Source organism: Stenotrophomonas sp. YJH_SMC_127, assembly GCF_059372445.1.
Genome location: NZ_JCAFVO010000004.1, coordinates 339,958 through 450,724, shown reverse-complemented (window position 1 = coordinate 450,724; position 110,767 = coordinate 339,958). Strand labels below are relative to the sequence as shown.

General features: G+C 66.8%; 105 protein-coding genes (1 of these 105 cut by a window edge). 65 read left to right on the top strand and 40 right to left on the bottom strand.

Annotated elements, in window-relative coordinates:
- Positions 1-42: 42 nt before the first annotated feature.
- The 3 genes from AC5QAB_RS12655 to AC5QAB_RS12645 all read left to right on the top strand — a co-directional run bounded on the left by AC5QAB_RS12655 (position 43) and on the right by AC5QAB_RS12645 (position 3,243).
- The gene (locus AC5QAB_RS12655; RefSeq protein WP_049419231.1) at positions 43-1,470 is read left to right on the top strand and encodes an outer membrane protein transport protein; all 1,428 of its coding nucleotides are present in this window, start codon (positions 43-45) and stop codon (positions 1,468-1,470) included.
- Positions 1,471-1,583: 113 nt separating this feature from the next.
- The gene (gene pnuC, locus AC5QAB_RS12650; protein ID WP_197561470.1) at positions 1,584-2,183 is read left to right on the top strand and encodes a nicotinamide riboside transporter PnuC; all 600 of its coding nucleotides are present in this window, start codon (positions 1,584-1,586) and stop codon (positions 2,181-2,183) included.
- A complete protein-coding gene (locus AC5QAB_RS12645; protein WP_197561469.1) occupies positions 2,170-3,243 on the top strand; it encodes an AAA family ATPase in 1,074 nt (357 codons plus the stop codon). Before pnuC ends, AC5QAB_RS12645 begins: the two co-directional genes overlap by 14 nt.
- An 89-nt stretch (positions 3,244-3,332) precedes the next feature.
- On the opposite strand, the gene putA is transcribed toward AC5QAB_RS12645, so the two are convergent.
- On the bottom strand, positions 3,333-6,551 hold the full coding sequence (putA, locus tag AC5QAB_RS12640) for a bifunctional proline dehydrogenase/L-glutamate gamma-semialdehyde dehydrogenase PutA (RefSeq protein WP_197561468.1): 3,219 nt from the start codon (positions 6,549-6,551) through the stop codon (positions 3,333-3,335).
- Positions 6,552-6,825: 274 nt separating this feature from the next.
- Between putA and AC5QAB_RS12635 the strand changes: the two genes are divergently transcribed.
- From AC5QAB_RS12635 to AC5QAB_RS12610, 6 genes are read left to right on the top strand one after another with little or no spacing between them, the layout of a single operon-like run.
- Positions 6,826-7,302, top strand: coding sequence for a DUF2244 domain-containing protein (locus tag AC5QAB_RS12635; protein WP_014645689.1), 477 nt, complete (start codon positions 6,826-6,828; stop codon positions 7,300-7,302).
- Between the two features lie 11 nt (positions 7,303-7,313).
- On the top strand, positions 7,314-8,267 hold the full coding sequence (gene coxB / locus AC5QAB_RS12630) for a cytochrome c oxidase subunit II (protein WP_041863004.1): 954 nt from the start codon (positions 7,314-7,316) through the stop codon (positions 8,265-8,267).
- A 59-nt stretch (positions 8,268-8,326) separates the two neighbouring features.
- Positions 8,327-9,934 (top strand): cytochrome c oxidase subunit I, encoded by a 1,608-nt coding sequence (ctaD, locus tag AC5QAB_RS12625; RefSeq protein ID WP_004153896.1) that lies wholly within the window; start codon positions 8,327-8,329, stop codon positions 9,932-9,934.
- A gap of 8 nt (positions 9,935-9,942) precedes the next feature.
- A complete protein-coding gene (locus tag AC5QAB_RS12620; protein ID WP_329857289.1) occupies positions 9,943-10,143 on the top strand; it encodes a hypothetical protein in 201 nt (66 codons plus the stop codon).
- Positions 10,140-10,730 carry a cytochrome c oxidase assembly protein gene (locus AC5QAB_RS12615; RefSeq protein WP_014645692.1) on the top strand — a complete coding sequence of 197 codons (591 nt, stop codon included), beginning with the start codon at positions 10,140-10,142 and terminating at the stop codon, positions 10,728-10,730. Before AC5QAB_RS12620 ends, AC5QAB_RS12615 begins: the two co-directional genes overlap by 4 nt.
- 13 nt (positions 10,731-10,743) lie before the next feature.
- Positions 10,744-11,619 (top strand): cytochrome c oxidase subunit 3, encoded by an 876-nt coding sequence (locus tag AC5QAB_RS12610; RefSeq protein WP_005407793.1) that lies wholly within the window; start codon positions 10,744-10,746, stop codon positions 11,617-11,619.
- A gap of 20 nt (positions 11,620-11,639) precedes the next feature.
- On the opposite strand, the gene AC5QAB_RS12605 is transcribed toward AC5QAB_RS12610, so the two are convergent.
- On the bottom strand, positions 11,640-11,858 hold the full coding sequence (locus tag AC5QAB_RS12605; protein WP_005412025.1) for a twin transmembrane helix small protein: 219 nt from the start codon (positions 11,856-11,858) through the stop codon (positions 11,640-11,642).
- A gap of 57 nt (positions 11,859-11,915) precedes the next feature.
- Between AC5QAB_RS12605 and AC5QAB_RS12600 the strand changes: the two genes are divergently transcribed.
- From AC5QAB_RS12600 to AC5QAB_RS12580, 5 genes are all read left to right on the top strand, one after another.
- Positions 11,916-12,632 carry an SURF1 family protein gene (locus AC5QAB_RS12600; RefSeq protein ID WP_197561465.1) on the top strand — a complete coding sequence of 239 codons (717 nt, stop codon included), beginning with the start codon at positions 11,916-11,918 and terminating at the stop codon, positions 12,630-12,632.
- Positions 12,633-12,727: 95 nt separating this feature from the next.
- Positions 12,728-13,297 (top strand): redox-active disulfide-containing membrane protein, encoded by a 570-nt coding sequence (locus AC5QAB_RS12595; protein ID WP_046428212.1) that lies wholly within the window; start codon positions 12,728-12,730, stop codon positions 13,295-13,297.
- Between the two features lie 10 nt (positions 13,298-13,307).
- Positions 13,308-14,471, top strand: a complete 1,164-nt coding sequence (locus AC5QAB_RS12590; protein ID WP_041863006.1) for a COX15/CtaA family protein — start codon at positions 13,308-13,310, stop codon at positions 14,469-14,471.
- Positions 14,472-14,475: 4 nt separating this feature from the next.
- A complete protein-coding gene (gene cyoE, locus AC5QAB_RS12585; RefSeq protein WP_049408383.1) occupies positions 14,476-15,369 on the top strand; it encodes a heme o synthase in 894 nt (297 codons plus the stop codon).
- Positions 15,370-15,505: 136 nt separating this feature from the next.
- A complete protein-coding gene (locus AC5QAB_RS12580) occupies positions 15,506-16,315 on the top strand; it encodes a TraB/GumN family protein (RefSeq protein WP_053505033.1) in 810 nt (269 codons plus the stop codon).
- A gap of 58 nt (positions 16,316-16,373) precedes the next feature.
- On the opposite strand, the gene AC5QAB_RS12575 is transcribed toward AC5QAB_RS12580, so the two are convergent.
- The 6 genes from AC5QAB_RS12575 to rpsU all read right to left on the bottom strand — a co-directional run bounded on the left by AC5QAB_RS12575 (position 16,374) and on the right by rpsU (position 21,521).
- Positions 16,374-17,345 carry a bile acid:sodium symporter family protein gene (locus AC5QAB_RS12575; RefSeq protein WP_134967208.1) on the bottom strand — a complete coding sequence of 324 codons (972 nt, stop codon included), beginning with the start codon at positions 17,343-17,345 and terminating at the stop codon, positions 16,374-16,376.
- 28 nt (positions 17,346-17,373) lie between these two features.
- Positions 17,374-17,874, bottom strand: coding sequence for a fused DSP-PTPase phosphatase/NAD kinase-like protein (locus AC5QAB_RS12570; protein WP_197561464.1), 501 nt, complete (start codon positions 17,872-17,874; stop codon positions 17,374-17,376).
- Between the two features lie 27 nt (positions 17,875-17,901).
- A complete protein-coding gene (gene dnaG, locus AC5QAB_RS12565) occupies positions 17,902-19,641 on the bottom strand; it encodes a DNA primase (RefSeq protein WP_032957772.1) in 1,740 nt (579 codons plus the stop codon).
- A 61-nt stretch (positions 19,642-19,702) separates the two neighbouring features.
- Positions 19,703-20,623: a YihY/virulence factor BrkB family protein gene (locus AC5QAB_RS12560; RefSeq protein WP_032957774.1), complete on the bottom strand. Its 921-nt coding sequence runs from the start codon at positions 20,621-20,623 to the stop codon at positions 19,703-19,705.
- Positions 20,624-20,728: 105 nt separating this feature from the next.
- Positions 20,729-21,172: a GatB/YqeY domain-containing protein gene (locus AC5QAB_RS12555; protein ID WP_014645703.1), complete on the bottom strand. Its 444-nt coding sequence runs from the start codon at positions 21,170-21,172 to the stop codon at positions 20,729-20,731.
- A 133-nt stretch (positions 21,173-21,305) separates the two neighbouring features.
- Complete coding sequence (gene rpsU, locus AC5QAB_RS12550; protein WP_002808376.1) at positions 21,306-21,521, bottom strand: 30S ribosomal protein S21; 216 nt, start codon at positions 21,519-21,521, stop codon at positions 21,306-21,308.
- Positions 21,522-21,687: 166 nt separating this feature from the next.
- Here rpsU and tsaD point away from each other — a divergent pair, with 166 nt between their 5' ends.
- The gene (gene tsaD, locus AC5QAB_RS12545) at positions 21,688-22,713 is read left to right on the top strand and encodes a tRNA (adenosine(37)-N6)-threonylcarbamoyltransferase complex transferase subunit TsaD (protein ID WP_032957776.1); all 1,026 of its coding nucleotides are present in this window, start codon (positions 21,688-21,690) and stop codon (positions 22,711-22,713) included.
- A gap of 33 nt (positions 22,714-22,746) precedes the next feature.
- On the opposite strand, the gene AC5QAB_RS12540 is transcribed toward tsaD, so the two are convergent.
- A complete protein-coding gene (locus AC5QAB_RS12540; RefSeq protein ID WP_197561463.1) occupies positions 22,747-23,412 on the bottom strand; it encodes a hypothetical protein in 666 nt (221 codons plus the stop codon).
- Positions 23,413-23,768: 356 nt separating this feature from the next.
- On the opposite strand from AC5QAB_RS12540, the gene folB reads away from it, so the two are divergent.
- The 4 genes from folB (at position 23,769) to AC5QAB_RS12520 (ending at position 28,481) form a co-directional block, all read left to right on the top strand.
- The gene (folB, locus tag AC5QAB_RS12535) at positions 23,769-24,122 is read left to right on the top strand and encodes a dihydroneopterin aldolase (protein WP_005407807.1); all 354 of its coding nucleotides are present in this window, start codon (positions 23,769-23,771) and stop codon (positions 24,120-24,122) included.
- Positions 24,123-24,213: 91 nt separating this feature from the next.
- Entirely contained in the window at positions 24,214-25,485 is a 1,272-nt protein-coding gene (locus tag AC5QAB_RS12530) for a mechanosensitive ion channel family protein (RefSeq protein ID WP_046428231.1), read from the top strand.
- Positions 25,486-25,613: 128 nt separating this feature from the next.
- Entirely contained in the window at positions 25,614-27,788 is a 2,175-nt protein-coding gene (locus tag AC5QAB_RS12525; protein WP_197561462.1) for a glycoside hydrolase family 3 N-terminal domain-containing protein, read from the top strand.
- Positions 27,789-27,929: 141 nt separating this feature from the next.
- On the top strand, positions 27,930-28,481 hold the full coding sequence (locus AC5QAB_RS12520; RefSeq protein ID WP_049441418.1) for a hypothetical protein: 552 nt from the start codon (positions 27,930-27,932) through the stop codon (positions 28,479-28,481).
- A gap of 111 nt (positions 28,482-28,592) precedes the next feature.
- Here AC5QAB_RS12520 and AC5QAB_RS12515 read toward each other — a convergent pair whose 3' ends face one another.
- Positions 28,593-29,759, bottom strand: coding sequence for a PQQ-dependent sugar dehydrogenase (locus tag AC5QAB_RS12515; RefSeq protein ID WP_164167403.1), 1,167 nt, complete (start codon positions 29,757-29,759; stop codon positions 28,593-28,595).
- A gap of 168 nt (positions 29,760-29,927) precedes the next feature.
- Between AC5QAB_RS12515 and yiaA the strand changes: the two genes are divergently transcribed.
- Positions 29,928-30,380, top strand: a complete 453-nt coding sequence (yiaA, locus tag AC5QAB_RS12510; RefSeq protein ID WP_014645710.1) for an inner membrane protein YiaA — start codon at positions 29,928-29,930, stop codon at positions 30,378-30,380.
- A gap of 107 nt (positions 30,381-30,487) precedes the next feature.
- Here yiaA and AC5QAB_RS12505 read toward each other — a convergent pair whose 3' ends face one another.
- The 6 genes from AC5QAB_RS12505 to AC5QAB_RS12480 all read right to left on the bottom strand — a co-directional run bounded on the left by AC5QAB_RS12505 (position 30,488) and on the right by AC5QAB_RS12480 (position 36,890).
- On the bottom strand, positions 30,488-30,811 hold the full coding sequence (locus tag AC5QAB_RS12505) for a hypothetical protein (RefSeq protein ID WP_014645711.1): 324 nt from the start codon (positions 30,809-30,811) through the stop codon (positions 30,488-30,490).
- A 110-nt stretch (positions 30,812-30,921) separates the two neighbouring features.
- Positions 30,922-32,223, bottom strand: coding sequence for an APC family permease (locus tag AC5QAB_RS12500; protein ID WP_049408363.1), 1,302 nt, complete (start codon positions 32,221-32,223; stop codon positions 30,922-30,924).
- Positions 32,220-32,981 (bottom strand): L,D-transpeptidase family protein, encoded by a 762-nt coding sequence (locus tag AC5QAB_RS12495; RefSeq protein WP_495233425.1) that lies wholly within the window; start codon positions 32,979-32,981, stop codon positions 32,220-32,222. The genes AC5QAB_RS12500 and AC5QAB_RS12495 overlap by 4 nt, the downstream gene beginning before the upstream one ends.
- Positions 32,982-32,996: 15 nt before the next feature.
- Positions 32,997-33,845, bottom strand: coding sequence for a MurR/RpiR family transcriptional regulator (locus AC5QAB_RS12490; RefSeq protein WP_495233424.1), 849 nt, complete (start codon positions 33,843-33,845; stop codon positions 32,997-32,999).
- 514 nt (positions 33,846-34,359) lie between these two features.
- Positions 34,360-35,454 (bottom strand): dipeptide epimerase, encoded by a 1,095-nt coding sequence (locus AC5QAB_RS12485; RefSeq protein ID WP_014645715.1) that lies wholly within the window; start codon positions 35,452-35,454, stop codon positions 34,360-34,362.
- Entirely contained in the window at positions 35,451-36,890 is a 1,440-nt protein-coding gene (locus AC5QAB_RS12480; RefSeq protein WP_197561862.1) for an SH3 domain-containing protein, read from the bottom strand. The genes AC5QAB_RS12485 and AC5QAB_RS12480 overlap by 4 nt, the downstream gene beginning before the upstream one ends.
- Before the next feature lie 132 nt (positions 36,891-37,022).
- Between AC5QAB_RS12480 and AC5QAB_RS12475 the strand changes: the two genes are divergently transcribed.
- The 9 genes from AC5QAB_RS12475 (at position 37,023) to hglS (ending at position 47,862) form a co-directional block, all read left to right on the top strand.
- Positions 37,023-38,495, top strand: coding sequence for a transglutaminase-like domain-containing protein (locus AC5QAB_RS12475; protein WP_069118081.1), 1,473 nt, complete (start codon positions 37,023-37,025; stop codon positions 38,493-38,495).
- Between the two features lie 51 nt (positions 38,496-38,546).
- Complete coding sequence (locus AC5QAB_RS12470; protein ID WP_049405521.1) at positions 38,547-41,546, top strand: TonB-dependent receptor; 3,000 nt, start codon at positions 38,547-38,549, stop codon at positions 41,544-41,546.
- The gene (locus AC5QAB_RS12465; RefSeq protein ID WP_197561863.1) at positions 41,534-43,120 is read left to right on the top strand and encodes a serine hydrolase; all 1,587 of its coding nucleotides are present in this window, start codon (positions 41,534-41,536) and stop codon (positions 43,118-43,120) included. The genes AC5QAB_RS12470 and AC5QAB_RS12465 overlap by 13 nt, the downstream gene beginning before the upstream one ends.
- Positions 43,053-43,766, top strand: a complete 714-nt coding sequence (locus AC5QAB_RS12460; RefSeq protein ID WP_049441432.1) for a M15 family metallopeptidase — start codon at positions 43,053-43,055, stop codon at positions 43,764-43,766. The genes AC5QAB_RS12465 and AC5QAB_RS12460 overlap by 68 nt, the downstream gene beginning before the upstream one ends.
- Positions 43,767-43,975: 209 nt before the next feature.
- Complete coding sequence (locus tag AC5QAB_RS12455) at positions 43,976-44,347, top strand: hypothetical protein (protein ID WP_046428249.1); 372 nt, start codon at positions 43,976-43,978, stop codon at positions 44,345-44,347.
- Between the two features lie 232 nt (positions 44,348-44,579).
- A complete protein-coding gene (locus tag AC5QAB_RS12450) occupies positions 44,580-44,990 on the top strand; it encodes an EF-hand domain-containing protein (RefSeq protein WP_014035758.1) in 411 nt (136 codons plus the stop codon).
- Between the two features lie 95 nt (positions 44,991-45,085).
- Positions 45,086-45,838 carry an HAD family hydrolase gene (locus AC5QAB_RS12445; RefSeq protein ID WP_014645722.1) on the top strand — a complete coding sequence of 251 codons (753 nt, stop codon included), beginning with the start codon at positions 45,086-45,088 and terminating at the stop codon, positions 45,836-45,838.
- A 31-nt stretch (positions 45,839-45,869) separates the two neighbouring features.
- Positions 45,870-46,358: a hypothetical protein gene (locus tag AC5QAB_RS12440; RefSeq protein WP_049405514.1), complete on the top strand. Its 489-nt coding sequence runs from the start codon at positions 45,870-45,872 to the stop codon at positions 46,356-46,358.
- Positions 46,359-46,497: 139 nt separating this feature from the next.
- Positions 46,498-47,862, top strand: a complete 1,365-nt coding sequence (hglS, locus tag AC5QAB_RS12435) for a 2-oxoadipate dioxygenase/decarboxylase HglS (RefSeq protein ID WP_197561864.1) — start codon at positions 46,498-46,500, stop codon at positions 47,860-47,862.
- A gap of 110 nt (positions 47,863-47,972) precedes the next feature.
- Here hglS and scpC read toward each other — a convergent pair whose 3' ends face one another.
- Complete coding sequence (gene scpC, locus AC5QAB_RS12430) at positions 47,973-49,487, bottom strand: succinyl-CoA:acetate CoA-transferase ScpC (protein ID WP_032960979.1); 1,515 nt, start codon at positions 49,485-49,487, stop codon at positions 47,973-47,975.
- A gap of 374 nt (positions 49,488-49,861) precedes the next feature.
- Here scpC and glnE point away from each other — a divergent pair, with 374 nt between their 5' ends.
- Positions 49,862-52,657 carry a bifunctional [glutamate--ammonia ligase]-adenylyl-L-tyrosine phosphorylase/[glutamate--ammonia-ligase] adenylyltransferase gene (glnE, locus tag AC5QAB_RS12425; protein WP_197561865.1) on the top strand — a complete coding sequence of 932 codons (2,796 nt, stop codon included), beginning with the start codon at positions 49,862-49,864 and terminating at the stop codon, positions 52,655-52,657.
- A 614-nt stretch (positions 52,658-53,271) separates the two neighbouring features.
- Here the strand turns inward: glnE and AC5QAB_RS12420 are convergent.
- The 5 genes from AC5QAB_RS12420 to AC5QAB_RS12400 form a co-directional block, all read right to left on the bottom strand.
- Positions 53,272-53,832, bottom strand: coding sequence for a queuosine precursor transporter (locus AC5QAB_RS12420; protein WP_014645727.1), 561 nt, complete (start codon positions 53,830-53,832; stop codon positions 53,272-53,274).
- 75 nt (positions 53,833-53,907) lie between these two features.
- Positions 53,908-54,423 carry a hypothetical protein gene (locus AC5QAB_RS12415; RefSeq protein WP_053496435.1) on the bottom strand — a complete coding sequence of 172 codons (516 nt, stop codon included), beginning with the start codon at positions 54,421-54,423 and terminating at the stop codon, positions 53,908-53,910.
- 31 nt (positions 54,424-54,454) lie between these two features.
- Positions 54,455-54,958 (bottom strand): hypothetical protein, encoded by a 504-nt coding sequence (locus tag AC5QAB_RS12410; protein WP_197562213.1) that lies wholly within the window; start codon positions 54,956-54,958, stop codon positions 54,455-54,457.
- Between the two features lie 19 nt (positions 54,959-54,977).
- Positions 54,978-55,829, bottom strand: a complete 852-nt coding sequence (locus AC5QAB_RS12405; protein WP_495233423.1) for a DUF2145 domain-containing protein — start codon at positions 55,827-55,829, stop codon at positions 54,978-54,980.
- A 161-nt stretch (positions 55,830-55,990) separates the two neighbouring features.
- Positions 55,991-56,950, bottom strand: coding sequence for a mitochondrial fission ELM1 family protein (locus AC5QAB_RS12400; RefSeq protein WP_495233422.1), 960 nt, complete (start codon positions 56,948-56,950; stop codon positions 55,991-55,993).
- A 126-nt stretch (positions 56,951-57,076) separates the two neighbouring features.
- Between AC5QAB_RS12400 and AC5QAB_RS12395 the strand changes: the two genes are divergently transcribed.
- Together AC5QAB_RS12395 and AC5QAB_RS12390 are read left to right on the top strand one after the other, a co-directional pair.
- A complete protein-coding gene (locus AC5QAB_RS12395) occupies positions 57,077-57,667 on the top strand; it encodes a malonic semialdehyde reductase (protein ID WP_005415046.1) in 591 nt (196 codons plus the stop codon).
- A gap of 86 nt (positions 57,668-57,753) precedes the next feature.
- Entirely contained in the window at positions 57,754-58,461 is a 708-nt protein-coding gene (locus AC5QAB_RS12390; protein ID WP_005415047.1) for a YceI family protein, read from the top strand.
- A 217-nt stretch (positions 58,462-58,678) separates the two neighbouring features.
- On the opposite strand, the gene AC5QAB_RS12385 is transcribed toward AC5QAB_RS12390, so the two are convergent.
- Positions 58,679-59,080, bottom strand: a complete 402-nt coding sequence (locus tag AC5QAB_RS12385; protein WP_197562183.1) for a hypothetical protein — start codon at positions 59,078-59,080, stop codon at positions 58,679-58,681.
- 208 nt (positions 59,081-59,288) lie between these two features.
- On the opposite strand from AC5QAB_RS12385, the gene AC5QAB_RS12380 reads away from it, so the two are divergent.
- Positions 59,289-60,122 (top strand): hypothetical protein, encoded by an 834-nt coding sequence (locus AC5QAB_RS12380; protein ID WP_197562182.1) that lies wholly within the window; start codon positions 59,289-59,291, stop codon positions 60,120-60,122.
- Positions 60,123-60,283: 161 nt separating this feature from the next.
- On the opposite strand, the gene AC5QAB_RS12375 is transcribed toward AC5QAB_RS12380, so the two are convergent.
- On the bottom strand, positions 60,284-61,081 hold the full coding sequence (locus AC5QAB_RS12375) for a siderophore-interacting protein (RefSeq protein WP_495233421.1): 798 nt from the start codon (positions 61,079-61,081) through the stop codon (positions 60,284-60,286).
- A gap of 60 nt (positions 61,082-61,141) precedes the next feature.
- Positions 61,142-61,702: a PadR family transcriptional regulator gene (locus AC5QAB_RS12370; protein ID WP_262217418.1), complete on the bottom strand. Its 561-nt coding sequence runs from the start codon at positions 61,700-61,702 to the stop codon at positions 61,142-61,144.
- Between the two features lie 545 nt (positions 61,703-62,247).
- On the opposite strand from AC5QAB_RS12370, the gene aceE reads away from it, so the two are divergent.
- From aceE to AC5QAB_RS12355, 3 genes are all read left to right on the top strand, one after another.
- A complete protein-coding gene (gene aceE / locus AC5QAB_RS12365; protein ID WP_012478970.1) occupies positions 62,248-64,935 on the top strand; it encodes a pyruvate dehydrogenase (acetyl-transferring), homodimeric type in 2,688 nt (895 codons plus the stop codon).
- A 72-nt stretch (positions 64,936-65,007) separates the two neighbouring features.
- A complete protein-coding gene (locus AC5QAB_RS12360) occupies positions 65,008-65,892 on the top strand; it encodes a sce7726 family protein (protein ID WP_414614051.1) in 885 nt (294 codons plus the stop codon).
- A gap of 19 nt (positions 65,893-65,911) precedes the next feature.
- A complete protein-coding gene (locus tag AC5QAB_RS12355; protein ID WP_478444137.1) occupies positions 65,912-66,853 on the top strand; it encodes a sce7725 family protein in 942 nt (313 codons plus the stop codon).
- 156 nt (positions 66,854-67,009) lie between these two features.
- Here the strand turns inward: AC5QAB_RS12355 and AC5QAB_RS12350 are convergent, their stop codons facing one another.
- Both AC5QAB_RS12350 and AC5QAB_RS12345 read right to left on the bottom strand, forming a co-directional pair.
- Positions 67,010-67,378, bottom strand: coding sequence for a hypothetical protein (locus AC5QAB_RS12350; RefSeq protein WP_414614053.1), 369 nt, complete (start codon positions 67,376-67,378; stop codon positions 67,010-67,012).
- Positions 67,379-67,864: 486 nt separating this feature from the next.
- A complete protein-coding gene (locus tag AC5QAB_RS12345; RefSeq protein ID WP_414614054.1) occupies positions 67,865-68,080 on the bottom strand; it encodes a hypothetical protein in 216 nt (71 codons plus the stop codon).
- Between the two features lie 659 nt (positions 68,081-68,739).
- On the opposite strand from AC5QAB_RS12345, the gene AC5QAB_RS12340 reads away from it, so the two are divergent.
- From AC5QAB_RS12340 to AC5QAB_RS12315, 6 genes are all read left to right on the top strand, one after another.
- Positions 68,740-69,207, top strand: a complete 468-nt coding sequence (locus tag AC5QAB_RS12340) for a hypothetical protein (RefSeq protein ID WP_414614055.1) — start codon at positions 68,740-68,742, stop codon at positions 69,205-69,207.
- Positions 69,208-69,216: 9 nt separating this feature from the next.
- Positions 69,217-70,155, top strand: coding sequence for an XVIPCD domain-containing protein (locus AC5QAB_RS12335; RefSeq protein WP_414614056.1), 939 nt, complete (start codon positions 69,217-69,219; stop codon positions 70,153-70,155).
- Between the two features lie 133 nt (positions 70,156-70,288).
- Positions 70,289-71,215: an XVIPCD domain-containing protein gene (locus AC5QAB_RS12330; RefSeq protein WP_241884862.1), complete on the top strand. Its 927-nt coding sequence runs from the start codon at positions 70,289-70,291 to the stop codon at positions 71,213-71,215.
- Complete coding sequence (locus AC5QAB_RS12325; RefSeq protein ID WP_495233420.1) at positions 71,212-71,847, top strand: hypothetical protein; 636 nt, start codon at positions 71,212-71,214, stop codon at positions 71,845-71,847. The genes AC5QAB_RS12330 and AC5QAB_RS12325 overlap by 4 nt, the downstream gene beginning before the upstream one ends.
- A gap of 2 nt (positions 71,848-71,849) precedes the next feature.
- A complete protein-coding gene (locus AC5QAB_RS12320; protein WP_495233419.1) occupies positions 71,850-72,863 on the top strand; it encodes an XVIPCD domain-containing protein in 1,014 nt (337 codons plus the stop codon).
- Between the two features lie 184 nt (positions 72,864-73,047).
- The gene (locus AC5QAB_RS12315; RefSeq protein WP_495233418.1) at positions 73,048-74,193 is read left to right on the top strand and encodes a YncE family protein; all 1,146 of its coding nucleotides are present in this window, start codon (positions 73,048-73,050) and stop codon (positions 74,191-74,193) included.
- A 50-nt stretch (positions 74,194-74,243) separates the two neighbouring features.
- Here AC5QAB_RS12315 and AC5QAB_RS12310 read toward each other — a convergent pair whose 3' ends face one another.
- The 3 genes from AC5QAB_RS12310 to AC5QAB_RS12300 form a co-directional block, all read right to left on the bottom strand.
- Entirely contained in the window at positions 74,244-75,305 is a 1,062-nt protein-coding gene (locus tag AC5QAB_RS12310; RefSeq protein ID WP_495233417.1) for an MrcB family domain-containing protein, read from the bottom strand.
- A gap of 294 nt (positions 75,306-75,599) precedes the next feature.
- Positions 75,600-75,992: an XVIPCD domain-containing protein gene (locus AC5QAB_RS12305; RefSeq protein WP_032960177.1), complete on the bottom strand. Its 393-nt coding sequence runs from the start codon at positions 75,990-75,992 to the stop codon at positions 75,600-75,602.
- A gap of 75 nt (positions 75,993-76,067) precedes the next feature.
- Positions 76,068-76,547, bottom strand: a complete 480-nt coding sequence (locus AC5QAB_RS12300; RefSeq protein WP_495233416.1) for a nuclear transport factor 2 family protein — start codon at positions 76,545-76,547, stop codon at positions 76,068-76,070.
- Positions 76,548-76,768: 221 nt separating this feature from the next.
- Here AC5QAB_RS12300 and AC5QAB_RS12295 point away from each other — a divergent pair, with 221 nt between their 5' ends.
- Both AC5QAB_RS12295 and AC5QAB_RS12290 read left to right on the top strand, forming a co-directional pair.
- On the top strand, positions 76,769-77,581 hold the full coding sequence (locus AC5QAB_RS12295; RefSeq protein WP_164166813.1) for an alpha/beta fold hydrolase: 813 nt from the start codon (positions 76,769-76,771) through the stop codon (positions 77,579-77,581).
- 9 nt (positions 77,582-77,590) lie between these two features.
- On the top strand, positions 77,591-77,764 hold the full coding sequence (locus AC5QAB_RS12290; RefSeq protein WP_005415066.1) for a hypothetical protein: 174 nt from the start codon (positions 77,591-77,593) through the stop codon (positions 77,762-77,764).
- Between the two features lie 110 nt (positions 77,765-77,874).
- On the opposite strand, the gene AC5QAB_RS12285 is transcribed toward AC5QAB_RS12290, so the two are convergent.
- Positions 77,875-78,555, bottom strand: coding sequence for a hypothetical protein (locus AC5QAB_RS12285; RefSeq protein ID WP_049406942.1), 681 nt, complete (start codon positions 78,553-78,555; stop codon positions 77,875-77,877).
- A gap of 138 nt (positions 78,556-78,693) precedes the next feature.
- Here AC5QAB_RS12285 and AC5QAB_RS12280 point away from each other — a divergent pair, with 138 nt between their 5' ends.
- Complete coding sequence (locus AC5QAB_RS12280; RefSeq protein WP_014645753.1) at positions 78,694-79,338, top strand: hypothetical protein; 645 nt, start codon at positions 78,694-78,696, stop codon at positions 79,336-79,338.
- Between the two features lie 64 nt (positions 79,339-79,402).
- On the top strand, positions 79,403-80,371 hold the full coding sequence (locus AC5QAB_RS12275) for a polysaccharide deacetylase family protein (RefSeq protein WP_495233415.1): 969 nt from the start codon (positions 79,403-79,405) through the stop codon (positions 80,369-80,371).
- Between the two features lie 3 nt (positions 80,372-80,374).
- Here the strand turns inward: AC5QAB_RS12275 and AC5QAB_RS12270 are convergent, their stop codons facing one another.
- A complete protein-coding gene (locus AC5QAB_RS12270; RefSeq protein ID WP_258010663.1) occupies positions 80,375-81,295 on the bottom strand; it encodes a class I SAM-dependent methyltransferase in 921 nt (306 codons plus the stop codon).
- Between the two features lie 65 nt (positions 81,296-81,360).
- Positions 81,361-81,777: a hypothetical protein gene (locus AC5QAB_RS12265; RefSeq protein ID WP_032961770.1), complete on the bottom strand. Its 417-nt coding sequence runs from the start codon at positions 81,775-81,777 to the stop codon at positions 81,361-81,363.
- Between the two features lie 90 nt (positions 81,778-81,867).
- Between AC5QAB_RS12265 and AC5QAB_RS12260 the strand changes: the two genes are divergently transcribed.
- Positions 81,868-82,152: a hypothetical protein gene (locus tag AC5QAB_RS12260; protein WP_032961769.1), complete on the top strand. Its 285-nt coding sequence runs from the start codon at positions 81,868-81,870 to the stop codon at positions 82,150-82,152.
- A gap of 85 nt (positions 82,153-82,237) precedes the next feature.
- On the opposite strand, the gene dmeF is transcribed toward AC5QAB_RS12260, so the two are convergent.
- A complete protein-coding gene (gene dmeF / locus AC5QAB_RS12255) occupies positions 82,238-83,197 on the bottom strand; it encodes a CDF family Co(II)/Ni(II) efflux transporter DmeF (RefSeq protein WP_032961767.1) in 960 nt (319 codons plus the stop codon).
- 48 nt (positions 83,198-83,245) lie between these two features.
- Between dmeF and AC5QAB_RS12250 the strand changes: the two genes are divergently transcribed.
- Entirely contained in the window at positions 83,246-83,530 is a 285-nt protein-coding gene (locus AC5QAB_RS12250; RefSeq protein WP_041863029.1) for a metal-sensing transcriptional repressor, read from the top strand.
- 76 nt (positions 83,531-83,606) lie between these two features.
- On the opposite strand, the gene AC5QAB_RS12245 is transcribed toward AC5QAB_RS12250, so the two are convergent.
- Positions 83,607-83,978, bottom strand: a complete 372-nt coding sequence (locus AC5QAB_RS12245) for a MerC domain-containing protein (protein WP_046428559.1) — start codon at positions 83,976-83,978, stop codon at positions 83,607-83,609.
- A gap of 69 nt (positions 83,979-84,047) precedes the next feature.
- Between AC5QAB_RS12245 and AC5QAB_RS12240 the strand changes: the two genes are divergently transcribed.
- Complete coding sequence (locus tag AC5QAB_RS12240; RefSeq protein ID WP_495233414.1) at positions 84,048-85,373, top strand: GTP-binding protein; 1,326 nt, start codon at positions 84,048-84,050, stop codon at positions 85,371-85,373.
- A gap of 81 nt (positions 85,374-85,454) precedes the next feature.
- Here AC5QAB_RS12240 and AC5QAB_RS12235 read toward each other — a convergent pair whose 3' ends face one another.
- Entirely contained in the window at positions 85,455-87,062 is a 1,608-nt protein-coding gene (locus tag AC5QAB_RS12235; protein WP_495233413.1) for an ATP-binding cassette domain-containing protein, read from the bottom strand.
- A gap of 210 nt (positions 87,063-87,272) precedes the next feature.
- Positions 87,273-88,172 carry a LysR family transcriptional regulator gene (locus AC5QAB_RS12230; protein ID WP_014645763.1) on the bottom strand — a complete coding sequence of 300 codons (900 nt, stop codon included), beginning with the start codon at positions 88,170-88,172 and terminating at the stop codon, positions 87,273-87,275.
- Positions 88,173-88,402: 230 nt separating this feature from the next.
- Between AC5QAB_RS12230 and AC5QAB_RS12225 the strand changes: the two genes are divergently transcribed.
- Both AC5QAB_RS12225 and AC5QAB_RS12220 read left to right on the top strand, forming a co-directional pair.
- Positions 88,403-89,581: a serine hydrolase domain-containing protein gene (locus AC5QAB_RS12225; protein WP_495233412.1), complete on the top strand. Its 1,179-nt coding sequence runs from the start codon at positions 88,403-88,405 to the stop codon at positions 89,579-89,581.
- Entirely contained in the window at positions 89,578-90,762 is a 1,185-nt protein-coding gene (locus tag AC5QAB_RS12220; protein WP_014645765.1) for an MFS transporter, read from the top strand. Before AC5QAB_RS12225 ends, AC5QAB_RS12220 begins: the two co-directional genes overlap by 4 nt.
- 218 nt (positions 90,763-90,980) lie before the next feature.
- Here the strand turns inward: AC5QAB_RS12220 and AC5QAB_RS12215 are convergent, their stop codons facing one another.
- On the bottom strand, positions 90,981-92,597 hold the full coding sequence (locus AC5QAB_RS12215) for an EAL domain-containing protein (RefSeq protein ID WP_049441460.1): 1,617 nt from the start codon (positions 92,595-92,597) through the stop codon (positions 90,981-90,983).
- A 230-nt stretch (positions 92,598-92,827) separates the two neighbouring features.
- On the opposite strand from AC5QAB_RS12215, the gene cycA reads away from it, so the two are divergent.
- Together cycA and AC5QAB_RS12205 are read left to right on the top strand one after the other, a co-directional pair.
- Positions 92,828-94,201, top strand: a complete 1,374-nt coding sequence (gene cycA / locus AC5QAB_RS12210; RefSeq protein WP_053496312.1) for a D-serine/D-alanine/glycine transporter — start codon at positions 92,828-92,830, stop codon at positions 94,199-94,201.
- 202 nt (positions 94,202-94,403) lie between these two features.
- Positions 94,404-95,180, top strand: a complete 777-nt coding sequence (locus AC5QAB_RS12205) for a lytic transglycosylase domain-containing protein (RefSeq protein WP_495233411.1) — start codon at positions 94,404-94,406, stop codon at positions 95,178-95,180.
- 98 nt (positions 95,181-95,278) lie between these two features.
- Here the strand turns inward: AC5QAB_RS12205 and AC5QAB_RS12200 are convergent, their stop codons facing one another.
- Positions 95,279-96,799 (bottom strand): hypothetical protein, encoded by a 1,521-nt coding sequence (locus AC5QAB_RS12200; RefSeq protein ID WP_197575571.1) that lies wholly within the window; start codon positions 96,797-96,799, stop codon positions 95,279-95,281.
- Positions 96,800-96,964: 165 nt separating this feature from the next.
- On the opposite strand from AC5QAB_RS12200, the gene AC5QAB_RS12195 reads away from it, so the two are divergent.
- Positions 96,965-99,046 (top strand): NHL repeat-containing protein, encoded by a 2,082-nt coding sequence (locus tag AC5QAB_RS12195; protein WP_495233410.1) that lies wholly within the window; start codon positions 96,965-96,967, stop codon positions 99,044-99,046.
- Here the strand turns inward: AC5QAB_RS12195 and AC5QAB_RS12190 are convergent.
- Positions 99,024-99,431 (bottom strand): YciI family protein, encoded by a 408-nt coding sequence (locus AC5QAB_RS12190; protein WP_012479004.1) that lies wholly within the window; start codon positions 99,429-99,431, stop codon positions 99,024-99,026. The two genes, AC5QAB_RS12195 and AC5QAB_RS12190, sit on opposite strands and share 23 nt — an antisense overlap.
- A gap of 735 nt (positions 99,432-100,166) precedes the next feature.
- On the opposite strand from AC5QAB_RS12190, the gene AC5QAB_RS12185 reads away from it, so the two are divergent.
- From AC5QAB_RS12185 to AC5QAB_RS12135, 11 genes are all read left to right on the top strand, one after another.
- Complete coding sequence (locus AC5QAB_RS12185; RefSeq protein WP_014645771.1) at positions 100,167-100,580, top strand: YciI family protein; 414 nt, start codon at positions 100,167-100,169, stop codon at positions 100,578-100,580.
- A gap of 67 nt (positions 100,581-100,647) precedes the next feature.
- Positions 100,648-101,070, top strand: coding sequence for a VOC family protein (locus tag AC5QAB_RS12180; protein WP_014645772.1), 423 nt, complete (start codon positions 100,648-100,650; stop codon positions 101,068-101,070).
- Positions 101,071-101,106: 36 nt separating this feature from the next.
- Positions 101,107-101,517 carry a VOC family protein gene (locus tag AC5QAB_RS12175; RefSeq protein WP_014645773.1) on the top strand — a complete coding sequence of 137 codons (411 nt, stop codon included), beginning with the start codon at positions 101,107-101,109 and terminating at the stop codon, positions 101,515-101,517.
- 23 nt (positions 101,518-101,540) lie between these two features.
- The gene (locus tag AC5QAB_RS12170) at positions 101,541-101,897 is read left to right on the top strand and encodes a DUF1428 domain-containing protein (protein WP_014645774.1); all 357 of its coding nucleotides are present in this window, start codon (positions 101,541-101,543) and stop codon (positions 101,895-101,897) included.
- Between the two features lie 45 nt (positions 101,898-101,942).
- The gene (locus tag AC5QAB_RS12165) at positions 101,943-103,205 is read left to right on the top strand and encodes an RNA polymerase sigma factor (RefSeq protein WP_032959269.1); all 1,263 of its coding nucleotides are present in this window, start codon (positions 101,943-101,945) and stop codon (positions 103,203-103,205) included.
- A gap of 106 nt (positions 103,206-103,311) precedes the next feature.
- A complete protein-coding gene (locus tag AC5QAB_RS12160) occupies positions 103,312-104,508 on the top strand; it encodes a hypothetical protein (RefSeq protein ID WP_049408539.1) in 1,197 nt (398 codons plus the stop codon).
- Positions 104,499-105,599, top strand: a complete 1,101-nt coding sequence (locus AC5QAB_RS12155) for a hypothetical protein (RefSeq protein ID WP_014645777.1) — start codon at positions 104,499-104,501, stop codon at positions 105,597-105,599. The genes AC5QAB_RS12160 and AC5QAB_RS12155 overlap by 10 nt, the downstream gene beginning before the upstream one ends.
- A 98-nt stretch (positions 105,600-105,697) precedes the next feature.
- Complete coding sequence (locus tag AC5QAB_RS12150; RefSeq protein ID WP_014645778.1) at positions 105,698-106,384, top strand: hypothetical protein; 687 nt, start codon at positions 105,698-105,700, stop codon at positions 106,382-106,384.
- A 16-nt stretch (positions 106,385-106,400) separates the two neighbouring features.
- Positions 106,401-108,050: a CsgG/HfaB family protein gene (locus tag AC5QAB_RS12145; RefSeq protein WP_100449303.1), complete on the top strand. Its 1,650-nt coding sequence runs from the start codon at positions 106,401-106,403 to the stop codon at positions 108,048-108,050.
- A gap of 230 nt (positions 108,051-108,280) precedes the next feature.
- Positions 108,281-109,930, top strand: coding sequence for a M28 family peptidase (locus AC5QAB_RS12140; protein WP_197561752.1), 1,650 nt, complete (start codon positions 108,281-108,283; stop codon positions 109,928-109,930).
- A gap of 174 nt (positions 109,931-110,104) precedes the next feature.
- Positions 110,105-110,767, top strand: partial view of a sensor histidine kinase gene (locus tag AC5QAB_RS12135; protein WP_126411677.1) — the 5' portion only. Its footprint extends 597 nt past the window's final position; the window shows 663 of its 1,260 coding nt (coding positions 1-663); the start codon lies at positions 110,105-110,107; its stop codon lies off the right edge, out of view.

The window sequence follows — 110,767 nt, the reverse complement described above, 5'->3', positions numbered from 1 at the left end:
GCACTCAGAGCACCATCACCGCTTACCGGAGAGAGAACTACGATGCAAACCGCTTCCACCATTGCCCGACTGACCCTGCTGGCCGTCGGCGTTGCCGGTGCGCTGGCCGCCGCCGATGCCAATGCTGCCGCCTTCCAGCTGAAGGAAAACAGCGCCAAGGGCCTGGGCCGCGCGTTCGCCGGCTCCACCTCGACCGAAGGTGACGCCTCGGTCATCGCTACCAACCCGGCGTCCATGCGCCTGCTCGACGGCACCCTGGTCCAGGGCGACGTCAGCGCCATCAGCTTCGGCGCCAAGTTCCGCGGCCAGGGCAAGTACGCCAACGGCGCGCCGATTTCCGGTGGCAACGGCGGCGACGCCGGCATGATCGCCCCGGTTCCGGCCGCGTACTTCCACGTGCCGTTCGGCGAGAACGACAACATGCACTTCGGTGCTTCGCTGACCGTGCCGTTCGGCTTCAAGACCGAATACGACCGCGACTGGGTCGGCCGCTACAACGGCGTCAAGACCGAGCTGCAGGCCATCGACCTGGGCGTGGCGTTCTCCTATGACGTCAACCCGTACCTGTCGTTCGGTGCGTCGGTGTTCGCCGAGCGCCTGAACGTCGACCTGACCAGCGCTGTCGACACCGGCACCGCGATCAACGCCACTGCCCAGCGCACCGCTGCGGCGCGTGTGCTGGCTGCCGGCGGCACCGCGGCCCAGGCTGCGGCGGCGTCGCAGGCGGCTGCACGCCAGGCCGCCCAGCTCGGCTTCTCGCCGGGCACCGCCGATGGCTACCTGCGCATCAAGGGCGATGAAGTGTCGGTCGGCTACACCCTGGGCATGACCGTCACCCCGGTGGAAGGCACCAACATCGCCTTCAGCTACCGCTCGAAGGTCGAGCACAAGATCACCGACGGCAAGGCGGACTTCACCATTCCGCAGAATGCGGCGGCCTTCCTGGCCACTGCTGCCCCGGGTACCTTCATCGACAGCAACGGTCGCGCGACCATCACCCTGCCGGCCAGCGCCACCGTGGGCTTCACCCACCGTGTGAACGACCAGTGGCAGATCATGGCTGAAGTCACGCGCACCGCGTGGAGCAAGTTCGACCAGGTCGTCGTCGATTACGACTCCAACCAGCCGGACAGCGTGCTGCCGTTCCACTACCGTGACACCACCTTCGCGTCGATCGGTACCGATTTCCGCGTGAACGACAAGCTGACCCTGCGTGGCGGCCTGGCCTATGACCAGACCCCGACCACCGATGCCCACCGCGACGTGCGCGTGCCGGACACCACCCGCAAGTGGCTGTCGCTGGGCATGACCTACGCCGCTTCGGACAAGATGGAATACAGCGTGGGCTACACCCACCTGTTCACCAAGGATCCGAACATCACCTCGACCTCGGCCACCGGCAACACCGTGACCGGCAAGTACAAGGTCAGCGGCGACGTGCTGGCGGCGTCGATGCAGTACAAGTTCTGATTCGGGCGATTGCCTGGAGCAGTACGAAGGAGGCCCCGCGCAAGCGGGGCCTTTCTTTTTGTGGGGACGGGCCGGGGCGTCCACGCAGCGCACGGATCCACGACAATAGCGACATGAACCTGTCCGACCCGAACTTCCAGCTGGAGCTGGCTGCCAACATCGCCGTCGCCGGCTCGATCCTGCTGGCCGGCCGCAACAACGTGCACACCTGGTGGCTGGGCATCGTCGGCTGCGCCTTGTTTGCTGCCGTGTTCGAACGATCGCATCTGTATGCGGACATGGTGCTGCAGTTCTTCTTCATCGCCATCAGTGTGCTGGGCTGGTGGCAGTGGCTGCGTGGTGACCATGGCGCGCCGTTGCAGATCACTTCATTGCGGCCGCGCGCCTGGGCCTGGCTGGCGCCGCTGGCGGTAGTGGCCACGTTCGGCTACGGCTGGATGCTGACCCGCCTGACCAATGCCTATGCGCCGTACATCGATTCGGCGGTGCTGGTGTTGAGTGTGATCGCGCAGATCCTGATGATGCGACGCAAGCTGGAATCGTGGTGGGTATGGCTGCTGGTGAACACCGTTGCGGTGCCGCTCTACTACAGCCGTGGCCTGCACCTGACCTCGATCCTGTATGTGGGCTTCTGGATCAACGCGCTGGTGGCCTTGCGCCATTGGCGGCACCTGATGCGGGACGAGGCCAGGGCGGCCGATGCCGCTGCCTGAGCGCGTTGCACGCGGCCTGGTGGTGGGCAAGTTCTGCCCGCTGCATCTCGGCCATGAACGACTGATCGACTTCGCCGCCACGCGCTGCCAGCAGCTGCTGGTGATCGGCTGGTCGCAGCCTGGCTTTGCCGGCTACAGCGCTGCGCGCCGCGAGCGCTGGCTGCGTGCGCGTTTCCCGCAGGCCACGGTAGCGGTGCTTGACGACGCGCGACTGGCCGCATTGTGCGCGCAGCATGGCTTGCCAGTGCGAGCGCTGCCGCAGGACAGTGATGACGAACAGGTGCAGCGTGACTTTACCGCCTGGCTGTGCCTGAACCTGTTCGGTGGGCCGGTGCAGGCGGTGTACACCGGTGAGGACTACGGTGACGGCTTCGCGCAGGCGCTGGCCACGCACTTCGGTGCGCCGGTACGCCATGAGCAGCTCGAACGCGCATTGGACGTCGGGCAGGCCTGCGGCACCCAGCTGCGCAGCGATCCGCATGCGCATCGCCATGGGCTCGCACCGCAGGTGTATGCCGACCATGTACAGCGCGTGGCCTTCATCGGTGGCGAGTCCAGCGGCAAGACCACGCTGGCCCGCGTGCTGGCCGAGCGTCTGCAGACTGTCTGGGTGCCGGAGTATGGCCGCACGCTGTGGGAGCAGCGAGGCGGAGAGCTGACGCCGGGCGATCTGCTGCGCATCGCAATGACACAGCCACAGCACGAAGACGAAGCTGTGCGGCGTGCGCATCGCTGGCTGTTCTGCGATACCACGCCGCTGGTGACGCTGGGCTACAGCGGCTGGATGTTTGGCACCGCGCCGCAGCCGCTGCGGCAAGCGGCACGACGACGCTACGACCTGCTGTTCCTGTGCGCGCCGGATATTCCGTTTGACCAGGATGGCACGCGCGTGGGCGAAGCCTTCCGGACGCAGCAGCATGCGTGGTACCTGGAGCAGCTGCAGGCAGAGGGTGTCGAGCATGTGCTGCTGGAAGGCGATCTGGAGACGCGCATCGCACGCGTGCAGGGCGAGCTGGCGAAGCGGGCGGACAATCGGTTCAGTGTGGCCCAGCCTCTGTAGAGCCGAGCCCATGCTCGGCTCAGCAGGAACCCAAAGCACAAAAAACCCCGCGTTCGCGGGGTCTTTTGTTTACTGCATCAAGCAGGCGATCAGTCGCCCAGGGTCAACAGCGAGGCGTTGCCGCCGGCGGCGGTGGTGTTCACCGTCACCGTCTTCTCGGTAGCGAAGCGCAGCAGGTAGTGCGGGCCGCCGGCCTTCGGGCCGGTGCCGGACAGGCCCTGGCCGCCGAACGGCTGCACGCCGACCACCGCGCCGATCTGGTTGCGGTTGACGTAGACGTTGCCGACGTGGACGCCGTTGCTGATGCGATCAACGGTCTCGTCGATGCGCGAATGCACGCCCAGGGTCAGACCGTAGCCGGTGGCATTGATCTGGTCGATCACCGCGTCGAGCTGGTCGCCCTTCCAGCGGATCACGTGCAGGACCGGCCCGAAGATTTCCTTGTGCAGCTGGCCCAGGTCCTTCAGTTCATACGCGCGCGGTGCGAAGAAGGTGCCATTGGCCGCTTCGGCGGACAGCTCGGCGGCCGCGATCAGGCGGGCTTCGCGGTCCATGCGCTCGGCGTGGTCCTGCAGGATCTTCAGCGCGTCGGCGTCGATCACCGGGCCGACGTCGGTGGACAGCAGGCCCGGGTTGCCGACCTTCAGTTCCTTCATCGCGCCGGCCAGCATGGTCATCACCTTGTCGGCGATGTCGTCCTGCACGAACAGCACGCGCGCGGCCGAGCAACGCTGGCCGGCGGAGGTGAAGGCCGAACCGATCGCGTCCTTGACCAGCTGTTCCGGCAGCGCCGAGGAGTCGGCGATGAAGGCATTCTGGCCGCCGGTCTCGGCGATCAGCACACCGATGGCGGCGTCACGCGCGGCCATGGCGCGGTTGATCGCACGTGCGGTGTCGGTGGAGCCGGTGAAGGCCACGCCGGCCACGCGCGGGTCGGCGGTCAGTGCGGCACCGACGGTGGCGCCGTCGCCCGGCAGGTACTGCACCACCTCGGCCGGCACGCCAGCTTCGTGCAGCAGCTTCACCGCGTAGTAGCCGATCAGGTTGGTCTGTTCGGCCGGCTTGGCGATGACGCTGTTGCCGGCGGCCAGTGCAGCAGCGACCTGGCCCAGGAAGATCGCCAGCGGGAAGTTCCACGGGCTGATGCAGACGAACACGCCGCGGCCGTGCAGCTGCAGCTCGTTGGACTCACCGGTCGGGCTGGGCAGCTTCTCGGCGTGGCTGAACTGCTCGCGCGCCTGCTTGGCGTAGTAGCGCAGGAAGTCCACGGCTTCGCGCACTTCGGCGATGCTGTCGGGCAGGCTCTTGCCGGCTTCCTTCACGCACAGCGCCATGAACTCCGGCATGCGCGCTTCCAGCTGGTCGGCGGCGTGCTCGAGGATGGCGGCGCGGCTGGCGGCCGGGGTGCGGTTCCAGGCCGGCTGCGCGGCTACGGCATTCGCCAGCGCCTTCTGCACGGTGGCGGCATCGGCGGCCAGCCACTGGCCGACCACTTCGCGGGTGTCGGCCGGGTTGGTCACCGGCAGCGAGGCGCCGGCCGGGTTCGCACCCGGCACCAGCGGGGCGGCCTGCCACGGCTTCACGGCCGCGTTGAGCTGCTCGGCGAGGGCGCGCAGTTCGTTGTCGTTGGCGAGGTTGGCGCCCATGGAGTTCTTCCTGTCGTGGTTCTGGCTGCGCAGCAGGTCTACCGGCAGCGGGATCTTGGGATGCGGAATCGAAACGAACGAGGCGACCATCTCGACCGGATCGCGGATCAGGTCGGCGATCGGCACGCGCTCATCGGTGATGCGGTTGACGAAGCTGGAGTTGGCGCCGTTTTCCAGCAGGCGGCGCACCAGGTACGGCAGCAGGTCTTCATGCGAACCGACCGGGGCGTACACGCGGCAGGGCAGGCCCAGGCGATCGGCCGGCACCACTTCGGCGTACAGGTCATCGCCCATGCCGTGCAGCTTCTGGTGCTCGTACACGCCACCGTTGGCGATGCTGCGCACCGCAGCGATGGTGTGCGCGTTGTGCGTGGCGAACATCGGGTAGATCGCGTCGGCATGGGTGAACAGGCGCTTGGCGCATGCCAGGTAGGACACGTCGGTGTTCTGCTTGCGGGTGAACACCGGGTAGCCCGGATAGCCTTCGATCTGCGCGCGCTTGATCTCGGCATCCCAATAGGCGCCCTTGACCAGGCGCACCTGCAGGCGGCGACCGGCGCGGCGCGCCATGTCGGCCAGGTGGTCGATCGTGTACGGTGTGCGCTTCTGGTAGGCCTGCACGACCACGCCGAAGCCGTCCCAGCCGGCCAGCGAGGCGTCGGAGAACACCTGCTCGATGATGTCCAGCGACAGTTCCAGGCGGTCGGACTCTTCGGCGTCGACGGTGCAGCCGATGCCGTAGCTCTTGGCCAGCTGCGCCAGCTCCAGCACGCCCGGCACCAGGTCCTTCAGCACGCGCTCGCGCTTGGCGTGCTCGTAGCGCGGGTACAGCGCCGACAGCTTGATCGAGATGCCCGGTGCGTTGTTGACGTCGCCATCCGGGCGGCCGCCGCGGGCCTTGTGATCACCGCCAATGGCGTGGATCGCGCGACGGTAGTCTTCCAGGTAGCGCAGTGCGTCCTTCATGGTCAGCGCGCCTTCGCCCAGCATGTCGAAGGAGTAGCGGTAGTTCGCGTTGTCGCCCTTGTGCGAGCGCGACAGCGCCTCGCTGATGGTGCGGCCCATGACGAACTGGTGGCCCATGATCTTCATCGCCTGGCGCACGGCCAAGCGCACCACCGGCTCACCGACGCGGCCGACCAGGCGCTTGAACGCGCTGGGCGCATCGGCGCGGGTGGCGTCGTTCATCTGTACCAGCTTGCCGGTCAGCATCAGGCCCCAGGTGGAGGCGTTGACCAGCACCGAGTCGCTGCCGCCCAGGTGCTTTTCCCAGTCGGCATCGGCCAGCTTGTCGCGGATCAGCTTGTCGGCGGTGTCCTGGTCCGGAATGCGCAGCAGCGCTTCGGCCACGCACATCAGCAGCACGCCTTCTTCGCTGCCCAGGTCGTACTGGCGCATGAAGGCTTCGATCGCGCCCTGGTCCTTGGCACGCACGCGCACGCGGCCGACCAGGTCGGCGGCCAGCGCCTGCACCCTGGCCTGCTCGTCGGCCGGCAGCCGGGCCTGCGCCAGCAGCTCGCGGACGTGGCTGGCCTCGTCCTTCAACCAGGCATCGGTGATGGCCTGGCGGAACGGGTTGGGGGGCGCCGGCAGTTCCGGCGACAGCAGCACGCCGGGACGCTGGGCGTCGCTGGCGGCAGGGGAGGAGGAAGGTGCGTTCATGCCGGTCCGGCCAATGGAAAACTTGGCGATTTTAATCATTTTTGCGGGTTGCGGAAGTGCCCCACAGCCACCTTCGTGAAGGGCTGATAGCCCCTAACGGTGGTGTATTCAGCGTGTTCAGCAGGCCTGGCAATATTTGTGCTGAATTCGGCATTCGCGCCGCCGACCCCATGCTGTGTTGCAGCATGGGAAAAAGTGTGAATGCACCCTTGCTACCGGCGAGAGGGCGGGGCTACCATCGAGACGTTTCCCGCGGCAGGAACGCGGTTGCGACATGATCGAGGTGCTTCCAGCTCCGGATGGGTCAGGTACGCAGCTGCGGCTGCGTCCCCCACGGGCGCTCGATGCCCGGCAGTTCGTCCTGTTGTTCACCGTGTTGTCGGGTGCGATGTGGCTGGTGTCCGCCCTCGGGTGGTTGGCCGGCAATGCATTCGCCCCCCTGTTCGCGCTGCTGTACAGCCTGGTGCTGGCGGCGGCGCTGCGTGCCTTGTGGCGCAGCGGTGAACGGCAGGAGGAGATCCGGGTAGTGCCGGCGTACGTGGAGGTCATCCCCGTACCCGGTGGATCGCCGGTGTTCCGGGCCCACCCCCACTGGGTGCGCCTGCTCACCGGCGATGAGAGGGTCCGGCTGGCATCCAGCGGCCGGCAGGTGGAGGTGGGGAGTTTCCTCGCGCCGGCCGAACGTCAGACGCTCGCAGAGACACTTGAAAGCTTGCTCGCCGCCAGCGATGGCGGCAACCGACGACGCTAAGGGTCTAGGCAATGAAGCAAAGCAGCAGGTGGGGCACGAAGTGCGTTGCAGCGGTCACCGCCATGGTGGCCGGGGGACTGATGCCGGCGTTGGCCTGGGCCCAGGCGGCCGATCCCAAGCCGTGGCAGCTGAACATGGGCAAGGGGGTGACCCAGACCTCGCGCCTGGCCTGGGAATCGAACAATCTCTCGTTGATCATCTGCACGGTGATCGGCGTCATCGTGTTCGGCGCGATGGCCTACGCCATCTTCAAGTTCCGCAAATCCAAGGGGGCAGTCGCCGCCACCTTCAGCCACAACACCAAGGCCGAGATCATCTGGACGGTGATCCCGGTGATCATCCTGATCGTGATGGCGTGGCCGGCCACGGCCAACCTGATCAAGATGTACGACACCCGCGATGCCGAGATGACGGTCAAGGTCACCGGCTACCAGTGGATGTGGAAGTACGAATACCTCGGCGAGAACGTCACCTTCACCAGCCGCCTGGACCGCGAGTCCGACCGCGTGCGGCAAAGTGGCATCGTGCCCACCCGTGAAAGCCATCCGCACTACCTGCTGGATGTCGACAACCGGCTGGTGCTGCCGGTCGACACCAAGGTGCGCTTCGTCATCACCTCCGACGACGTGATCCACGCCTGGTGGGTGCCGGCGCTGGGCTGGAAGCAGGATGCCATTCCCGGCTTCATCAACGAAGCCTGGACCAGCATCGAGCAGCCTGGCGTGTACCGCGGCCAGTGCGCCGAGCTGTGCGGCAAGGACCACGGCTTCATGCCGATCGTGGTCGAGGCGGTGTCCAAGGAGGAATTCAAACAGTGGCTGGCGCAGCGCAAGCCGGCGCCGGCTGCCGCGCCGGCCACGCCTGCGGCACCTGCCGAACCGGCTGCACCGGCGGGCGAGGCGCCGGCTGCGCCTGCTGCTGCAGAAGCGGCCAGCGCACCTGCCACCGCAGCCAGCGGCGCGTGATGTAAAGCCCGCGGCCGCCCGCGGCCGTGGTGACAACCGATTCTGAGAGGTGTTTTGCAATGGCGCACTCGGCAGTTGGGCACGACGATCACCATCACCAGCAGAGTTTCTTCGAGCGTTGGTTCTTCTCGACCAACCACAAGGACATCGGCACGCTGTACCTGGGTTTCAGCTTCATCATGTTCATCATCGGTGCGGCGATGAGCGTGGTGATCCGCGCCGAGCTGGCACAGCCCGGCCTGCAGTTCGTCAAGCCCGAGTTCTTCAACCAGATGACCACCGTGCATGCGCTGGTGATGATCTTCGGTGGCGTGATGCCGGCCTTCGTCGGCCTCGCCAACTGGATGATCCCGCTGCAGATCGGCGCGCCGGACATGGCGCTGCCGCGCATGAACAACTGGTCGTTCTGGTTGCTGCCGGTGGCCTTCAGCCTGCTGCTGCTGACCCTGTTCCTGCCCGGTGGTGCGCCGGCTGGTGGCTGGACGCTGTATCCGCCGCTGTCGCTGCAGGGCGGCTACAACGTGGCCTTCAGCGTGTTCGCTATCCACGTGGCCGGCATCAGTTCGATCATGGGTGCGATCAACATCATCGCCACCGTGCTGAACATGCGTGCGCCGGGCATCGACCTGCTGAAAATGCCGATCTTCTGCTGGGCCTGGCTGATCACCGCGTTCCTGCTGATCGCGGTGATGCCGGTGCTGGCCGGTGCGGTGACCATGCTGCTGACCGACAAGTTCTTCGGCACCAGCTTCTTCAACGCCGCCGGTGGCGGTGACCCGGTGATGTACCAGCACATCTTCTGGTTCTTCGGGCACCCCGAGGTCTACATCATGATCCTGCCCGCCTTCGGCGTGGTCAGCGAGATCATCCCGACCTTCAGCCGCAAGCCGCTGTTCGGCTACCAGGCGATGGTGTACGCCACCGCGGCGATCGCGTTCCTGTCGTTCATCGTCTGGGCCCACCACATGTTCACCGTGGGCATGCCGCTGGGCGGCGAGATCTATTTCATGTTCGCCACCATGCTGATCTCGATCCCGACCGGCGTGAAGGTGTTCAACTGGGTCAGCACCATGTGGCGTGGCTCGCTGACGTTCGAGGCACCGATGCTGTGGTCGGTGGCCTTCGTCATCCTGTTCACCATCGGTGGCTTCTCCGGCCTGATGCTGGCCATCGTGGCCGCCGACTTCCAGTACCACGACACCTACTTCGTGGTCGCGCACTTCCACTACGTGCTGGTGACCGGTGCGGTGTTCGCGCTGATCGCCGCGGTGTACTACTGGTGGCCGAAGTGGACCGGGCGCATGTACAGCGAGAAGTGGGCCAAGGTGCACTTCTGGTGGTCGATCGTGTTCGTCAACCTGCTGTTCTTCCCGCAGCACTTCCTCGGCCTGGCCGGCATGCCGCGCCGCATTCCCGATTACAGCGTGGCGTTTGCCGACTGGAACCTGATCAGCTCGATCGGTGCGTTCGGCATGTTCGTCACCCCGTTCATGATGGCCGCGATCCTGCTGTCCTCGCTGCGCAACGGCGAGAAGGCCGAAGCGCGTTCCTGGGAGGGTGCACGCGGCCTGGAATGGACGCTGCCGTCGCCGGCACCGGCGCACACCTTCACCACCCCGCCGACCATCCGCCCGGGGGATCTGGCGCATGACGACATCACGCATTGAGGTGGGGCATGCATAACGAGAGCCCGCTGCAGACCTGTAGATCCGAGCCATGCTCGGCGGATGAGAAGCAGCCGACCAGCGGTCGGCTCTACCAGGGCGGAAGCATCGAGCAGCAGCGCCAGCGTGCGAAGCGCACCGCGATGTGGGTCGGCGCCATCGCTGTGCTGGTCTACGTCGGCTTCATCCTCAGCGGGGTGATCGGGCGATGAGCGAGGCACCGGCCAGCACACCGTCACGCAGTGCCGGGCTGCCGCGCCTGATCGGCGTGGCGGTGGCGGTGTTCCTGCTGACGTTCTCGCTGGTGCCGCTGTACCGCATCGCCTGCGAGAAGGTGTTCGGCGTGCGCCTGGAACGCGGTCCCGGTGGCGAAGCCAGCGCAGGTGCCGCGGCCGGTAAGCGCACCGTGCGGGTGGAGTTCGATGGCGGCGTCAATTCGCGCCTGCCGTGGTCGTTCCATCCTGAGCAGCTGACCATGGACGTGGTGCCCGGCGAGCTCAACGAGGCGCTGTACTTTGCCCGCAACGACAGCGCAGCTGCCGTGGTCGGCAGCGCGGTGCCTTCGGTGGCACCGGCGCGTGCGTCGGGCTTCTTCAGCAAGACCGAGTGCTTCTGTTTCACCGCGCAGACGCTGCAGGCCGGCGAGAAGCGCGACATGCCGGTGCGCTTCATCGTCGATCCGGACCTGCCGCCGGAGATCAGGACGATCACCTTGTCCTACACCTTCTACCGCAACGACGCGCTGTCCGATCGGCTGGCTCCGGCCGCCACCTCGGACGGCGCGCACGCCGCACCCTGACCCGGATACCGACATGGCCCAGACACCGACCGACGCCAACGTGTACTTCGTCCCGGCCCAGAGCAAATGGCCGTTCGTGGGTTCCATCGCCATGATGGTGACCATGGTGGGCGTGGCCAGCTGGCTCAACGATGCCAGCTGGGGACGCTGGACGTTCTACATCGGCATCGCGATGCTGGTGCTGACCCTGTTCTGGTGGTTCAGCGACGTGGTGCGCGAATCGCAGGCCGGCAACTACAACCACCAGGTCGACGGATCATTCCGGATGGGGATGATCTGGTTCATCTTCTCCGAGGTGATGTTCTTCGGCGCGTTCTTCGGCGCGCTGTTCTACACCCGCAACCTGGGCCTGTCGTGGCTCAGTGGCGAAGGCCGTGGGGTCATGACCAACGAGCTGCTCTGGCAGGGCTATTCCGCCGGATGGCCGACCAATGGCCCGGCGGCGATCGGTGGCGCGTTCCAGACCATCCCGGCCTGGGGCCTGCCACTGATCAATACGCTGATCCTGTTGACCTCCGGCGTGACCCTGACCATCGCCCACCACGCACTGAAGGCCGGCAACCGCCGCCAGCTGCTGATCTGGCTGGGCCTGACCGTGGTGCTCGGCCTGGGCTTCCTGACCCTGCAGGCAGAGGAGTACATCCATGCCTACAAGGAACTGAACCTGACGCTCGGCTCCGGCATCTACGGGTCGACGTTCTTCATGTTGACCGGCTTCCACGGCGCGCACGTGCTGCTGGGCACGATCATGCTGATCGTGATGTGGCTGCGTTCGGCCAAGGGACACTTCACCCGCGACAACCATTTCGGTTTCGAAGCCGCCGCGTGGTACTGGCACTTCGTCGACGTGGTGTGGCTGATGCTGTTCCTGTTCGTCTACGTGCTTTGATCAGGCGCGCATCGGTGGTCTCAGCCGCCGATGCCGTGTGGTTTGATCCAGCCCATGTAGATGCTCACGATCACCAGCAGGATCAACGCTACCGACACCGCGATGCGGCGCGTCAGTGCATTGACCGTGCGCTTGGTCTGGCCGCGGTCGACCAGCAGGTAGTACAGGCCGGCGCCCAGATTCCAGACGATGACGATCAGAAACGCGATTACCAGCAGGGTCTTCAGCGAATCACTCATGCGCGGCTCGAGGGCAGGGTGGATGTGCCTATCTGACCGCGTTTGCGCGGACTTGTCATGATGCGCCAGCACACGCGCGTGTTCGGATGGTTGCTGGCCGTGCTGGCGATGGCCGGATTCACCGCATTGGGGCTGTGGCAGCTGCAGCGCATGCATGCCAAACAGGCAATGTTGGATGCACAGGGTCCAGCCGTGGCACAGGCGTTGCCGCTGTCGGAGGCCCTGGCGGCGCCCGGCGCGTTGCACGGCGTGGCCGACCACGGTCGCTTCCTGCCCGGCGTGGTACTGCTGGACAACCAGATCCGGCATGGCCGCGCCGGCGTGAAGATCTATCGCCCCTTCCGCAGTGACGACGGCAGCGTGCTGCTGGTCGACCTCGGTTGGCGTGCGCTGCCGCCGGATCGCACGCTTCCGGAGGTGCCTTCGCCGCCTTCGCCGGTGGCCGTGCGTGGGCTGCTCGCGCCGCCACCGTCGGCGGGACTGCTACTGGGTCCGGCGTTCTCTGCTACCGGTGAGGCCGGGCGCTGGCTGGCCAGCCGGTTGCCGGACGACGGGCTGGCGCGCGCGCTGGGGCTGCAGGCGCTACCCGACCGCGTGCTGAGGCTGGACCCGGCGCTGCCCTTTGGCGACGAGCGCGATCTGGACCTGCTGCCGAACACGCTGCCGCCTCAGCGCCACCTGGGCTACGCCGTGCAGTGGTTCGGGCTGGCCCTGACCGTGCTGGTGGTGGCCGTGGTGCTGGAGCGGCGGCAGAGGCGCGTGATTACCCGGTAGTGCCGGCCGCTGGCCGGCAACCCCCGCAATCCTGGATGCCGGCCAGCGGCCGGCACTACCGGCATCCCCTACCCAACCATGAGAAAATGCCCCGCATGAACACTGCTACGTCCCCGCAGGCGCGCGGTTCCGGCCGCCGGACCCTGGTGCTGCTGTTTGCCGTGTTCTTCGGGGCGATGGCACTGGCCGCCGTGCTGCGCTTCTCCGGCTGGCAGCCGACCGGGCACCGCAATGCCGGCCAGCTGCTGAAGCCGCCGGTGGACCTGCGCCAGCAGGCGCCGACCCTGGCCAGCGGCCAGTCCTACCCCTGGAACCCCGAGGCCCGTACCTGGCGCCTGCTGGTGGCCCCGGCCGGTGCCTGCGACGCGCAGTGCGTCACTTTGTCGCAGGGACTGGGCAAGGTGTGGCAGCTGTTCGGCCATAACGCCGATAATGTCGAGATCCTGTGGCTGGGTACGCCACCGGCGTCGATCGCCTCGCTGCCCGCGCTGCGGCCGCTGGCTCCGTCGCCAGCCCTGCGCGCGGCGTTGCCGGGCGTCGACGATCCGGCGGGACTGCCGGTCTACGTGATCGATCCGAACGGCTTCGTGATCATGCGCCATGCCCCGGGTTCCGACCTCGGTGGCCTGCGCAAGGACATGGCCACGTTGCTGAAACTGAAGTGAGTCCCGTTTGATGAGCCTTTCCGCGCGTCCGGCGCTGCACCGCAATTTCCACCGCCTGGCGTGGTTCGCCATGATCATGACCGCGAGCACGATCATGTTCGGCGCCTTCGTGCGCCTGTCCGATGCCGGCCTGAGCTGCCCGGACTGGCCGACCTGCTATGGCCAGGCCACCTGGCCACAGCACGTGGAAGAGACCATCGGCCACCCGGCGGCGGAGATCCGCCCGCTGGAGACCCACAAGGCCTGGCGAGAACAGGTGCATCGCTTCCTGGCCGGCGCGCTGGGCATCGAGATCCTGACCCTGGCGCTGCTGGCCACGCGCAAGCGACGATTCGGAAGCACGGCGGTGGTGACCGCCTGCGTGCTGGTGGCCGCCGGCATACCGCTGTACATGATGGGCTGGCACGGCACCGCCAGTGCCCTGGCCTTGACCGGCGAGGCGATCCTGCTGATCGCCGCGCTGCGCTGGAGCAACATCGATCTCGCACGTGCGGCGCTGCTGACCTTGGCGGTGGTGATCTTCCAGGCCCTGCTGGGCATGTGGACGGTGACCCTGCTGCTCAAACCCATCGTGGTGATGGGCCATCTGCTGGGTGGCATGCTGATGTTCGGCCTGCTGGTGTGGATGGCCTGGCGCGCGACGCACATGCCGATCACCCTGGCCGAAGCGCCGAAGCTGAAGTGGCTGATGCGCATCGGCGTGGCAGTGCTGGTTACCCAGATCGCGCTGGGTGGTTGGGTCAGCGCCAACTACGCCGCACTCGCCTGCGGCGGTGGCAGCGCCTCGCTGGACAACTTCCCGCGCTGCGCCAACCAGTGGTGGCCGCAGCACAACTTCGTCGAAGGCTTCACCCTGTGGCGCGGCATCGGCGTGGATTACGAAGGCGGTGTGCTGGATGGCGCTTCGCGCATCGCCATCCAGATGGCGCACCGCCTGTTCGCGGTGGTGGTGGCCGTCTACCTGCTGTGGCTTGGCGTGCGCCTGTTCCGGTTGCCGAGCATGCGTGGCTGGGCCAGCGCGCTGATCGCGCTGCTGGTGCTGCAGGTCACCCTCGGCATCCTCAACGTGAAGCTGGCGCTGCCGCTGGAAGTGGCGGTGGCCCACAACGGCGTGGCCGTTGCCCTGTTGTTCGTACTGGTCAGCCTGCTGGCCCGCCTGCGTGCCCCGGACTGATTCCATGTTTTCCAATTACCGCCAGTACTGGGACCTGACCAAGCCCAAGGTCGTCGCCCTGATCGTCTTTACCGCCCTGGTCGGCATGGTCCTGGCCATCCCCGGCGTGCCGAGCTGGGAGCAGGTGCGCGCCGGCCTGCTCGGCTTCCTCGGCATCTGGCTGGCGGCCTCGGCCGCGGCCGCCATCAACCAGCTGCTGGACGCGCACATCGATGCGCAGATGGCGCGCACCTCGTGGCGCCCGCTGGTGGTGGGCAAGGTCAAGCCGTGGCAGGTGCTGGTGTTCGCCGGCGTGCTGATCGTGCTGTCGATGACCCTCCTGGTGCTGTGGGTGAACCTGATCACCGCGGTGCTGACCTTCGCCTCGCTGATTGGCTACGCGGTGATCTACACCGTGTACCTCAAGCGTGCGACCTCGCAGAACATCGTCATCGGTGGCCTGGCCGGCGCGATGCCGCCGATGCTGGGCTGGGCCGCAGTGACCGGCATGCAGGGTTCGTCGGACTGGGCGTACTCGTCGCTGCTGGTGCTGATCATCTTCATCTGGACCCCGCCGCACTTCTGGGCGCTGGCGATCTTCCGCCGCGAGGATTACGCCAAGGCGGAGATCCCGATGCTGCCGGTGACCCACGGCGTGGTGCATACCCGCAAGCAGATCATGGTGTATTCGGTGGTGCTGGCGCTGGTCTGCCTGCTGCCGTACCTGGTGGGCATGAGCGGTGCGTTCTACCTGGGCGGCGCGATCGTGCTCAACGCCGTGTTCCTCTGGTACGCCTGGCGCATGCTGAACCCGCCGGACGAGCTGTTCTCGATGAAGATGTTCTATTACTCCATCGTCTACCTGATGGCGCTGTTCGCCTTCCTGCTGGTGGACCACTGGATCCTGCCCTGGTTGTGACCTCGGGGTCGGATCCCCGAAGGGACTCTGACCCCACCTGATCGCGCGGACATCCTCGCATGACGTGGATCACCTTGAACCGCCGTCTCGGCGTCGCCATTGCTGTTCCTGACCCCAGGGAAAGGAAGCAGCAGGGATGCATTCGTTCTTCCGTTGGACCACCGCGCTGATGCTGGCGCTGGGCATGGCCGTGACCGCGCATGCCGACGACACTACCGCGCAGATCCGCCAATACGCCGCTGGCCATCGCATGCTGGTGCTGGGCGAATTCCACGGCACACGCGAGACGCCACTGCTGGTGCGGCAGCTGGTGGACGACTACAGCCGCAATGGCGCGCCGGTCCTGCTGGCGCTGGAACTGCCACGTGCCGAGAATCCTGTGCTGCGCGACTATCTGGAATCCGATGGCGGGGCCGCGGCGCGCCAGCACCTGCACGGCCGCGCGTTCTGGACCGTACGCGACGACCAGCACGATGGTCGCCGCAGCCGCGACATGCTGGCGATGATCGAAGGCCTGCGCGCGCTGAAGGCGCAGGGCCGCGCGATCGAGGTGGTTGGCTACGACGTCAATCACAGTGACGGCGGCAGCCAGGCCCGCGATGACCGCATGGCCGCCGAACTACGGCGCCTGTACCAGCGCCTGCCCGATGGTGCACGGATGGTTGTGCTGACCGGCAATGTCCACGCCATGCTGCAGCGCCCCGCCGATGCTCCGCCGGAAATGCAGACCCAGCCGATGGCATCGGTACTGCGCGACCTGGATATCTACAGCGTGCGGCTGGAAGCGTTGCGCGGCCACTTCTGGGGATGCATGGACCGCTGCAAGGCGCTGGCGCTGCTCGAACGGCCCGCGCGTGCGCCGGAGGTCAACACCCACGCCGGCCGCGAGTACGACCTGTGGGTGTGGATGCCGCAGCTGAGCGTGGGCACGCTGGTGGAGCCGTGAATCCACGCATGGCGTGGATCTGCTGTAGATCCACGCCACGCGTGGATGGATTTCCGGGTCAGGGCTTGCGCCGCGCATACCGCTGCGCGATCACACCGCAGACGATCAGCTGGATCTGGTGGTAGATCATCACCGGCAGCACGATGGCGCCCAGGCTGCCGCCGGCGAACAGCACCTTGGCGATCGGCACGCCGGTGGCCAGGCTCTTCTTCGAGCCGCAGAACACGATGGCGATCTCGTCCTCGCGGTTGAAGCGCAGGCGACGGGCGATGAAGGTGATCAGCGGCATGGCGATGCCCAGCAGCACGGCGGCCACCACCGCCACAGCCAGCAGCGACAGCAGCGGGGTCTTGCTCCACAGGCCTTCGGTGACGGCTTCGCCGAACGCCGAGTACACCACCAGCAGGATGGTGGCCTGGTCGGTGTAGCGCAGCAGCGCGCGCTGGCGTTCCACCCAGCCGGCAATCCACGGCCGCAGCAGGTGGCCAGCCACGAACGGCACCAGCAGCTGCAGCATGATGCCGCCGATCGCATGCAGCGGATCATGGATGCCGCCCGAGGTGCCGGCCAGCGCGGTCAGCAGCAGCGGGGTCAGGAACACGCCGAGGATGCTCGACAGCGAGGCGCTGCACACCGCTGCGGGCACGTTGCCATGCGCCATCGAAGTGAACGCGATGGACGACTGCACGGTGGAGGGCAGGGTGCACAGGAACAGCACGCCCAGGTACAGCTCCGGGGTCAGCAGCCAGCCCGACAGCGGCCTGAACATCAGCCCCAGCAGCGGGAACAGGATGAAGGTGCAGGCCAGGATGGTCAGGTGCAGCCGCCAGTGCAGCATGCCGCCGATGATCGACTCACGTGGCAGGCGCGCGCCATGCAGGAAGAACAGCGCGGCGATGGCGACGGTGGTGACATCGTCGAGGACGATGGCGGCGGCGCCCTTCATCGGCAGCAGCGAGGCCAGGCCGACGGTGCACAGCAGGGCGAGGGTGAAGTTGTCCGGTCGCAGGCGCGACCACCAGCGTGTCATGGTGGGCAGGGTCCTTGGTGCGGAGGGTTCAGGGCGAGGTGACCGGCGTGGCCAGGCGTTGGCGGGTGGTGGCTTCCAGCGACTTCAGGCCAGCACGCTGGCCCAGCTGAAGGGCCTGTTCGGGGCTGGCATGTTCGTACCGTGCATTGACCAGGCCGAGCACGGCGCCGGCGCGGTTGCCGGACGCACAGTGCAGCAGCACCGGCCCCTGGCTCTGCTGCAGGGCCAGGTGCACGGCGCGCACGTTGGCCGTATCCAGGCCATCGGCGCCGGCCACCGGAATGCGCACGTAGCGCAGGCCCAATGATTCGGCGACGCGGGTTTCATCGAAGCCCCGGTCCTCGCTGGGCTGGCGCAGGTCGATCACGGTGCGCACGCCCTGTGCAGCCAAGGCCTGCAGCTGTGCGGCGCTGGGCTGGCCGCCGGCATACAGGCCGGGGCGGACTTCGTTGAGGGGCGCGTCTTCGGCCAGGGCCGTCAGTGGCAGGCAGAGCGACAACAACAGCAGGCAGGTCAGGCGCAGCAGCATGGTCTTCTCCGTGAAAACGTTCTGCCGCTACAGGCGCAGTCCGGCGCGCGCCTTCAGCAGCTCGCGCAGTTCGTACTTGTCAGTATCGTCCAGGCCCTGCTGACGCTGCTTTGCCAACAACTCCTCCAGACGTTGCACCAGCAGCTGTTTCTCCAGCTGTGCCACTGCGTCGTGCAGTTCCTGGGTCCAGCTGGCCTCGGTGCCGGGCAGCGTCTGTGCGGCCAGGGTATGCAGCGAGGCCTGTTCCTCGCGCCCGTCGAAGTGTTCCAGCAGGGCGCCGGTACTGATGTCCGGGCGCTGTTCGACCAGCCCCAGCAGCTCCAGCAGCAGTTCCACGCCGGGCAGGCGCAGGCCCTGGAAGTGGTGCTTGCCGCCCAGCGTCAGCGCCAGCGACGGCTGCTGCAGCAGTACGGCGATCGCGCCGCGCACCAGGCTGCGCTTGGCCACGGGCTGGATCGTCCGCTGCGGCTGGCGTTGCGGCATCGGCGCGCGCGTGGCCTGGGCAGTACCGCCCAGGCCGGTCAGCTGCGCCAGCTGCTGCTTCATCAGGTCGCCAAAGGCGCCGTCGGGAATCTGCGCCAGCATCGGCTTGGCGCGTTCGGCCAGGCGTGCCTTGCCATCGAGCGTGCCCAGGTTGATCTCGCGGGTCAGTTCGTCGAAGAAGAACTGCGACAGCGGCGTAGCCTGCTTCAGGCGCTCGTTGAACGCTTCGGCGCCTTCCTTGCGCACGATGGTGTCCGGGTCTTCGCCATCGGGCAGGAACAGGAAGAAGGCCTGGCGGCCATCCTTCATGCGCGGCAGCACCGACTCCAGCGCCTTCCAGCCGGCGCGGCGGCCGGCGGCGTCGCCGTCGAAGCAGAAGAACACGTCCGGTGCATTGCGGAACAGCAGCTCGGCATGGTCCGGCGTGGTCGCGGTACCCAGCGTTGCCACCGCCTGGGTGACGCCGAACTGGAACAGCGAGACCACGTCCATGTAGCCCTCGACCACGATCAGCCGCTCGATCTTCTGGTTGGCCTGGCGCACCTGCCACAGGCCGTACAGTTCGCGGCCCTTGTGGAACAGCGCGGTCTCGGGCGAGTTGAGGTACTTGGGGCCGTCGTCCTTCTCGAACACGCGGCCGCCGAAGGCGATCACCCGGCCACGGCGGTCGAAGATCGGGAACATCACCCGGTCGCGGAACTTGTCGTAGACGTGGCCGCGGTCGTTCTTGGAGAACAGGCCGGCGCGGTCGAGCAGCTTCATGCGCCGCTCGTCCTTGCCCAGCGCGTCGCGCAGGCCGCTGTAGCCATCCGGCGCGTAGCCGATCTGGAAGCGCGCGCGGTTCTCTTCGTCCACGCCACGGCCATCCAGGTAGCTGCGGGCCTTCTCGCTGCCCTCCAGATTCTTCTGGAAGAACTTGGTCGCCGCGTCCAGCGCCGAGTACAGCTCGCGGCTGTCGTCCTGCTGCTGCGGGCTGCGCGGATTCTCGTTGCGCGGCACTTCCATGCCGGCACGCTTGGCCAGTTCATCCACCGCGTCGAGGAACTCGAGGCGGTCGTAGTTCATCAGGAAGCTGATCGCGGTGCCGTGCGCGCCACAGCCGAAGCAGTGATAGAACTGCTTGGTGGGCGAGACCGTGAACGACGCCGATCGCTCGTCATGGAACGGGCAGCGCGCGGCGTACTCCTTGCCCTGGCGCTTCAACGGCACGCGGCTGCCCACCACCTCGACGATATCGGTGCGGGCGAGCAGGTCGTCGATGAAAGCGTCGGGGATACGGGCCATGGGCAACAGGGCAGGGCGCGGTGCAGGACCACGCGACGGAACCGGGGGCGGTCGGCCTAGTTTACCCCCTGTCGGGCACCTGGCTGGCGGTTGCCGGATCAATGCCGGCTGCGGCCAGGTGATGACGCGCGCGCAGGCGCTCATCGATCACCGCCGTCATCAGGGCGCCAACGAAGAACACGACGGTGGCGTAGTAGATCCAGACCAGCGAGATCACCAGCGCGCCCATCGAGCCGTAGGCACTGCCGGGGGCCACGGTGGCGATGTAGACGCCGATGCCGTAGCGGCCGAGTGCGAACAGTGCGGAGGTGATGACGCCGCCGATGAAGGCCTGGCGCCAGGCCACGCGGCGGTCGGGCAGGTAGTGGTACATGAAGGCGAAGCCGACTGCGTAAAGCAGCAGGCTCGTGACGTACCCCAGCGCGGGCAGGATCGAGGGCAGCTGGGCGAAGGCCACCTGCAGCACCGTGGTGGCCGTCATCGACAGGATCAGCAGGAAGCCCAGGGCCAGCACCACGCCGAACGAGAACACGCGCTTGCGCAGCCAGGCCTTGAGGCCTTCCAGGCGCTCGCCGCTGGTGCGGAAGATCAGGTTCAGTGCGTTCTGCAGTTGGGCGAACACGGCGGTGGCGCCGACGAACAGCAGCAGCGTGCTCCACACACCCGCCAGCGAGCCGACATCCGGCTGGTTGTCGGCGTTCTTCAGAACGGTTTCGGCCACAGTAGCCGCGCTGCTGCCGGCCACCGAGCTGATCTGGTCGATCAGCGCCTGCTGGGCCGGTGGGTACAGCGAGGCGGTCAGCCACAGCAGCAGCACCAGCAACGGTGCCATCGACAGCAGGGCGTAGAAGGAGACGGAAGCTGCCTGGGTCAGCACGTCGACGTCGATGAAGCGCTTGGCCACCGCCATCGGAAAGCTGTCCTGCAGGCGCTTGAGGTACTTGTGCAGGGACACGGGAACGTTGGGCTCGGGTTCAACCATGTGTGCGGTTGTAGCAGGCGACCGACGAAGGTGCGGTGAAGCGGGTGCATCAATGGGGTCAGAGCCCTTCCGCGCTGCGGAAGGGATCCGACCCCAGGTGCTGGATTACGCCAGCAGCTGCTTGACCAGCTTGGAGACCAGGCCCATGTCGGCCTGGCCGGCGAGCTTGGGCTTCAGCGCGCCCATCAGCTTGCCCATGTCGGCCGGGCCGGCGGCACCGGTCTCGGCGATGGCGGCCTGGATGGCGGCCACGATCTCGGCCTCGCCCATCTTGGCCGGCAGGTAGGCTTCGATGACCACGATCTCGGCGCGCTCGATCTCGGCCAGGTCTTCGCGGTTGGCGGCTTCGTACTGGCTGACCGAGTCCTTGCGCTGCTTGACCATCTTGTCGAGCACGGCGATCACGGCGGTGTCGTCCAGCTCGATGCGCTCGTCCACTTCGCGCTGCTTGATGGCAGCGTTGATCAGGCGGATCACGCCCAGCTTGTGCTTCTCGCCCGCCTTCATGGCGGCCTTCATGTCTTCGGTGAGCTGCTGCTTCATGCTCATGAGGAACCTCGTGGTGGTAGGTGGGGCGGGGCGGCTGCCCGAACCCGGAAACGCAAAAAGCCGGCGACGCTCGCGCGTGCCGGCTTCGGCTCCATCGCGACAGGCAGGCCCGCCGCAATGAAGATGCGTCCGATCAGTACAGGCGCTGACGCTTGGTGACGTCGCGCGACGAGCGGCGCAGCTGACGCTTCACAGCAGCGGCGGCCTTGCGCTTGCGCTCCTGGGTCGGCTTTTCGTAGAACTCGCGCTTGCGGGTTTCGGCCAGCACACCGGCCTTTTCGCAAGTGCGCTTGAAGCGGCGAAGAGCAAACTCGAAGGGCTCGTTCTCGCGGACTTTGACGCTGGGCATGGAATCTCCGGGACACAGTAGAACCGGGTCACGCCCGGCGAGCCGCACATTATAGCGGCGAAACGACAAACTGCAAGCGGCCAACCCTGAATACGGGCCGGGGGTTCGAAAGCAGTGAGATCTGCACGTCCCCCGAGGGGGCGGCAGGGGCGTCATAATAGCAGGCATGCGAGTCCTTGGCATCGAATCTTCCTGTGATGAGACCGGCGTGGCGGTGTATGACACCGACCTGGCCGGCAGCGCGGCCCTGCGCGCCCATGCGGTCTACAGCCAGATCGCCCTGCACGCCGAATACGGTGGTGTGGTGCCCGAGCTGGCCAGCCGCGACCATGTCCGCAAGCTGCTGCCACTGGTACGCCAGACCCTGGCCGACGCCGGCCTGGGTGTGGGCGATATCGATGGCGTGGCCTACACCGCCGGTCCCGGCCTGGTCGGCGCGCTGCTGGTGGGCGCTGGCGTGGCGCGTTCGCTGGCCTGGGCGCTGGAGGTGCCGGCCGTGGGCGTACACCATATGGAAGGCCACCTGCTGGCCCCGCTGATGGAAGACGACCCGCCGGAAGCGCCGTTCGTGGCGCTGCTGGTGTCCGGTGGCCACACCCAGCTGGTGGCGGTGGACGCCATCGGCCAGTACCGCCTGCTGGGCGAGACCCTGGACGACGCGGCCGGCGAGGCCTTCGACAAGACCGCCAAGCTGATGGGCCTGCCGTACCCGGGCGGCCCGCAGCTGGCCAGGCTGGCCGAGCAGGGCACGCCGGGCGCGTACCGCTTCGCGCGGCCGATGACCGACCGCCCGGGGCTGGATTTCAGCTTCTCCGGCCTGAAGACCCAGGTCCTGATGGCCTGGCGCGACAGTGACCAGAGCGAGCAGACCCGCGCCGATATCGCCCGGGGCTTTGAGGACGCGGTGGTCGAGACCCTGTCGATCAAGTGCGAGCGCGCACTGGAAGCGGCCGGCACCAACGTGATCGTGGTGGCCGGCGGCGTCGGCGCCAACACGCGCCTGCGCGCCCGCCTGCAGCAGATGGCCGAGCGCCTCGGCGGCCGTGCCTGCTTCCCGCGGCCGGCACTGTGCACCGACAACGGCGCGATGATCGCCTTCGCCGGCGCGCTGCGCCTGCAGGCCGGCCAGCACAGCCCGCCGAAGGTGGATGTGACCCCGCGCTGGGACATGGCGACCCTGCCGGCGGTCTGAGCCGGCGGCGCCGGGCCATGCCCGGCGGACGCATTACCGATGCACTGCCAACGGCGACGCCGCCAGCACGGTTGTCGCCCGCTCATGGCGCTGCAGCCAGCCCAGCGTGTGTGGGCAGCGGGCATGGATCAGCCGCCCGATCGCGGCCAGGTCGGCGCCGAGGTCACGTTCCAGGACCGGCTCGTGGTGGGCGATGCGGTTGCGCAGGTGGCGGATGCGTCCGATATCCGCATGGATGGCTTTCCTGACGGCACTGGGATGAGCAGAGGGAGCATGCTGCAGAACCCTGCTGAGTGCGGGTATCCAAAGCGTGGAGTCGAAGCGACAGGTGAAGAGCTGCTGCCAGAACACCATCGGCAGGTTGGCGACGATCCCGGGTGTATCGGTTACGCGGCTGGCAAGTTGTTCCAGTACCGTGCGCGGAGAAGTACTGGATGAGGTTGGCAGCCTCCGTCGGAAGGCACCATTCCAGGGCCAACGCGGGCCATGCTGCCTGGCGAGCACAGCTGCAGCGGCGTTGCGGGTGACCACTTCGCACAGATGGACCGGCATCATCAGTGCACTGCACATCCGCATGTTCCACAGGTACAGGGATTCGGCTGTGACGTCGGGGCTGCAGCTCGATGCGATTCTCTCGTAAGTAGACAGACGCTCCGCTGACAACGCGCGCCGCAGTACATCGTATGGAGCCATCGTCATGTGCGGTGGTGAAGGAGGATCGATGTTCGCGAGAGTGGGCGGCGGCGACCATCAGGGAACGTCCTTGTCCGCGCGGCTGATTTTCTGCGTTTTGCCTCGGACGAATACCTGACCTGCCCTGTCGGATTTGGCCTTGACCGGCGATCTGGTCCTTGCCTAATCTGCGTGCCTGCGCCACCGGGACTCGCGGCTGGATTCCAGCTCCCCCCGGGGACAAACGGTAGTACCAAAGGGCCCCGCTAGCAGGGCCCTTTGTTTTTTCCGGGCCGCCCCACGCCGGTGGCCCACCGCCCGTTCCGGGCAGGCTCACCGCCGTGCCGTTACCATGGCCGCCTGTATTCGTGCCGGTAAGCGCAATGGACAAGGTTTTCATCGAAGGGCTGACGATCGACGCCCTGATCGGTATCTACGATTGGGAACGACGGATCCGCCAGGACCTGGTGTTCGACCTGGAAATGGGTTTCGACAACCGTCGCCCTGCCGCCACCGATGACATCGCCCACACCCTGAACTACAAGGCGGTGAGCAAGCGCCTGGAACAGTTCGTGCGCGAGTCGGAGTTCGGCCTGGTCGAGACCCTGGCCGAGCGCTGCGCGCAGATCGTGCTGGACGAATTCGACGTGAAGTGGCTGCGCCTGAAGCTGAGCAAGCCGGGCGCAGTGCGCGGCGCGCGCGCGGTGGGCGTGATCATCGAACGCACGCGGGACTGACCCGGTCGTGCCGGCCGTTGGCCGACAACCCCGGTAGTGCCGGCCGCTGGCCGGCAACCTTGGTAACAACGAAACAGACAGGAGACAACTGATGGTGGACGCGGTGGTGGCGGTACAGTGGCTGGAACGGCTGCAGAACACACTGGAACCCTATCCCGGCGCCTACCTGGCGTTGATGATCTCGGCGCTGCTGATCGCCGCTGGCCTGGCCAACTGGGTGACCAAGCGCATCCTGCTGCGCGGGCTGCGGCGGCTGCTGAGCCGCCTTCCGGGCGCTGACACTGGCCGCGGCAGCCACCTGATGCGGGTGATCTCGCGTCTGTCCAATGTGGTGCCCAGCCAGGTGATCGCCTCGGGCATCCGCATCGTGCCGGACCTGCCGCCGGGCCTGGTCAGCTTCATCATCGGCGCCTGCCAGGCGTGGGCGATCCTGACCGTGGTGCTGGCCATCTCGCATGCGCTGGATGCGGCCAACGATCTGTACGAGCGCCGCCCCGAGGCACGCAACAAGCCGATCAAGGGCTACCTGCAGGTCGCCAAGATCGTCCTCTTCGTGATCGCCGGCCTGTCGATCGTCGCTACCCTGGCGGGCGTCGACCTGCGCTATCTGGTCACCGGCCTGGGCGCGGCCACGGCGGTGCTGATGCTGATCTTCCAGGACACCATCCTGTCGCTGGTGGCCAGCGTGCAGATCAGTGGCGATGGCCGCGTGCGCATCGGCGACTGGATCGAGATGCCCAGCCAGAACGCCGACGGCGACGTCATCGACATCGCGCTGCACACCATCACCGTGCAGAACTTCGACAAGACCATCACCACCATCCCGACCAAGAAGCTGGTGACCGAGTCGTTCAAGAACTGGCGCGGCATGCAGGAGGCCGGCGGGCGCCGGATCAAGCGCGCGTTGTACCTGGACCAGCACAGCGTCGGCTTCCTGGACGAGGGCGACCTGGCCTTCCTCGGCGAATTCGCGCTGCTGCGCGACTACCTGCGCGACAAGGAACAGGAACTGGGGCAGTGGAACGGGCGCCTGCGCGAGCAGGGCGTGGCCGAGGTCAACAGCCGCCGCGTGACCAACCTGGGTACGTTCCGGGCCTATGTGGAGCGCTACCTGCGCAGCCACCCGGGCATCCATACCGACATGACCCTGCTGGTACGGCAGCTGCAGCCGACCACCGAGGGCCTGCCGCTGGAGCTCTACTGCTTCACCCGCAGCACTGCCTGGGCCGAGTATGAGGCGGTGCAGTCGGACATCTTCGACCACCTGCTGGCGATCCTGCCGGCCTTCGGCCTGCGGGTGTTCCAGGCGTCCAGCGACGCCATGTTGATGGCCGGGCAGCGCCAGCTGGCCGGCTCGGAGTAAGCTGCGGTGCCCCCGGCGGGGCCATACGGACCCCGCTGGTGGCTGAAACTGAATGAAGAAACCTCTCGCCAAACGGCTCGGGATCGCTAGAATGCCGGGCTTGTAAACGTTTTCATCAAGGACTGCCGGTGGCCTCCGATCGCATCGAATCCCTCATTGCCCAGATGACCGTCGAGGAAAAGGTCGGCCAGCTGGGTGTCTTCGCGGACATGGTCCGCCCGTTCGCCCCGGACGTGAACCCGGAAGCCAACGTGCGCAATGCCGACCAGGTGCTGCAGCAGGTGCGCGAGGGCAAGGTCGGCTCGCTGTTCAATGGTGTGGGCGCCGAACTGGGCCGCCGCATCCAGCAGGTCGCCACCGAGGAGAGCCGCCTGGGCATCCCGGTGATCCTGGCGGCCGACGTCATCCACGGCATGCGCACCGTGTTCCCGATTCCGCTGGGCGAGGCCGCCAGCTTCGAGCCGGACCTGGCCGAGCGCACCGCGCGCGCCACTGCGATCGAAGCCACCGCCGCGGGCCTGCACTGGACCTATGCGCCGGCCGTGGACATCGCCCGCGACCAGCGCTGGGGCCGTGGCGCAGAAGGTGCCGGCGAGGACGTGGTGCTGGGCTGTGCCTTTGCCGCCGCCCGCGTGCGCGGCTTCCAGGGCAGCGACCTGCGTGCGGCCGATTCGCTGCTGGCCACGCCCAAGCACTTCGCCGCCTACGGCGCGGTGATGGCCGGCATGGAATACAACATGGTGGACATCTCGCCGCAGACCCTGCGCGACGTGCACCTGCCGCCGTTCAAGGCCGCCTTCGATGCCGGCGCGATCACCGTGATGTCCTCGTTCAATGACATCAATGGCGTGCCGGCCAGTGCCAATGCCGAACTGCTGACCGACATCCTTCGCGGCGAATGGAAGTTCCCGGGCGTGGTGATCTCCGACTATACCGCCGACATGGAACTGGTCGCGCACGGCTATGCCGCCGATGACCGCGATGCCACGGCCAAGGCGTTCACCGCCGGCCTGGACCTGAGCATGCAGAGTGGCTTCTATGCCGAGCACCTGCCCGGCCTGGTCGAGAGCGGCGAGGTGCCGATGGCGGTGCTGGATGAGGGCGTGCGCCGCATCCTGTGGCTGAAGGAGACCATCGGCCTGTTCGACGACCCGTACCGTTCGCTGGACCCGGCGCGCGAAGCGGATACCTCGCACATTGCCGCGCATGACGAACTGTCGCGCGATGCCGCGCGGCGTTCGATCGTGCTGCTGAACAACCGTGACAACGTGCTGCCGCTGCAGAAAACCGGGCAGAAGATCGCGCTGATCGGCCCGTTCGTGCAGGACCGCGAGAACATCGAAGGCTGCTGGACGCTGTTCGGCGACAAGCAGCGTTACGTGGACCTGGAAACCGGCGTGCGTGCCGCCATCGGCGACGAAGCGCTGCTGGAAATCGTGCCGGGCTGCGAACTGGAAGCCGCGATTCCGGGCGGCACGGAAGCCGCTGTGGCGGCCGCACTGCGTGCCGACGTGGTGGTGCTGGCGCTGGGCGAACCGCAGCGCTACAGCGGCGAAGCACAGTCGCGCGTGGAGATCACCCTGCCGCCGGCACAGCAGGCGCTGGCCGAGGCCGTGGCGATGACCGGCAAGCCGCTGGTGGTGCTGCTGCGCAATGGCCGCGCGCTGGCATTGCAGGGCGCAGTGCGCAATGCGCAGGCCGTGGCGGTGACCTGGTACCTGGGCACGCAGACCGGCCATGCCGTGGCCGATGTACTGTTCGGTGACTACAGCCCGTCCGGCCGCCTGCCGGTCAGCTTCCCGCAGGTGTCCGGCCAGCAGCCGTACTTCTACAACCACCCGCGCACCGGCCGTCCGGAACTGCCGACCATGTCGGAGTTCAAGGCGCGCTGGCGCGAGATTCCCAATGAACCGCTGTACCCGTTCGGCCATGGCATCGGCTACACCACCTTCGCCTACGGCGTGCCGCAGCTGAGCACGGCACAGCTCGGCTGGGACGACACCCTGACCATCACCACCGTGCTGACCAACACCGGCCGCGTGGCGGGCGAGGAAGTGGTGCAGCTGTACATCCACGATCGCGTGGCCAGCCGCGTGCGTCCGGTGCGTGAACTGAAGGACTTCCGCAAGGTGGCGTTGCAGCCGGGCGAGTCAGCCGAAGTGGTGTTCACCTTGACCCGCGAGCAACTGGCCTTCACCGGCCGCGACGGCGTGCTGCGTGCCGAGCCGGGCCAGTTCGACCTGTGGGTCTGTGCCTCGTCGGCCGCCGGCGAAGCGGTGCAGTTCGAGCTGCTGAAGGCCTGATCGAAAAAAAGGGGACGAAAAAAGGGGACGGAGGGGATTAAGTCGTTTGTGCACAAACGACTTAATCCCCTCCGTCCCCTTTTTTGTGGTCCTCACTGTGGCGGCGCTACCATCGGGCCTCCTGTTCGATGGAGTGCGCGCATGCGCCGGATGGCCTACCTGATTCCCGCCCTGCTGCTGGCGGCCTGTTCGCAGCCGGCGCCGCCGGCCGAGCCTGCAGCGGATGCGCCGCCGCCGATGGAGGCCAGTGCTGCTTCGACGCCTGCGGCTGAACCGGCGGCGCCGGCTGCCGAAGCCGCCGCTGCACCTGCCGCACCGGCAGCCGAGGTGTCCGCCGAGGATGCGCGTGCGCGCATCGAGTCGCTGCTCGGCGATGCCGCGCAGTTCGAAAAGGTCTTCAATGCGTTCAAGGCCGCCGTGGTCGGCGGTGATCGCGCTGCGGTGGTCGAGGAAGTGCGATTCCCCTTGAACATCAGCGGCGGAAAGAAGATCTCCGGCCCCGGAGAGTTCCAGCGCAACTACGAGAAGATCATCACGCCAGAGGTGGTCAAGGCGGTGTCCGAGCAGGACTTCGGCAAGGTGTTCGTCAACCAGCAGGGCGTGATGATCGGCAGCGGCCAGGTGTGGTTGAGCGGCCAGTGCCTGGACCAGGCCTGCACGAAGACCGAGGTGAAGGTCATCACCATCCAATGAATGCAGACGGCCCCGCGTGCGGGGCCGTTTGGCAAGGGTAGTGCCGGCCGCTGGCCGGCAACCGCAGGATGCCGGAAGGATCCAGGGTGCCGGCCAGCGGCCGGCACTACCTCAGGTCTTCGGCATGAGCTTCAGCAGGCGCGCCTTGCTGCCGTCTTCCAGCAGCCACAGCGCGCCGTCCGGGCCCTGTTCCACTTCGCGGATGCGCTCGCCCATGTTGAAGCGCTCGGCTTCGCGCGCGCTGTCGCCATCGAAGGCCACGCGCACCAGCGAGGTGGACGACAGGCCACCGATGAAGCCGCTGCCCTTCCACTGCGGGAACAAGGCGCCGCTGTAGATCACGAAGCCGGCCGGCGAGATCACCGGCGTCCAGGTCACCTTCGGCGCGGCGAATTCCGGGCGCGTGTCGTGGTCGGGAATCGGCCGGCCGTCGTAATGGTCACCGTTGGAAACGATCGGGTAGCCGTAGTTGGCGCCACGCACGATCAGGTTCAGTTCGTCGCCGCCGGCCGGGCCCATCTCGTGCGCCCACAGCTTGCCGTTGGCATCGAAGGCCATGCCGAGGATGTTGCGGTGGCCCAGCGACCACACCTGTGCGGCCACCCCGCCCTGCGACGCGAACGGATTGTCGGCGGGCAGGCTGCCATCGTCGTTGAGGCGGATGATCTTGCCGAGGTTGCTGCCCATGTCCTGGGCCGGATCGAACTTCTGGCGCTCGCTGGAGCTGATCCACAGCTTGCCGTCCGGGCCGAAGGCGAGGCGATGCCCGTAGTGACCCTCACCGCTGACCTTGGGGCTCTGCCGCCAGATCACCTTCAGGTCCTTCAGCTGGCCACCGCCGTTGGCATCCAGTGCCAGCGTGGCCCGGGCCACCGCGGCACCGCGGGTATCCAGCGTGCCTTCCTCGGCATAGCTGACGTAAACGACATGATTCCGGGCGAAATCCGGGTGCAGGATGATGTCGCCGAAACCACCCTGGCCAGCATAGGCGACCTTCGGAACGCCGGTGATCTCGTGCTTCTGGCCGCTGGCCGGGTCCAGGTGCTGGAGCTTGCCGCGCTTTTCGGTGACCAGCAGGCTGCCGTCGGGCAGGAAGGTCATCGCCCAGGGCTGGTCGAAGCGGCTGACTTCGGTGGCGGTGAACGGGCGCTGGTCGGTGGCGGCAGAGGCCGCTGTGGCGGTCTGCGCACCGTTGGCGGCCGGATCGGCAGCATTGCAGGCGGAGGTGGCAAGGATCGGCACGAGGCCGAGGGCGAGCAGCAGGGGCGTGCGGGTCATGGGTATCTCCAGTGCGGGGATGCGGATGGCCGGGCTGTCCCTTGTATACCACCGGCGCCGTGAGCGTCGTGGCCCGAAGGTCCTGCGCCCCCTGTGCGAGCGCGGCGGGATCGTCTAGGGTGGGCACGCCCGGGCAAAGCGTGCCCGCCTGCCTGCCAAGGACCTGCAATGAACACTGCCATGCCCCACAAGCCGTCCACCGCCTTCATCGCCGCCTCCTGGGTGGCCCTGCTGCTGGGGGCGGCGGCGTACCTGATCGGCCTGTTCAACGCCACGATGGCGCTCAACGAGAAGGGCTACTATCTGACCCTGCTGCTGTTCGGCCTGTTCGCGGCGGTGTCGCTGCAGAAGAGCGTGCGCGACCGCGTCGAAGGCATTCCGGTGAGTGGCCTGTACTACGCGCTGTGCTGGTTCGCGCTGCTGTCGGCGCTGATGCTGCTGCTGGTCGGCCTGTGGAATGCCACGCTGGCGCCGAGTGAGAAGGGCTTCTATGGCATGGCGTATGCGCTGTCGCTGTTCGGCGCGGTGGCGGTGCAGAAGAACACCCGCGACCTGATCGCTGCCGGTGGGGGCGAGAGCAAGCGCAGCGCGATCGTGCCGCCGCTGCCGGAACAGGAGTGATCGATCCGATGTAGAGCCGGGCCATGCTCGGCTCAGTCGAGCGTGGCTCGACGTTACAGACGAGGTGCGAGAGCCGAGCGTAGGCTCGGCTCTACAGAAGCCTGGCGCTATCGTGCCAGCCGCGGATCCGCCAGCTGTGCCTCCTCCCAGCCACGACGCACCGCATTGCGTGCCTGCGCCCAGTCCAGGCGGCTGCGGCCGCGTTCGTTGGCCCAGCGTGATTCGAGCTCGGCCTCGACCTGTTCATAGGCGCGGATCATGTCCTGTGCACGCGCGGCGTGGCCGATGCGATAGGCCGGCTCGTAGTCCTCGAAGAACAGCTGGTCGTCGTAGTACGGCTCGGCCGTGTAGCGTTCGCGCCAGTAGTTGCTGATCGCGTCGCGCGGCGTGCTGTCGTCCGGTACGCGGCCGGGGATCTGGTACTCGGTCATGGAAGGCTCCGTTGTGGACGTAGCCCGATCGTGCCTGTGTGGCGGTTAACGGCCCGGTCCGGCAGCGTGATCACCAGATCAATCCGCCGGGTATGGCGCGGCGCTATCGGTCATCCGGCATCGGTATCTTTTCGCGGCAGCGTGTAGATCACCGCGCCGATGGCGAACGCCACCAGCGCAGCAGCGATGTTCTGCCAGCTGGCACTGGCGAACAGCGCCAGGCACAGCAGCAGCGCCAGCACCGGAATCAACGGCCCACCGGGCAGCTTCAACGCGCCCGGGCGGTCGGCGTAGCGCTTGGCCAGTACCAGGACTGCTGCGGCAGTGCCGATGTAGGCGAACAGGCGCGTCGTCATCGACAGCAGGGCCAGCTGCACGAACGAACCGGACAGGGCCAGGCCGAGCGCGATCAGGCCCTGGCAGAGGATCGACGCGGCCGGGGTGTGGAAGCGTGGATGCACCTGGGCCAGGATCTTCGGGCCGTAGCCATCGCGGGCCAGTGCGAACAGGAAGCGTGGGCCCATCATCATCGTGTTGCTGTTGGTGCCGAGGATGGAGATGGTGGCACCGACGGTCAGGACCAGCGCCAGTGCTTCGCCACCGAAACCGGCGGCGGCATCGGCCAGCGGGGTGGCCGAACTGGACAGGCCGGCCAGCGTTCCCTGCGCCACCACCTGCACCGCGCCGTAGATGACGGTGACGGTGATGATCATGGTGATCAGGGCGAACGGAATATCGCGGCGCGGATTGCGGTACTCGCCGGCGGCGGCCGGGATGTTCTCGAAGCCCGCGTAGGCGTAAAGCAGCAGCAAGGCGGCTTCGCCCATGCGCTGCAGGTCATGCGGGTCCGGGCGTTGGCCGGAGAAGGCCAGCTGTGGGTCGATGTAGAACGCACCGATGGCCACGAACAGCAGCAGCGGCAGCATCTTGCCGATCACCAGCACCACGCCGGTACGCGCGGCCGAGCGCACGCCGATGATGTTGATGCCGGTGAGGAAGCCCAGCGATACCACGATCACCGCGATGCGGCCCAGGCCGGCATCGGCCCACGGCCAGAAACGCGCAACCGCGTCGGCCAGCGCGTTGCTGAGCGCAGCGGCCGAGCTGATGCGGGTCAGCCAGATCATCCAGCCGATCTCGAAACCGGCGAAGCGCCCGAACGCCTCGCGTGCATACAGGTAGCTGCCGCCGGGTTCATCGAAGTAGCTGGCGGCCTGCGCATAGCACAGCACCAGCAAGGCCACGACGATGCCGGCGGCGACCACGCCCCACAGGCTGAAGGGGCCGAGCAGGGCGACGGTGGCGGCCGGCAGCAGGTAGATGCCGCTGCCGATCACATCGTTGATCGACAGGCCGACGATCTGCCAGCGGCTGACCGCGCGTTGCAGCTGCGGTTCGTCCTGCGTGCTCAACGGGGGTCTCCGGCCAGCGCGGGCAGTTGCCACTGCGCCTGCAGGCGCTTGTACTCCGCGCGCGGCAGGAGCACGAAACGCGGCGCGTCCTGCGGCCGCAGCCAGTCCAGCAGTGCCTGCATGCGTTCCTGCGGCATGGCCGTGCAGCCGGCGGTGGCTTCGCCGGGCTGGCGCCACAGATGGGCGAAGATGCAGCTGCCCTTGCCGGGCTGGTTGTCCGGGTTGTGGGCGATGACGAAGCCTTCCCGGTAGCGCACGTCGCCCTTGTTGTGCAGGTCCAGCCGCATCGGCTCGGTGGAGCCCTTGACCGCTGCATTGCCGACCTTCTTTTCATCAACGATGCGGTTGTAGAACGGCGAACCGGGTACGTCCATGCAGTAGCTGCTGTCCAGCATCGGCTGGTAGGGCATGGCGGTGCCGCGGCGGATGACGGCATAGCCGAACGCACTGCCGAGCGCGAATATGCCGGCCGGGCTGCGGCCATCCCCTTCCTGCTTCTGCGGGCCATCGGCCTGTGCCGGATGCAGGCCCAGGCCCCAGGCGCTGCCGGTGCGACCGAGCGCGACCGGGAACGCCTGTCCGTGCGTGTGCCAGCCCTGGCCGTCGCGCACATAGGCCTGCAGCTGCCCCTGGGTGCTGTCCCAGCCATCGCTGGTGACCACGATCAGCTGGCGCGCGCCATCCAGCGGCGCCGCGTGAATAGACACCGCCGCAGCAAGCAGCAGTGCGGTGGTGGCAAGGCGGACCAGCGATCTCATCAACGTGCGCTCCGGTCAGGAATCCAGCAGGTGGTCGATCCGCTCCAGGTTCACCGCAAGCTGCTGCTGGCGATCCGGATTGGTGTGGCAGAGCAGCACGAACAGGAAATCGAGCAGGGCGTGCATGGCGCTACGGTACAGCAGCTGCGCGACCTGTGGCGTGCGGTCGTGGGCGCAGACCGCCAGTGCCGCATCCGCATGCGCGCGCAGCGGGTTGGCGGTGTGGCGGGTGATGGAAATCACCTTGCCACCCATGTCCTGGAACTGCCGCGACAACTGTGAAAGCTGGGGCAGGTTGCCGAACTCGGAGAACATCAGCAGCGCATCGCCGGGGCGTGCGGCCGAGAGGTTGGCCAGCATCAGGATCGGATCGGTATGCGGCACCACCAGCAGTCCGAGCAGCGACAGCCGCATGGCGAACTCGCGGGCATACAGGCCGTCGTCACCCAGGCCGTAGACGAACAGTTTGGGCGCACCGTCGAGCAGCTGCACGATGCGCTCGATCTCCCCGCGTGGATTGGCCTGGCGTGTTTCCTCCTCGGCCTGCGCCTTGCTACGGCGCAGGGCGTCGCCCAGGCGCAGGTAGTCATCGCCGCTGTCGGGTTCGTCGGGCGCCTGCTGCGGATCGGCACCGGCGCGGGCCACGTCCTGGCCGATGGAGTACTTCAGGTCCGGGTAGCCCTTGAAGCCAAGCTTCTGGCTGAACTTCACCACGCTGGACTGGCTGATGCCGAGCGCGCTGGCCAGCTGCTGGGACGAGTAGTCGCGCAGCAGGTGGGCGTTGTCGAGGATGAAGTCGGCGATGCGGCGCTCGATGGCCGACATCTGCCCACGCTCGGTGCGGATCTTCAGCAGGGGCGGCATGCGGGGTGTCCGGGGGTCTGCAAAGGCGTTGCGGTTGGCCGCATAAAGCGAATTATGGGGTGGGTCGGGCGGGTGGGGATTGCGGGGGACGCCGCAAGTACGTCGGTGTAGGCTTGGCCGCCGCATCCATGCGGCGGACACCCCCGCAAGCCCCACCCGCCCGACCCTGGACACATCGCGCGCGTGCCAGCCGCGAAGGGATTACGGGGTAGGGCAAAAACAAGCGCTTCCACGCGTGGCGTGGATCTACTGGGTGCAGCTGTTGCATTGGACGTTGAGTCCGCCTTGTAGCGAGCCGAGCACCGCAGGTCCGGCGAGGGCGAAGAGGCGCGGGTGTCTGAGCGTAGCGAGTTCCCGCGCCGTCCCTCGACGGGCCGAGGAGCGCAGGGAACCGGTGCGTAGCACCGGCTCGCGGCCGGCGGAGCGTTTCTTTTGGTTACTTTTCTTTTCGCGAAAAGAAAAGTAACGCGCGACCCAGCGTCAGAGGCAGGCAACGTCAGCCGCAAGGCAGAAATCAACCCAGCATCTCCAGCCCGCGCACTTCGGTGATGCCCAGCCCCGGCACGTCGCTGATGCTGATCTCCGATTCGTTGAAATGCACGCCGCCGCTGACCGGATCGAACTGGCCCAGCGAGGGGCCGTCCAGATCGACCTTGGTGATCACATCGCTCTTGGCCACGGCCAGGTGCACGGCGGCGGCCACGCTGATGCTCGATTCGATCATGCAGCCGATCATGCACGGCACGCCGTAGATGCCGGCAATGTCGGCGATGCGGATCGCGTTGGACAGGCCGCCGGTCTTCATCAGCTTGATGTTGATGATGTCGGCCGCGCGCTGCTGGATCAGGTCCATCACCTGGCTCGGGCTGAACACGCTTTCGTCGGCCATCACCGGCGTGTTGACGCGGTCGGTGACGTACTTCAGGCCGCTGATGTCGGCCGCTTTCACCGGCTGCTCCAGCAGTTCAAGCACCACGCCGGCGTCTTCCAGGGTACGCATCGCATGCACCGCCTGCTTGGCGGTCCAGCCCTGGTTGGCGTCCAGGCGCAGCAGGGCGCGGCCTTCCACGGCGGCATGGATCGCCTTGACCCGTTCGATGTCCAGGCCGATGTCCTTGCCGACCTTGATCTTCAGCGACTCGAAGCCGCGTTCGATTGCCGACAGCGAGTCGGCCACCATCTTGTCGATGTAGTCCACGCTGATGGTGATGTCGGTGGTGATCACCGGGTCGCCACCACCGAGCATCTGGTACAGCGGGGCGCCGTGCAGCTGCGCCCACAGGTCGTACAGCGCGATCTCCACCGCCGCCTTGGCGCTGGTGTTGCGCTCCATCGCGGTCTGCACCAGCGTGCACAGGTGGTTGAGGTTGACCACGTCCTGGCCGATCAGGCGCGGGGCGATGAAGTGGCGGATCGCTTCGATGATCGAGCCGTGCGTATCGCCGGTGATCACGGCGGTGGCCGGGGCTTCACCATAGCCGGTGTTGCCGGTGTCGGTGCGGATCAGCACCACCACGTCTTCCACGGTTTCCACCGTGCGCAGGGCGGTCTTGAACGGTGTCTTCAACGGCACGCGCAGCATGCCCAGTTCGATGGCGGTGATCTTCATTCAGGAGTCTTGGCCCGCAGGCGCTGGATGTTGGTGATGCGGTCGATGTAGCGGACGGTATCGCTGGCCATCATCGGCTCCAGCGGCGTGACCGAAACACCATTGAGATGGGCCTGCACGCGCGTGCCGTCGGCACCGAACCAGCTGCCGCCCGCCGTATCGTGGATCACCCACGTACGACCGTCGACGTGGCCGATGGCCATCATCACGTGGCCGGGGATGTAGACCAGATCGCCGACCTTCAGGTCGGTGACGGCACGGTCGCGCAGTGCCTTGCCGTCCTTGCCGGTGAACGGCAGGCGATCCAGCGCCGGGCTGACCGCCTGTGCACTGGTATTGCGTGGCAGCAGCACGCCGAAGCTGCGGTAGATCTCGGAGACGAAACCGCTGCAGTCGCGGGTGTCGTAGTCGTGGCCCCAACCGTAGCGCTCGCCGAGGAACTTGAAGGCCTGCTGCAGCAACAGGCGCGGGGTCAGGGCCAGGTAGTCGGCGGCGGTGTCCTGCGAGCGCGGCAGCAGGGCCGGTACCAGTTTCAGGCGACCATCTGCCTCGCGTACCGGCAGCTGCACCACCCACGATGCGTGCGCCTGCTGGCCGTTCACCGGTTCTGACGCGGGCCAGTCGGCCAGCACCGGCAGGCGCACGCCCATGTCCAGCTGCAGGCGCGAGACACGCGGTTCTTCCGGGGTGTAGGCGGTCTGCGCGGTGGCACCGGTGATGATCCGGTAGGGTCCCTTCGCGCCGTAGCCGAGCACCGTGGCCTTGTCGCCGCTGGCGATGGCGTCGGCTTCGATCCACGCGCTGTAGCGCTCGCTGTGCACGAACAGCCAGCGGCCGTCGGCACTGCGGTGGACCACGGCGACCTTGTCGCCGGGGAACAGTGCCGATTCCTGGAAGCGGTCGATGTCGGTGTCACCGACGGTGCTGAAGACGCGCTCGCGGGTGGGGAAGGTGCGCAGTGCGGCACGCTTCACCACCAGCCCGTAGGCCGGTGCCACCTGGGCGGGGATTGCATCAAGGCCGAGGTTGGCTTCGATCGCGCTGCGCAGGACCGGCGCGATGGGCGTGCCCTTGTCGCTATAGAGGGTGCGCGTGGGCCAGCTCGACAGCGCGGTGATGCTGGCACGCACCGTCGCCGCATCAAGCTGGGCTGGCAGCGCCGCGATGTCGCGGATATGGCTGTCCTGCGCCCGCATCCGTGCGTTCTGCGCCTCGATCTGCGCGCGATCCAGGATCGGCGCATCGGCGTTGTCCAGACGCGCCGCCCAGTACTGCGGCGTCAGGTAGGCCTCGTGCAGGCCGATCACATAGGGCAGCGGTGCGCCGGGATCGGGCGCCGGGGCGGCCTGTGCAAAGGCCGGTGCGGCCAGCAGGCACAGGGCCAGGGTCAAGCGGCGCGGCCAATGCCGGTGCCGTTCGCGGGAAGCCAGGCTCATGCGGTGCACACCCTCCTCGAATGCCTTGTGGAATATTTATTCCTTTCGGCATCGAAAGCAAGAATAAATTATTGACCGGCATCCCGGCCCGTGTTACACAGCCGTTACCACCCGCGCTGGGGAAGTGTCGCTGTGGATCCTGCCATTCGCAAACCGCGTCTGCCTGCTGCTGCCGGCCTGTGTGCCGCGCTGCTGCTGTGGGTGTCGGTCACGCAGGCGGCAGACGGGCGCAGCAGCCAGCAGCGTGCGCGCCAGGCGCAGGTGATCGACCTGATCGACGGCGGCCGCTTCAGCGACGCCGATGCGTTGCTGGCGACAGGGAGCGATGCTGCCGAAGGCGCGTTCCAGCGTGAGCGCATGCGCCGCATCCGCCTGGATCTTTCCCTCGACGAAACCGCCGCCAAGTCTGCCGTGCGCCGCTGGATTCCCGACCTGACCGACGAGGAATTCGCGCGCTGGGACCAGCTTGGCCTGATCGAGCATCTCGATATCGATGGCGAGCGTTGGTACTTCAAGCGCGCACCGTCGAACCTGTTCCTGCTCAGCGACGAAGCACGCGCACGCCGCCGTGCGGATGCACCGATGCCGCCTCCAGGACCCAACGAAGTGCTCAACGCGCACCACACGCGCGTGGTCGCCGCGGCCGAACAGAGTGGCCGGGCGTCGGTGCTGCCGCAGCGTATCGAATTCACCCAATCGCTCACGGTGAAGGCCGATGCCGTGCCGGCCGGCGAAACCGTGCGTGCCTGGATTCCGTACCCACGCGAGATCCCCGGCCAGCAGGAGCAGGTGCAGTGGCTGGGCAGCAGCCCAGGCAAGGCGCGGGTGGCACCGGCCAGCACCTTGCAACGCACGGCCTATCTGGAGGCCAAAGCGGTGGCCGGGCAGCCGACCCGCTTCGAGATCCGCTACGCGGTCACGATCTTCGCCCGGCACACCGCGATCGACCCGGCCGTGGTGCAACCGGCCCCGGCCGATACGGCGTTGAAGCCGTATCTGGCCGAGCAGCTGCCGCATGTGCGCTTCACCCCTGCGTTGAAGCTGTTCTCCGACCAGGTGCTGCAGGGCGAGACGCGCCCATATGAAGTGGTGCGCAAGCTGTTTGCTGCGGTCGACCGTATTCCCTGGGCCGGTGCGCGCGAATATTCCACGCTCAGCAACATCAGCGATTACGCGCTGCGTTCCGGCCATGCCGATTGCGGGCAGCAGACCCTGCTGCTGATCGCGCTGCTGCGCCTGAACGGCATTCCCGCGCGCTGGCAGTCGGGCATGGTGTTCTCCGACGACGGCAGTGGCTACAACAACCTGCATGACTGGGGACAGGTCTACCTGGCGCCGTATGGCTGGCTGCCGATGGACGTGACCACCGGCGCACTGGCCAGCGATGTGCCGGCCTTGCGCAACTTCTACCTGGGTGGCCTCGATGGCTACCGCATCGCCTTCAACGATGATTTCGGCCAGCCCCTCGTGCCGGCCAAGCAGCACTTCCGCTCGGAAACGGTCGACTCGCAGCGCGGCGAGGCCGAGTGGGCAGGCGGCAACCTGTACTTCGACCAATGGAGCTACGACTTCCAGTGGCGGGTACTGCCAGCCAGGCAACGCTAGCGCGACACATCGCATTCCACACCATTCAATTCTTGCAGGAGAGAGCAGGGGATGAAGGCTTACAGCATCAAGCGGGCGGCGTTGTGCGTCGCTCTCGGGGCGTGTCTGGGCGTGATCGCGCCCAGCGCATTTGCACAGGATGGTTCAGTGGTCGGCCGGCTGGTCAGCGATGCCGGCCAGGTACCGGCCGGTGCCACGGTGACCGTACGCAACCCGGCAACGGGCTTCGTACGCTCCGTGCAGGCCGAAGCCAACGGCAGCTACCGCATTCCGCTGCTGCCGGTCGGCACCTATGACATGGAGGTGAGCCTGCCGGGTGGAGGCGCCAGCCGTGTCGGCCAGGTGACGGTCAGTCTCGGCAGCGCGACCACGGTGAACGTGCCGCTGGGTGCGGTCAGTACCCTGGGCACGGTCGAAGTGCGGGCGCCGCAGGTGGTGTCGATGGTGGATGTGAAGTCCACCGAGTCGGCCACCAACATCACCCGCGAGGAACTGTCGCGCCTGCCAGTGGACCGTGACATCACCGCGGTGGCGCTGCTCGCGCCGGGCGCGGTGAAGGGCAAGGGGTCGCTGGGCGGGCAGGGCATTTCCTTCGGCGGTTCGTCGGTGGCCGAGAACACCGTCTACATCAATGGCCTGAACGTCACCGACTTCTACAACCGGGTCGGCTTCTCGTCGGTGCCGTTCTCGTTCTACCAGGAATTCCAGGTCAAGACGGGCGGCTACTCGGTGGAGTTCGGGCGCAGCACCGGCGGCGTCATCAACGCGGTGACCCGCTCGGGCAGCAACGATTTCAAGGCCGGTGCCGAACTGGTCTTCGAGCCGCGCGCGTGGCAGTCGCAGGCACGCGACCGCTACGACGGCAGCGGCAGCCGCTACATCACCGCCAGCCGCGACGACTACAGCCGCAGCGCGCTGAATGTGTTCGCTTCCGGTGCGCTGGTGCAGGACCGCCTGTTCTTCTTCGGCATGTACGAGGCGCGCGACTACCGTCCCACCTCGACCAATGATGCCGGCACGCGCCTGAGCCAGGGCAAGGCCGATGATCCGTTCTGGGGCGGCAAGATCGATTGGCAGATCACCGACAACCAGATGCTGTCGCTGTTCGGCTTCTCGGACAAGAGCAAGACCCTCACCGACGTCTACGCCTACGACTACGCCACGGGGCAGACCGTGGGCGAGCGCAGCAACCAGATCTACAACACGGTGGGTGGCAAGAACTGGTCCGGTACCTACAGCTGGCAGGTCAACAACGACCTGACCATGAAGCTGATGTACGGCGAGAACAAGCGCAACCGTGTGCAGAGCTCGTTGATGGACCAGAACTGCAACCGCGTGTTCGACAACCGCACGGCCGGCCAGGGCGTGCCGCCGTCGCTGCAGGGCGACCGCAGCTGCACCAGCAGCTCGCAGTTGGAGTCGGCGCTGGACACGCGCAAGGCCGCGCGCGCGGACTTCGAATGGACGTTGGGCAACCACCTGCTGCGGTTCGGCCTGGATCGGGAAGAGAACACCTCCGATTACAGCCGCGCCTATCCGGGCCCGGGCGGCTTCCGCTACGACATCTACTACCGCACTCCCGGCAGCTCGCTGAACGGTGGCGTGGTGCCGGCCAGCGGCGTGGTCGTGCGCACCCGTCGCTATGAAGTGGACGGGGCCTTCGAGACGATCAACTCGGCCTACTACCTGGAAGACAACTGGCAGGTGACGCCGAATCTGCTGCTGAACATGGGCCTGCGCCTGGAAGCCTTCGACAACAAGGGCGGCGACGGCAGCAGCTACATCAAGATCGACGACATGCTGGCCCCGCGCCTGGGCTTCTCCTGGGACGTGCGCGGCGATGGCACGACCAAGGTGTTCGGCAACCTGGGCCGATACTTCCTGCCGGTGGCCAACGTCATCAACATCAAGCAGGCCGGTGGTTTCCTCGACGAGCGCACCTGGTACGAGTTCCTCGGCTACACCGGCGCAGCTAACAACATCCCCAACCTGGGCGCGCAGATCGGCCCAGTGGACAACTCGCAGGGCGACGGCAGCGTGCCGGACCTGCGCGCGGAAGTGAACCGGGACATGGACCCGGTCTACCAGGATGAAGCGATCCTGGGCTTCCAGCAGATGATCAACGAGGCCTGGTCGGTGGGCGCCAGCGTGACCTACCGGCGCCTGCACAATGCCATCGATGACATGAACATCACCGCGACCGGCCAGTGCGGCGCCATCGACAGCGTGTGGATCATGGGCAACCCGGGCCGCACCAACACCGTATGGGGTGACACCGACTGCGACGGCCGCAACGATGGCTGGATCAGCATCGACACCTCGAAGGAAGGTTGGGCGCTGTATGACGACAACGGCAATTATGTCGGCCAGCGCGGCTGGGTGAAGCCCAAGCGTGACTACAAGGCGCTGGAACTGCAGGTCGACCGCGCCTGGGACGGCAAGTGGGGCTTCAACGCCTCCTACACCCTTGCATACGGTCGCGGCAACGCAGAGGGCCCGGTCAACTCCGATACCGACTTCGCCGATGCAGGGCGCACCGAGAACTTCGACAACCCCTGGGTCAACTACGGTGGCTACGGCTACCTGGCCAATGATCGCCGCCACCAGTTCAAGTTCCGTGGCAGCTACGCGCTGACCGAGAACCTGAGCGTGGCCGCCACCCTGGGCGTGCAGTCGGGCAGCCCGATTACCCGCTTCGGCGCCGGCAATCCGTTCGACGACACCGACTTCCACAGCTACTACGTGTGCGTGTCCAACTGCCAGGCGACGGTTCCGTCCCAGCGCGTGTTCGTGCATTCGCCACGCGGTGGCGATGGCCGCACACCCTGGACCTATGACCTGGACGTGAGCGTCTCGTACAAGGTGCCGATTCCCACCGATCTGCGCCTGAAGCTGGCGGTGTACAACGTGCTCAACCAGCAGCGCGTGGTGACCGTGGACCAGGACTACGAGCCGCAGGACAGCATCGGCACGCCGAACCCGCTGTACCGCTACGGCACCGGCTTCCAGTCACCGCGCTATGCGCAGTTGACCGTGACATGGGCCTACTGAAGCCCGCACGGCAGGCTCGAAACTGCGTCTGCGCGGCGGCGCTGGCGGTGTTCCCGGTTGCGGTGGCACAGACCACCGCGACCGCCTCCCTCGATGCCGATGTCGCTGCCGTCGTCCAGCTCGAGCACCTGCCCGGGCTGGCGATGGCGGTGGTCGACAACGGGCAGGTGGTCTATCGCCACGCCGAGGGCGCGCGTGGCGATGGCGGCCGCATCGACGAGGACACGCTGTTCAAGATCGCCTCCAACAGCAAGGCGATGACTGCTGCACTGCTGGCGCGGCTGGTGCAGCAGGGCAGGCTGCGCTGGGATGATCCGGTGCAGCGGCATCTGCCGGGCTTCCGCATGCACGATGCGTGGGTGGGCCAGCAGATGCAGGTGCGCGACCTGCTGATCCACAACAGCGGCCTGGGCCTGGGCGCCGGGGACCTGATGCTGTGGCCGGAGCCGAACACGTTCACCCGTGCCGACATCATCGCCGGATTGGCGCACCTGAAGCCGGTCAGCAGCTTCCGCAGCCACTATGCCTACGACAACCTGATGTACGTGGTGGCCGGTGAAGTGGCCGCTGCGGCGGGCGGCAAGCCGTATGACCAGCTGATGCGCGAGCAGGTGTTCGAACCACTGGGCATGACGCGCTGCCAGGTGGGGGCGTGGTCGGTGAAACGCGTGGGCAACGTAGCGCAGCCGCATGCCTGGCGTGGCGAACGCAATGAAGTGGTGAACGCCGATGGTGGAACCAGCCCGGACCTGCCGTCGATGGCGGCCGGCGGCATCCGTTGTTCGTTGCGCGACATGACGCGCTGGATGCAGGTGCTGCTCGATCCCACCCTGGCGCCCGGCTGGCTGGACACGGAGCAGCGCCGCACGCTGTGGACCCTGCACATGCCGATGCCGCTGGGCGAGCGCCAGCGGCGCTGGGACAATGCGCATTTCTACGGCTACGGCTATGGCTGGCGCGTGTCTGACATGGACGGCCAGTGGAAGGTGGCGCACACCGGCACGTTGTCGGGCATGTACTCGTCGCTGGCGCTGCTGCCTGATCGCCGGGTGGGCGTGGTGATGCTGATCAACGGCGAAGGCGAGGACGCACGCATGGCCCTGATGCAGGCCGCGCTGAAGCGCTTCACCGCAGCGGACGATGCGCGTCCGGCGATGGACTACCTGGCCGAACTGAAGGCTGACCAGGCAACGCGGGCCGCGACCGGCCATTCGCGGCCATCCACCGCGGCGGCGCAGGAGACGAGCCGCACGGACCTGTCCCGCTGGCAGGGCCGCTACCGCGATCCGTGGCTGGGCGCGGCCTCGCTCTGCCCGGGCAAGGACGGCCTGCGTTTCAGCGTGGACAAGTCGCCCAGGCTGCAGGCCACGGTGCTGCAGCTGCAGGGGCGCTGGCTGCTGCGCTGGGATACGCTGGGCGACGAGGCGCAGGCGTGGCTGCAGCCAGGCGAAGCCCCGGCACCGACGCTGGACCTGCGCGCCATCGACCCGGACATCGACTTCAGCTATGACTTCCAGGACCTGCATTTCACTCGTACTGGCGACTGCGCTGGCGGCGACCACCCGCGCCGCTGAGCCACCGCGCGTTTCACCGGCAGCCGACGCGGCCAGCGCCGGACTGGTGGAGATCCGCACGTTGTCGCCGCGCATCGACCTGGACATCCGCTACGCCGGTGCCAACAACTTCACCGGGGCGCGCGTGCCCGGCTACGAGGCGCCATCGTGTTATCTGCTGGCGCCGGTGGCGAAGGCGCTGGCACAGGTGGAACAGGACCTGCGCGGCGATGGCTTCGGCCTGCGGCTCTACGACTGCTACCGGCCGGTGCGTTCGGTGCAGGCGTTCATGGCCTGGGTGAACGATCCGCGCGAGCGCTCGCGCAAGGCACAGCAGTACCCGGACCTGGACAAACCACGGTTGCTGGCCGACGGCTACATCGCCGAGCGCTCCGGCCATAGTCGTGGCGCCACGGTTGATCTGGGCCTGCTGGATTGCCGCAGCGGTGCATGCACGCCGCTGGACATGGCCACCGACTTCGATTTCTTCGGTCCACGCGCGCATACGCAGGCAAGCGGATTGAGCGATGCGCAACAGGCCAATCGCCAGCAGCTGGTGCGCGCGATGGCGCGGCGGGGCTTCGTCAACTATCCGCAGGAGTGGTGGCACTACACCCTGCAGCCCGAACCGGATCCCGGCACCGCGTACGACGTCCCGGTACGGTAGGGGCATCGGCAGGGCTGCGCCCCGCCTCTGACAGTTTCCCGCGTGGTCCGTTGTAGAGCCGAGCCCATGCTCGGCTGCTCCTTGTTCAATCGTCGAGATATTCGATTTGGATGGAGATTCATCCACGCATGGCGTGGATCCACTGTGGCTGCCGATTGGGTCCGGCGCAGATCCCTTACACTGGCCGCCTTCTCATCCCAGCCCACCCGATGAACCTTCCCCTGCACTTCGGCCTGCTCGGCACCCTGGAAGCCGGCGCCATCGCCCTGCTGGTCGGGCTGCTGGTGTACTTCGTGTGGTCGCGGCTGTGCCGGCTGCTGCACTGGTCGGTGGGACATGCGATCGGCTGGTCCTGCGTCATCTCGGTGGTGGCCTCCGCTGGCATCGATGCGTGGAAGCTGTTCTACATGGGCATCGTGCGACTGGAGTCGCCGCTGTACGCGCGCCTGTTCCTGGCCACCATCCACGATCCGAACGAGCTCGGCAGCCGTGTCGTGCTGGAAATCGCCGGCGCGCTCGCCGGTGTCGCCTTGGGATGGGTGTTGTTCAGTTCGCGGTCATTGGAAAAAACCGTCGACTGACGCAGGTTTTTCGTTGCCTGCCGGTTAAATGCAGAGGCGTTGAATGCGCATCTTATGAGCCGCTCACTCCTCGCTAACCAGCGCGCTAAAGCATGCGTGGATGCGAGTGGTTAATCGTGCGTGTGGAGGCCGGTCGCGGCCCAAAATCGATTCAGAAACGCGGTGGCAGGGTAGGTGCCGTGCGGAAACAACAGGCCGCGCAACACCACCCAATATGCAGGAGACACCCCTGATGACTATTCGCAACCGCAAGCCCCTGATCGCCCTGATCGTCGCCGCTGGCAGCGTGCTGGCCATTCCGGCGATGGCCCAGTCGGCCAAGCAGCAGGCCGCACATGCGCAGAATGAAGCGGCGCAGGCCCAGCAGGCGGCAGCACAGGCCGGGCAGGCGGCTGACCAGGCGACCGATGCGGCCGCAGCGGCCTCGGCGCAGGCCAACGGTGGTGGCCAGACTTGGGCCAGCATCGATACCGATGGCAACGGCACCATCAGCAAGACCGAGGCGCAGGTGAACGCCGGCCTGGCCCAGGTGTTCGACCAGGCCGATACCAACAAGGACGGCGAGCTGAGCGCCGACGAGTACAAGGCCTACGTGGCCGCGCAGCAGGCCGGTGCGGGTGCCGGCGCGGCGCAGGGCCGCTGATCCAGACCTGATTCGGGAAGACCGGTGCATGGGGACCCGGGCGGCTGCGGCCGCCCGGGTTTTTCTCGTCATCGCCACCCCTGTATCCTTGGCCGATGAACACGTCCACGCCTGCGCCGTCGCGCGCCATCGGCCTGGTCGGTTTTGACGGTGACGACACGCTGTGGAAGAGCGAGGACTACTACCGCAAGGCCGAGCAGGATTACCTTGACCTGCTGTCGCGCTATGTCGACGTGCACGACACCCAGACCGCGCGCCACCTGCTGGAAGTTCAGCAGCGCCACCTGGGCACCTTCGGCTACGGCGTGAAGAGCATGACCCTGTCGATGATCGAAGCGGCCATCGACATCACCGGCCAGCGCATCGAGGCCAAGGACATCCAGCGCATTCTGGATATCGGCCACGATACCCTGCGCCACCCGGTGGAACTGATCGACGGTGTGCGCGAAGCCGTGGCGGCCATCGCCGAGCACTACCCGGTAGTGCTGATCACCAAGGGCGATCTGTTCCACCAGGAAGCGAAGATCAAGGTCGCCAACCTGGCCGAGCTGTTCCCGCGCATCGAGATCGTTTCCGAGAAGGACCCGGAAACCTACGCCCGCGTGCTGGCCGAATTCGAACTGCCGATGCAGCGCTTCGTGATGGTCGGCAACTCGCTGCGCTCGGACATCGAGCCGGTGGTGACCCTGGGTGGCTGGGGCGTGCATACCCCGTACGCGGTGACCTGGGCCCATGAGACCCAGCACGGCGTGGCCGACGACGAACCGCGCATGGTCACCGCCGATACCGCCCACGACTGGCCGGCCGCACTGGCGGCGATCGAGGCCAAGGCCGCTGCGGCGGCCTGACAGGGCCCGGCAGCTGCGGCAGAATCGTGGCATGAACGTCCGACTGCGCGCGCTGTTGTTGTCCCTGCTGCTGGCGCCGGCCACCGTGCTGGCCCAGCAGACCGCCGAGCGTTCGGCTGCGTATGAGGTGGCAACCGGTGACCGCTGGATCGATGCCCAGTTGCAGGACATCAACCATTACGCCGAACGCTACCCCGATGCCTTCCTCGATGAAGTGTCGCGCTACGCCGATGTCCCCCGCGGCTACATCAATGCGCTGTTCACCACCCATGGCTGGCAGGCCGGGGATATCTATTTCGCCTGCTTCTGGGCCAAGGCCAGCGGCCAGACCTGCCGCGACAGCGTGCGCGCCTTCAGCCAGGACCCGGAGGGCGGCTGGGAAGCGGTGGTGAAGCGCATGCCGGCCAAGCCGGACAACCTGCATTACCGCGCTGTGCGGCATGCCATCGTGGCCAGCTACCAGCACTGGGACCGGCCGATCACCCTGGATGCCACCCTGAAGCGCCAGTTGAAGCGGTAGTGCCGGCCGTTGGCCGGCAACTGCACCCTTCCAGGCATCAGGAGGTTGCCGGCCATGTTGCTCTGCGTATCGCCGCCGCCGCGCGCTCCGGCGACAATACGGGTCCGAGCTGTTCCCCGTTCCCGTAATCGAGTGACTGATGAGCGCCTCTTTCGTTTCGCCTGATGTGATCCGCCGCCTGTTCGCGCAGGCCATGTCCCGCATGTACCGCACCGAAGTGCCGCTGTACGGCACGCTGGTGGAACTGGTGGAGCGGATCAACGCGCAGGTGCTTGCCCAGGACCCGGCACTGGCCGCGCAGCTGCAGCGCAACGACGAGCGTGCGCGCCTGGACGAAGAGCGCCATGGCGCGATCCGCGTCGGCACCGCGCAGGAGCTGGCGACGCTGCGCCGCCTGTTCGCGGTGATGGGCATGTACCCGGTCGGCTACTACGACCTGTCGGTAGCCGGCGTGCCGGTGCACTCCACCGCGTTCCGCCCGCTGACCGGCGCCGCGCTGGCGCAGAATCCGTTCCGCGTGTTCACCTCGCTGCTGCGCCTGGAGCTGATCGAAGACGGAACCCTGCGTGCCGAGTCGGCGAAGATCCTGGCACGCCGCCGCATCTTCACCGACGGCGCACTGGCGCTGATCGACCAGGCCGAGCGTGACGGTGGCCTGTCGCAGGCCGACGCCGAGCGCTTCGTCGACGAAGCACTGGAAACCTTCCGCTGGCACGGCGATGCCACGGTCGATCTGCCGACCTACCACGCGCTGCACAATGCGCACCGCCTGGTGGCCGACGTGGTCAGTTTCCGTGGCCCGCACATCAACCACCTGACCCCGCGCACGCTGGACATCGACGCGGCGCAGGCGGCAATGATCGAGCACGGCATGGCGGCCAAGGCGGTGATCGAAGGGCCGCCGCGCCGCGCCTGCCCGATCCTGCTGCGCCAGACCAGCTTCAAGGCGCTGGAAGAGGCCGTGCATTTCCCGGATGCGGACGGTGGCGATGCCGGCACCCATACCGCGCGCTTCGGCGAGATCGAACAACGCGGCCTTGCGCTGACCCCGAAGGGCCGCGCGCTGTACGACCAGCTGCTGTCGCAGGCACGCGATGCCGGTGGCGAAGGCAGTACCGGTGGCGACTACGGGCAGCGCCTGCAGGCGGTGTTCGCCAGCTTCCCGGATGACCATGACACGCTGCGCCAGGAAGGATTGGGCTACTACCGCTACCAGCTGACCGACGCCGGCCGCGCCGCGCCGGAACGCGTGGCCGATCTGCCTGCCGAAGTGCTGGTGGCCGCCGGCCTGGCCACGGCCGATCCGATCGTCTACGAGGATTTCCTGCCGGTCAGTGCCGCGGGCATCTTCCAGTCGAACCTGGGCGGCGAAGAACAGCGCGCGTATGCCGCGCACGCCAACCGCGAGGCTTTCGAGCAGGCGCTGGGCGTGGCGGTGAATGACGAGTTCGAGATCTACGAGCGGCTGCAGGCCGAATCGCTGGCGGCGCTGCGCACCGCGTGAAGGTAGAGCCGGCCGCTGGCCGGGCGCACCGCGTGAGGTAGAGCCGGGCGCTGGCCGGCTGTAGGGGAAGCCGGCCAGCGGCCGGCTCTACCCGATGTCCGGACCCGGGGTCAGCCCTTCATCGTGCCCGTATCCAGCCAGCGCTGGTGCCACGACAGTGCTTCGGGCAACAGGTGCGGGGTGTGCTTGCCGTAGCTTTCGCGGCTGGCACGGTCGAAGTAATCCTGCAGCTGCGGGCGGAAATCCGGGTGCGCGCAGTTGTCGATCAGCACCTGCGCGCGCTTGCGCGGGGTCAGGCCACGCAGGTCGGCCAGGCCCTGTTCGGTGACGATCACCGACACGTCGTGCTCGGTGTGGTCGACATGGCTGGCCATCGGCACGATCGCCGAGATGGTGCCGTTCTTGGCAGTGGACGGGCTCAGGAACGCCGACAGGAAACCGTTGCGGGCGAAGTCACCCGAACCGCCAATGCCGTTCATGATCCGCGTGCCCATCACGTGCGTCGAGTTGACGTTGCCGTAGATGTCCACCTCGATCATGCCGTTCATGCCGATGCAGCCCAGGCGGCGCACCAGTTCCGGATGGTTGGAGATCTCCTGCGTGCGCATGATGATGCGCTCGCGGTAGAAATCGATGTTCTCCTTGAACGTCTCGTTGGCCTGCGGGCTCAGCGCGAAGCCGGTACACGAGGCGTAGCTCAGCACGCCATCGCGCAGCAGGTCGAGCATGCCGTCCTGGATCACTTCGGTGAACGCGGCCAGGTCGCGGAAACCACTCCTGGCCAGGCCGGCCAGCACGGCGTTGGGGATGTTGCCCACGCCCGACTGCAGCGGCAGCAGGTTCGGCGGCAGGCGGCCCTTCTTCACCTCGTGCTTGAGGAACTCGATCAGGTGCGAGGCGATCTGTTCGCTGGTCGCATCGATCGGACTGAACGGGCTGTTGCGGTCCGGGCCGTTGGTGCGCACCACGGCCACGATCTTGTCCGGGTCGCAGCGCAGCGCGGTGTCGCCGATGCGGTCGTTGGCGTTCACCAGCGGAATCGGCTTGCGGTGCGGTGGCAGCGCGGTGCCGTAGTAAATGTCGTGCATGCCGTCGACGCCGGCCGGTTGCCATTCGTTGACCTCGACGATCACCTTCTTGGCCAGGTCCAGCCAGGTCTTGTTGTTGCCGACCGAGGTGGAGGGCACCAGCGAGCCATCTTCGCGGATGGCCGAGACTTCGATCACGGCGGTATCGATCTCGCCGTAGAAGCCGAACCACACGTGCTGGGCGACGTGGCTGAGGTGGATGTCGATGTAATCCAGCTTGCCCTCGTTGATGCGGTTGCGCGCATCCGGATCGCTCTGGAACGGCATGCGCATGGCGATGCCATCGGCCTTGGCCAGCGCGCCATCGAGTTCCGGCGCGGTGGAGGCGCCGGTCATCAGCTTGATCTGGAAGGGCTGGCCCTGGGCGTGCACCGCTTCGATGCGGCGGGCCAGTTCGACGGGAACGGCCTTGGGATACCCGGAGCCGGTAAAGCCGCTCATGGCCACGGTTTCACCGGGCTGGATCAGCGCGGCTGCGGCCTCGGCGGAGACCACGCGGTCACGAAGACGCGCGTTGGCGATGCGATCAACAGACATGACGACAGTGTTTCTGGGGGGAAAGCCGATTATCGGCCATCCTCATCCGTACGGGGGGTTCTACCTTCGTGGAATGGCTTTTCCCCACCGGGGTCACCCATACCCACCGGTTTTGTTTTGCAGTGCAGCGTGCAAAGTGCTTTCGCAGCCCGCACGATGGCCCTGCATCCCGACGTGGGGGAGGGAGCAGAGCCCGCTGGCAGTTCGCTGCAAGCGGGCTTTTTTATTGCCTGCCGCCCAGTATGAATGCGCGCGACACACCGGGTCGGATCCTTTTGCCACGGGCAAAAGGCTCTGACCCGCGCAGTGCCAGCACTCTGGGGTCAGAGCCCTTCGCCGTTGGCAAAGGGATCCGACCCCGCGAGAATCGATGCATGACCCTCGCCCCCGCCGATCTGCCCACCTCCCTGCAGCCTCTTGTCGACCGCGCCCTGGCGCGCCTGGCCCAGGTCCTGCCCGAGCCTTTTCCTGCCGAGCTGCTGCCGCTGCTGACCCGGCTGGCGGTGGCCAGCGACTTCGCGCTGGACACCCTGGTGCGGCAACCGGCGCTGCTGGCGCAGCTGGCCGCGCCCGGCTGCCCGCCGATCCCGGCGCCGGTGCTCGATCCGCTGCAACCCAGCGACTGGCCGGCACAGCTGCGGCGCTGGCGCACCGCGATGTCCACGCGGCTGATCTGGCGCGACCTGGCTGGGCTGGACGACGTGGCGCAGACCCTGGCCGGCGCCACCACCCTGGCCGAGGATTGCCTGCGGCTGGCACTGGACGCCCTGCAGCAGGAATTCGCACAGCGGCACGGCGTGGTCCGTGATGGCGCAGGCGTCCCCCAACAGCTGGTGGTATTCGGCCTGGGCAAGCTCGGCGGTGGCGAGCTCAACTTCAGTTCCGATATCGACCTGGTCTATGCATACCCGCAGGGCGGCGAATCCGACGGTCCGCGCGCGCTGGCCGCCGAGGAGTATTTCGCCCGCCTCGGCCAGCGCCTGGCCAAGCTGCTGGACGAAACCACGGTCGATGGCTTCAGCCACCGCGTCGACCTGCGCCTGCGCCCGTTCGGCAGCGCCGGTCGCGTCGCGCTGTCGTTCGCGGCGATGGATCAGTACTTCCAGCGCGAAGGCCGCGACTGGGAGCGCTATGCCTGGCTGAAGGCGCGCGCGGTGGCCGGCGACATCGACGCCGGCGAAGCGTGGTTGCAGACCCTGCGCCCGTTCGTATACCGCCGCTACCTGGATTTCACCGCGCTCGACGGCCTGCGTGAGATGAAGGCGGCGATCACCGCCGAAGTCGCGCGCCGCGAGCTGCACGAAGACATCAAGCGCGGCGCCGGTGGCATCCGCGAAATCGAGTTCCTGTGCCAGGCGCTGCAGCTGATCCGCGGTGGCCGCGAGCCGGCGCTGCGCGAGCGCCGCCTGCTGGTGGCACTGGACGCGCTGGTGGCCGCCGGACAGATTGCGCCCGACGATGGCGCTGCGGTGCGCGAGGCCTACCTGTTCCTGCGCCGGTTGGAGAACCGCCTGCAGATGCTGCGCGATGCGCAGACCCACGTGCTGCCCAGCGACGCGCTGGACCGCGCGCGCATTGCCATCGGCCTCGGCTACCCGGATTGGGAGGTACTGCGCGCGGCACTGGCCGAACAGCAGCAGCGGGTCAGCACCGAATTCGCCGCGCTGCTGGCCCCGCGCAAGGGCCAGGCCGCGCCCGACGCGCTGGCCAACTACTGGCGCAGCCTGCCCGAGGGCAGCAACGCGCCGTTGCTGGCCGAAGCCGGTTTCCTCGATGCCAATGGCGCCGATCAGTCGCTGCGCGATTTCGCCCAGGGCACCGGCGTGAAGTCATTGTCCGACGCCGCGCGTGCACGGCTGGATCGCGTACTGCCGGCGCTGCTGCATGCGGCCACGCGTTCGCCGCAGCCCGATGCCGCGCTCAAGCGCGTGCTTGGCCTGCTGCAGGCGGTGCTGCGCCGGACCAGCTATCTGGCGCTGCTGGACGAACAACCGAGCGCGTTGGCGCGTCTGGTCGATGTGCTGGCGCGCAGCGCGCTGCTGGCCGAGCGGCTGGTCGCGTATCCGCTGCTGCTGGATGAACTGCTGGATGTGCGCGTGTCCGGGCCGATGCCCGATGCCGCCGGCATGCTGGCCGAGTGCCAGCAGGTGCTGGCGGTGGAAGATCCGGAATCCGCGCTGCGCTGGCTCAACGAGACGCGGCTGGCGCTCAGCTTCCGCATGGCGATGGCCACGCTGGATGGCCGCCAGGGCGCGGTGGACAGCACGCGGCAACTGGCCGAGCTGGCGCAGGCGGTGGTGGTCACTGTGCTGGCGATGGCCGAGGCGGACATGCGCGCCGCGCACGGCGCGATTCCCGGTGGACGTTTCGCGATCATCGGCTACGGCAGCCTCGGTGGGCTTGAACTGGGCTTCGGTTCCGACCTGGACCTGGTATTCCTGCACGACAACCCGGCCGGCGTGGAGGCCAGCGACGGCGCGCGTCCGCTGGAGCCGGGGCGCTGGTATGCGCGGCTGGCGCAGAAAGTGATGGCGCTGCTCGGTGCGGTCACCGCCGCCGGCCGCCTGTACGACATCGACGTGCGCCTGCGCCCGGATGGCGGCAAGGGGTCGCTGGTGTCTTCGCTGGCCAGCTACACCGAATACCAGCGCGAACGTGCGTGGACCTGGGAACACCAGGCGCTGGTGCGCGCGCGTGGCGTGGCCGGCGATGCCAGCCTGCTGGCCGATTTCGAGCAGGTGCGTGCACAGACGCTGGGGCGTGAGCGCGACATGGGTGTGCTGTATGCCGACGTGCTGAAGATGCGTGGGCGCATGCGCACCGAACTGGACCGCAGCGACGCCGCACGGCTGGACCTGAAGCAAGGTGCTGGCGGCGTGGTGGACCTGGAATTCCTGCTGCAGACCGGTGTGCTTGCGCGCAGTGCGCGGCACGTGGCGTTGCTGCAGCCGCGCGATACGCCGTCGTTGATCGATGCGTTGGCTGGTGCTGGTTTCCTGCCCGATGCCACTGCGCAGGCGCTGCATGGCGCGCACGCCACGCTGTTGGACGTGGGCCTGGCCTGCACGCTGGACCGCCGCCCGCGGCTGGCCCCGACCACGCCGGCGATTGAAGAGGCGTGTGCAGCGATTACGGCGGCGTGCAGAGCGGCAGAGCTGCCGTTCGCCTGAGTGCCGGATGGCGGAGGACTGCAGTTGGTAGATGCCAACCTTGGTTGGCATGAATGCCAAGCGCCAACCAAGGTTGGCGACTACCGGATCAATGGCCCTGCGATGCCCGCTCCTGGTGGGTGCCGACCGTTGGTCGGCACAATCTGTCGGCAGCGATGAGTTCTGCAGGGCGTGCCGACCAACGGTCGGCACCCACCGGCTCAATGGCCCTGCGAGGGCCCGCCGTTGGTAGATGCCAACCTTGGTTGGCATGAATGCAAAGCGCCAACCAAGGTTGGTGACTACCGGATCAATGGCCCTTCGGTGGCCCGCTGTTGGTAGGTGCCGACCGTTGGTCGGCACAATCTGTCGGCAGCGATGAGTTCTGCAGGGCGTGCCGACCAACGGTCGGCACCCACCGGATCAATGGCCCTGCGAGGGACTGCCGTTGGTAGATGCCAACCTTGGTTGGCATGAATGCCAAGCGCCAACCAAGGTTGGCGACTACCGGATCAATGGCCCTGCGATGCCCGCTCCTGGTGGGTGCCGACCGTTGGTCGGCACAATCTGTCAGCGGTGATGAACTCCGATGGGGCGTGCCGACCAACGGTCGGCACCCACCGGCTCAATGGCGGTCAGCTGGTGGCGCGCAACGGCGCCATCTTCCACAACAACGCGCGGAACGGGGCCAGCAGGCAGACACCGATCGCCAGCTTCACTGCCAGGTCGCCGGCGGCCCAGCTCACCCACGGCAAGGTGGAACCGGCAAACGCGATCGACCAGAAAAGGGTGGTATCCACCGTCGCGCTGCAGGTGGTGGCCACCATCGGTGCGCGCCACCAGCTGCCGCGGCGCAGGCGGTCGAACACGGTGATGTCCAGCAGCTGTGCCACGATGAAGGCCGAGCACGAGGCAATGGCGATGCGCGGGGTGGCCACCCAGATCGACAGCAGCACCGCCACCGCGAAGCCGATCCACGCCACGCGACGCGCCGGGCCCGGGCCGAAGCGGCGGTTGATCAGGTTGCTGACCAGGAACGCGACCGGATAGCTGAAGGCGCCCCAGGTCAGCCAGTCGTTGATCGGGTACTGCACCAGCACGTTGGACAGCAGCACCACTGCACCCATGGCCAGTACCGCCAGCACCAGGGCGCGCGGGGTCAGCGGGGCAAACAGAGGGGCAGGACGCACGGACATGGCGAGCCAGGGGGACAAAGGGGATCGCCCATTATCCGCCCGGCCTGCGGCAAAGCCAAAACCGGTCGTTCAGCTTTACAGCGCTTCACTCATCACATCACCGGCGGCATAGGCCGTCGGCACATAGGCCAGGGTCTGGCCCTGCGCGCTCTTCACGTTCCAGCCGGCACCGGCCTCGGTGGGGTCGAAATGCACCCGTTGCCCGACCACGAAGGCTGCAGTCGGGTTCTCGCCCGGCGGCTGCACCGGCCAGCGCAGGGTGGCGGTGTGGTCGGCCTTGTCCGGTACCTGCAACTGCACCTGGCGTTCGCCCGTGGGCGTGGTCTCCACCTTCTTCACTTCCATCGGCGGCAGCGGCACCGCCTTGGTGCGGGTCGCCCTGGCATTGCGTTCGCTGGCCTTGAAGGGCGCCTTGGACAGTTCGGACAGGCCCATCGAGGCCGCCATCGGCAGCGACAGCACCACGAACGAGGTCACGATCACGCTGGCCTCGCTGCTGTTCAACTGCGGCGCGGCGCCGGCATGGACGGTGGGCACCAGCAGCGCCGAAAGCAGCAATGCAGTGGTGGGAGCGCGCAGGCAACGGAACATGGAGACCTCCTGGTCAGCGTGGGGCGGCGGCTCAGCGCCGGGTATCGAAGATGTCGCGCGGGCCGGTAGCTTCGGGCAGGTATTCCAACGGGCGGCCCTGGTTGTCCTTCAGCTGCCAGCCCTGGTCGTTGCCGGTTGGCTCGAAGTTCACGGTCTGGCCCACGGTGAACTGCACGGCAGGATCGCCGATGCCGCGCGGGTACTGCATCGATGCGGTGTTCTGCGGATCGTTGGCATCGCGCAGCAGCACTTCGCGGCGGCCGTCGACGGTAGTGGCAATCGCGCTCACCTCCATCTGCGGCAGCTTGATCTGCTGCGGGCGGGCCAGCGGCTGGCCGGCATCGGCGGCATCCTGGGCTTCCTTCGCCGCGGCGGCGCGGGCCGAGGCCACCATCTGCGTGGACATTTCCAGGCTCGGTCCCTGCGGGCCCGGGTCATGGATGATCACGATGCGGCGTTCGGCATGGGCGGCCGATGACCAGGCCAGCGCGGTGACGATCAGCATCGATACCAGGGAGTTGTGCAGCAGACGCATGTCGTTCTCCTTGCGGGATTCAGGGCGAGGCGGCGGTGGCACCGGCCACCGGCACATGGGGGATCACCAGTTCCTTCTGCAGCTGGCTGCGCTGGTGCAGGAAGTCGAACACCGATTCCACCGTCACCACCGAATAGTTGCCGGAGATGCGTTCGCCGGCCGGATGGTCGGTGGTGGTGGCGTTGGCCACGAACAGGCGCGCACCCACGCGCTTGCCCAGGCCGATATGCAGCACGCTGGGCTGGTACTTCTGCTGGCGCAGCCACTGCTGTGCCTGTTCGCGCTTGACGATTGCCGGCGCGCCTTCGGCCTGCGCCATCGCCGCCGCCAGCACCTCCAGCACCCACTGGTTGGAGTTCTGATAGTCGGTGGCGAACGGGTAGGCGACCACGTTGTACTTGGTTTCGTGCAGCGCCTTGGGCTGGATCGACGGCGGCACCAGCATCGCGCGCAGTGCGGCACGCAACGGTGCCGACGGCACGCCGATGCGCAGGTCGGTATGGCCGCCGCTCTCGCCGACGAAGTTGCCGAGGCCCTCGTGGTACAGCTGCGAGCTGTCGGTCTTGCAGCGGTTGAGCAGGTGCATCGCGCGCCAGCGGCCGTCGTCCTCGCGCAGCAGGAAGGCCAGGTGGCTGTGGCGCAGGCCATAGCGGCTCAGGTCCTGGCCACCGCGCGCGGCCACCACCACGTCCACATCGGGCAGCGCGTCCAGGCGTTCGGCGGTGGTCCAGGCCACGTCCAGCATCGCCGCCTGCGAGGCCACGCTGGGGGAGCGCTCGCGGCATTCGGTGCTGTTGGCCCAGGCCGGTGCGGTCGCCAGCAGGCTGGCGATCAGCAGCGCGGCGCGGGGCAGGCGGGAAAAACGATCCATGTCGGTACCTTCAACGGCGGGCAGGCCCGCGCGCCGATCATACGCTGCTCAGCGCAGCGGGCGATCCACGCCCTTGCGCCGCGCAATCGGGTAGTGCCGGGCGCTGGCCGGCAACGGCAGGGTTTGGCAATGCGTGCAGCGTTGCCGGCCAGCGCCCGGCACTACCGTGATGCCAGGCGCTGTTTCACTTCCGCCGCCACCCGCGCGGTTTCGCGCAGCGGCTCGATGCGGCCGTACTGCCAGTCCAGCCAGTGCGCCTGCAACCGCCCGCGCTCGCGCAGCTGCTGCTGGAAGCGCGCCAGGCGGCCCTGCGCTGTGTCGGCCAGCGCCACCATCACCGGCATGCGCGTGGCGCACGCTTCCGAGAGCAGGTTCACCGAATCGGGCGAGACCACCACGCGGTTGGCCCAGCCGAGCAGGCCGCCATAGGGATTGGTACCGTCGCCGCCATCGCCCCAGATCACGTGCGGCAGGTCGGCGAATTTCGCGCGCAGGATCTCCGCCAACGCCGGTGGGGTGCGTCGCGAGGTGGTGGCAAGCAGGCTGCCCCCTTCGCTGCGGATCTGGTCGGCCAGCGCCTGGAACACGCCGACCATCGCCGTCTCATCCCACGGCGCCAGCGGCGTCGGCCCACCGACCAGCAGTGCGGTGCGCGGGCCGGGCAGGGTGCTGAAGCCGGCGAACGCAGCGCGGCCCCAGGCCAGCCAATCATCGTCCACCGGGTTGAGGCTGCCGAGCAGGGTCAGCACGTTGCTGCCGCGCAGGGCGTCGTGTTCGGGCACCACCACCACATCCCAGTGGCGCGCGCCGATGCGCGGGTCGAGGATCTGCACCACCTGGCTGCCGCGTGCGCGCAGCACGCGCAGGGCGCCAGCGGCCTGGCGGCCACAGCCGATCGCCAGCGCCGGGGCGTCGGCAGCCAGCGTCGCGAAGGCCTCGCCGTAGCCGTTCACATCGCCGGGCAGGCGCCGCGGCGCCAGCCAGCGCCAGGGCGCGCGCGGTTGCAGCAGCAGCGGTCGGTGGGTGCCCTGGCGCAGTGCCGAGGCCAGCGCGACCGCCTGGCGGACATTGCCCGCGCGGCCGTCAGTGACCGTCCAGGGCGCGCTCGATCGTTTCACCATTGGCATTAATTCGTTTCAGTCCTGCTGGGTGTTGCAACAGTCGCGACACTCTACACTGCGGCTCGTCGATTCGCCCCGCGCCGCCCGCGGGCACTGACCCCCTTTCGCCGCCCTGGAGATCCACCGATGTCCCACGCGCTCGACGCTGCTGCCCTCGACCAGCTGTTCCGCACGGCCCGCACCCAGAACGCCTTCCTCGACAAGCCGGTCCCCGAGAGCCTGCTGAAGGAACTGTACGACCTGGTGAAGTGGGGCCCGACCGCGGCCAACACCACGCCGGCCCGCTTCGTCTTCGTCACCTCGAAGGAGGCCAAGGACAAGCTGGCCCCGGCGTTGTCCGAAGGCAACCTGGCCAAGACCATGGCCGCGCCGGTCACCGTCATCATCGGTTTCGACCTGGACTTCCACGAGAAGCTGCCGTACCTGTTCCCTCATACCGATGCCAAGGCCTGGTTCGACGGCCCGCAGGAAGGCCGCCACGAAGCCGCCATCCGCAACGGCAGCCTGCAGGGCGCCTACCTGATCCTGGCCGCGCGCGCGCTGGGCCTGGATGCCGGCCCGATGTCCGGCTTCGACCCGGCCAAGGTCGACGAAGCCTTCTTCGCCGGCACCTCCATCAAGTCGAATTTCCTGGTCAACCTGGGTTACGGTGATCCGGCGGGCCTGTTCCCGCGCCTGCCGCGCCTGTCGTTCGACGAAGCGGCGCGCATCGCGTAAGTCGCTGTATCGGTTTCGGGCCCGCCGTCGTACGGCGGGCTCTTGCTGCACCGTGTACCCACCCTACGATCCGGAGAGTTCCTCAGATGAGCGCCACCCGTAAACTGCTGCTGCCGCTGGCCCTGACCCTGGCCATCGCCGCCTGCTCCAAGCCGGCCGACACCGCTGCCCCGGCCGCCGATGCCGCCGCCCCGGCCACCACCGAGCAGGCCGCCACCCCGGCCGCCGATGCCGCCGCTGCTGCGCCGGCTGCCGAAGCGATCAAGATCGCCTCGGGCACCTACAAGCTGGACCCGAGCCACACCGACGTGCTGGCGCAGTGGAGCCACTTCGGCTTCTCCAACCCGAGCGCGCACTTCGGCAACGTCGAAGGCACCCTGGTGTACAACGCCGAAGACGTGACCAAGTCCACCGTGGAAGTGAAGCTGCCGCTGAGCGGCCTGAACAGCTTCACCGCCAAGTTCGACGAGCACCTGAAGAGCGCCGACTTCTTCGACGCCGCCAAGTTCGCCGATGCCACCTTCAAGAGCACCAAGGTGGAAGCGGCCGGCACCAACAAGCTGACCGTTACCGGTGATCTGACCATCAAGGGCATCACCAAGCCGGTCACCCTGGACGTCACCGTCAACGGCGGCGGCGAGCACCCGATGGCCAAGGTTCCGGCCGCCGGCTTCGACGCCACCACCACCCTGAAGCGCAGCGATTTCGGCGTCGGCGCCTACGCTCCGAATGTCAGCGATGAAGTGAAGATCCGCATCACCACCGAAGCCACCGGCGAAAAGCCGGCCGCTTGATGCACCCCGCTCACTCGTCGTGAGAAGGCAGAAGGCCCGCTGAAAAGCGGGCCTTCTTTTTGGGCTCTGCATGCGAGGTGCCCGATGCCGATGGGGTTGCCGGCCAGCGGCCGGCACTACCCGGTAGGTGCCAACCGGCATCTGGTGGGGGCGGATCTGCATCTGGTGGGTGCCAACCTGCGTCTGGTGGGTGCGGACCGTTGGTCCGCACGATCCCTCAGCGCAACGCGCCCAACCATGCCACGCACGCTTCGCTCGGGCTCTGCTTGGCCTTCACCGCCAGCCCGCTCACGCGCACGAAGGTCTGCGAGGCCTGCGCCACCACCTGGCGTGCGATCAGCGCCGCCTGCTTGGTCGCGGCCTGCTGCTTGCGCAGCTGCACGATGTTGATCGAAGGCCGACCGACCGGCGCATATTTCTGGTCGCGGCGCAGCACGTCGGCCACCTGGGCCACTTCGAATTCGGCCTGCAGGTAGCGGTGCTGTGCCGCCACCAGCTCGCGCAGCGGCGCGCGCAGTACGGCGGTGTCGGCGAACGCGGCAAGCGCCGCATCGCAGGCGGCGTCATCGGCAAAGCGGGTACGCAGCGCGTCCACGCTGGCCAGGGTCGGTTTGGCCATGTGGGCCTCGTTGCTGCAGGAAAGGAGCGCGATTGTCGCATTGCCTGGCGGCTGATGCGTTGAACCGGGTGTCGGAATCCGTGTAGAGCCGAGCCCACGCTCGGCTCATCGCGCGCAGCGCGAGGGTTTTCCGATGGCGGAGCGGAGAGCAGCCGAGCGTGGGCTCGGCTCTACAATGGCTGTTGTATCACCCACGGAAGGAAGACCCATGCAGGACGCGCAGTACTGGTTGAACGAATTCTGGTCGGGCCTGAGCGTGCTCGATCTGCTGGGCGGCAGTGTGCTCGGTACGCTGCTTGGCCTGGTGCTGGGCATCCTCGGCTGGCGCTGGCTGCACCGCCGGGGTTGGTTGCAGCGGCGCAAGCGCTGGCATCACTGGCTGCTGGCCAGCTACGTGGTGCTGCTGCCGCTGGCCACGGCCTTCTTCGGGCTGCAGCTGGGCTTCACCGCCGGTGCGCACCGCGCGCTGTTCAAGCAGCTCGATCATTTCCAGCCGCACCTGCAGACCCTGGTGGAAGGCTGGAGCGAAGGATTCACCGACTCGCTGGACGACCCGCGCATGCGCGAGGCATTGCGCAGCCAGGGCACGGTGGGCGATGTGGCCGACACCATCGCCTCGGCCTACCTCAGCGAACATCCGCTGCCCGGCCTGGACCGTCTTGGCAATGGCCCGTTGGCACGCGGCACCGGCTGGGTGATCGGCAAAGTGCGCGAAGGCCTGCTGCGTGGCATGGTGGAAGACACGCTGGTGGACAAGGCCGGCACGGTCGGGCTGGAACCCAAGGTGGTGCGTGAGGCGCTGACCATGCATGTGGATGAGCTGCTGCACACCCGTGGCGTGCTGCGGCTGGTGAAGGCGCAGATCAACGGCATGATGCCCGGCGTGTACTTCGGGCTGCTGCTGCCGCTGCTGGTCATCGCGCTGCTGGTGGCGCTGGAGATCTGGGCCGCGAAGCGGTTCGGGTGGGTGCGGCAGGGGGTCGTGCCGCCGGTCGCGGTCCCTCCTGTAGAGCCGAGCCCATGCTCGGCTCATCGCGCGTAGCGCGATGGGTCCATCGGTGGCCGAGCGGAGAGCAGCCGAGCGTGGGCTCGGCTCTACACAGTCAAAGGCGTGCGGACCAACGGTCCGCACCCACCAGGCAGGTTCTGGTGCATGGGGTCAGATCCCTTTTCCACGGGAAAAGGGATCTGACCCCGAGCCGGTCAATCGCCGTCGGCTTCGTCCGGGTGGGCCTTCCAGTAGCCGGTCGAGCGGATCCAGTCGCGCGGCACGCCCAGGTGGCCTTCGATGAACTTGCGCATCATCCGCGCGCGGCGCGATTCGGTGGCGATCCAGTAGAAGACATCGCCGTCCGGGGCCTCGAAGTCGGTCAGCATGTCTTCCAGCAGCGTGCTGCTGGCCGCCGGGAAGCCGTTGCGCTCCAGCCAGTGGATGCGCACGTTCTCGTACTGCGGCAGGTCCTGGCGTTCGGCCTCGTCGCGCACTTCGATGAAGGCCTGCACCTCGGCAGCGTCCGGCAGCACGTCCAGCCAGCGGGCGATGGCCGGCAGCGCGGTTTCATCGCCGATCAGCACGTAGGCGTCGTAGGTGTCGGCCACCACGAACGAGCCACGTGGGCCGCCGATCACCAGCGTGTCGCCCGGCTGCGCGCGCTCGGCCCACGGCCCGGCAATGCCCTGGTCGTGCAGCACGAAGTCGATGGCCAGCTCGCCGGTCTCGTGGTCCCACCAGCGCGGGGTGTAGTCGCGCGACGGCGAGGGCGCCTTGCCGGCCGGGTAGCTGCGGCCTTCGGCGGTCAGCACCGGCAGCACCATCTCGCCGCTGGCGTTGGGGAAGAACAGCTTGATGTGGTCGTCGGCGCCGGGAGAATCGAAGCCGGCCAGATCGTCGCCACCCAGCACCACGCGGCGCATGTGCGGGGTGACTTCTTCGGTGCGCAGCACGGTCAGTTCACGGAAGCGCACATCCAGGCGCAGGCGCGTGTTGTTGTGTTCGGTCATGGGGGTTACCTGTAAAGGTGTCGCGCGGGGGCGCGCGGCATGGGGGAGACCTGGCTGGATTCAGTCTGGCTGGGTCGTTGAAAGTGGTGATGCCTCGCTACCGGCCGTACCGTTGAGCAGGGCCGAGGCCCGCGTCAGCAGCGCCGCCACTTCTTCCGCCTCGCCCTCGGCCCAGCGGCCGTGGTGATGCACCAGCGCCCGCTTGAACTCGCGCAGGGCAGTGGCCAGCGGCGGCGGCAGCGAGGCCTTGGTGATCTCGCGGGCACGGTCGAAGGCACGCCGCTGCGCCAGCCGCACCTGGGTGCGCTGCACCTTCAGCTCGAACTCGCCGGCAGCGGTGATGCGGAAGATCCGCTTGCCATCCAGTTCCTCGGCCTCGATCCAGCCGGCCTGCTCGAAGCTGGCCAGCAGCGGGTACATGGTGCCGGCGCTGGGCGTGTAAGCCTGCATGAACTGGTTGCTGATCAGCTGCATCAGCTCGTAGCCATGGCGCGGCTGCTCGCCGATCAGGGCCAGCACCAGCAGGCGCAGGTCGCCGCGGCTCAGCACGCGTGGCTGGCCGTTGCGGCGGGGCACCGCGGGATCGGTGGAACGGGCTCTGGGAGAAGGGGGGCGGCTCATTTCGATATATCGGTAAACGAGTGTGCAAACGATATATCGATATATCGAAGCCGGCAATCATCGATCCGGCCACAAGCAGGTCCGTTTTGGGCCACGGGCGGCCGCGTGCACAGCAAAAGGGGCGCCCCTTGCAGGGCGCCCCGGCGATGCTGTGGAAGGGAGCAGGGCCGCCAGGCCCCTCACTCGCGGCCCACGCTGGACCCGCAGCCGGTACCGATCCAGAGGCAGATGCGACATGTTGTCGCCGGTTCAGTACCGTTGCCCGAACCGCCCCTACAGCGGTGCCGGAGTTGCCCTACAACCGTCATCGGCAGCGGTAACACTGCGTCCTGCACATGGGCGCAGCGGCCCGCAAGCGACAGCCCGCGCAGCCGCCAAGGCCCGCCGCAGGGCCGTCAGCGGGCCCGGCAAGCCCCTTGCGGACACTGGCCGGTTGCATCCATACGCCTGCGTAGCCAAGTGACGAAAGCCCTTGGTGCGCTACACTTTGCGGTCTAGAAATCTATACAACAGTCGCGCGCGTGCGTGCGGTTATGGGAGCGCTAATGAACTGGTTGAACGAGGTGCTGAACAACGACCCGAATCCTGTGGAAACCCAGGAGTGGATCGAGTCGTTGAAGGCCGTTATTGATGTCGAGGGCTCCGAGCGCGCGCATCAGCTGCTGGAAGGCATGGTGGAACTGACCCGTCGTTCGGGCGCCTACCTGCCGTTCTCTCCCACCACCGAATACGTCAATACCATCGAACCGCAGTTCGAGGCCAAGAGCCCGGGCAATGCCGAGCTGGAATGGCGCATCCGTTCGATCATCCGCTGGAACGCGATGGCCACCGTGGTGCGCGCCAACCGCAAGCCGGGTGACCTGGGCGGCCACATCGCCTCGTTCGCCTCCGGCGCCACCCTGTACGACGTGGGCTTCAACCACTTCTGGCGCGCCCCGAGCGAGAACCACCCGGGCGACCTGCTGTTCATCCAGGGCCACAGCGCCCCGGGCATCTACGCGCGTTCCTTCCTGGAAGGCCGCATCAGCGAAGAGCAGCTGGACAAGTTCCGCATGGAAGTGGACGGCGGGGGCCTGTCCTCGTACCCGCACCCGTGGCTGATGCCGGACTACTGGCAGACCCCGACCGTGTCGATGGGCCTGGGCCCGCTGGCCGCCATCTACCAGGCGCAGTTCATGCGCTACCTGGAGAACCGTGGCCTGATCGAGAAGTCCGACCGCAAGGTGTGGTGCTTCATCGGCGACGGCGAGAGCGACGAGCCGGAAACCTTGGGTGCCATCGCCCTGGCCGGCCGTGAAGGCCTGGACAACCTGATCTTCGTGGTGAACTGCAACCTGCAGCGCCTGGACGGCCCGGTGCGCGGCAACGGCAAGATCATCCAGGAACTGGAAGGCGTGTTCCGTGGCGGCGGCTGGAACGTGATCAAGCTGCTGTGGGGCGGTTACTGGGATGCCCTGCTGGCCAAGGACACCAATGGCGTCCTGAAGAAGCTGATGATGGAAACCGTCGACGGCGAGTACCAGAACTGCAAGGCCTTCGGCGGCGCGTACACCCGCGAGCATTTCTTCGGCAAGTACCCGGAAACCGCTGCGATGGTGGCCGGCCTGAGCGACGACGACATCTGGCGCCTGAACCGTGGTGGCCACGACCCGCACAAGGTGTACGCCGCCTACCACCAGGCCGTGAACACCAAGGGCATGCCGACCGTCATCCTGGCCAAGACCGTGAAGGGTTACGGCATGGGCAGCGCCGGTGAGGCACTGAACCCGACCCACCAGACCAAGAAGCTGGACGACGAAGCGGTGCGCCACTTCCGCGACCGCTTCAACATTCCGGTGACCGACGCGCAGCTGGCCGACGGCCAGGTGCCGTTCTACCACCCGGGCCCGGATTCGCCGGAAGTGCAGTACCTGCAGGAACGCCGTGCCGCGCTGGGCGGTTACCTGCCGCAGCGCCGCCGCAAGGCCGACAAGACCTTCGTGGCACCAAAGCTGGAAGCCTACGAGCGCCTGCTGAAGAGCAGCGGCGAGCGCAGCTACTCCACCACCATGGCCTTCGTGCAGAGCCTGAACATCACCCTGCGCGACAAGGAACTGGGCCCGCACATCGTGCCGATCGTGGCCGACGAAGCCCGTACCTTCGGCATGGAAGGCCTGTTCCGCCAGATCGGCATCTACGCGCCGTTCGGCCAGAAGTACAAGCCGGTCGATGCCGACCAGCTGATGTTCTACCGCGAAGACCAGAGCGGCCAGGTGCTGCAGCAGGGCATCAGCGAGCCGGGTGCGATCAGCTCGTGGATGGCCGCCGGTACCAGCTACTCGGTCAGCAACGTGCCGATGCTGCCGTTCTACATCTACTACTCGATGTTCGGCTTCCAGCGCGTGGGCGACATCGCCTGGCAGGCCGCCGACATGCGTACCCGCGGCTTCCTGCTGGGTGGCACCGCCGGCCGCACCACGCTGAACGGTGAAGGCCTGCAGCACGAAGATGGCTTCAGCCATCTGGTGGCCGGTGGCATCCCGAACGTGCGCAGCTACGACCCGACCTTCGGCTTCGAAGTGACGGTGATCCTGCAGCACGGCACCAAGCGCATGATGGAAGACCAGGTGGACGAGTACTACTACGTCACCCTGATGAACGAGAACTACACCCACCCGGAAATGCCGGAAGGCGCGGCCGAAGGCATCGTCAAGGGCATGTACCTGCTGACCGACGCCGGCAAGCCGAAGAAGGGCGAGCTGCGCGTGCAGCTGCTGGGCTCGGGCACCATCCTGCGCGAAGCCATTGCCGCGGCCGAGCTGCTGGACAAGGACTTCGGCGTGACCGCCGATATCTGGAGCTGCCCGAGCTTCAACGAACTGCGTCGCGATGGTTTCGACGTGGAACGTGCCAACCGCCTGCATCCGGAAGGTGAGCAGCGCAAGGCCTACGTGACCGAGCTGCTGGAAGGCCGCCAGGGCCCGGCGATTGCCGCCACCGACTACGTGCGTGCGTATGCGGACCAGATCCGCGCGTTCGTGCCGATGTCGTACACCGTGCTGGGTACCGATGGGTTCGGCCGTTCGGATACGCGTGCGAACCTGCGTCGGTTCTTTGAGGTGGATCGGTACTACATCGCGCATGCCGCGATTGCAGCGCTGGCGAAGGAAGGGAAGATGACCGCGAAGGATGTGGCCCGGGCGATCAAGCAGTACAAGATTGATCCTGAGAAGGCTAATCCTGTTGGGGTTTGATTTTTTAGTTCAATGAGTGTATTTGGCAAAGGGGCTTAGGCCCCTTTGCTATGTGTGGACGAGAGTAACCAAATGAATTTGTCGTCTGTAGATGCCAAGGCTCTGATTGATGTTAATAGGCTGTTTGGGGCGAATTCGATAAGAGAGCTCGCTGTTGGAGAAATCTCACCTGCGCTCTCATCAATTAAGAGTAAATACTTGGGGTCGATCGATGGTCGGGAAGCTCCATCCTTCCGAGACATGTTTAACTGGGCGCAGTGTGTACTCGCAAAGAGCTATCAGACCGAGTATTACTATAAGTCTGTTCTACTCCAGAAGTTGGTAACGGGGATACACAGCCCGAGATCAACTGCTGTGTTTAGCGAATTTAAAGTTGGGAAGTGTCGTGCTGACCTTGTGTTGGTCAATGATGTTGCGACAGTCTACGAAGTGAAGACAGGCCTGGATGATTTAAAGAAGGCATCTAGACAGGTTAGCGAGTACTTTAAATGTTTCTCCAGGGTAATATTTGTAATTGATCCTGTTCACTTTAAGAAAGCAGCCGAGATTCTGCCTGATTCGGTTGGGATTGCATGCATAACGCAACGTAAGCAGCTCAGAATTCTGCGTCAATGTGGTGTGGAGAATGCGCACCTGTCGAGCGAAGAGATGTTCTTGGCGCTTCGGCGTGATGAATACGAGAAAGTCGTTAGAAGTAATTTTCCTGAAGTGGATTTGAAGAGCTATAAGTCAGTCTTGGCATGCATAGGCAGTATGCAGCCGAAGCGAATGCAGCTGGAGTTCAACCGCATTCTTCGTAAGCGCGGGCTTTCAAGTTCGCGGCTTCACGACATTTCCAAGCTTCCTCCTTCACTGCTTCCCGCGGCGTATCTATACAAGATGAGCAGCAAAGAATGGAATGGGCTTATTCAGGTACTTGACATGCGCGTGAAGGATGCATTAGAAAAGAGTCTCTAATGGAATAGGGGGGGGGCTCATGTATTTTCCATACTTGCGAAGCAATACTAATGAAGTATTAGCGGTTCTGGAGTTGGCGCCAAAGTTGGTGCCGAACTCACTGGTTCTCCCTGTATTCAATGTTGTTAAGGTTAACGATGTATTTGAAGGGAGAATTAGAAAAATCTGCGAGATTGGGTTGAGGGTTTGTATTCTGACGAATACTGGGTCAATTGATCATGCGCCCGGTCTTTATGATTTCTTGGATAGGCTGGAAGAAGATTATCCCGGCATTGCTTTTCCTGGATTTGAGATCAAGGATGGAGTGACTGGCGCATCTCTGAAGAGGTTTTCAAAGAGGTTTTCTAAGGTCTCAACGTTAATTGTTCATCGTAAGAGTCTCCCAGCGATCGACGTGGCATTAGCATTGAAGTCTCTAGAAGTTCCTTCCATTCATGCATATATAAGCAGCGCGCTTCCCGCTGCTAGGGGCCACGGAGCTCCGAGTTCGGGGGATGTGATTATTCGGGATGGATTTGCCAAGGCTGCTAGAAATGGCGACTATCCTGAGTACAGTAATTTCCCGAGCGGATTTAGCACGTATCTGGCAGATGGATATGCGGGCTTTGGTGATTTTGCTGCGATCGGCGATCACTATAAGGTGGGCGGTGGACGGGCATCCAATATTGCCCTCCATCTAACCGAGCGACGTGGGGCGGTTATCCGCTGCAATCATTTCGTCTCAGACGATATTCACACTCGCTCACACGTTCACGTCCAGTATGAGGATGCTCTTCAGAAGCTTGTTGACTACGTTGAGGATCCGCCGAAAATTACATTTAGAACGGAGGGGGTGATTGATGGCTATCTTGCGGATTCGGAATATCACGGGCTAGGTGTGCCTAAGCGATGGTCGCTGAAGCATCACCTAGAAATGATGGAAAATACCCTGATTGGGAAGGCTGTAAGGCCATTCATTTAGTGGATCAATAGATTTTTACGAAATATTCGTAACTGGCTTCGTTGAGAGATGGAGTGAGGGTTCACGTCGATAATACGTCGAGTGCAGCTGGTTTCTTCCTCTTTGCCAGGTTAATTGCGGATAGGGCGCCAGTAGAGAGCGGGGATTTCCCGCTCTCTATCCTGGCACCTGCAACCGCTCAGTCACCTGCGCAGTCAACGCCACACACGCCGCCTTCAACCCTTCCATCACCCGATCCCCCAGGTACTCCTCGGGCGCACCGTTCTGCCGAGTCCGCTCCGCAGCCAGCATCAGCTCCACCACCACGCGCAGACCCGCCAATGCGCAATCCGCATCAGCCAGCTGAAGACACCGCCCAGGCAGTTGATGCCGCTCCGGCCAAGGCTGGCCGTCCGCAGCCGCACCGGTTCCGATGCGGCGCAGCGTGGCGACGAAGGCGTTGGGATCGGGGGAAGGTTCGCGCTCAGTCTCGGCGTTGTCCGGATCGTACTGCGCGTGTAGGGAACGGAAGTCCGATGTGTTCATGGCAATGCTCCGTACGGGACAGAAAGCAGCGCCACCGATAAAAGTGGCGGACGATGCGAGGCTCGAAAACCGGTCAACAACCAATCCGGCGGGTCCGAAGACCCCCACGCACCGCCCGCCATGGACCGCGAACGGATTGCCAGCCGGCGTCACACGAACGTGACGCCGGCTGACAAGCGCAAACACATGGTTGTTGACCGGGTTTTCGACGCCCGTGCCACCTTGTGTGAGGTGGCATGCCAAGGTGTACTCGCATGGTTGCGAGATGCCAAGAAATCGTAGGCCGCAGAGGCCGCAAATGCTGACGCTTACGGCATTGTTGCATGGGGCGCGCGCGGCAGAACCCTTGCGGTGCAGTGATTTCGGCCGGTGTTAAGTTACCGCCCGAATGCGCATTGAAAAGCACGGTTTGCAGAGAATCGGGGTCTCAAAAGCGACAATCCGCCCGCATGGCTGAGATCCGAAGTTGACCGATTGCGACACGGCTTAACTTTGCAGCGCCACCCCCGACCGAGGCCACAGCGCATCGTCGCGCTCCAGGTCGTAGTCGCTGCCGAACGCCAGCGCCGCCTCGCGTGGCGGGAGGTCTGCGTAGCAGCCCAGCAGGTACTCATCCATGCCGGCATCGCTATGGTCGATGACGAACAGGTGGAGGAGCTCCATGTCGAAGGCTTCCAGCCATGTGAGGTCGATACTGGTCATGGCGCTCCTCCAGTGGGAGAACGATGGCGTGGGCAGTCTCAATGGCGGTAACGATGCGCCCCCGCCCATCATTGGCGGGGACGCACCGATGTCGCTTTCGGCCGTGGATCAGCCTGTATGGCAAGCCGCGGAGCAGGTGGCGCAGCCATTCGACTGCCGGTACCACCTCTGGGCTTCAGCCACGGCCGTCCTGCAGCCGATGTGCAAGCCGAGGTCCTGCGTGGACTGGGCGCGAGCAAGCCAATAGCATCCCTGTTTATGCACCTCATGGTCTCCATTGGCCTGCGGCGTTCTATTCACAAAGTAGCGGTCCATTGACTACCCTCCTATACGTAAGCGCACCATTGCGCGTGGTCGACTTTGATCACCCCCAGTCGCAGGAGCCGCGACGCAGGGAACTTCGTCGCAGAATCTTCTACGGCCGGGTTGTATAAATGCGGGCGAAGGTGCCTTCGACGGCTTCGATGAGCCTTGGAAGAGGAAAAGCGATGTTTCGACAAGGAAGATTGTTGGTCTGCCTGGCCCTGGTACTGTCAGGTTCTCTGCTGAGCGGCTGCCAAGCCAGCTCCGAGGCGGTACCCGGGCCGAGCGCACCGGTAGAGAACGGGACCCTGGTGCCCTTCGTCAGGCCACTGCCGCTGGTAGCGATGACCACACCCATGGTGGTCGAGTTCACCCTACCGTCCCCAGAGGAAAGCGCCTCGCCAACTTTGTTCCTTGGAATCCGGGTGAGCGGAGAAGATGGGCTGAAATCACTGAATGCGGGCCGCGAGATCCGCAATCTGGGCTTGCCCACCGAGGTGACACTGGAGCGGCTGGAGGCACAGCAGGGCATTCCTGTTCCGTTGGTGAGGGTGGAGTCTGTGGCAGGAACACCCGCGCGGATAGAGCCCATTGGTCCTGCGGGCAGCGTGGCGGGCGGATGGTTGGATGATGTCGATCATCGATCTCTGCAGTCAGCAGGATTGGAAGCGCCCGGCAGTCACCACACACAACTGGCCCTCGCCTGGGCTCAGGGACTGCAACCTGGCCGCTACAGGCTGAGCATCCAGATACTGAAGCCTGATGATCGATTGGCGTCCACTCAAGCCGAGTTGCTGGTGGCCTACGTAAACAAGTCGAAATAGGAACACGTCATGGACGACAAATACACAGTCACCGTCTTCGTTGCCGCTCCCGGCACGCCGCTGCTGGCGGGAGGGACATCCAATGCTGGCCACGTCTACTACAAGGTGGCGCATGGCCAGGACGAGGTGAGCTTTGGCTTTGCACCCATCGAGCATGGCGTCATCACTGGGCCCGGAATGGTCTACAACAATGACGCCCAGCAATACAAAGATCCGTACTACGCACGGACGATGGAGATCAGCAAGCAGCAGTACGACAAGCTGATGGAATTTGGTGCAAAGCCCAGCGAACATGGTTTCAACACCGAATATCACGGTGTGGAAAACAGCTGTATTGACTACACATGGGGCGCCCTGAATCACGCCGGGCTTCATCGAACCAACGTTCTGCTCATGCAGGACAAGAGCTTCGAAGGTGGCCTCAAGCCGCTCAGCAATGTGGAATACATCCGCAGCATCCGCGCGCCCTTTCCGGATAGCGTCTTGAATACTGAGCACTACAACAGAATGCCGGAGAGAACGTTCAAGCAATGGATCATCAGCGATGAGCAGCTGCCGCGGGGCGACCGCGATATGCTTGATTCCATCCGCAAGGGCGTGGCGGGCATCGATGAGACGCATGGCCGCACCTACGATGGGACCAGCGAGCGGATCTCAGCGGGGTTGTTGGCCACAGCCAAGGAGAGTGGGCTGGAGCATGTCGACCATGTGGTGTTGGGTAATACTCCAAGCGATGGTTCGCCGCAGCGACTCTTCGTCGTGCAGGGGGAGCTCAACGATCCTGCCCATATGCGAGCTTCGATGACGGCGGAGGAGGCCGCGCGAACACCGGTGGAGCAGTCATTCGCCAAGGTCGAGCAGATTTCGCTGGCCCAGCAGGAGCGCGCCTCGTTGGCGCCGCAGGAGCCGGCCCTGGAACAAACCCGGGCGCCGCTGCAGATGGGCTGACTTCCAGCGACTGCACGGAAGATCACAGTTTCGAGCGCCTCGGCCTCGAAACTGCCTCCATCTCCACCTGCCCCCCATCCCACCTATGCCATCATCCGCCCAGGACCGCAGTACCCAACAAGGCTGAGCAGGCATGGAGCAGGCAACACGCTACACCGCAACCCTTTATCTGGCCGCACCCGGCACCCCGCTGAAAAGTGGAGGCGTCTCGCCGCGCGGCCATATGTACCTGCAGGTGGCCGCGGGCGACGAGGCCCACAGCTACGGTTTCGCGCCGCCGCGCCAGGCGCCGGGCGAAACCCCCACCGGCGTGCAGTACGCGCAGGTGCGCCACGACGATGCCGATGAGCATCTGGACCCGTACTACAGCCGCACCCTGGAAATCTCCGAGGAGCATTACGGCTGCCTGCGTGACTTCGCCGAGGAACCGGCCGAGTTCGAGTTCGATGTGGATCGCCCGGCCACCATCAACCGTTGCAGCGATTTCGTCTGGGCCGCGCTGCACTACGCCGGCCTGCATCCGCTGCCGGCGCCGCTGGATGGGGGCAGCAACCTGGGCGAGTTCGCGGTGCTGTTCAACCTGCCGGAAATCCAGTGCATTGCCGCGCCGTTCCCGGGCAGTGATCTGAATGCCGAGACCCATCATGCGATGCCCGAGCGCGAGGCCGAGCATCATCGCCAGGGCGACCGCGCCAGCGATGAGCCGCCGCCGACGCCGATTGAAGTGGCCGGCACGCTGCTGGACCCTTCGCATCCGGACCATCGCCTGTTCTCGCAGCTGATCCAGAAAGTGGCCGAACTTGACGCCGCGCACGGCCGCCCGTTCGATGCGGCCAGCCAGCGCATCAGCGCCAGCCTGCTGGTGCTGGCCAAGCAGAACAACCTCTCGCGCGTGGACCACGTGCTGCTCAGCCAGCCGACCCAGAACAGCCATGCGGCCGAAAGCATCTTCATCGTGCAGGGCGACCGCAACGACCCGGGGCACCGCCGGGCCAGCATCGCCACCGAGGTGGCGGCAAAGACCGATGTGGCCGATTCGCTGCGGTTGAAGGAGCAATGACGCGGTTACTGCGGCGGGGGCTGGTGGTACTGGCGGTGCTGGGTGCGCTGGCGGCGTGCCGTGCGTCACCAGCGCCTGAGGTTGCGCCGCCCCTGCTGACGCGCGCACAGGCCGAGGCCCGCACAGTTGTGCCGTTCACGCGGGCCCTGCAGTTGCAGAAGGCCGGTCGGATTGCCGAGGTCACGTTTGATTTGCCGGCAGCCCAGAAGCCGGCCATTCCGATCCTGAACATTGGGTTGCGGCTGCAGGATACCAACGCGCGACGGCTGCTGGATGCTTCGGAGAAGATCACTCTCGGACGTTTGCCAACGCGGCTGCGCTTGGAGCGGATTGATGGCAGCGCGCCTCGTCATGTGCAGCTCTGGCAGCGTACACGCGACGGACGCGACTCGCAGAAGATCGGGGATGATGGCGTGGTCACAGACCTGACGACGGGGAGTGTGGACATCAACAGCTTGGCCGAGGCCGGGTTGTACTCTGAAGACGTGCTCTATCGCACGCTGCAGCTGGCGCAGGTCGGAGGCGTTGCACCCGGGCGCTATGTTCTGCAGGTCGACCTTGTGGAGGATCGACCCCAGCTGGATGGCCTGAACGCAGAACTGATCGTTGGCTACCAATCACTAGGAAAGTAGACATGCACAAGGACGATGCCGAACGCTACAGCGTAACCATCCATCTGGCGGCCCCCGGCACGCCGCGCTACGGCCGTGATGCCGAGGGAAACAGGTTTCTGCTGGAGCCTTCGTTCGCGGGGCACATGTTCCTGTCGCTGCGCCGTTCGGGTGAATCCTTGCCGGAGAGCATTGGTTTCACCCACGCAGGCACCAAGGACGAGCCGAACAGGGGCAAAGTCGATGACATGGACGTGTCGGTCTACGACAAGCCCCGCTTCGAGCGCACGATCGAGATCAGCAAGGCGCAGTACGACCGCATCCTCGAATTCTCGGCAGACCCGAAGAAGCACGGCTTCGACATGAACTACGACTTCTTCTCCAACGCCTGCACCGATTTCGCTTGGGGTGCCCTGAACCACGCTGGCCTGCGTCCGGTTGGGCTGGCCGGGGAGATCACCAATTACGAGGGCGCCACCAAGGTCCTGGACAACATCCGCGCCGTCAACGCCATTCCGCAGCAGGTGAAGGGCAGCGAGCTGGACGGGGTGCAGTGGAACCCGATGCCGAAGCAGACCTTCCGCGAGTGGATGTTCACCGAGAACGGCGAGCAGTGGCGCGGCAACAGCACCCTCGCGGCAAGCGGCACGCCCGCAGACCCGGCGCACGGGGATCATGCCCGCCTCAACCAGATCCACCAGCAGGTGGCCGACCTCGGCGCTTTCGGTGCACGCAACGGAAATGTCAGTGCCAGCCTGCTCGCGCTGTCGAAGGAGCAGCAGTTTTCGCGCGTGGACGAAGTGGTGCTGGGCGAGCAGCGCGGTGATACCGCGCCGAAGCTGTTCATCGTGCAGGGGGACCGCAGTGACCCGGCGCACCAGCGCGCCAGCATGCCGGCGGAGCTGGCAGCGCAGGCACCGGTGGAGGCCTCGTTCGAACGGGTCGCGCAGTTGCAGCAGAACCTGCCGCAGCGCGATGTGCAGCGCCTGCAGGAACAGCAGCAACTGGAACAGAGCCACGGCCCACGGATGGCATAGCCGGCGGGTAGCGCCAAGGTCGAACGTCTGCCATGCCCGCGCCGGCGCACGCCACGCCCCCCCACCTGCTACCATTCCCCCGCAACCCCAGCCAGCCCACCCGCGCAGACAGATGCAGGTCGGGCCGTCGCAGTACGGCCCAGCGAGCCAGGACACCTTCCCGTGCCCATTCAAGGACGCTCGCATGTTCCGTAATCCTCTCTTCCGCTCGGCCGCCCTGGCCCTTGCTGTATCGCTCAGCCTCGGCGTGCCTTCGGCATTCGCCGATAACGCGCCCGCCGCCAGCGCCACCACCGCCGTGCAGCGCCAGGCCGTGGCCAAGGGCCTGTACGAGCTGGCCTATAGCCCGAAACAGAACGCCGTGTTCGTGGCCTCCTCCGGCGGCTTCGGCGATGACGCCGGCCCGGCCCAGGTGCTGCGCCTGAACCCGGCCACGCTGGCCGTGGAAACCCGTATCCCGCTGGAGCGCAAGGCGTTCGGTGTGGTGCTGGATGACGCTCACAACCGCCTGTACGTAGGCAACACCGTGGACCTGTCGGTGACGGTGGTCGACACCGCGCAGAACAAGGCCGTCGGCACCATCCAGCTGATGGAGAAGAAGACCGGCAAAGATGGCAAGGCTGCCTACACCCACGACCTGCGCGAGCTGGTGGTCGACAGCGCGGCCAACCGCCTGTACGTGACCGGCCACAGCAGCCAGCCGGACGTGAGCAGCGTGCTGTTCGTGATCGATACCACCACGCTGAGGGTGATCAACACCATCGATGGCCTGGGCAATGCCAAGGCACCGGGCCTGGCGCTGGATGCCGCCAACAAGCGCGTCTACACCAGCAACCTGTTGGCCGAGCTGGTGGTGGTGGGTACCGATTCGAACAAGGTGGTGGCGCAGCACAGGATCGCCGCCGAGCAGCCGATGAACATCGCGCTGGATCCGGCCGGCAAGCGCCTGTTCGTGACCGACCAGGGCTCGGAATTCCTGCGTGGCTACCAGGCCAAGAGCAGCGGCCTGGTCAGCAAGCATCCGGGCCAGCGCGTGCTGGCGCTCGACCGCAGCACCGGTAAGGAACTGGCCAGCATCCCGACCGACGCCGGCCCGCTGGGTATCCTGCTGGATGCACCGCGCAAGCGCCTGTACGTCACCAACCGCGAAGCCGGTACGGTGACGGCCTACAACAGTGACAGCTACCAGAAGGTGGCGACCTACAAGGTGCCGACCCACCCGAACAGCCTGGCGCTGGATGCGAAGAACAACGTGCTGTTCGTGAGCATCAAGAACGGCGAGAAGGATGACAAGGGCGCTGACGAGAGCGTGGCGCGGATTCAGCTGTAACGAGCAAAAGTCGGCCGCGCTTGAGAGAGGCGCGGCCGATTCATTGGGTTCTACGCAATACGATATCGATAGGCGAGAGCTTGCAGGTTCGCATCTGAGATTTGCCACGGCTGCTGAATGTGCGCGGTTCCGCCGGCGCAAACGGGTATGCCGTCGTGCGACTGCAGTTGGATACCGTGGACGACGAACAGGCCGTTGTTCGGATGATGCTTTAGGTGGTGCTGCACTTCGTTCTTGGTGAGCACGATGTCCCCCAATCCGCCGGTGGTTCCCTTCACCTCGATGTAGTGAACCTGGCCTTCTTTTCTGATCTCCAGATCGTAAGGGGCCGTGGCACTCATATCCTTGATTTCATATCCCGCATTGCCGAAGTGCTCCTTGGCAAGTGCCATCGCCTGCAGCTCCACTGCCCGGCGCTGAGGTTGCGTGAGCCCAAAGCCCTGTCCAGACTTCTTGCGACCTGAGGTGGTTTCTTCGATCGCTTCGACCACTGCAATAACATCCGGTGAAGTTTGGCCGCTACGCTTCTGGGCCGGCTCACCTCGATAGATGTTCTTCAGTAGACGCGCCATCGTGAGCATGTCGGCGCGCAATTGGTCATCGGATGGAACGTGATCCTTGGCGTAGAAATACGAAACAGCTGTGGTGCTTTCGTAAGCCTTTGCCAGAGAGCCGTCACCCAAAGTCATGGATTTGAGTAGTCGTGGATCCGCGGTGATGTCATTCTCAAGTATCTCCAAGGCCCATCTGGTTAGGCGCTGGGTCTCGCCAGGGGAACGCTTGATAAAATCGCCATCAATCTTCTCGGTAGAAGCATGGGAGACCGCTAGATAGACGCCGGAGCCATCCTCGCGGAACAGCCACACCACATACCAGCCCTTGGTTGCGGTGGGCGAGCGTGCTTCAGATGCGAAACGAACCCACGGAACTTGGGACTTTCTGCCGATCCCATCACGCCCAACAAGTAAAAAATCCCCCGGCTCGATGTCTGATGCAAGGCGAAGTTGCTCGGCGTTCTCGCTAAGCAGCTTAGGTAGCCGATACTTGATGATCTGGCCGCGAGCCTGCATGGCAGTTGTCGGCAATGAACTGTATTGAGGCTGCAGTTCCATCACCTTCTGCAATTCGTCCCTGATACCCACGACGCCCCCTGCGCTCTTTTCGATAGGCGCAATTAATGCATGCAGGGGTATCGATCCGCAATGCGTATCAAGCTGGAGTCATTGGCGCCAAGGCTTGTCGTTTGTGGATGATTTGGCGCAGATGTGGCCAGTAGCGCCCGTAGTTCGAGGTAAACGGGGCTACGGTCGGGATGGTGTGTGATTGGGCTGAGTCTCAAGTAGGGCGCTGCAGTTCAGCGGGCGCCCTGGTCACGTGTTGGCCGGCTCTGAGCAGCGCCGGCGTGGTTACCCCATCCGCGGAGTGGGATTTTGCATTTCCTGCGCCTGCGGCTCGACCTGCTGCTGCACACCCAGCCCCAACTTCTGCATCGACTGCTCCACCGGCGTCTGTACCGCCACGGCCGTGGGCATCATCGCGCGCAGGTGCGCCGGATTGGCCGGGTCGCCCTGCACCACGAAGACGTTGTGCCCGGCCGGGTGCTGGGCCGTGGCGTTGCTGACCAGCACGTGGTCGACCTGCTGCAGGCCCTGCTCGCGGGCGAGTACGGTCAGGCTGGCGGTCAGGCGTTCGCTGGTCTGGTCGAACGGACGTCCATGCTGGGCGTCCAGTGCGGCCACGCCCTGACGGATCTGCTGGTTGAGGCCGTAGTCGGGGTGGTTGGGGGTGATCTCTGCCATGGCGATCGAACGGTAGCGGTGGGTCGGGGTGAACCCCGCCAGTATAGATCCGGCCGGTGAAGGGCGCCGGAAAGGTCAGTCCGCCGGCCGATGGTCATAGCTGATCACCCGTTCGGCCAGCCAGTGCCCGTCGACGCGGCGCCAGACCTGGATGAAACGGGCCTGGCCGACCCAGTGCTCCAGGCCGTCCTTGCCGCGCTCGTGGAAGCGGTGGTCGCCGATTTCCAGCGCCCGCTCGTCGTGCAGCGGGAATACCTGCAGCGAGGAGTCCACCAGCTCGCGCCGCAGGCGCCAGCCGTCCTTGCGCGCGTTGTCGCACAGGTTGGCCACGCTGCGGCGGAAATCCTCGCGGTTGCTGGCCGACTTGCCGTCCTTGTCATGGAAGAACTCCATGTCTTCGGTGGTCATCGCGGCGGCCTTGTCGGCGTCGCAGGCCTCGAAGGCGACGGCGAACAACTGGCTGTCGGCCTGGCGGATCTGTTCGCGCAGGTCATCGACGGGCGACGGTGCGGCGGCGAGGCCGGCGGCCAGCAAGGGCAGGGTGAGCAGCAGCATGGCAAGACTCCCGGGGATGGTCTGCGCAGGCTGGCATGCCGCTGACCGCGGCGGTACGGCGCTGCGACGAAACCGGGAAGGCGGGGTGCGAAGGCCGCGATTGCCGGTGCGGCTTCGCGTTGCGGCATGTGCAGGCGATGTCACGGGCGGGCGTGATTCCCTCACGGCTGCCACAGGACGCGGCCGCTAGCCTGCACTCCTCCCCTTCCACAGGAGCGTCCATGCCTGCTTCCCGAATCCGCCTGCATGTTGAAGATACCGGTGGCGACGGCCGCCCGGTGATCCTGATCCACGGCTGGCCGCTGTCTGCCGATGCCTGGAAGACCCAGGTGGCGATCCTGCGCGATGCCCAGCACCGCGTGATCAGCTACGACCGGCGCGGTTTCGGCCGCTCCGACAAACCGGCCGAGGGCTATGACTACGACACCCTCGCGGCGGATCTGGCGGGGTTGATCGAGGAACGTGACCTGCGCGATGTCACCCTGGTCGGTTTCTCGATGGGCGGTGGCGAGGTGGCGCGCTACGTGGCCAACCACGGCCAGGATCGCCTGCACAGTGTGGTGTTCGCTGCGGCGGTGCCGCCGTTCCTGCTGCGCAGTGACGACAACCCGGAGGGGCCGCTGACCCAGGACAAGGCCGATGAAATGCGCAGCGGATTGGAGAAGGACCGCGAGGCGTTCTTCGACGGCTTCACCCGCGACTTCTTCAGCGCCAATGGCCAGTTGATGGTGACCGAAGAAACGCGCCAGGCGGCGATCGCGCTGTGCCATCAATCCGACCAGACGGCGGCACTGGGCTGCATGCACGCGTTTGCCACTACTGATTTTCGGGATGACCTGAAAAAGATCACGGTGCCGACCTTGATCCTGCACGGTGACAGCGATGCCATCGTGCCGTTCGAGGGCTCCGGCCAGCGTACCCACAAGGCCATCAAAGGCAGCGAAGTGGTGATCCTGGAAGGCGCGCCACATGGCTGCAACACCAGCCACGCCGACCGCTTCAATCTGGCCCTGCTGAACTTCCTGAAGCGCTAAGCTGCGGCCATGCGCCAGACCAGAACACCCCCGTGGAAGAAGCCCAACCCCAAGGGCCAGACATCGCAACCGCTATCGGATGCGCAGAAGGCGGCGGCACGGCAACGTGCCGAGGAGAACGGGCGGCGCTATCCCAACCTGGTCGACAACATGTGGGCGGCGAAGCTGCCGCGTGGGTCGTGATTCAAAGGCTGGCTGTGGGCCTGGTGTAGCGCCGAGCCGATGCTCGGCTGGCGCGCGGGGCGCGGGCCAGCCGGAGAAGGGGCAAAGGGCAGCGGAGCATGGGCTCGGCGCTAAGGGCCGGGCAGTGGCTGCCAGCCCGACTCCCTCCATGGCGCAACCTCGCGTTGCTGTACGTCAATGGCCTCGATTGGCAACCCGGCCAGCCGTGCCAGTTCCGCACGCAGCATTTCGGTGTCCAACGGCAGCGCGACGGCCACCTGCAGGCGGTCGCCCTGCTGCCGGACCTGCACGGGCACGACCGCATGGGCTTCATGCTCACCGCCGGTGCGACCGATCGGGTAGCGCATCGCCGTGGGCCGCCCCAGCTGTGCGAGCGCGGGTTGCCATGCCCGCAGCACGACGGGCTGTGCGGCCACGGGAACCTGCGCCTCGACGACGGTTCCCGCATAACCGGTGAGATTGTCCACCATCACCTGGAAGCGTGCGCCATCGGGGATGACCAGCACGGTGGCGATCAGCGCCATCAGCGAGAGGATGGCCGCAGCGATGTGCCAGCTGCGGGGTGCGGTGGCGGCGCGGGTTGCCGTACGCAGGCCCGGCTTGCGCCGCAGCTTGCGCGCGTAGATGCGTCGATCCTTCCTGCGGGGGCTGCTGCTGTGCTCCGGCAGGTTCAACGGGACGCGTGGCATCCGGGCGACGCGCGCATTGATCAGGCGCGAGAGCAGCCACCATGCGAGCACGAACGCCAGCAGTGGCAGCAGCGTTCGTACCACCAGATACAGCATCACCATCGGGAACATCCTGCTTGGCACACACGGATTCAATCAACCTCGTCATCGTAACGGCGCTGCGTGGTGCGTGTCGCATCCGCCAGCCGACACGTGCGAAGCGCTTGGTTAGGATGGCTCTTTGCTGTCATGGATGAACCGATGAGCGCCGCCACTTCCCGAATCCGCCGCATCTGTGGGCAGGGGCCGATCCTGTTGATGCTCCAGTGGGTCGCGCTGCTGTCTGTGGTGCTGGCTGCCGGCTTCTTCCATTACCGCGTGGAGCTGTTGCTGGAGCCGGTGACGGTGGCCTGTGGGGGCCCGGACGCGCAGGCGCGATTGCAGGTTGCCGAACAGGTGATGGCGCGTGCGGGCGCACTGGATGACTGGCAACCCCTGGGCTGGATTCCATGGGTAGGCCTGGTGCTGGCCTTGCTGGGGGCCATGGCGGTATGCGCAAGCCGTGCGCTGTGGCTGCGCGATCGGCTGCGCACGGCGAACGTGGCGCTTATGGTGCTGCACGGTGGCGCACTGGCTTTGGCCGGATGGGTACTGCACCTGTACGAGGATGCATGGAGTAATGTGGCGCGGCTGTCACCCACGGCGTGCCTGGTGGAGCTGGTGTCGGAGGGCGATGTACCGCTGGAGCAGGCGCAGCGCGTGGTGTTCCACATCCTGACGCGCGTGAACGCGCCACTGCTGCGTAATCCGGATGATCTGGCGCTGGTGTTGACGGTGCTGTTGTTGGCCGCGATGGCCGGCGGCGTTGCCCTGTGGCGTGCGATCGCGCGGGCCCGGGCGGGCTGAGCACGCTCGGCGGCGCGCGGCAATCGCGCTACAGTCGACGCCTCGCCACTCCAGGGAAGACCCGATGCGCTTGTTGCTGCGTGCGTTGCCGTTGTTGCTGTGTTCGCTGGCGGTACATGCCGCCGAGGTGGATCGCCGTATCGCGGTGACCATCGATGACCTGCCATGGGCACGGCTGGACCAGATCGTGCCGCCGGACCTGCAGGCGCGGCATGAGGCGTTGATGGCCCAGCTGCGTCAGGCAGGCGTGCCGGTGGTCGGCTTCGTCAACGAGAACAAGCTTGAGGTGGACGGACAGGTGCAGCCGGCGCGGGTGCAGATGCTGCGCGACTGGCGTGATGCGGGCTATGTGCTGGGCAACCACACCTATTCGCACATGGATCTGAATGCGAGGGGCGTGGCGGCGTTCCAGCAGGATTTCCTGCGCGGCGAGACGGTGCTGCGGCCGCTGCTGGCCGAGAAGGGGCAGGCGCCGCAGTGGATGCGCCACCCTTACCTGCGTGCCGGGCGCACCGCGGATGAGCGCGTGCAGATGGATGTGTTCTTCAAGCAGCATGGCTACCGCGTGGCACCGGTGACGGTGGACAACGGTGAGTGGGTGTGGGCGTTCGCCTATGCCAACGTGATGAACGAGCAGGCGGACTCGCCCGCGCGCGCGGCGACGCTGGCGCAGCTGCGCAAGGGCTACGTGCCGTACATGCTGAACAAGCTGGACTATTACGAGAAACAATCGCAGGCGCTGCTGGGGTACGCGCTGCCGCAGGTGTGGCTGATGCACGCCAATGAGCTCAACGCGGCCACCTTCGCCGAACTGGTGGCGGCCACGAAGCGCCGCGGCTATCGCTTCATTTCGCTGGACGAGGCGATGCGTGACCCGGCCTATGCGCGGGGTGCCGAGGGCTACAACGGCCGCTATGGCCCTAGCTGGCTGCACCGCTGGGCGATGGCGGAGAACAAGCCGAAGGACTTCTACGCCGGCGAGCCCGAGGTGCCGGCGTGGGTGATGAAGCTGGCCAAGGTCGATTCGGAGTAAGGCTCAGCGCTTGACGGCCAGCACGCCGTCCAGCGCCAGTTCGGCCTTGAAACCAGCCTTTTCCAGGCGCTTGGCCACTTCGCGCGGCACGTCGCGGCCGCTGGTCAGCTTGTTCGGCGCACCGGTGTAGTGGAACAGGCGGCCGCCCTTGCGGATCACGCGGGCGAGGTGGTCGTAGAACACCTGTGAGTACAGCTCGCCGGCGATGCCGAAGCGCGGGGGGTCGTGCAGGATCGCGTCGACACTGTTGCTGGCCACCTGTTCGATCTGCTGCGAGACGTCGCCGTGGCTGAACTGCAGGCGGCCACCGGCGGCAGCCGAGTCCGGATCCGGCGACCACGGGTTGAGCGTGCGCAGCCACATCACATCGGCGTTCTTCTCGAACGAGCGGATCTGGCCGACACCGGCTTCCAGCGCACAGGCAGCGAAGTAGCCGAGGCCACCGCAGGTATCGAGGATGACCTTGCCGGCCGGGGCGACCAGCTCCACCTTGCGGCGTGCATCCTCGAACGGCGACAGCTTCGAGGTCGGCAGCATCTTGATGCCGTCGATCTCGAAGGTCGGTGCGCCCCATTCGGTCGGCACCAGCTTGATCAGCGAGCCGCTGTAGCGCGAGATCGGCGCGAAGTCCTCGCCATCCCAGTAGTACAGGGTGCGGTCCTTCAGCTTGCCCGGCCAGGGATAGGGCTGGCCCCGGAAGTGGAAGCCGTCCGCATCGAGCGCCACGCTGTCCTGGCTGCGCCCGAGGTCGAGCGAGCCCTGCCAGTCGGCGGCGCCCTTTTCATGGGCACGGCGCAGGGTATCGGCGCTGTCGCGGGTCAGCAGGGGGCCGGTGTAATGGGGCACGGCGGGTACCGGGGCGGTTCGGGGGAGGGCATGGTACCGCAGCTGTTGTAGAGCCGAGCCTGCCCTAGGCTCCACCATGCCTGCATCCACGCATGGCGTGGATCTACTGCAAACGTAGCCGAGCGTGGGCTCGGCTCTACAGTTCAATCGCACTTCACCGCATACACCGGCCCAGCCCCGATCAGCATCAGCGCCATGTAGTCGCTGTCGCTGGCCTTGCCCTTCAGCGTCGCGCCCTTGTTGAAGTGGAAGATGCCGAAGCCGCCGGACATGCGGATCAGGGCACTGTCGATCTGGTCGGCGTCGTCGCGAAAGTAGCGGCTGATCTCGCTGGACGTGGCCTTGTGCAGGGCGTTCGGTTCGCGCTGCCACTGCTCGCCACGGCTGAAGGAAACGAAGTACTGGCCGCCTTCCTTGTCGATGCGGAAGTCGGCGGGCTTGCGCGCGCCGGTGGCGAAGCAGCCCTGCAATGGGTCGGCGGAGAAGGGAAGCCGCGCATCGTCGCCGCAGGCAGTGAGCAGCAGGAGGGCACCGGGCAGCAGCAGGTGGAGCGTGCGCATGGGATGTCCCTACAGGGCAGGTGCGGCTAGTGTAGGCAGCACGCGGGCGTGGCCCGTACAGAAATTCGGCAAGGACACAGGGGTTTTCGGATGGCGCAGGGCAAGGCACCGTGGTGCGGCGTGGCCAGTTGGCTGGGGATTGCTGTGGGGTGGGGGGCAGGCACCGTGGCGGCGCAGGCGGCAGTCGCTGCAGGCGGCAATGGCATGGCCGCTGGGCTGGGCGTGGGCGTGCTGGGCGCGGCCTTGGTGGGCGGCGGCCTGGCAGTGGCCGCGCGCGTGCGTGGCGAGCGCTGGCCATGGATCGGCATCAGCGGTGCGGTGCTGAGCGCGCTGCCGCTGCTGATGTACCTGCTGCGGATGATGCTGAAGCTCTGACTGTAGAGCCGAGCCATGCTCGGCTGATGGCCTGCGGCAGCCGAGCATGGCTCGGCTCTACAAGTGCGACGGCAGTCGGACAAAATCAGCTGCGGTGGATCTCCACCGTTACATGCACCAGTTCTTCGTGGATGGCCAGGGCGTTGCGCACGGTATCGGCATCCAGCGTGGCGTCACTGGTGACCACGCTGGCGCTGACCGCGTACTTGCCACGACCGACCTGCCAGACGTGCAGGTCGGCCAGGCGTGCCGGCCACGGGCCCTGTTCGATCACTTCGCGTACTTCGGCCACCACCGGCGCGTCCATCTGCGCGTCGAGCAGGATGCGGCCGCTGTCGCGCAGCAGGCCGACCGCCCACACCGTGACCAGTACGGCGCCAACCAGGCCCATCACCGGGTCCAGCCAGGTCAGGCCGAGCAGCTTGCCGCCGAGCAGGGCGACGATGGCCAGCACCGAGGTGGCGGCGTCGGCCAGCACGTGCACGTAGGCCGAGCGCAGGTTGAGGTCGTGACCGTGCGCATGCCCGTGGTCGTGGTGTTCGTGGCCATGCCCGTGGTCATGGCCGTGGTGATGATGCGCGTGGCCCGGGCTGTCGTGCAGCCACCAGGCACACAGCAGGTTCACGCCCAGCCCGACCGCCGCGATGGCGATGGCTTCGTTGTAGTGGATCGGTGCTGGTACCCACAGCCGCTCCAGCGACTGCACGGCCATCAGCGCGGCCACGCCGAGCAGGGCGATGGCGCTGGTATAGCCGGCCAGGATCTCGATCTTCCAGGTGCCGAAGGCGAAGCGCGGGTCGTGCGCGTAGCGGCGTGCGCAGCGGTACGCAAACACCGAGAGGCCCAGCGCCAGCGCATGCGAACTCATGTGCCAGCCGTCGGCGAGCACGGCCATGGAGTTGAACCACCAGCCGCCGACGATCTCCACGACCATCATGCTGACGGTGAGCCACAGGGCGCGGCGGGTATTGCGTTCGGCCAGCGGGTTGCCGTCGTCGAAGCGGTGTTCGTGGCGACGGGCGGCGGCAAGGGCGTCCAGGTGCATGGGGGCCAGCGGTGGAGTGGATACCCCCATAGGGTATATGATTCCGGCATGGCTCATGTACACAAGCATCGAAAGCAGTTGCTGACCCGGGTGCGCCGCATCGGCGGACAGGTGGCGGCGTTGGAGCAGGCGCTGGACAGGCCGGAGGGTGAGGCCGGCGACTGTGCGGACGTGCTGGTGCAGGTTGCCGCCGTGCGCGGTGCCGCCCATAGCCTGCTGATGGAGCTGCTGCACGAGCACCTGCAGGAACACGTGGTGGGCGCCGAAGACCCGCAGCAGCGGGCGGCCGAGGCCCAGGTGCTGGTCGAGCTGCTGCGCCGCTACGGCAAATGACCAGGTAGTGCCGGCCGCTGGCTGGCGACTGCAGGTTGTCTTCCCCGTTCATGAGGTTGCCGGCCAGCGGCCGGCACTACCCGTGGCGGTGTCGCGCGTTCCAGATATGCGTGGCGGCCAGCAGCAGGCTGCCGGTGACCGTCATCGGTGTTTCCCAGTCGTGCGAGGGCAGCGCCAACGCGCCGGCCAGCAGCAGGCCGAGCCCGGCGCCGGCGGTGGCCCAGGCCAGCACGGGCAGCGGGTGACGGCGTTCTGCCCGCCACAGCGCGTAGCCGGTCAGCGGCAAGGCGATGGCCACGAACAGCAGATGCACCCATTCCGCTTCGGCCCACGTGCCGAACAGCGGCAGCGCGGCGGCAAGCAGGGGCAGCGCCAGGCAGTGCAGCAGGCACAGGCTGGACAGGGCGACCGCGCTGGCATCAAGCAGGGCGGCAGAAGGCGACTTCATGGGGGGAGGTTCCTTGCGCAGAAATTGTTATACAGTAACATTTCCGTTCCGCAGCCAACCCGCTCCGACATGAACACTGTTTCCCGCGCCGACCGTCGCCTTCCGGTCACCGTGCTGTCCGGCTTCCTCGGGGCCGGCAAGACCACCCTGCTCAACCAGATCCTGCGCAACCGCGAGGGCTTGCGTGTGGCGGTCATCGTCAACGACATGAGCGAGGTCAACATCGATGCGCAGCTGGTACGCGAGGGCGGCGCCGAACTGCGCCGCACCGAAGAGACGCTGGTGGAGTTCAGCAATGGCTGCATCTGCTGCACGCTGCGCGATGACCTGCTGCAGGAAGTGCGGCGCATGGCCGATGCGGGGCGCTATGACTATCTGCTGATCGAGTCGACGGGCATCGGTGAGCCGATGCCGGTGGCGGCCACCTTCGCGGTACGCGACTATCAGGGCTTCAGCCTGAGTGACATCGCGCGCCTGGACACGATGGTGACGGTGGTGGATGGCAGCGCGTTTCTCGCCGACTTCGGCTCGACGCTGCGCCTGGCCGAGCGTGGCCAGCAGGCTGGGCGGGATGACGATCGCGGCGTGGTCGACCTGCTGTGCGAACAGGTCGAGTTCGCCGACGTGATCGTGGTCAGCAAGGTCGATCAGACCGATGACGAAGTGCTGCAGGACACGCTGGCCGTGCTGCGTGGCCTGAACCGCGACGCGAAACTGCTGCTGTCCAGCTTCGGTGACGTGCCGCTGGCCGAGCTGCTGGACACCGGTCGCTTCGACTTCGAGCGTGCGCAACGTGCGCCGGGCTGGGTAAAGGAGCTGCGTGGCGAGCACACGCCGGAAACCGAGGAGTACGGCATCGCCAGTTTCGTCTACCGCTCGCGGCGACCGTTCCATCCCGCGCGTTTCGCCCGCGCGTTGCAGTCGGGCATGCCGGGCGTGATCCGCAGCAAGGGCTGGTTCTGGCTGGCCAACCGCATGGACTGGGTGGGCGAGCTGAACACCGTAGGTGCCGCGACGCGGACGCAGGCGGCGGGGTTCTGGTACGCCGCTCGCGATCGCGTGCGTGCCGGGCTGGAGGACACGCCGCCGTTGCTGCCGCCCACGCCGCTGCCGTACAGCGACCTGGGCTGGGCGCGGCAGCAGGCCGATTGCTGGAGCGCACCGTTGCCGGGGCCGGAAGACTTCCCGGATGCGGCCGCGCACTCGGCGATGCAGCGCCTGTGGCACCCGTTGTGGGGGGATCGCCGCCAGGAGCTGGTGGTGATCGGCGTGCACATGGATGAGCGTGCGGTACGTGCGGAACTGGATGCCTGCCTGCTCAACGACCAGGAGCTGCGTGCGGGCCCGCTGCTGTGGCATCAGTTGCCGCAGGCGTTCCCGGTGTGGAAGCGGTGACGGTGCACTGAGGATCCATGGGCTGCCGGCCAGCGGCCGGCACTACCCCTGGTCGATACACCATCCACGCATGGCGTGGATCTACAAGGCGTCACGCCACTGCCAACCCCCGGTGCTCACCTGCAACACCTGCGTCGGCTGCAACGCCTGCAGCAGGTGCCGGTCGTGGCTGACCATCACCAGCGCGCCCGGCCATGCCACCAGCAGTTCTTCCAACGCCTGCAGGGCACCCAGATCGAGCGCATTGCCGGGCTCGTCCAGCAGCAGCATCTGCGGTGCGGGATCGGCATACAGCACGCTGGCCAGCGCGCCTTTCACCCGTTCGCCATCGCTGAGGTGATGGGCTGCACGCTGGATGCGTTGCGCGTCCAGCCCGAGCAGGGCCAGCCGTGTGCGCAGTTCACCGGTATCGGCCGCCGGGTTGGCAGCCTGCACGGTGTCGAGAATGCTGCGCTCGCCGGAGAGCCCCAGCAGCTGCTGGTCGAGCAGCGCCAGTGGTGCATGCCGTTGTACGTTGCCACTGCGTGCAGGCAACTGGCCGGCCAACACTCGCAACAGCGTGGACTTGCCACTGCCGTTGTCACCAACCACGGCGATGCGCTGGCCGCGGCGGATGTCCAGCTGCAACGGCGCGCGGCAGCCATGCGGCAGCACCAGCGACTCGGCCTGCAGCAGGCGTGCGCTGCCGCGTTCCCCCTCACCGGCAAACAGTGCGAGCTCCGGTGTGGCGTGAACCGCCGAGGCCGCAGCGCGCAGCTGGTCTGCGCTGGCCTGCAGGCGCTCGGCCTGTACCTGCTGTGCGCGGCCGTGGCTGCCCTCTGCACGTTGTTTCTGTCGGCCGAGCAGGATCGGCGCCTGGTTGGCCTGCTTTGCATCGCGATTGCCACGTGCCTGGCGTTGCTGCTGGCGTTCGTGCTGTTCGCGCGCACTGCGCTGCTGCTGCCGGTGCTGGGCGCGGGCGTGGTCGAGCTGTGCCGCGGCCGCTTCGCGTTCGGCGGCACGCGCGTCGGCGTAGTGCTGCCACGGCCCGCCATAGCGATGCAGCCCGCGCGCGTCGAGCTCGACGATCTGCTGCATGTGCGCCAGCAGTTCCCGATCATGGCTGATCACCAGCAGGCCGCCGCGCCACTGCTGCAACCGTTCGTACAACTGCTGGCGATGGCGGGCATCGAGGTGGTTGCTGGGTTCGTCCAGGATCAGCCAATCAGCGCCGCTGGCCCAGGCGCCGGACAGCGCCACCTGCATGGCCTGGCCGCCACTGAGGCGCGCGGCGGGTTGGGCCGGATCGAGGTCGTCGGGCAGCCGTAGCGCCTGCCATTGCTGCTGCAGGCGCTCGCGCAGGTCCCAACGGTCGCCGACGCAGGCGAAGTCGGCCTCGTCCACGCTGCCGGCTTCGATGCGTTGCAGTGCGGCCAGTTCAGCGCCAACGCCGGCCAGTTCACCGACCGTGCCAGCGGGTGGATAGCCGGGCGTCGGCAACAGGAACACGCGGCCGCTGCCGCGTACCTGCCCGTTCTCTGGCTGCACCCGGCCGGCGAGCAGGCGTGCGAGCACGCTCTTGCCAGCGCCATTGGCACCGACCAGGCCGGTGGCGACCGGATCGAAGGAAAACGTCAGATCGGAAAACAGCGGGCGGCCGTCGGCCAGTCGATACGACACGCGATCGAGCGTGAGGGAATACGGGGTCATGCGACCTCCATGGATGCCGGGTTCTCCCCTGCGCGCAGGGGCGGGAAGAGTCAGGCCGTCTGATGGGAAGACGGCGGCATCAATGGCGCATTGGTCGCGAGCCTCTTGGAGGAATGAGGGGCCAGTATAGCGGGACTGGCTGAATGGCTGCGTGCAGCGGTAGAGCCGAGCCATGCTCGGCTGACCTTAAGCACCACGCATGGCGTGGATCTACGGCACGGTACCCAGGCGGGCGCCGACGAAGTCGATGAACACCCGCAGCTTCGGCAGTACGTGTCGGCCCGAAGGCCACAGCAGGTGGAAGGTGCCGCAGGAGTGCACATGATCCTCCAGCACGGTGACCAGGCGGCCGTCGGCCAGCGCATCGCGCACCGAGTGCACCGGCACGAAGGCCAGGCCGACATCACGCAGTGCCAGCGCCACCCGCGCTTCGATGGTGTTGGCCACCATGTGCACCGGAAGTTCCTGCGGTGCTTCGTCATCGGGCCAGTGGATCGGCCACGGCTCCAGCTTGCCGGTGCTGGGGAAGCGATAGTGCAGCAGCGTGTGCTGCATCAGTTCCGCCGGCGTGCGCGGAACCCCGCGGCGCTGCAGGTAGCCCGGCGAGGCGATTACACGGCGCGGGAACACCCCCAGCCGGCGTGCGTTCATCCGCGAGTCGCTGGGTTCACCGACGCGCAGCACCGCATCGAAGCCTTCCTCGATGACATCGACCAGGCGGTCGCTGAAATCCAGGTCGAGGCGGATGTCCGGATACGCCGCCATGAACTCGGCCATCAACGGCAGGGTGAGATCGCCGACCAGCGGCAGGCTGATGCGCAGCGTGCCGCTGGGCGTGGCGTGCGGTTGTGCCAGCTCGGTGCGTGCGGCATCGCGCTCGTCGAGGATGCGCCGGCAGCGCGCCAGGAACAGCTGGCCCTCGGCGGTGAGCGTGATGCTGCGCGTGCTGCGGTGGAACAGGCGCACGCCCAGTGCATGCTCCAGCCGGGCAACGCACTTGCCGGCGGCAGATGCGGAGATGCCCTGCAGGCGCCCGGTCTCGACGAAGCTGCGCGTGTCGGCGGCGTGCACGAAGGTCTGCAGGTTGGCGAGATTGTCCAGGACTGACATCGGCGTAGGGGCAATGAAAGCGGCAGGGTAGGGGCGGCGTGATCACGGCGGGCGGCGCCGCCACCGCAACACTCTGGTGCAGGGTGGCGGCGCCTGCTGTTGCGGCCTTGCAGTTCCGGCCATCATGCCGATTGCGGACTCCACGGTCCATGATGCCCGGAGCGGCAACCGGCTTTTTGCGCTGCGCCGTGCTGCCTAACGTGGCGGGCCTCTCCCCACGGATCACCGCGATGAATGCCGCTCTTTCCCTCGAACCTGCACCGATGCTGCCTTCGGTGCAGCGGCTGCTGCAGCAGGTCCACCCGACGCGCCTGGTCGGTGCGGTGGTGCTGGTGTGCGAGCACGGCGTGCTGCGCCATGCCAGCGCGACCGGGCAGGCCGATCGCGAGTCGGCCCTGCCGATGCAGCACGATCAGCTGTTCCGGCTGGCATCGGTCAGCAAGCCGCTGTTGAGCACGGTGATCCTGCGCCTGGTGGCCGAGGGCGTGCTCGACCTCGATGCGCCGGTGCAGCGCTGGCTGCCGGACTTCCGGCCGGCGCTGGCCGATGGCCGCAGGCCGCCGATCAGCCTGCGCCAGCTGCTCAGCCACAGCAGCGGGCTGGGCTACCGTTTCCTGGAAGCCGATGCGCACGGACCGTACGCCCGGGCCGGCGTCAGCGATGGCATGGACGCCAACCCGGTGTCCCTGGCCGAGAACGTGCGCCGTATCGCACAGGCGCCGCTGCTGTTCGAACCGGGCAGCCAATGGCTGTACTCGTTGGGCGTGGACGTGGCCGGTGCAGTGGCCGAAGCGGCGACCGGTGAAACGCTGCAGGTGCTGTTCGAGCGTTTGCTGGCTGCCCCCCTGGGCCTGCGCGATACCGCGTTCGCCACGCGCGCTGCCGCACGGCTGGCCACGCCGTATGTGAGCGACACGCCCCAGCCGCATCGCCTGCAGGAAGGGGAGGTGGTCGTGCCGTTCGAGGGAACGGTGGGCATCGAGTACAGCCTTGCGCGTGCCCTCGATGCCAGCCGTTTCGCTTCGGCCGGCGCCGGCCTGGTGGGTACTGCCGATGACGTGATGTCGGTGCTGGAGGCGCTGCGTGACGTGCAGCGCTCCGGCCTGCTGCCGCCCGCGCTGGCGGCAGAGATGGCCAGCCCGCAGGTGGGCGAATTTGGGCCGCCGGAACCGGCCGGCTGGGGCTTCGGGCTGGGCTTTGCAGTACTGCGCGAGGCCGCTGCCAGCGGCACGCCGCAGCGCGAAGGCACCTGGCGCTGGGGCGGCGCTTATGGGCACAGCTGGTTTGTTGATCCGGCGCGTGGGCTGAGCGTGGTGGCGCTGACCAACACCCTGTACGAAGGCATGGATGGTGCCTTCGTCGATGACCTGCGCGATGCGGTCTATGCAGACCTGGAGGCTGCGCGATGAGCGGCCACGCCATCGATGCGGCCAGCCCGGCCGGTGAGGCCACACGCTTGCCGTGGGCGGGCCTGCTGGCGCTGGCAGGCGGCGGCTTCATCACCCTGTTGACCGAGACCCTGCCGGCCGGCGTGCTGCGACCGATGGGCGACAGCCTGGGCGTGAGTGATGCGGCGGTGGGCCAGCTGGTGAGCGTGTATGCGCTGGGCTCGGTGATGGCAGCACTGCCGATGACGGCGTTGACCCAGCGCCTGCCGCGGCGTCCGCTGTTGCTGGCGGCCATCGCTGGCTTCGTGGTGGTCAACACGTTGACGGCGCTGAGCAGCAGCTATGCGCTGATCCTTGCTGCGCGTTTCCTGGCCGGGGTGAGCGGTGGCCTGCTGTGGTCACTGGTGGCTGGCTATGCCGCACGCATGGTGGTGCCGTCGCTGCAGGGGCGCGCGATCGCGGTGGCGATGGTGGGATCGCCGTTGGCGCTGTCACTGGGCGTGCCGGCCGGTACGTTGCTGGGCCAGCAGGTCGGCTGGCGCTGGGCGTTCGCGTTGATGAGCGTGCTGGGCGTGGGCCTGCTGGCGTACGCGCGCTGGGCACTGCCGGCGCTGCCAGCGGCCGGTGCCGGTCAACGTGCGTCGCTGGCCAAGGTCTGGCGCATGCCGGGCGTGCGCAGCGCGCTGCTGGTGATGGTGCTGTACGTGCTGGCGCACAACGTGCTCTACACCTACATCGAACCGTTGGCGGTGGAGGCGGGTGCCGGCCCGTGGCTGGACCGGCTGCTGCTCGCCTTCGGCGTGGCGGCGATTGCCGGCATCGGGATTGCTGGTTGGGGCGTGGATCGCCACCTGCGTGCGCTGGTGTGGGCGGCGGTGATCGGCTTCATCGTACCGGTGCTGGCCTTGCTGGTATGGCCCGGCGTGGCCAGCGCGCTGCTGCTGGCGACGATCCTGTGGGGCGTGGCGTTCGGCGCGGTGCCGACCCTGTTCCAGACCGCCTTGGCACGACGCGCCGGCGCCGCTGCGGACCTGGCGCAGTCGATGCTGGTGACCGGCTGGAACCTGGCCATTGCGGCCGGCGGCGTGGCAGGCGGCGTGCTGCTGCAGGCCAGCGGCCCGAGCCAGCTGGGATGGTTGCCGCTGCTGTTGCTGGCGGTGACCGTCGCGTGGTTGCTGGCACGGCCGAAGGCGTGGGCGTAAGCGCCGATCAATGCTGGCGCGGTGCCGGCCAGCGGCCGGCACTACCGTGGGCCGCGCCATCCACGCATGGCGTGGATCTACCGAGTGCAGCGACCCGCGTTTGCTTTCTTCTGTTGATTCCGTGGTAGGGCCGCCGCCGGAACCTGTCAGAGACCGTCCCGGCCAACGCCGGGATAGCTGTACGCGACCCACCACCAGGGGCTCTGCCGTTGGCCGTCCTACTCGATCCCTTCACGCTCGATCGGCACGCTGCGCGGGTTCTGCATGTGCTCGCGTGCAGCGCCGTACTGCTGCTGCCGCTTGTGGTGGAAGGCGACGAACTCATCACGCGGCAGCGGCCGCGAGAACAGCCAGCCCTGGCCGAATTCCACATGCCGGCTGTGCAGGTAGGCCAGCTGCGCTTCGGTTTCCACGCCCTCGGCCACTACCCACAGGCCCAGCTCCTTGGCCATGTCGATGATGTGCGGCGTGACCGGGCTGGTGGCGCTTTCGGTGCCGATCGCATCGATGAACGACTTGTCGATCTTCAGCGCATCCAGTGGCAGCTGCTGCAGGTACTGCAGGCTGGAGAAGCCGACGCCGAAATCGTCGATCGCCACGCTGTGGCCGGCGCGGCGGGCGGCGGCAAGCATGGTGCGCGCGCGGTCCAGGTCGAGGAAGCCACGTTCGGTGGCCTCCATCCAGATCTGCTGCGGCAGGATGCCGCTGCCGGCCATGTGCCGGGAAATCATCTTCAGGGCGCGGCCGCTGCTGATGTCTTCGGCGGCGAGGTTGATCGCGATGTGCGCGCTGCGGTCGGCCACCAGCAGCTCGCGCATGTCGCGCACCACGTTCTCGATCACCAGGTCGGTGACGTCGGCGATCATGCCGGCCTCTTCGGCCAGCGGAATGAACAGGTCCGGCCGCACCTGGGTGCCATCCGGGCGTTGCCAGCGCACCAGCGCCTCGGCACCGACGCAGATGCCGGTGTCCAGTTCGATGATCGGCTGGTAATGCAGGTACAGCTCGCGGCGGCGGATGGCGGTGGCGAGCTCACCGCGCAGCGACAGGCGGCGCCGCGACAGCCAGATCACCAGGCCGGCCCCGGCGGCGGCCAGCAGCAGGCCGACCGGCACGTACAGCCATGCCTGCTGGCGGAAGGCGGCGGCCAGCGCGGTGCGCGGCGTGGTGGCGATGGCCAGCCATTCCTCGTTGCGCGCGCTGGCGAACAGCGTGGCGTGATCCAGGCCTTCGCCGGGGTCGCGCAGCAGTGCCTGCAGCAGGTCCGGATCCAGGCCGGGCTGTTTGGCCAGCAGGCGTCCATCGGGGCTGGCCAGCGCCAGCCGCACGTTCGGGTCGGCAATGACATCGACGAAGCGGCGCGGGTCCACCAGTGCGTCGTAGGACCCATACAGGACCGCCAGCACCTGGCGGCGGCCGCTGATTTCCGGGCGCACATCCACTGCAATGCCTGCGCCATCGCTGGTGACGTGGTCCGGCGTGGGTTGATCCACATCGGACAGGAACGGACCCCACGAGGTGCAGCGCAGCTTGCCACCTTCGAAGTAGCCCATCTGGTCGATCGATGGGGTGGTCATCACCAGGGTCTGCATGCGCCGGATGTGTTCGGGGCTGCAGGGTACGTAGGCGCCGGCCTCGGCCGATTTCAGTGCCGCCAGCGCTTCCTGGTAGGACAGGTCGGAGCGGCGCAGGGTGCGATCGGCGATGTCGCGCAGGCGCTGCTGTTCGACGCTGATCGCGCGGTCCCAGGTGGCGTAGGCCATGACCGCGATCGGCAGCGCAGCGGCCAGCAGGGCCAGGGCGGTGCCGCCGATGATGACGCGCAGCCGGCTCATGGCCGGGGCTCCAGCGGGGCGGGCGGGGCAGGGCGCATGGTGGGCCGGTCCTTGGGCAGGTGCGGCTATCTGAGCATGGCGCCGGGCCGGGCGGAATGGGATCAATACGGTATTCGGTCACATTGTGGTGAAAGCGGCCCGCTTTGACGCAATAGGTCCGTCTGGCGCTGGCGCTCGGCGCCGCGGAGGACTACCGTCGAATGCTTCGCCCGCCCCTTTTGCCCGCGCCCATGACCGAGCCCGCAACGCCCCCCGAGCACCTGCGCCGCAGCCTGTCCAACCGCCACCTGCAACTGATCGCCATCGGCGGTGCCATCGGCACCGGCCTGTTCATGGGATCGGGCAAGACCATCAGCCTGGCCGGCCCCTCCATCGTCTTCGTCTACCTGATCATCGGCGCGATGCTGTTCTTCGTGATGCGCGCGATGGGCGAACTGCTGCTGTCCAACCTGCAGTACAAATCCTTCATCGATTTCTCCACCGACCTGCTCGGCCCGTGGGCCGGGTTCTTCTGTGGATGGACCTACTGGTTCTGCTGGATCGTCACCGCCATCGCCGATGTGATCGCCATTGCCGCCTACGCGCAGTTCTGGTTCCCCGGGCTTGAAGCCTGGAAACCGGCGCTGGCCTGCGTGATGCTGCTGCTGGCATTGAACCTGGTGACGGTGAAGCTGTTCGGCGAAATGGAATTCTGGTTCGCGCTGATCAAGATCGTGGCGATCTGCGCGCTGATCATCACTGGCGCCGGGCTGGTGGCGTGGGGCTTCACCTCACCCAGCGGCCACACCGCGTCGCTGTCGAACCTGTGGAATGACGGTGGCATGTTCCCGATGGGGCTGGTCGGCTTCTTTGCCGGCTTCCAGATTGCGGTGTTCGCCTTCGTCGGCATCGAGCTGGTCGGCACCACCGCCGCCGAAACCGCCGACCCCGAGCGCAACCTGCCCAAGGCGATCAACTCGATCCCGGTGCGCATCATCATCTTCTACGTGCTGGCGCTGATCGCGATCATGGCGGTCACCCCGTGGCGCCAGGTGGTGCCGGACAAGAGCCCGTTCGTGCAGCTGTTCGTGCTGGCCGGCATTCCCGCCGCCGCCAGCCTGATCAACTTCGTGGTGCTGACTTCGGCCACGTCCTCGGCCAACAGCGGCATCTTCTCCACCAGCCGCATGCTGTACGGCCTGGCCGAAGAGGGCCACGCCCCGCGCGGGCTGTCGAAACTGTCGCGCGCCGCAGTGCCGGCCCGTGGCCTGCTGTTCTCGTGCCTGTGCCTGCTGGGCGGCACGCTGCTGATCTACCTGATTCCCAACCTGGTGACCGCCTTCACCCTGGTGACGACACTGGCGACGGTGCTGTTCATCTTCGTCTGGTCGCTGATCCTGGTGGCCTACATGGCCTATCGCCGTCGCTATCCGGAGCGCCATGCTGCATCGATCTTCAAGATGCCCGGCGGCGTCGCGATGTGCTGGGCGTGCCTGGTGTTCTTCGCCGCCGTGCTGGGGCTGCTGAGCCTGCAGGGCGACACCCGCCAGGCGCTGATCGCCAGCCCGGCGTGGTTCGTGCTGCTGGGCGTGGGCTATTGGGTGCGTCGGAGGACCGCGAAGTGATCCGAAGTGGGGTCAGATCCCGTTGCCCAGCAACGGGACCTGACCCGGCAGGTCGCGGGACCCACCCCGCCTCCTCGCGGGAAAACGGCTGTTGCTGTTGAGGTTGCCGGCCAGCGGCCGGCACTACCACGGGTGCAGGACGCCGCCCTGCCGGCCCCCATTCACCCAACATTAGCGGGCACGGCCGGATCATCCGGCCGCCATGTCCCCTCGCCCCCTCCTGCTCGCGCTGTTGCTGCTGCCCAGCCTGTGGCCCGGGCTGGCCGCCGCGCGCACCGTCTACCGCTGCGTGCAGGGCAACACCGTCAGCCTGGCCACCGCGCCGGAGCCGGGATCGCGGTGCACGCCGAAGGAGATCGACGACAACACCGTCCAGACCCCGAACCTGTGGGGCAACATGGGCGTGTTCAGCGGCGTGCTGTACGAGCGCGAACAGGACGGGGCGCTGGTCTACTCCACGCGCAACCTGCCCGGCTCGCGGGTGTTCCTGAAGTTCACCGTGGCCACGCCGCCAGGCGAGCCGGCGCACGAGGGCCTGGGCAAGGTCGGCACGCCGCAGCTGGCGCAGCACGCCCGGCAGTTCAAGGCCGCGTCCAGGGCCACCGGCGTCGATGATGCCTGGCTGCGTGCCATCGCCCACGCCGAAAGCAATTTCGACGCGCTGGCGGTATCCAGCAAGGGCGCACAGGGCGTGATGCAGCTGATGCCCGAAACCGCGCAGGAATACGGGGTGAGCGATCCGTTCTCGCCGCAGCAGTCGATCGAGGGTGGCGCGCGCTACATGCGCGCGCTGCTGCGCCGCTACAACGGCGACCGCCCGTTGGCGGCGGCTGCCTACAACGCGGGCATCGGTGCGGTCACCCGCTACAAGGGCGTGCCGCCCTACGCCGAAACCCTGGCCTACGTGGACAAGGTGATGGCGCTGTACGCACGCTACCGCGAAGCGATGGGCATCCGCACCGAAGTGCCGGCGCGCTAGCGGACGGTGCTGCCTGCACGTGGCGTTGTAGAGCCGAGCCGATGCTCGGCTGCGCCAATTGCAGCCGAGCATCGGCTCGGCTCTACACAAAAAGCCGCTCAGCGCGAGGTGGAGGTGCTGACCAGGTCGTAGCGCTCGATGCGGCCGACGCGTGCCACCTCGGCCTGCACGTCGGCACGCTGCTTGAGTGCACGCCACGCGGCATCGATGCGCACATCGCCCGGCAATGACGGATAGGTGCGCATGTCCTGCAGGCTGGCCAGGGTTTCCCCGCGTTCGATGGGCGAGCGCAGCTGTTCGATCAGCACGGCGGCGGCACCGTCCAGGTTGCCTTCCTCCAGCAGCATTTCGCGATGGAACAGGCGGGCATCCTCGCGCTGGGCCAGGATCACCGCGCGTGCTGCGTCGCGCGCCTCGGCATCACCGCGCTCGCGGGCGGCGGCGAACTGCAGCAGCGCCTGCGCGGCCTTGCCGTAGCCGGCGAGGCCCGGCATGTCATTCACTGCCTGCGCAGCGTCCTGCATGCGCCCCAGCGAACTGAAGACGAAGCCGACATTCATCTGGTGCTCGACACCATCCGGGCCGAGTGCGCCGATGCGTTGGGCCTGTTGCGCCGTGGCCAGTGCCTCATCGGTGCGGCCCAGCCGGCGCAGTGCGGTGAGCCGGCTGTTGAGCAGCCAGGCCACCCATTCCGCTTCGGCGGCGGCAGGTGATTCGCCGTTGCTCGCGGCACCGGCCATGCCCTCGGTCAACGACAGCACTTCCTCGTTGCGGTCCAGCATGAGCAGGGTGGTGCTGAACTCGGCCATGCGCGCGTCCAGTGCACGGTCGAGCAGGCCGGAAACACGCAGTTCATCGAGGTGGCGCTGCGCCGCCTGCACCGGATCGAAGCGCGCATCGCCGCGATCGACATAACGGTCGAAGCGCTTGTCGCTGCGCAGGCGGATGATCTCGGCCGGGCTGTCGATGCGCGCCAGCGTGGCTGGAATGCCGTCGCCACGGCCATTGTCGGCCTGCAGCGTGGCCAGCGTCAGCCACAGCCCGGTGGGCTCCAGGCCGCCACTTTTCCAGCCGTTGTCAAACAGCGCCTGCAGCAGGTCCATGCGCTTCATCGGCTGGTCACGCAGGCGGTACTGCAGGTAGTTGATGGCATGGTGATCAACCGGCAGCGGCGCGTCGGCATGCTGCAGTGCCTTCACCAGGAAGGTGGTGGCTGCGGCCGGCTGGTTGTCCGACAGTTCCACCGACACCTGGGTAAGCAGGATCTGTGCATCCTCCGGCAGGGCCTCCTGCGCCCGCTGCAGGTAGCGGCGGGCCAGGGCCGGCTTCTTCTGCATCAGTGCGGTCCAGCCAGCGACCTGCGAGGCGCGGCCACGATGCTCGGCATCGAAGTCGTCCAGCAGGGGATCCTCCATCAGCCGTTCCATGCTGATCAGCGCGCCCAGCGTGTTGCCACTGCGTGACTGCTGGATGGCCTCATCCCAGCGCGTGGCATAGGCCTGATGCATCGCATCGGCGGTGATTGACGGCTTCTGCGGCGCCACCGTGATCGAAGCAGTGGCGGATGTGCTGGCCAATGCGGCCAGCAGCAGGGCGGTGAGCGGGAGAACGCGGGGCATGGAGAATCTCCATCCGTGGGAACCGCATTGAACCTGCTGCAGCCAGCGAGGACAAGCACGACGGAGCGAATTCTGGCGTTCAGCCGCACAATCGGCCGTGGCGGATCGCACGCGCAGCGTCTATTGTCGGTGCCTCTTCAGACAGCAGGCAGGCAGCGCAGCACGATGGCACGGTGGCAATGGATGGCGGCAGGCGTAGCGTTGGCGACGGTAGTGGCATTGGCTGCGACCTGGTGGGAGACACCGCTGCATACGCTGGCTGAACCGGCGGGTCCGGCTCCGACGCCGTTGGCGTGGACCGCGCAGATCGAACCGCTGGCCGGCGATGGCCATCCGGGTGACCGTGATGGCGCGTCCGCGCAGGCACGCTTCGCCGATCCGTACGCGTTGCTGCGCAGTGCCGATGGCAGCGTCTATTTCACCGATGCCGGCGACAACAACCGGATCCGTCGCCGCCTTCCCGATGGCCGCGTTGAAACGGTGGCCGGGCAGGGCGAGGGACGTGTCGATGGCCCTGCACTGCAGGCCAGTTTCAACACGCCTTCGGGCATTGCCGCCGACGCGCAGGGCAACCTGTATGTGGCCGACACCGGCAACCATGCGATCCGCCGCATCAGCACCGATGGCCAGGTGACCACGCTGGCCGGTGGCGAACAGGGCCACGCCGACGGCCCGGCCGCGCAGGCCCGCTTCGATGCGCCGATGGGCGTTGCAGTGGACCAGCAGGGCCAGGTCTACGTAGCGGACACGTTCAATGACCGCATCCGGGTGATCGGTACCGATGGCAGCGTGCGTACCCTGGCCGGTGGTGATCGGCCGGGCCTTGCCGATGGCGTGGGCGCCGCTGCGCGCTTCGATACGCCGGTGGCGCTGGCCTTCGACGCGCAGGGCGCGTTGCTGGTGGCCGACCTGTTCAACAACGCCGTGCGCCGGGTGGGTGCCGATGGTACGGTCAGCACCGTGGTCGCCGCCGGTGGCGTGATCAATGGGCCGCTGTCGTTGGCCACCACCCATGACGGCGTGCTGTACGTGGGTGATCTCGATGGCCGCATCGTGCAGGTGACGCCGCAGGGCCATCAGATCGCGCTGGTCGGCAATGGCCGCCTGCCGCGGCTGGCCCGCCCCAGCGGATTGGCGCTGGATGCCGATGGCAGCGTGCTGGTGGCCGACGCCGCCAGCTACCGCCTGCATCGCCTGCGCCCGCTGCCGGTGGGCGACCTGCCGGCACCGGCACTGGTCGGCCCGGCTGCCGATGCCGCGCTGCCGAAGACCGGGGGCCGTTGGCCGCTGGCACCGCAGGACGGCTGGCACGAAGTGGTCGGCACCCTGGGCGAGGTGCGCGGCAACTTCACCGGTGAGAGCCGCCACCACCTGCATGGCGGCTTCGACGTGCGCGGTGATGTGGGCCAGACCGTGCTGGCGATCGCCGAAGGCAAGATCAGCAGCCCGGTGGCCGCCTGGAGCCTGGGTGAGCAGGCCGAGGGCCTGGTCGTGGATCGCCTCAAGTACATCCACATGCGGGTCGGCCGCACCCCGCGCGACGAACCCTACGATACGCGCTGGCAGGCGCTGTATGACGAGCAGGGCAGGCTGGAGCGGATGCGCGTGCGCCGCGGCATGCGCATCCACGTCGGTGACCGCCTGGGCAGCATCAACAACCAGGCGCACGTGCACCTGGTCGTGGGTACCGGTGGTTTCGAGACCAACGCGGTGGCGCTGGGTTTCCAGGGCTACGCCGACCACTTCGCGCCGCGCATCACCGATGTGGCCCTGCTGGACGACAACGACCAGCCGATGGCGGCGGGCGGCGATGGCGTGGTGATGGTGGCGCGCCATGGCCGCGGCGTGCAGATCGTGGTCGAGGCCTGGGACCAGGTCGACAACAACCTGCCGCGCCGCCGCCTGGGCATGTACCAGGTCGGTTACCAGATCCTCGACGCCGATGGCCGAGCGCTGCAGGGCTATGAACAGCCACGCTGGAACATCGTGTTCAACCGCATGCCGCCGCAGAAGGAAGCGGTGCGGGTGGCCTACGCCCCCGACAGTGGTATCACCGTGCACGGCAGCGCGGTGACCCGGTTCCGCTACCTGGCCACCAACACCGTGCGCGACGGCCTGATGGAAACCGGGCGCTGGCAGCCGGCGGCGCTGCCGCCGGGCGAGTACATCGTGCGCGCCAGCGTGCGCGACTACAGCGGCAACGAAGGCGTCGGCCCGCGCGAGATCAGGGTACGGCTGCTGCCATAGCCGCAGCCGGGGCGCCGCAGCGTTCGCGCTCGGCGTCCATGTCTTCCAGCGGCCGCACTTCAATGCTGCCGAAGCGCGCCCACGGGAAGTCGCGGGCGATGCGCATGGCTTCGTCGCGGTCGCGGGCGACGATCAGGTTGAAGCCGGCCAGCAGTTCGCGGGTTTCGGCGAACGGGCCATCGAGAACACGGCTGTTGCCATCACGCACGCGCAGGGTCTGTGCAGTGTCGACCGGCTGCAGTTTCTGCGCGGCCAGCAGCGTGCCTTCGGCCTGCAGCTTGTCGGCGTGGGCCAGGCAGTCGCGCATCAGCGCGTTGAATTCTTCGATGGGCAGGGCCTGCAGCAGGGCAGGCTCGATATAGATCAGAAGCAGGTACTGCTGCATGGGACGGTCCTGGCGGGGGCGGGGTGTCCATGATGGCGCAGGTTTGCCCGCCGGCATGCTGCAGCGCGAAAAGCCGCCTGCGGCGGGGACGGCGAACGGCGGAGCCCCTCCGTGGTGGGTTTGGGTGGGTCGCTGAAAGCGGGTTTCCTGAGGGTGGGCCAGGCGGGTGGGATTGGCGGGGACGCCGTGAATCCGTCCCTGGAGGCTTAGCCGCGCCATCCATGGCGCGGATACCCCGCCAACCCCACCCGCCCGGCCCCAGACAGATTCCGGCGGCCGATCCACCACGGGAAATCAACAATCAAGAGCAAAAGCGGGTCGCTTCGCTCGCAAAGCAGAGGCCGCCAGCCAACCGCCTTTGCTTTTGCTGTTGCTGTTGCTGTTGCTGTTGCCTTTTCTCTTGATCTTCCCGTGGTGGGTACCGGAGGCAGGAAACTGTCCAGGGCCGGGTGGGTAGGCGGGGCGGGGGTGTCCGCGGCATGGATGCCGCGGCCAAGCCCCCATGGATGGGTTTACGGCGTCCCCCGACCCGCCTACCCACCCGGCCAAACCCATGAACCCGCGCTTTCAGCGACCACCCACACCACCACGGAGGGGCTCCGCCGTTCGCCGACTCCCGCCGAAGGCGCGCTTTCCACGGAAGAAATAATTTTCAGAGGACGTGTCGATTCCCAGCCCCCTGGTTCGTTGTACCCAATGAAGGGCACGCACCACGCGTCCCCACGGGAGACCGCAATGAAAGTGATGGTGATCGTGAAGGCCAACGCCGACTCCGAAGCCGGCCGCATGCCCAGCGAACAGGAACTGTCCGAAATGGGCGCCTTCAACGAACAACTGGTGGCCGCCGGCATCATGCTGGCCGGTGAAGGCCTGCACGCCACCCAGCGCGGCCGTCGCATTCACTTCGGCGGCGGGGCACCCCAGGTCGAGGCCGGTCCGTTCGGTCCTGCCAGTGAACAGATCGCCGGCTTCTGGCTGTGGGAGGTGCGGTCGCTGGACGAAGCGGTTGAATGGGCCAGCCGCGCGCCGTTCGGCAGTGGCGGCACGCTCGAACTGCGTCCCCTGATCTCCGCTGAAGACTTCGGTGAAGCCTTCACCCCCGAATTACAGCAGCAGGAACAGCGTCTGCGTGCACAGCTGGAAGGTTGACCCGATTCATCTCCACGCCGGGCACGACCCGGCGCTACCGCCCTGAACCACATCACGGAGTATTGCCATGAGACTGATTCCCTTCCTCGGCTTCAGCGGCCAGGCCCACGAGGCGATGGCGTTCTACGCCAAGGCACTCGGTGGCCAGGTCACTTCGGAAATGAAATACCGCGACATGCCGCCCTCCGATGGCTCGCCGGGCTGCAACGAGATGCCGCCGGAAACCCTGGACCACGTCGCCCACAGCCAGCTGGAGATCGGCAACGCCATCGTGATGGCGGCCGACGGCCCCGGCGGCGGCGAGGGTGGCTCGACCACCATCAATGTCGATGTCGACAGCATCGAAGAAGCCGAACGCGTGTTTGCCGCGCTGGCCGAGGGGGGCCAGGTGCAGATGCCGATCGCCGAAACGTTCTGGGCGCACCGCTGGGGCATGCTGGTCGACCGCTATGGCAAGCCGTGGATGGTCAACTGCATGAAGCAGCCCTGATTCCTCTCTTTCTTTCATCCACAAGGAGCTTCACCGATGAGTGCACCGCAACCGCAGATGATCTTCGTCAACCTGCCCGTGCAGGATCTGAACGCGTCCAAGACCTTTTTCGCAGCGCTGGGCTACAGCTTCAACCCGACCTTCACCAATGACGATGCCGCCTGCATGGTGATCAGCGAGAGCATCTTCGTGATGCTGCTGACCCAGCCGTTCTTCAAGCAGTTCACCACCAAGCCGATCGCCGACGCACGCAGCCAGACCGAGGTGATCACCTGCCTGTCGGCGGACAGCCGCAAGGCGGTGGACGTGATGGTGGACAAGGCTCTGGCGGCCGGCGCCAGTGAACCGCAGCCCGCGCGCGACTACGGTTTCATGTACCAGCGTGGCTTCCAGGACCTGGATGGCCATCTCTGGGAAATCGCACACATGGACGGCGAGCCGGGCTGACGGCCGCCGCAGGGAGAACCCGCATGGCTTACGTGGACGCTTACGTGCTGCCGTGCCCGCAGGACAAGGTGGCGGCCTACCGTCGCCTTGCCCGCAAGGCCGGTGCGGTGTGGAAGGACCATGGCGCGCTGCAGTACATGGAATGCGTGGCCGACGATGTGGAGCCGGGCAAGAGCACCTCCTTCCCGCGCGCGGTCAAGGCGAAACCGGGCGAGACGGTGATCGTCGCCTTCGTGGTGTTCCGCTCGCGCGCGGCACGCGACCGCATCAACGCAAAGGTGATGGCCGACCCGCGGCTGGCGTCGCTGGGCCCGAAGGACATGCCGTTCGATACCCGGCGCATGTTCTGGGGTGGCTTCAAGCCGATTGTTGAAGCGTGAGCTGCGGCGCTTGTGCGGGCCGGGCGTGCGTGCTGTGATCGGCGCATGCTCGAGCCCGCACTTACGCAGCGTCTGGAAACCCTCTGGCGGATGGAGTCGCCAGTGCTGATTGCGCGCCTGGCGCGGCTGCTCGGTGGCGATGTCGGCCGTGCCGAGGAGCTGGCCCAGGACACCTGGCTGGCCGCGCTGGAGCGTTGGCCGGAGCAGGGTATCCCGGACAACCCCGGAGCCTGGCTGATGACCACCGCGCGCAACCGTGCCATCGATGTGCTGCGCCAGCACCAGCGGGTGGCGCAGCAGCATGCGCAGTGGGGCGAGGAACTGCATCCGGCGGCACTGCCGGCGCCGGATGACAGCCAGGCACTGGAGGACGACCTGGGCGATGACCTGCTGCGGCTGATGTTCGTGGCCTGCCATCCCGTGCTGCCGGCCGATGCGCGGGTGGCACTGACCCTGCGCCTGCTCGGTGGCCTGACCACCGTCGAGATCGCGCGTGCGTTCCTGCAGCCGGAGCCGACCATCGCCCAGCGCATCGTGCGCGCCAAGCGCACGCTGGCGCAGAAGCAGGTGCCCTATGAAGTGCCACGCGCGGACGCGATGCCGGAGCGCCTGGCCTCGGTGCTGGAAGCGATCTATCTGGTGTTCAACGAAGGCTACGCCGCCAGCGCCGGTGATGACTGGATGCGCCCGGCGCTGTGCGAGGAAGCGCTGCGGCTGGCCCGCATCCTGGCGCATCGGTTGCCGGTGCCGCCGGTACTGGGCCTGCTGGCGCTGATGGAACTGCAGGCCTCGCGCGCAGCGGCACGGGTGGACGCGCAGGGCGCGCCGGTGCTGCTGGACCAGCAGAACCGCGCGCGCTGGGACTGGCTGCAGATCGACCGCGGGCAGCAGGTGCTGGCGCGCGCGTTGGCCATCGGTGGCGACCAGGATCCCTATGTGCTGCAGGCGCGCATCGCGGCCTGCCATGCGGCTGCGCGGCGCGCCGACGCGACCGACTGGCCGCGTATCGCCGCGCTCTATGCACAGCTGCTGCAGGTGCAACCTTCGCCGGTGGTGGCATTGAACCGGGTGGTGGCGATCCTGCGCAGCGAAGGCCCGTTCGCCGCGTGGGCGCAGCTGCAGCCCCTGCTGGTCGACGCGCGCCTGCGCGACTATGCGCCGCTGCAGGTGGTGCGCGGCGAGCTGCTGCAGGCACTGGGGCGTGAGCAGGACGCACGTGACGCTTTTGGCCAGGCCGCTCGGCTCAGCCAGAACCAGGCCGAGCGCGGACTGCTGCGGCAACGGGCGGGCCTGCCCCCCACGGACTGAGCCGACAAAGGCAGCACTTGTCGCCGGCCGCCTGAGCGGCTATGTTTCGCGCCCAGCGGACGCATCAGCGTCCGCGATCCGTGCGTATTGACCGAGGAGCGGTTGGATGTATTCAAGGACGAAGAGCGCATCGCGCGCTTTTGCGCGCCTGCTTGCCTGTGCCCTGTGCGTGGCCGTATGGCCGATGGCCGTGCAGGCTGCGGACAAATCACAGCAGGCCTATTGGGCCGGTTTTGCCTATACCGCTGACGCCGCCGCCGTGCAGGCGACCACCCCGCATGCGCACGCGGTGCTGGAACGGCGTGGGCTGGTCCCGCTGAACCAGACGCTGGCACAGTCGCTCAAGCGCCACGCACCGGCCCACCTGGAGCTGATCGACCAGCCGGTGGCGATGCTCGACGGCACCACCAGTGCCACCGTGCTGGCCGCTGCGCTGGATCGCGAGCTGGTCTCGGTCGAACCGATCGGCGACCAGTACAAGGTGCTGGTGGAAGTGGCGCTGCAGGCGTTGTTCTTCGACTTCCGCGAGCGCCAGGTGATCGCCTCCTATCCGCTCACCCTGCAGCGCATCGACGTGCAGGACTACCGTCCGGACAACGACGATATCGACGCGATCGTCGCCGATCTGCTGTACGGCGGTGCCGATACCAGCCTGTCGCAGGTACTGGCGGCCAGCCTGGCGCAGGCCCGGTTGCCCGATGCCGCCGTGCGTCGCCTGCAGGTGGGCGGGGTGACCCTGTCCGACGCGGCACGCGCCAAGCTGCCCGATCCGAAGTGGGAAGCACCGCTGCGTGCCACGCTTGCGCACGAACTGTCCAAGACGCTGTCGTCCAACACTGGCGTTGGCCTGCTGCCGCCGGCCTCGGGCCAGGCGATCGGCGGTGCGATGGCCGCCCGCTTTGCCGACGGCAAGGTCTACCAGCTGAAGATTCCCGAACCCGACTACGTCATCCAGCTGCAGGTCGATGCACTGAAGAACGGCGTGATCGAGGAAACCCCGGCGATGAAGACGATGCTGTTCGGCGCCTTCTTCACCGCCAAGGTGAGCGAGCCGTTCTCGGGCAAGGTCTATTTCGAACAGCCGCTGCGCAAGGGGGCCACCAAGGTGGTGCCGGTCACGCAGTGGCAGGTCGACCAGTGGTCGGCCAGCTACGAAACCCTGCTGGCCGGCTTCGACGCCTTCGCCGGCGCCGCCGCCAAGCGTGCCGATTCGCGCGCCTGGCTGGACGAACAGAAGCCGGGCGGCCGCCCGTTGCAGCAGCAGACCCAAGCCCTCCAGGAGTTGATCAAGTCATGTCGTTGATGCGTACCATCCTGCTCATCCTCATCGCGCTGGCGGTGGCCTCGCCGGTCGCTGCGCAGACCGCGAGTTCGCGCGGTACCGGCTCGGCCAGCTACGGCCTGCGCCTGAGCGCCGATACCCGTGCCCAGGCCCTGAACAAGGCCAAGGTCAATGCCCTGGAGGCGTACATCGCCGAAACCGGTGCGGCCAAGCTGCGCCTGTTCGAGGCGCGCCGCGCCGAGTTCATCGGCGAGATCGACCGCTACGTGCTCAGCGCCGTGCAGCTGTCGGACACCGAAGACAAGAAGGCCAAGACCTACAGCGTCACCGTCCGCGCCGAGATCAACACCACCCTGCTGCAGACCAAGCTGGATGCGGGTTCGGCCGTGGCCGGCGCCACCGCTGCGCAGCGCTCGCTGCTGACCTTCCTGTTCATGGCGCGCTCGCAGGACACCGTGCAGTCGTTCCAGGACAAGGAATACCGCCGCGTCGACGCCAGCAGCAGCTACAGCGAGAACACCCGTGAAGGCGACAGCTTCCGCGGCAACTCGGTCAGCACCAACGGCAGCATCAACCAGAACGGTTCGGTGTCGGTCACCAGCGGCGGCAGCACCACCGCGCGCGCCGACAACATCACCTGGAAGGTGGCCAACGCCGCCGAAGTCAACACCGCGATGACCGGTGCCTTCAGCGCCGCCGGCTACGAGGTGGTTGAAGCCGAGTACGTGGAAGGCGAGTCGCGCGGCCTGCTCAGCATCGAGCGCATCCGCAAGGACTTCAGCACCGGCAACGACCTGGCCCCGGCCACCCTGCGCGACACCGCCAATGGCATCCGTGCGGCCAACATCCCGTACATCGCCGTCGGCACCCTCGACGTCGGCATGCGTGACCGCGATCCGGCCAGCGGCAACACCCGCGTGTTCGTCACTGTCACCGGCAAGGTGCTGGACGTGACCGGTCGTTTCCCGCGCACCGTGTCGTCGGTCGGCCCGGTGCAGTTCTCCGGCACCGGCCCGAATGAAACCGTGGCCCGTACCAATGCCCTGCAGCTGGCTGCCGAAAAGGCCGCCCAGCAGATGATCAACGAACTGAACGTCAAGGCGGTCCGCTGATCCGCCGCCCCGTTGGGTGCCGAGCTCGCTCGGCATCGCCCCTGGGTTACCGATTCCCCACGTGCCGCACGCGGCCGTTTCTTCCAAAGGACTCTCACATGATCCGCAATACCGCTCTTGCCCTGGCCATCGCGGCCGCCACCCTGTCGATGCCGGCCCATGCCGGCCTGGGCAAGCTGAAGGACCTGGCCGGTGGCTCCACCGGCTCCTCCAGCAGCACCTCCAGCGCCGCTGCCCCGGACGAAGCCGCGCAGGAAGCGCTGGTGCGTCGTTTCGTCAGCTCGCAGTCGCACTCGCTGCAGGCCCAGACCTCGTTCGCCCGTGCCTTCGGCCTGGCCGAGCAGGTGCAGCTGCTGGAAGCCGAGCGCCAGGCGCTGTCGTCGGGTTCGGTCAGCGTCGATGCGATGAAGAAGTCGGTGTCGGTCAGCGAAGCCGCCCAGGCCGCGATCGACGAGCGCCAGGCCGCGCAGCCGGAGCTGAACGCTGAATCCAAGCAGCACTACGCCGAAGGCCTGGTCTCGCTGCTGGCGTCGGCCGCCGAAGCGCAGAAGCTGGGTGGCGAAGCCAGCAACTTCACCGCCGGCATGAAGAACCTGGGCGCCACCCAGATGGCTACCGTCGGCCGCAAGCTGGCCGCTGGTGCATGGGTGGCCAAGGAATCGCCGGGCTTCATCCAGGGCCTGTACGGTTCGACCAAGTCGGCTGTGACCTTCGCCAAGAAGAGCAAGGTCAAGGTGCCGTCCAACGCCGACTCGATGCTGGGCCAGCTGGACAAGATGAACTGATCCGAGGCGAATCCCCATGCGTACGACCTCCCGTTTGATCGGCCTGGGCCTGGCTGCCGCGCTGCTTGCAGCCTGTGGCAAGCAGGACACCCCGGCCGAAGCGCCCGCACCTGCCAAGGACAAGGCAACCAGTGCACTGGCCAGCAATGCGCCAGTGGAAGCAGCGCCCCTGCGTGGCACGCCGGATTTCGGCGGCACCACCCAGGTCGCGCGCGAGGCCGACGGCATCGGCAGCACCCCGGAACTGGCGGTGCTGGCGGCGTTGCAGTCGGCGGTGGCGCAGGTCAACGGCGTACGCGTGGCCAGCCAGATGCAGAGCCTGCGTGCAGGCCTGCATGTGGATGTGGATGACGAACACGTCGGCGATATCCGCGCCGACGCGTTCACCCAGCAGATGATCGCCGGCTCGCAGGGCGCGGTGCTGGGCTATGAAATCCTGTCGCAGGACGAAGTGCGGCAGCTGGATGAAGAAACCATCGCGCGCGTGCGCGCCAGCGACGAAGGCTGGAGCTTCAAGGGTTCGGCCTCTGCCAGCGCGTCCGGCGAGGCCACGGCCAAGGGCGGCGGAGCCTCGGCCAGCGTCAAGGAGAGCTACGACGAGAAGGTCAGCGTCGATGCCAAGCGTGGCGCAAGCTCGTTCGATTCGGATGTGACCCACCGCAGCATGCGCAGCTACTGGAAGGTGCGCGTGCGTGCACAGATTGCCCAGTACCGTGCACCGGACGAGCAGGGCAAGCCGAAGATCGTGGTCGCGCTGCCGCGCACCAAGGCCGGCAGCTATGCCGTGGGCGATGGCCGCGTGAGTGCCGATGAAGTGGCCGACGCGATCCGCGCGCGCCTGTCCGACACGCTGACCCAGACCCAGCGCTTCATCGTGCTGGATCGCGAGTTCGGCGACGAACTGCAGGCCGAGATCGACCATATCAACAGCGGCAACGTACGCCTGCAGGACACCACACGCGTCGGCCAGCAGCTGGCGACCGACCTGATCCTGATCCCGACCATCGAACGCTTCGAGTACCCGCGCAGCGTGCGCAACCTGCGCATGTCCGACCGCCAGGTGACCTCGTACTCCGGTGGCGGCCGCATCACCCTGCGCCTGGTCAACGCCACCACCGGCCAGGTGGTGATGTCCGACAGCTTCGACCACCAGCTGGCCTCGACCGGCCCGAGCACCCTGCCCCGCGTGGTCAACGGCCGCAACATGGCCGCGGCGATGATGGAATCGCTGTCGGGCCAGATCGGTACCACGATCGTCACCACGCTGTTCCCGGTGTCGGTGGTTTCTGTGGACGGTGACCAGGTGGTGTTGAGCCAGGGTGGCGAAACCCTGCAGGCCGGCCAGCGCTGGCAGGCCGTGCGCCTGGGCGAGGAACTGAAGGACCCGCAGACCGGCCGCTCACTGGGCCGCAGTGAACACCCGTGCTGCACCATCCGCATCGACCGCGTGGCCGCACAGACCTCGTACGGCACCATCGAAGACGGCGTCGACGCGATGCGCGGCGGTTTCCGCCCGGGCCAGATCGAACTGCGCCAGAAGCTGGGCAGCAAGCCGGCCGCCGCCGCAGGTGCGACTGCCTCGGCCGCTCCCGCCGCCGCCGCACGCCCGGCGGCCAAGCCGAAGCCCAAGCCCGCTGCCGCCCCGGCCGAAGACCCGAACTGGTAACACCCTGAGGGGGTCAGATTCCTTTTCCGGCGGGAAAAGGATCTGACCCCTTCGTGTTTCCGTGCGTGTCGACCGAGGTCGACACCCACCAACAGCAGTGGGACCCCGCCTACCCTCAGGAAACCAGCTTTTGCTGTTGCTTCGGCTGTTGCCGTTGTTTCGGCAGGTGCAGGGCGCAGCCCTGGCGAATCCCATTACACTCCAGAAGGATTTCCCTGCTGGAGAGTGCAATGAAACGAGTGGTACTGGGCGTGCTGGCCCTGTCGGTGTCGAGCGCACTGATGGCGGCCACCCCGAAATTCGATGGCGCGCGGATCTCCGCCGACGTCAAGGAACTGGCCTCCGACGCCTACGAAGGCCGCTCGCCGGCCACCGCCGGCGAAGAAAAGACCATCGCCTACCTCAGCAGGCAGTTTGCCGACGCCGGCCTGCAGCCGGGCGGCGACCTCAAGGACGGCAAGCGCCTGTGGACCCAGGCCGTGCCGCTGCGCAAGGGCGACATCGTCGGCGCACCGCAGCTGGCGCTGCACCAGGGCGGCAAGACCCTGCCGCTGGAGCAGGGCAAGCAGATCGCCGTGCGCGCCGCCATGAACGGCGCCAGCAGCGTCGACATCAGCAAGGCCCCGCTGGTGTTTCTCGGCTACGGCGTGAAGGCACCGGAGCGCAACTGGGACGACTTCAAGGGCGTGGACCTGAAGGGCAAGATCGCCGTGGTGCTGATCAACGACCCGGACTTCGAAACCGGCCAGGGTGATTTCGACGGCAAGGGCATGACCTATTACGGCCGTTGGACCTACAAGTACGAGGAAGGCGCCCGCCAGGGGGCGCTGGGCGTGCTGATCGTGCACGAGACCGCACCGGCGTCGTATGGCTGGGCCACCGTGGCCGGCTCCAACACCAACACCATGTTCGACGTGGTGCGTGACAACCCGGCAGAAAGCCACCCGCTGCTGGAAGGCTGGATCCAGCGCGACCTTGCCGTGGAGCTGTTCCGCTCGGCCGGGCAGGATTTCGAAGCACTGAAGAAGAAGGCGCAGCAGCGCGACTTCACCCCGGTGCCGCTGATCGGCGCCAGCCTGGACGCGAAGTACGCGGTGAAGACCGAAGTGATCACCTCGCACAACGTGGCCGCGCGCCTGGAAGGCAGCCGCCATCCGGACGAGACCATCATCTACAGCGCGCACTGGGACCACATCGGCGTGGGCGAGCCGGACGCGCGCGGTGACCGCATCTTCAACGGCGCGCTGGACAACGCCAGCGGCACCGCCTCGCTGGTCGAGCTGGCCCGTGGCTTCGCCAAGGAGAAGCGCCCGCAGCGCTCGCTGCTGTTCCTGGCGGTCACCGCCGAGGAAAAGGGCCTGCTGGGTTCTGAGTACTACGCCACCCATCCGCTATATCCGCTGGAAAAGACCGTGGCCGTGATCAACATGGACGGCATGGCGCCGTTCGGCCCGTCGCGTGACTTCGGCATCTACGGTGCCGCGCGCTTCGAGCTGCTGGACCAGCTGAAGGACGTGGCCAAGGGCTGGGATATCCGCTACACGCCGGACCCGAAGCCGGAAGCGGGCCTGTTCTTCCGCTCCGACCACTTCCCGTTCGCCAAGCGTGGCGTGCCGGCGCTGTCCTGGTCGGCCGGCCAGGACTGGGTGGACGGTGGCGTGGCCGCAGGCAGGAAGGCCTCCGAGGACTACACCGCCAAGCGCTATCACCAGCAGGGCGACGAGTGGCAGCCGGACTGGGTGTTTGCCGGTGCCGCGCGCGACCTGGAAGTGCTGTACACGCTGGGCAACCAGCTGGCCAATTCCCGCGATTGGCCGAACTGGAGCAAGGACGAGGCGTTCCGCGCCGTGCGTGACGCCAGCGCCGACCAGCGCAAGTAACGGCGTCCGGTAGTGCCGGCCGCTGGCCGGCATTGCCGCCCCCGGAAACGCCGGGCCGTGCCTGGCGTTTCCATAACGGCTTCCATCCCAACTTTCCCGGCCTTCGTCGCAGCCTGCTTGCTTGCCCGGCGGGCCGCCCTATGCTCGGCTCACCCCCTTCCTCAAGGCGCCGCCGTGTTCGCCAGCCTCTCTCTCCTGATCCGCCACCTGCTGGCCTGGGCTGCCGCGCTGGTTGTCGCCGGCATGGTCTGGAGCGGCATCTTCAGTGGCATGAACGATGGCCCGGGCTGGATCTTCGGGCTGCTGGCGATGTTCCTGATCATTTCCGCGCTGGGCAGTGCCATCACCCACATCCGCCGGGTCTGGCTGGTGGCCGGTCGCCTGGATGCCACCACCCTGTCCGGCCGCCAGCGCCGCCAGATCGAACTGCCGATGGACGCGGGCCACGCCTTCTCGGTGGTGGAGGCGGCGATTTCCGAACTACCGCGCGTCGAAGACGTGGAAAGCTCGGCCGGCAGCCTGCAGGTGCGCGCCTATGTGCGCCGGGTCGACCTCTGGAACGGCCGCCAGCCCTCGCGCTGGAACCTGCCGGCGCGGCTGGCGATCAAGCGCAACAGCGTGCTGGCCACGGTCACGCCGGGGCAGGGCACCAGCACCGTCACCCTGCTGTTCGAACCCGATGCCGGCTGGTGGGCCGACCTGCTGGCGCTGGACGAAGGCAGCAACTACGAGAACGCCGAAGCAGTCACCCGTGCGATCAGCCGCCGCGTCGCCGACCAGCGCCGCGACGAACAGGCTGCGGCCGAACAGACCCAGGTGGAAAAGGAACTGTCGGTG

Bases quoted from the DNA above. Each gene is read 5' to 3' on its own strand.
- AC5QAB_RS12330 (WP_241884862.1), top strand. From the start codon at position 70,289: ATGGAGCAGGCAACACGCTACACCGCAACCCTTTATCTGGCCGCACCC.
- AC5QAB_RS12350 (WP_414614053.1), bottom strand. From the start codon at position 67,378: ATGAACACATCGGACTTCCGTTCCCTACACGCGCAGTACGATCCGGAC.
- glnE (WP_197561865.1), top strand. From the start codon at position 49,862: ATGACCCTCGCCCCCGCCGATCTGCCCACCTCCCTGCAGCCTCTTGTC.
- AC5QAB_RS12470 (WP_049405521.1), top strand. From the start codon at position 38,547: ATGAAGGCTTACAGCATCAAGCGGGCGGCGTTGTGCGTCGCTCTCGGG.
- AC5QAB_RS12405 (WP_495233423.1), bottom strand. From the start codon at position 55,829: ATGGATCGTTTTTCCCGCCTGCCCCGCGCCGCGCTGCTGATCGCCAGC.
- AC5QAB_RS12300 (WP_495233416.1), bottom strand. From the start codon at position 76,547: ATGCTGCTGCTCACCCTGCCCTTGCTGGCCGCCGGCCTCGCCGCCGCA.
- AC5QAB_RS12605 (WP_005412025.1), bottom strand. From the start codon at position 11,858: ATGAGTGATTCGCTGAAGACCCTGCTGGTAATCGCGTTTCTGATCGTC.
- tsaD (WP_032957776.1), top strand. From the start codon at position 21,688: ATGCGAGTCCTTGGCATCGAATCTTCCTGTGATGAGACCGGCGTGGCG.
- AC5QAB_RS12140 (WP_197561752.1), top strand. From the start codon at position 108,281: ATGAAACGAGTGGTACTGGGCGTGCTGGCCCTGTCGGTGTCGAGCGCA.
- AC5QAB_RS12310 (WP_495233417.1), bottom strand. From the start codon at position 75,305: ATGGAACTGCAGCCTCAATACAGTTCATTGCCGACAACTGCCATGCAG.
- AC5QAB_RS12295 (WP_164166813.1), top strand. From the start codon at position 76,769: ATGCCTGCTTCCCGAATCCGCCTGCATGTTGAAGATACCGGTGGCGAC.
- AC5QAB_RS12495 (WP_495233425.1), bottom strand. From the start codon at position 32,981: ATGAGATCGCTGGTCCGCCTTGCCACCACCGCACTGCTGCTTGCTGCG.
- AC5QAB_RS12240 (WP_495233414.1), top strand. From the start codon at position 84,048: ATGAACACTGTTTCCCGCGCCGACCGTCGCCTTCCGGTCACCGTGCTG.
- AC5QAB_RS12185 (WP_014645771.1), top strand. From the start codon at position 100,167: ATGAAAGTGATGGTGATCGTGAAGGCCAACGCCGACTCCGAAGCCGGC.
- dmeF (WP_032961767.1), bottom strand. From the start codon at position 83,197: ATGCACCTGGACGCCCTTGCCGCCGCCCGTCGCCACGAACACCGCTTC.
- AC5QAB_RS12520 (WP_049441418.1), top strand. From the start codon at position 27,930: ATGCGCCGGATGGCCTACCTGATTCCCGCCCTGCTGCTGGCGGCCTGT.
- AC5QAB_RS12490 (WP_495233424.1), bottom strand. From the start codon at position 33,845: ATGCCGCCCCTGCTGAAGATCCGCACCGAGCGTGGGCAGATGTCGGCC.
- AC5QAB_RS12275 (WP_495233415.1), top strand. From the start codon at position 79,403: ATGCGCTTGTTGCTGCGTGCGTTGCCGTTGTTGCTGTGTTCGCTGGCG.
- AC5QAB_RS12505 (WP_014645711.1), bottom strand. From the start codon at position 30,811: ATGACCGAGTACCAGATCCCCGGCCGCGTACCGGACGACAGCACGCCG.
- AC5QAB_RS12340 (WP_414614055.1), top strand. From the start codon at position 68,740: ATGGTGGTCGAGTTCACCCTACCGTCCCCAGAGGAAAGCGCCTCGCCA.
- AC5QAB_RS12165 (WP_032959269.1), top strand. From the start codon at position 101,943: ATGCTCGAGCCCGCACTTACGCAGCGTCTGGAAACCCTCTGGCGGATG.
- AC5QAB_RS12595 (WP_046428212.1), top strand. From the start codon at position 12,728: ATGAACACTGCTACGTCCCCGCAGGCGCGCGGTTCCGGCCGCCGGACC.
- AC5QAB_RS12465 (WP_197561863.1), top strand. From the start codon at position 41,534: ATGGGCCTACTGAAGCCCGCACGGCAGGCTCGAAACTGCGTCTGCGCG.
- AC5QAB_RS12620 (WP_329857289.1), top strand. From the start codon at position 9,943: ATGCATAACGAGAGCCCGCTGCAGACCTGTAGATCCGAGCCATGCTCG.
- AC5QAB_RS12450 (WP_014035758.1), top strand. From the start codon at position 44,580: ATGACTATTCGCAACCGCAAGCCCCTGATCGCCCTGATCGTCGCCGCT.
- AC5QAB_RS12315 (WP_495233418.1), top strand. From the start codon at position 73,048: ATGTTCCGTAATCCTCTCTTCCGCTCGGCCGCCCTGGCCCTTGCTGTA.
- AC5QAB_RS12215 (WP_049441460.1), bottom strand. From the start codon at position 92,597: ATGAGCCGGCTGCGCGTCATCATCGGCGGCACCGCCCTGGCCCTGCTG.
- AC5QAB_RS12645 (WP_197561469.1), top strand. From the start codon at position 2,170: ATGCCGCTGCCTGAGCGCGTTGCACGCGGCCTGGTGGTGGGCAAGTTC.
- AC5QAB_RS12190 (WP_012479004.1), bottom strand. From the start codon at position 99,431: ATGCAGCAGTACCTGCTTCTGATCTATATCGAGCCTGCCCTGCTGCAG.
- AC5QAB_RS12150 (WP_014645778.1), top strand. From the start codon at position 105,698: ATGATCCGCAATACCGCTCTTGCCCTGGCCATCGCGGCCGCCACCCTG.
- AC5QAB_RS12235 (WP_495233413.1), bottom strand. From the start codon at position 87,062: ATGACCCCGTATTCCCTCACGCTCGATCGCGTGTCGTATCGACTGGCC.
- AC5QAB_RS12610 (WP_005407793.1), top strand. From the start codon at position 10,744: ATGGCCCAGACACCGACCGACGCCAACGTGTACTTCGTCCCGGCCCAG.
- AC5QAB_RS12260 (WP_032961769.1), top strand. From the start codon at position 81,868: ATGGCGCAGGGCAAGGCACCGTGGTGCGGCGTGGCCAGTTGGCTGGGG.
- AC5QAB_RS12590 (WP_041863006.1), top strand. From the start codon at position 13,308: ATGAGCCTTTCCGCGCGTCCGGCGCTGCACCGCAATTTCCACCGCCTG.
- AC5QAB_RS12390 (WP_005415047.1), top strand. From the start codon at position 57,754: ATGAGCGCCACCCGTAAACTGCTGCTGCCGCTGGCCCTGACCCTGGCC.
- cycA (WP_053496312.1), top strand. From the start codon at position 92,828: ATGACCGAGCCCGCAACGCCCCCCGAGCACCTGCGCCGCAGCCTGTCC.
- AC5QAB_RS12655 (WP_049419231.1), top strand. From the start codon at position 43: ATGCAAACCGCTTCCACCATTGCCCGACTGACCCTGCTGGCCGTCGGC.
- AC5QAB_RS12560 (WP_032957774.1), bottom strand. From the start codon at position 20,623: ATGGTTGAACCCGAGCCCAACGTTCCCGTGTCCCTGCACAAGTACCTC.
- hglS (WP_197561864.1), top strand. From the start codon at position 46,498: ATGAGCGCCTCTTTCGTTTCGCCTGATGTGATCCGCCGCCTGTTCGCG.
- AC5QAB_RS12460 (WP_049441432.1), top strand. From the start codon at position 43,053: ATGACTTCCAGGACCTGCATTTCACTCGTACTGGCGACTGCGCTGGCG.
- AC5QAB_RS12615 (WP_014645692.1), top strand. From the start codon at position 10,140: ATGAGCGAGGCACCGGCCAGCACACCGTCACGCAGTGCCGGGCTGCCG.
- AC5QAB_RS12530 (WP_046428231.1), top strand. From the start codon at position 24,214: ATGGTGGACGCGGTGGTGGCGGTACAGTGGCTGGAACGGCTGCAGAAC.
- AC5QAB_RS12220 (WP_014645765.1), top strand. From the start codon at position 89,578: ATGAGCGGCCACGCCATCGATGCGGCCAGCCCGGCCGGTGAGGCCACA.
- AC5QAB_RS12515 (WP_164167403.1), bottom strand. From the start codon at position 29,759: ATGACCCGCACGCCCCTGCTGCTCGCCCTCGGCCTCGTGCCGATCCTT.
- AC5QAB_RS12570 (WP_197561464.1), bottom strand. From the start codon at position 17,874: ATGCTGCTGCGCCTGACCTGCCTGCTGTTGTTGTCGCTCTGCCTGCCA.
- AC5QAB_RS12455 (WP_046428249.1), top strand. From the start codon at position 43,976: ATGAACCTTCCCCTGCACTTCGGCCTGCTCGGCACCCTGGAAGCCGGC.
- AC5QAB_RS12305 (WP_032960177.1), bottom strand. From the start codon at position 75,992: ATGGCAGAGATCACCCCCAACCACCCCGACTACGGCCTCAACCAGCAG.
- putA (WP_197561468.1), bottom strand. From the start codon at position 6,551: ATGAACGCACCTTCCTCCTCCCCTGCCGCCAGCGACGCCCAGCGTCCC.
- AC5QAB_RS12285 (WP_049406942.1), bottom strand. From the start codon at position 78,555: ATGGTGATGCTGTATCTGGTGGTACGAACGCTGCTGCCACTGCTGGCG.
- AC5QAB_RS12270 (WP_258010663.1), bottom strand. From the start codon at position 81,295: ATGGTGGAGCCTAGGGCAGGCTCGGCTCTACAACAGCTGCGGTACCAT.
- AC5QAB_RS12440 (WP_049405514.1), top strand. From the start codon at position 45,870: ATGAACGTCCGACTGCGCGCGCTGTTGTTGTCCCTGCTGCTGGCGCCG.
- AC5QAB_RS12580 (WP_053505033.1), top strand. From the start codon at position 15,506: ATGCATTCGTTCTTCCGTTGGACCACCGCGCTGATGCTGGCGCTGGGC.
- AC5QAB_RS12160 (WP_049408539.1), top strand. From the start codon at position 103,312: ATGTATTCAAGGACGAAGAGCGCATCGCGCGCTTTTGCGCGCCTGCTT.
- AC5QAB_RS12355 (WP_478444137.1), top strand. From the start codon at position 65,912: ATGTATTTTCCATACTTGCGAAGCAATACTAATGAAGTATTAGCGGTT.
- AC5QAB_RS12395 (WP_005415046.1), top strand. From the start codon at position 57,077: ATGTCCCACGCGCTCGACGCTGCTGCCCTCGACCAGCTGTTCCGCACG.
- AC5QAB_RS12370 (WP_262217418.1), bottom strand. From the start codon at position 61,702: ATGAGCCGCCCCCCTTCTCCCAGAGCCCGTTCCACCGATCCCGCGGTG.
- AC5QAB_RS12290 (WP_005415066.1), top strand. From the start codon at position 77,591: ATGCGCCAGACCAGAACACCCCCGTGGAAGAAGCCCAACCCCAAGGGC.
- AC5QAB_RS12345 (WP_414614054.1), bottom strand. From the start codon at position 68,080: ATGACCAGTATCGACCTCACATGGCTGGAAGCCTTCGACATGGAGCTC.
- AC5QAB_RS12400 (WP_495233422.1), bottom strand. From the start codon at position 56,950: ATGGTGAAACGATCGAGCGCGCCCTGGACGGTCACTGACGGCCGCGCG.
- AC5QAB_RS12575 (WP_134967208.1), bottom strand. From the start codon at position 17,345: ATGACACGCTGGTGGTCGCGCCTGCGACCGGACAACTTCACCCTCGCC.
- AC5QAB_RS12175 (WP_014645773.1), top strand. From the start codon at position 101,107: ATGAGTGCACCGCAACCGCAGATGATCTTCGTCAACCTGCCCGTGCAG.
- AC5QAB_RS12480 (WP_197561862.1), bottom strand. From the start codon at position 36,890: ATGAGCCTGGCTTCCCGCGAACGGCACCGGCATTGGCCGCGCCGCTTG.
- ctaD (WP_004153896.1), top strand. From the start codon at position 8,327: ATGGCGCACTCGGCAGTTGGGCACGACGATCACCATCACCAGCAGAGT.
- AC5QAB_RS12325 (WP_495233420.1), top strand. From the start codon at position 71,212: ATGACGCGGTTACTGCGGCGGGGGCTGGTGGTACTGGCGGTGCTGGGT.
- AC5QAB_RS12155 (WP_014645777.1), top strand. From the start codon at position 104,499: ATGTCGTTGATGCGTACCATCCTGCTCATCCTCATCGCGCTGGCGGTG.
- coxB (WP_041863004.1), top strand. From the start codon at position 7,314: ATGAAGCAAAGCAGCAGGTGGGGCACGAAGTGCGTTGCAGCGGTCACC.
- dnaG (WP_032957772.1), bottom strand. From the start codon at position 19,641: ATGGCCCGTATCCCCGACGCTTTCATCGACGACCTGCTCGCCCGCACC.
- AC5QAB_RS12205 (WP_495233411.1), top strand. From the start codon at position 94,404: ATGTCCCCTCGCCCCCTCCTGCTCGCGCTGTTGCTGCTGCCCAGCCTG.
- AC5QAB_RS12415 (WP_053496435.1), bottom strand. From the start codon at position 54,423: ATGTTCCGTTGCCTGCGCGCTCCCACCACTGCATTGCTGCTTTCGGCG.
- AC5QAB_RS12280 (WP_014645753.1), top strand. From the start codon at position 78,694: ATGAGCGCCGCCACTTCCCGAATCCGCCGCATCTGTGGGCAGGGGCCG.
- AC5QAB_RS12180 (WP_014645772.1), top strand. From the start codon at position 100,648: ATGAGACTGATTCCCTTCCTCGGCTTCAGCGGCCAGGCCCACGAGGCG.
- AC5QAB_RS12385 (WP_197562183.1), bottom strand. From the start codon at position 59,080: ATGGCCAAACCGACCCTGGCCAGCGTGGACGCGCTGCGTACCCGCTTT.
- folB (WP_005407807.1), top strand. From the start codon at position 23,769: ATGGACAAGGTTTTCATCGAAGGGCTGACGATCGACGCCCTGATCGGT.
- cyoE (WP_049408383.1), top strand. From the start codon at position 14,476: ATGTTTTCCAATTACCGCCAGTACTGGGACCTGACCAAGCCCAAGGTC.
- yiaA (WP_014645710.1), top strand. From the start codon at position 29,928: ATGAACACTGCCATGCCCCACAAGCCGTCCACCGCCTTCATCGCCGCC.
- scpC (WP_032960979.1), bottom strand. From the start codon at position 49,487: ATGTCTGTTGATCGCATCGCCAACGCGCGTCTTCGTGACCGCGTGGTC.
- AC5QAB_RS12230 (WP_014645763.1), bottom strand. From the start codon at position 88,172: ATGTCAGTCCTGGACAATCTCGCCAACCTGCAGACCTTCGTGCACGCC.
- AC5QAB_RS12250 (WP_041863029.1), top strand. From the start codon at position 83,246: ATGGCTCATGTACACAAGCATCGAAAGCAGTTGCTGACCCGGGTGCGC.
- AC5QAB_RS12375 (WP_495233421.1), bottom strand. From the start codon at position 61,081: ATGACCGAACACAACAACACGCGCCTGCGCCTGGATGTGCGCTTCCGT.
- AC5QAB_RS12600 (WP_197561465.1), top strand. From the start codon at position 11,916: ATGATGCGCCAGCACACGCGCGTGTTCGGATGGTTGCTGGCCGTGCTG.
- AC5QAB_RS12410 (WP_197562213.1), bottom strand. From the start codon at position 54,958: ATGCGTCTGCTGCACAACTCCCTGGTATCGATGCTGATCGTCACCGCG.
- AC5QAB_RS12200 (WP_197575571.1), bottom strand. From the start codon at position 96,799: ATGCCCCGCGTTCTCCCGCTCACCGCCCTGCTGCTGGCCGCATTGGCC.
- rpsU (WP_002808376.1), bottom strand. From the start codon at position 21,521: ATGCCCAGCGTCAAAGTCCGCGAGAACGAGCCCTTCGAGTTTGCTCTT.
- AC5QAB_RS12145 (WP_100449303.1), top strand. From the start codon at position 106,401: ATGCGTACGACCTCCCGTTTGATCGGCCTGGGCCTGGCTGCCGCGCTG.
- AC5QAB_RS12635 (WP_014645689.1), top strand. From the start codon at position 6,826: ATGATCGAGGTGCTTCCAGCTCCGGATGGGTCAGGTACGCAGCTGCGG.
- AC5QAB_RS12555 (WP_014645703.1), bottom strand. From the start codon at position 21,172: ATGAGCATGAAGCAGCAGCTCACCGAAGACATGAAGGCCGCCATGAAG.
- AC5QAB_RS12195 (WP_495233410.1), top strand. From the start codon at position 96,965: ATGGCACGGTGGCAATGGATGGCGGCAGGCGTAGCGTTGGCGACGGTA.
- AC5QAB_RS12320 (WP_495233419.1), top strand. From the start codon at position 71,850: ATGCACAAGGACGATGCCGAACGCTACAGCGTAACCATCCATCTGGCG.
- AC5QAB_RS12445 (WP_014645722.1), top strand. From the start codon at position 45,086: ATGAACACGTCCACGCCTGCGCCGTCGCGCGCCATCGGCCTGGTCGGT.
- pnuC (WP_197561470.1), top strand. From the start codon at position 1,584: ATGAACCTGTCCGACCCGAACTTCCAGCTGGAGCTGGCTGCCAACATC.
- AC5QAB_RS12420 (WP_014645727.1), bottom strand. From the start codon at position 53,832: ATGTCCGTGCGTCCTGCCCCTCTGTTTGCCCCGCTGACCCCGCGCGCC.
- AC5QAB_RS12540 (WP_197561463.1), bottom strand. From the start codon at position 23,412: ATGACGATGGCTCCATACGATGTACTGCGGCGCGCGTTGTCAGCGGAG.
- aceE (WP_012478970.1), top strand. From the start codon at position 62,248: ATGAACTGGTTGAACGAGGTGCTGAACAACGACCCGAATCCTGTGGAA.
- AC5QAB_RS12225 (WP_495233412.1), top strand. From the start codon at position 88,403: ATGAATGCCGCTCTTTCCCTCGAACCTGCACCGATGCTGCCTTCGGTG.
- AC5QAB_RS12335 (WP_414614056.1), top strand. From the start codon at position 69,217: ATGGACGACAAATACACAGTCACCGTCTTCGTTGCCGCTCCCGGCACG.
- AC5QAB_RS12265 (WP_032961770.1), bottom strand. From the start codon at position 81,777: ATGCGCACGCTCCACCTGCTGCTGCCCGGTGCCCTCCTGCTGCTCACT.
- AC5QAB_RS12170 (WP_014645774.1), top strand. From the start codon at position 101,541: ATGGCTTACGTGGACGCTTACGTGCTGCCGTGCCCGCAGGACAAGGTG.
- AC5QAB_RS12245 (WP_046428559.1), bottom strand. From the start codon at position 83,978: ATGAAGTCGCCTTCTGCCGCCCTGCTTGATGCCAGCGCGGTCGCCCTG.
- AC5QAB_RS12380 (WP_197562182.1), top strand. From the start codon at position 59,289: ATGCAGGACGCGCAGTACTGGTTGAACGAATTCTGGTCGGGCCTGAGC.
- AC5QAB_RS12485 (WP_014645715.1), bottom strand. From the start codon at position 35,454: ATGAAGATCACCGCCATCGAACTGGGCATGCTGCGCGTGCCGTTGAAG.
- AC5QAB_RS12360 (WP_414614051.1), top strand. From the start codon at position 65,008: ATGAATTTGTCGTCTGTAGATGCCAAGGCTCTGATTGATGTTAATAGG.